77 protein-coding genes, 1 tRNA gene, 3 pseudogenes and 2 riboswitches (1 of these 83 only partly in view) are annotated in these 83,927 nt (G+C 66.0%); of the genes and pseudogenes, 31 read left to right on the top strand and 50 right to left on the bottom strand.

Going from position 1 to position 83,927, the window contains the following annotated elements; all coding sequences use genetic code 11:
• Both J7I89_RS04605 and J7I89_RS04600 read left to right on the top strand, forming a co-directional pair.
• Positions 1–658: ketose-bisphosphate aldolase (locus J7I89_RS04605; RefSeq protein ID WP_214967706.1), on the top strand; the 658-nt coding region annotated here is incomplete at its 5' end.
• Positions 659–672: 14 nt separating this feature from the next.
• Positions 673–1,911, top strand: coding sequence for an ADP-dependent glucokinase/phosphofructokinase (locus tag J7I89_RS04600; RefSeq protein WP_214967704.1), 1,239 nt, complete (start codon positions 673–675; stop codon positions 1,909–1,911).
• Positions 1,912–2,253: 342 nt separating this feature from the next.
• Here J7I89_RS04600 and J7I89_RS04595 read toward each other — a convergent pair whose 3' ends face one another.
• Positions 2,254–5,262 (bottom strand): Tn3 family transposase, encoded by a 3,009-nt coding sequence (locus J7I89_RS04595; protein WP_214967701.1) that lies wholly within the window; start codon positions 5,260–5,262, stop codon positions 2,254–2,256.
• 16 nt (positions 5,263–5,278) lie between these two features.
• On the bottom strand, positions 5,279–5,680 hold the full coding sequence (locus J7I89_RS25905) for a VOC family protein (protein WP_374101998.1): 402 nt from the start codon (positions 5,678–5,680) through the stop codon (positions 5,279–5,281).
• A gap of 801 nt (positions 5,681–6,481) precedes the next feature.
• Between J7I89_RS25905 and J7I89_RS04590 the strand changes: the two genes are divergently transcribed.
• The 5 genes from J7I89_RS04590 to J7I89_RS25900 all read left to right on the top strand — a co-directional run bounded on the left by J7I89_RS04590 (position 6,482) and on the right by J7I89_RS25900 (position 11,137).
• Entirely contained in the window at positions 6,482–7,678 is a 1,197-nt protein-coding gene (locus tag J7I89_RS04590) for an epoxide hydrolase family protein (protein WP_214967699.1), read from the top strand.
• A gap of 313 nt (positions 7,679–7,991) precedes the next feature.
• Complete coding sequence (locus J7I89_RS04585; protein ID WP_214967696.1) at positions 7,992–8,579, top strand: recombinase family protein; 588 nt, start codon at positions 7,992–7,994, stop codon at positions 8,577–8,579.
• Positions 8,576–9,100, top strand: coding sequence for a leucine zipper domain-containing protein (locus J7I89_RS25000; protein ID WP_251044916.1), 525 nt, complete (start codon positions 8,576–8,578; stop codon positions 9,098–9,100). The genes J7I89_RS04585 and J7I89_RS25000 overlap by 4 nt, the downstream gene beginning before the upstream one ends.
• The gene (locus J7I89_RS24995) at positions 9,034–10,026 is read left to right on the top strand and encodes a Mu transposase C-terminal domain-containing protein (RefSeq protein WP_308159804.1); all 993 of its coding nucleotides are present in this window, start codon (positions 9,034–9,036) and stop codon (positions 10,024–10,026) included. Before J7I89_RS25000 ends, J7I89_RS24995 begins: the two co-directional genes overlap by 67 nt.
• A 19-nt stretch (positions 10,027–10,045) precedes the next feature.
• Entirely contained in the window at positions 10,046–11,137 is a 1,092-nt protein-coding gene (locus J7I89_RS25900; protein ID WP_374101997.1) for an AAA family ATPase, read from the top strand.
• On the opposite strand, the pseudogene J7I89_RS25895 reads toward J7I89_RS25900, so the two are convergent.
• From J7I89_RS25895 to J7I89_RS04550, 5 genes and pseudogenes are all read right to left on the bottom strand, one after another.
• A pseudogene (locus tag J7I89_RS25895) lies at positions 11,061–11,375 on the bottom strand (Rossmann fold nucleotide-binding protein); the annotation flags it as partial. The gene J7I89_RS25900 and the pseudogene J7I89_RS25895 overlap by 77 nt on opposite strands.
• 368 nt (positions 11,376–11,743) lie before the next feature.
• Entirely contained in the window at positions 11,744–12,520 is a 777-nt protein-coding gene (locus J7I89_RS04565) for an SDR family NAD(P)-dependent oxidoreductase (protein ID WP_214967692.1), read from the bottom strand.
• 36 nt (positions 12,521–12,556) lie between these two features.
• Positions 12,557–13,924 carry an MFS transporter gene (locus J7I89_RS04560; protein ID WP_374101996.1) on the bottom strand — a complete coding sequence of 456 codons (1,368 nt, stop codon included), beginning with the start codon at positions 13,922–13,924 and terminating at the stop codon, positions 12,557–12,559.
• Positions 13,925–14,118: 194 nt separating this feature from the next.
• Complete coding sequence (locus J7I89_RS04555; protein ID WP_214967686.1) at positions 14,119–14,826, bottom strand: FadR/GntR family transcriptional regulator; 708 nt, start codon at positions 14,824–14,826, stop codon at positions 14,119–14,121.
• 91 nt (positions 14,827–14,917) lie between these two features.
• Positions 14,918–15,385 (bottom strand): SRPBCC family protein, encoded by a 468-nt coding sequence (locus J7I89_RS04550; protein ID WP_214967683.1) that lies wholly within the window; start codon positions 15,383–15,385, stop codon positions 14,918–14,920.
• A gap of 40 nt (positions 15,386–15,425) precedes the next feature.
• On the opposite strand from J7I89_RS04550, the gene J7I89_RS04545 reads away from it, so the two are divergent.
• On the top strand, positions 15,426–16,241 hold the full coding sequence (locus J7I89_RS04545) for a gamma-glutamyl-gamma-aminobutyrate hydrolase family protein (protein WP_214967681.1): 816 nt from the start codon (positions 15,426–15,428) through the stop codon (positions 16,239–16,241).
• 37 nt (positions 16,242–16,278) lie between these two features.
• Here J7I89_RS04545 and J7I89_RS04540 read toward each other — a convergent pair whose 3' ends face one another.
• The 4 genes from J7I89_RS04540 to J7I89_RS04525 all read right to left on the bottom strand — a co-directional run bounded on the left by J7I89_RS04540 (position 16,279) and on the right by J7I89_RS04525 (position 20,387).
• Positions 16,279–17,313 carry a Gfo/Idh/MocA family oxidoreductase gene (locus tag J7I89_RS04540; RefSeq protein ID WP_214967678.1) on the bottom strand — a complete coding sequence of 345 codons (1,035 nt, stop codon included), beginning with the start codon at positions 17,311–17,313 and terminating at the stop codon, positions 16,279–16,281.
• 30 nt (positions 17,314–17,343) lie between these two features.
• Positions 17,344–18,267, bottom strand: a complete 924-nt coding sequence (locus J7I89_RS04535) for an ATP-binding cassette domain-containing protein (protein WP_214967676.1) — start codon at positions 18,265–18,267, stop codon at positions 17,344–17,346.
• Between the two features lie 12 nt (positions 18,268–18,279).
• Positions 18,280–19,326 carry an ABC transporter permease gene (locus J7I89_RS04530; RefSeq protein WP_214967673.1) on the bottom strand — a complete coding sequence of 349 codons (1,047 nt, stop codon included), beginning with the start codon at positions 19,324–19,326 and terminating at the stop codon, positions 18,280–18,282.
• A 65-nt stretch (positions 19,327–19,391) separates the two neighbouring features.
• Positions 19,392–20,387: a substrate-binding domain-containing protein gene (locus tag J7I89_RS04525; RefSeq protein ID WP_214967671.1), complete on the bottom strand. Its 996-nt coding sequence runs from the start codon at positions 20,385–20,387 to the stop codon at positions 19,392–19,394.
• A gap of 323 nt (positions 20,388–20,710) precedes the next feature.
• On the opposite strand from J7I89_RS04525, the gene J7I89_RS04520 reads away from it, so the two are divergent.
• Positions 20,711–21,451, top strand: a complete 741-nt coding sequence (locus J7I89_RS04520; RefSeq protein ID WP_214967669.1) for a GntR family transcriptional regulator — start codon at positions 20,711–20,713, stop codon at positions 21,449–21,451.
• Between the two features lie 115 nt (positions 21,452–21,566).
• Complete coding sequence (gene iolB, locus J7I89_RS04515) at positions 21,567–22,469, top strand: 5-deoxy-glucuronate isomerase (protein WP_214967666.1); 903 nt, start codon at positions 21,567–21,569, stop codon at positions 22,467–22,469.
• 8 nt (positions 22,470–22,477) lie between these two features.
• On the opposite strand, the gene J7I89_RS04510 is transcribed toward iolB, so the two are convergent.
• Both J7I89_RS04510 and J7I89_RS04505 read right to left on the bottom strand, forming a co-directional pair.
• Positions 22,478–23,323 (bottom strand): aldo/keto reductase, encoded by an 846-nt coding sequence (locus J7I89_RS04510; RefSeq protein ID WP_214967663.1) that lies wholly within the window; start codon positions 23,321–23,323, stop codon positions 22,478–22,480.
• Between the two features lie 31 nt (positions 23,324–23,354).
• Positions 23,355–24,599, bottom strand: coding sequence for an MFS transporter (locus tag J7I89_RS04505; protein WP_251044915.1), 1,245 nt, complete (start codon positions 24,597–24,599; stop codon positions 23,355–23,357).
• A 159-nt stretch (positions 24,600–24,758) separates the two neighbouring features.
• Between J7I89_RS04505 and J7I89_RS04500 the strand changes: the two genes are divergently transcribed.
• A complete protein-coding gene (locus J7I89_RS04500; RefSeq protein WP_214967660.1) occupies positions 24,759–25,208 on the top strand; it encodes a MarR family winged helix-turn-helix transcriptional regulator in 450 nt (149 codons plus the stop codon).
• A gap of 183 nt (positions 25,209–25,391) precedes the next feature.
• Here the strand turns inward: J7I89_RS04500 and J7I89_RS04495 are convergent, their stop codons facing one another.
• From J7I89_RS04495 to J7I89_RS04425, 15 genes and pseudogenes are all read right to left on the bottom strand, one after another.
• On the bottom strand, positions 25,392–26,264 hold the full coding sequence (locus tag J7I89_RS04495) for a sugar phosphate isomerase/epimerase family protein (RefSeq protein WP_214967657.1): 873 nt from the start codon (positions 26,262–26,264) through the stop codon (positions 25,392–25,394).
• An 89-nt stretch (positions 26,265–26,353) separates the two neighbouring features.
• Entirely contained in the window at positions 26,354–27,367 is a 1,014-nt protein-coding gene (locus J7I89_RS04490; RefSeq protein ID WP_214967654.1) for a Gfo/Idh/MocA family protein, read from the bottom strand.
• A gap of 35 nt (positions 27,368–27,402) precedes the next feature.
• Positions 27,403–28,320 carry a sugar phosphate isomerase/epimerase gene (locus J7I89_RS04485; protein ID WP_214967652.1) on the bottom strand — a complete coding sequence of 306 codons (918 nt, stop codon included), beginning with the start codon at positions 28,318–28,320 and terminating at the stop codon, positions 27,403–27,405.
• A gap of 191 nt (positions 28,321–28,511) precedes the next feature.
• Positions 28,512–30,026, bottom strand: a pseudogene (locus J7I89_RS04480) (CoA-acylating methylmalonate-semialdehyde dehydrogenase); the annotation flags it as partial.
• 48 nt (positions 30,027–30,074) lie between these two features.
• Complete coding sequence (gene iolD, locus J7I89_RS04475; RefSeq protein WP_251044914.1) at positions 30,075–32,030, bottom strand: 3D-(3,5/4)-trihydroxycyclohexane-1,2-dione acylhydrolase (decyclizing); 1,956 nt, start codon at positions 32,028–32,030, stop codon at positions 30,075–30,077.
• A gap of 12 nt (positions 32,031–32,042) precedes the next feature.
• On the bottom strand, positions 32,043–32,978 hold the full coding sequence (locus tag J7I89_RS04470) for a deoxyribose-phosphate aldolase (protein WP_214967649.1): 936 nt from the start codon (positions 32,976–32,978) through the stop codon (positions 32,043–32,045).
• Positions 32,975–33,988: a 5-dehydro-2-deoxygluconokinase gene (gene iolC / locus J7I89_RS04465; protein WP_214967647.1), complete on the bottom strand. Its 1,014-nt coding sequence runs from the start codon at positions 33,986–33,988 to the stop codon at positions 32,975–32,977. Before iolC ends, J7I89_RS04470 begins: the two co-directional genes overlap by 4 nt.
• A 220-nt stretch (positions 33,989–34,208) precedes the next feature.
• The gene (locus J7I89_RS04460; protein WP_214967645.1) at positions 34,209–34,613 is read right to left on the bottom strand and encodes a tautomerase family protein; all 405 of its coding nucleotides are present in this window, start codon (positions 34,611–34,613) and stop codon (positions 34,209–34,211) included.
• 163 nt (positions 34,614–34,776) lie between these two features.
• Positions 34,777–35,250 (bottom strand): SRPBCC family protein, encoded by a 474-nt coding sequence (locus J7I89_RS04455; RefSeq protein ID WP_214967642.1) that lies wholly within the window; start codon positions 35,248–35,250, stop codon positions 34,777–34,779.
• The gene (locus tag J7I89_RS04450; protein ID WP_214967728.1) at positions 35,247–35,612 is read right to left on the bottom strand and encodes a helix-turn-helix transcriptional regulator; all 366 of its coding nucleotides are present in this window, start codon (positions 35,610–35,612) and stop codon (positions 35,247–35,249) included. Before J7I89_RS04450 ends, J7I89_RS04455 begins: the two co-directional genes overlap by 4 nt.
• A gap of 276 nt (positions 35,613–35,888) precedes the next feature.
• Positions 35,889–36,791 (bottom strand): succinate--CoA ligase subunit alpha, encoded by a 903-nt coding sequence (gene sucD, locus J7I89_RS04445; RefSeq protein WP_214967641.1) that lies wholly within the window; start codon positions 36,789–36,791, stop codon positions 35,889–35,891.
• Between the two features lie 30 nt (positions 36,792–36,821).
• Positions 36,822–37,991, bottom strand: a complete 1,170-nt coding sequence (gene sucC, locus J7I89_RS04440) for an ADP-forming succinate--CoA ligase subunit beta (RefSeq protein WP_214967639.1) — start codon at positions 37,989–37,991, stop codon at positions 36,822–36,824.
• Between the two features lie 224 nt (positions 37,992–38,215).
• The gene (locus J7I89_RS04435; RefSeq protein WP_214967637.1) at positions 38,216–38,926 is read right to left on the bottom strand and encodes a hypothetical protein; all 711 of its coding nucleotides are present in this window, start codon (positions 38,924–38,926) and stop codon (positions 38,216–38,218) included.
• Between the two features lie 2 nt (positions 38,927–38,928).
• A complete protein-coding gene (gene pcrA, locus J7I89_RS04430; RefSeq protein ID WP_214967634.1) occupies positions 38,929–41,517 on the bottom strand; it encodes a DNA helicase PcrA in 2,589 nt (862 codons plus the stop codon).
• 88 nt (positions 41,518–41,605) lie between these two features.
• Entirely contained in the window at positions 41,606–42,454 is an 849-nt protein-coding gene (locus J7I89_RS04425; protein WP_308159803.1) for an inositol monophosphatase family protein, read from the bottom strand.
• Between the two features lie 75 nt (positions 42,455–42,529).
• On the opposite strand from J7I89_RS04425, the gene J7I89_RS04420 reads away from it, so the two are divergent.
• On the top strand, positions 42,530–43,165 hold the full coding sequence (locus J7I89_RS04420) for a hypothetical protein (protein ID WP_214967629.1): 636 nt from the start codon (positions 42,530–42,532) through the stop codon (positions 43,163–43,165).
• On the opposite strand, the gene J7I89_RS04415 is transcribed toward J7I89_RS04420, so the two are convergent.
• On the bottom strand, positions 43,162–43,947 hold the full coding sequence (locus J7I89_RS04415; RefSeq protein ID WP_214967627.1) for a DUF998 domain-containing protein: 786 nt from the start codon (positions 43,945–43,947) through the stop codon (positions 43,162–43,164). The two genes, J7I89_RS04420 and J7I89_RS04415, sit on opposite strands and share 4 nt — an antisense overlap.
• Positions 43,948–44,033: 86 nt before the next feature.
• Between J7I89_RS04415 and J7I89_RS04410 the strand changes: the two genes are divergently transcribed.
• The 3 genes from J7I89_RS04410 to J7I89_RS04400 all read left to right on the top strand — a co-directional run bounded on the left by J7I89_RS04410 (position 44,034) and on the right by J7I89_RS04400 (position 45,024).
• Positions 44,034–44,106: transfer RNA gene (locus J7I89_RS04410), tRNA-Arg, on the top strand.
• A 1-nt stretch (position 44,107) separates the two neighbouring features.
• Positions 44,108–44,629, top strand: a complete 522-nt coding sequence (locus J7I89_RS04405; protein WP_214967625.1) for a DUF6314 family protein — start codon at positions 44,108–44,110, stop codon at positions 44,627–44,629.
• On the top strand, positions 44,626–45,024 hold the full coding sequence (locus tag J7I89_RS04400) for an NUDIX domain-containing protein (RefSeq protein ID WP_214967623.1): 399 nt from the start codon (positions 44,626–44,628) through the stop codon (positions 45,022–45,024). The genes J7I89_RS04405 and J7I89_RS04400 overlap by 4 nt, the downstream gene beginning before the upstream one ends.
• A gap of 115 nt (positions 45,025–45,139) precedes the next feature.
• Here the strand turns inward: J7I89_RS04400 and J7I89_RS04395 are convergent, their stop codons facing one another.
• Entirely contained in the window at positions 45,140–47,098 is a 1,959-nt protein-coding gene (locus tag J7I89_RS04395; RefSeq protein WP_214967621.1) for an ABC transporter ATP-binding protein, read from the bottom strand.
• Positions 47,095–48,759: an ABC-F family ATP-binding cassette domain-containing protein gene (locus J7I89_RS04390; protein ID WP_214967620.1), complete on the bottom strand. Its 1,665-nt coding sequence runs from the start codon at positions 48,757–48,759 to the stop codon at positions 47,095–47,097. Before J7I89_RS04390 ends, J7I89_RS04395 begins: the two co-directional genes overlap by 4 nt.
• A 196-nt stretch (positions 48,760–48,955) precedes the next feature.
• On the opposite strand from J7I89_RS04390, the gene J7I89_RS04385 reads away from it, so the two are divergent.
• The 7 genes from J7I89_RS04385 (at position 48,956) to J7I89_RS04355 (ending at position 54,600) form a co-directional block, all read left to right on the top strand.
• Complete coding sequence (locus tag J7I89_RS04385) at positions 48,956–49,747, top strand: hypothetical protein (protein WP_214967618.1); 792 nt, start codon at positions 48,956–48,958, stop codon at positions 49,745–49,747.
• The gene (locus J7I89_RS04380; protein ID WP_214967616.1) at positions 49,744–50,487 is read left to right on the top strand and encodes a hypothetical protein; all 744 of its coding nucleotides are present in this window, start codon (positions 49,744–49,746) and stop codon (positions 50,485–50,487) included. Before J7I89_RS04385 ends, J7I89_RS04380 begins: the two co-directional genes overlap by 4 nt.
• 36 nt (positions 50,488–50,523) lie before the next feature.
• Positions 50,524–51,273: a hypothetical protein gene (locus J7I89_RS04375; RefSeq protein WP_214967615.1), complete on the top strand. Its 750-nt coding sequence runs from the start codon at positions 50,524–50,526 to the stop codon at positions 51,271–51,273.
• The gene (locus tag J7I89_RS04370; protein ID WP_214967613.1) at positions 51,270–52,007 is read left to right on the top strand and encodes a hypothetical protein; all 738 of its coding nucleotides are present in this window, start codon (positions 51,270–51,272) and stop codon (positions 52,005–52,007) included. The genes J7I89_RS04375 and J7I89_RS04370 overlap by 4 nt, the downstream gene beginning before the upstream one ends.
• Positions 52,008–52,295: 288 nt before the next feature.
• The gene (locus tag J7I89_RS04365; protein WP_214967611.1) at positions 52,296–53,111 is read left to right on the top strand and encodes an amino acid ABC transporter substrate-binding protein; all 816 of its coding nucleotides are present in this window, start codon (positions 52,296–52,298) and stop codon (positions 53,109–53,111) included.
• Positions 53,112–53,777 carry an amino acid ABC transporter permease gene (locus tag J7I89_RS04360; protein ID WP_214967609.1) on the top strand — a complete coding sequence of 222 codons (666 nt, stop codon included), beginning with the start codon at positions 53,112–53,114 and terminating at the stop codon, positions 53,775–53,777.
• Entirely contained in the window at positions 53,764–54,600 is an 837-nt protein-coding gene (locus J7I89_RS04355; protein WP_251044912.1) for an amino acid ABC transporter ATP-binding protein, read from the top strand. The genes J7I89_RS04360 and J7I89_RS04355 overlap by 14 nt, the downstream gene beginning before the upstream one ends.
• A gap of 8 nt (positions 54,601–54,608) precedes the next feature.
• On the opposite strand, the gene J7I89_RS04350 is transcribed toward J7I89_RS04355, so the two are convergent.
• From J7I89_RS04350 to J7I89_RS04310, 10 genes are all read right to left on the bottom strand, one after another.
• Positions 54,609–57,635 (bottom strand): glycoside hydrolase family 38 C-terminal domain-containing protein, encoded by a 3,027-nt coding sequence (locus J7I89_RS04350; RefSeq protein ID WP_214967608.1) that lies wholly within the window; start codon positions 57,633–57,635, stop codon positions 54,609–54,611.
• A gap of 195 nt (positions 57,636–57,830) precedes the next feature.
• Positions 57,831–58,703, bottom strand: coding sequence for a formate dehydrogenase accessory sulfurtransferase FdhD (gene fdhD / locus J7I89_RS04345; RefSeq protein ID WP_214967606.1), 873 nt, complete (start codon positions 58,701–58,703; stop codon positions 57,831–57,833).
• A gap of 76 nt (positions 58,704–58,779) precedes the next feature.
• The gene (locus J7I89_RS04340; protein ID WP_214967604.1) at positions 58,780–60,177 is read right to left on the bottom strand and encodes a molybdopterin molybdotransferase MoeA; all 1,398 of its coding nucleotides are present in this window, start codon (positions 60,175–60,177) and stop codon (positions 58,780–58,782) included.
• Positions 60,174–60,524 carry a DUF6457 domain-containing protein gene (locus J7I89_RS24990; protein ID WP_251044911.1) on the bottom strand — a complete coding sequence of 117 codons (351 nt, stop codon included), beginning with the start codon at positions 60,522–60,524 and terminating at the stop codon, positions 60,174–60,176. Before J7I89_RS24990 ends, J7I89_RS04340 begins: the two co-directional genes overlap by 4 nt.
• A 46-nt stretch (positions 60,525–60,570) precedes the next feature.
• Positions 60,571–61,179 (bottom strand): NTP transferase domain-containing protein, encoded by a 609-nt coding sequence (locus J7I89_RS24985; protein ID WP_308159802.1) that lies wholly within the window; start codon positions 61,177–61,179, stop codon positions 60,571–60,573.
• Positions 61,180–61,203: 24 nt separating this feature from the next.
• Positions 61,204–61,704 (bottom strand): HNH endonuclease, encoded by a 501-nt coding sequence (locus J7I89_RS04330; protein WP_056627728.1) that lies wholly within the window; start codon positions 61,702–61,704, stop codon positions 61,204–61,206.
• Positions 61,705–61,927: 223 nt separating this feature from the next.
• Positions 61,928–62,671, bottom strand: coding sequence for an NlpC/P60 family protein (locus J7I89_RS04325; protein ID WP_214967602.1), 744 nt, complete (start codon positions 62,669–62,671; stop codon positions 61,928–61,930).
• Between the two features lie 99 nt (positions 62,672–62,770).
• On the bottom strand, positions 62,771–63,451 hold the full coding sequence (locus J7I89_RS04320; RefSeq protein WP_214967600.1) for a C40 family peptidase: 681 nt from the start codon (positions 63,449–63,451) through the stop codon (positions 62,771–62,773).
• 52 nt (positions 63,452–63,503) lie between these two features.
• Positions 63,504–63,697: riboswitch (cyclic di-AMP (ydaO/yuaA leader) on the bottom strand.
• Positions 63,698–63,811: 114 nt separating this feature from the next.
• Positions 63,812–64,630 carry a M23 family metallopeptidase gene (locus tag J7I89_RS04315; protein WP_214967725.1) on the bottom strand — a complete coding sequence of 273 codons (819 nt, stop codon included), beginning with the start codon at positions 64,628–64,630 and terminating at the stop codon, positions 63,812–63,814.
• 11 nt (positions 64,631–64,641) lie between these two features.
• A riboswitch (cyclic di-AMP (ydaO/yuaA leader) is annotated at positions 64,642–64,886 on the bottom strand.
• 135 nt (positions 64,887–65,021) lie between these two features.
• Entirely contained in the window at positions 65,022–65,717 is a 696-nt protein-coding gene (locus J7I89_RS04310; protein WP_214967598.1) for a metal-dependent transcriptional regulator, read from the bottom strand.
• A 342-nt stretch (positions 65,718–66,059) separates the two neighbouring features.
• Here J7I89_RS04310 and serC point away from each other — a divergent pair, with 342 nt between their 5' ends.
• Positions 66,060–67,190, top strand: a complete 1,131-nt coding sequence (serC, locus tag J7I89_RS04305) for a phosphoserine transaminase (RefSeq protein WP_214967597.1) — start codon at positions 66,060–66,062, stop codon at positions 67,188–67,190.
• 150 nt (positions 67,191–67,340) lie between these two features.
• Here the strand turns inward: serC and J7I89_RS04300 are convergent.
• From J7I89_RS04300 to J7I89_RS04290, 3 genes and pseudogenes are all read right to left on the bottom strand, one after another.
• Positions 67,341–67,732 (bottom strand): annotated as a pseudogene (locus J7I89_RS04300) (MFS transporter); the annotation flags it as partial.
• Positions 67,733–67,781: 49 nt separating this feature from the next.
• Positions 67,782–68,342, bottom strand: coding sequence for a DUF3027 domain-containing protein (locus J7I89_RS04295; protein ID WP_214967595.1), 561 nt, complete (start codon positions 68,340–68,342; stop codon positions 67,782–67,784).
• Between the two features lie 7 nt (positions 68,343–68,349).
• On the bottom strand, positions 68,350–68,733 hold the full coding sequence (locus tag J7I89_RS04290; protein WP_214967593.1) for a cold-shock protein: 384 nt from the start codon (positions 68,731–68,733) through the stop codon (positions 68,350–68,352).
• A 181-nt stretch (positions 68,734–68,914) separates the two neighbouring features.
• Here J7I89_RS04290 and J7I89_RS04285 point away from each other — a divergent pair, with 181 nt between their 5' ends.
• The 7 genes from J7I89_RS04285 (at position 68,915) to J7I89_RS04255 (ending at position 77,613) form a co-directional block, all read left to right on the top strand.
• Positions 68,915–69,148, top strand: coding sequence for a hypothetical protein (locus J7I89_RS04285; protein WP_214967591.1), 234 nt, complete (start codon positions 68,915–68,917; stop codon positions 69,146–69,148).
• Between the two features lie 10 nt (positions 69,149–69,158).
• The gene (locus J7I89_RS04280) at positions 69,159–71,657 is read left to right on the top strand and encodes a helicase-associated domain-containing protein (RefSeq protein ID WP_214967589.1); all 2,499 of its coding nucleotides are present in this window, start codon (positions 69,159–69,161) and stop codon (positions 71,655–71,657) included.
• A 13-nt stretch (positions 71,658–71,670) separates the two neighbouring features.
• Positions 71,671–73,317 carry a DNA repair helicase XPB gene (locus J7I89_RS04275; protein WP_214967588.1) on the top strand — a complete coding sequence of 549 codons (1,647 nt, stop codon included), beginning with the start codon at positions 71,671–71,673 and terminating at the stop codon, positions 73,315–73,317.
• 61 nt (positions 73,318–73,378) lie between these two features.
• Positions 73,379–74,092, top strand: coding sequence for a response regulator transcription factor (locus J7I89_RS04270; RefSeq protein WP_214967586.1), 714 nt, complete (start codon positions 73,379–73,381; stop codon positions 74,090–74,092).
• 53 nt (positions 74,093–74,145) lie between these two features.
• A complete protein-coding gene (locus J7I89_RS04265) occupies positions 74,146–75,714 on the top strand; it encodes a cell wall metabolism sensor histidine kinase WalK (RefSeq protein ID WP_251044908.1) in 1,569 nt (522 codons plus the stop codon).
• Positions 75,715–75,816: 102 nt separating this feature from the next.
• Positions 75,817–76,104: a WXG100 family type VII secretion target gene (locus J7I89_RS04260; protein WP_214967584.1), complete on the top strand. Its 288-nt coding sequence runs from the start codon at positions 75,817–75,819 to the stop codon at positions 76,102–76,104.
• 240 nt (positions 76,105–76,344) lie between these two features.
• Positions 76,345–77,613: an IS110 family transposase gene (locus J7I89_RS04255; RefSeq protein WP_214967582.1), complete on the top strand. Its 1,269-nt coding sequence runs from the start codon at positions 76,345–76,347 to the stop codon at positions 77,611–77,613.
• 119 nt (positions 77,614–77,732) lie between these two features.
• Here the strand turns inward: J7I89_RS04255 and J7I89_RS04250 are convergent, their stop codons facing one another.
• The 6 genes from J7I89_RS04250 to J7I89_RS04225 form a co-directional block, all read right to left on the bottom strand.
• Positions 77,733–78,797 (bottom strand): ribonuclease HI family protein, encoded by a 1,065-nt coding sequence (locus J7I89_RS04250; RefSeq protein ID WP_214967581.1) that lies wholly within the window; start codon positions 78,795–78,797, stop codon positions 77,733–77,735.
• Between the two features lie 175 nt (positions 78,798–78,972).
• A complete protein-coding gene (gene groL / locus J7I89_RS04245; protein WP_214967580.1) occupies positions 78,973–80,601 on the bottom strand; it encodes a chaperonin GroEL in 1,629 nt (542 codons plus the stop codon).
• A gap of 289 nt (positions 80,602–80,890) precedes the next feature.
• Positions 80,891–82,198 carry an ABC transporter substrate-binding protein gene (locus tag J7I89_RS04240; protein WP_374101995.1) on the bottom strand — a complete coding sequence of 436 codons (1,308 nt, stop codon included), beginning with the start codon at positions 82,196–82,198 and terminating at the stop codon, positions 80,891–80,893.
• Between the two features lie 29 nt (positions 82,199–82,227).
• Positions 82,228–82,431: a cold-shock protein gene (locus J7I89_RS04235; RefSeq protein WP_214967578.1), complete on the bottom strand. Its 204-nt coding sequence runs from the start codon at positions 82,429–82,431 to the stop codon at positions 82,228–82,230.
• A 155-nt stretch (positions 82,432–82,586) separates the two neighbouring features.
• Complete coding sequence (locus J7I89_RS04230) at positions 82,587–83,225, bottom strand: LytR C-terminal domain-containing protein (protein WP_214967576.1); 639 nt, start codon at positions 83,223–83,225, stop codon at positions 82,587–82,589.
• Between the two features lie 51 nt (positions 83,226–83,276).
• Positions 83,277–83,639 (bottom strand): DUF3263 domain-containing protein, encoded by a 363-nt coding sequence (locus J7I89_RS04225; protein WP_374101994.1) that lies wholly within the window; start codon positions 83,637–83,639, stop codon positions 83,277–83,279.
• A 181-nt stretch (positions 83,640–83,820) separates the two neighbouring features.
• Here J7I89_RS04225 and J7I89_RS04220 point away from each other — a divergent pair, with 181 nt between their 5' ends.
• Positions 83,821–83,927, top strand: the 5' portion of a protein-coding gene (locus J7I89_RS04220; protein ID WP_251044923.1) for a uracil-DNA glycosylase. 637 nt of this gene lie beyond the right edge of the window; only the first 107 of its 744 coding nucleotides appear in the window; it begins with the start codon at positions 83,821–83,823; its stop codon lies off the right edge, out of view.

Below are 83,927 nucleotides of genomic sequence, written 5' to 3'. Positions count from 1 at the left end.
ACACCGCTCAAGCGTGCCCGTTACCATCCATCTTGATCATGGCGCGAGCTATGAGCAGGTCCTCACCGCGATCCAGGCCGGATTCACCTCAGTGATGATCGACGGATCCATGCTTCCCTTTGACCAGAACGTCGCCATCACCAAGAAGGTCGTCGAAGCCGCGCACGTTGTGGGTGTGTCGGTTGAGGGAGAGCTCGGGACCATCGGCAAAACCGACGACGAGGCCGAGGACGGCACGGCAACCATCATCTACACCGACCCGGAGGACGCCGTCCGATTCGTCGAATCCACCGGCGTCGACAGCCTGGCCATCGCCATCGGCACCTGCCATGGAATCTACCCGGCAAGCATGAAGCCGGAACTGAAACTGGACCTGCTGCAGGAGATCAAGAAGAAGGTGACGCTGCCCCTGGTGCTGCACGGCGGATCCAACAACCCCGACGACGAGATCGGCGAATCGGTGAAGCTGGGTGTCAACAAGATCAACATCTCCAGCGACATCAAGGTCGCCTATCACAACAAGATGCGCGAAATCCTCTCTGACCCGGGAGTCCGCGAGCCCAACACCATCCAGCCGCCCTCCATCGCGGCCATGAAGGTAGTCGCCGCCCACAAGATCGACCTGTTCGCCGCAGCGAACACGGTCGAACTGTACTGAGGTAACGGAGTCTGATGTCGCGCGAGAATGTGGTGCTGGGTCTTGGCGGTACCGTCGATTACGAGGTCGAATGGAACTCGGCCGTCATCGAAGGCCTGATTCAGGACTTCGCGATCGACGCCGCGGAGCTTGACCGGTTCGTCCCGGTCGATTCCGAAAGGAACCTGATCGTCGCCATTCTCGCGCACCTGCGCGACGGTGTCGGAGGAGAGCATTTCATCACCTCCTCCGACACCGTCAAGACTTTCGCTTCCCGGTTCCAAAAAAGGATCACGCTGGGCGGCACCTGCGTCCGGGCGGCTCTGGCCATGGCGAGGCTCGGAATCCCGAGCACTCTTCACCTGGTCAGCATCGATGACACCGTGCGGCGGCTGCTGCCTGCATCCTGCACCTACATCAGCAGCGCTTCGGCAGACTCGACTGATCCCCACCTGATCGTGCAATTCAACGGGGGCGCCACCGTGCACGCCAGGGACATCGACCTGCGCGCGGACCACCCGAACCGGATCATCTTCACCAACGACCCGCCAAACACCGAGATGGTACTGAGCCCGGAACTGGGCAACTCGCTCAAAGCCGCGGATGTCTTCCTCATCTCGGGACTCAATGTCATAAAGGAGCGGACGGTCCTGGACGCGCGCTTGGCCACCCTGGCGCGCGAACTGCAGAATCTCCCGCCCGACGCGGTCGTGGTCTATGAGGACGGCGCATTCCACCATCCCGAGTTTGCGCCCATCGTCCGGGATTTCATGGCCAATACCGTGACCGTCTACAGCATGAACGAAGACGAATTACAGACACATCTGAACAGGCCGGTCGACCTCCTGAACGCCGACGACGTGCACGCGGCATTCCGCGAACTGCACCGATTAATGCCCGCCCGAACAACCGTCGTCCACACCAAGTACTGGTCGCTCGCCTACGGGTACAACGCCGGACAGTGGCGTTCCTGCCTAAAAGGCGGCATCACAATGGCCAGCACCCGCTTCTGTCACGGCGACACCTTCACTCCCGCCGACTACGAAGCGGTCGGACAGGGACCCGTAAACGCCCTCGGGGCCCAACTGGCTGCAGAACTACAGCACCGTTTGAGCGCCGACGTCGAATGCCTCCCGGCGCTCTCCCTGGTCACGCAAACCCCCACCACCATCGGACTCGGCGATTCATTCGTCGGCGGTTTCATTGCAGCCATCACCGAGCAAAAGCAACGACTCAACGACCCGTCCGAAAATGCGAAGTCGGCCGTCTCCTGACCACCTCGGAAGGCTGGTCACAGGCGGCGCGACGAACCATCCTGCTCCGGCAAATATCCGAGGGAACAACGGTGAACTGGACTCGCATCAAACTTCGATAAGCACTCCGGCGAGTCGCCGGGTGGGCTCAAGTCAGACTGCCAAAGCGGTCTCCAACCAAGCTGCCATAATCATCTGCGTGTGACATTCTGATCGGTGCCTGGCAGGACGGCCTCAATGGTACCCACCTCACGACTCGCCGGGCACCGATCAGATTGACATATCCAGCCATCAGTCAAGACTATCCGTACAGACAACTTTGTCGGCGACCGCAGAGGGTTCCTCCTACGGGACGGTTTACGTTCAGTTCTCCCGGTCCTCGTCCGAGTGCCGGAAGGGCCGAAGCGGCGCTCCGGCGGGGGCGTCCGTGAAGGTGTAGCGACCAAGCATGTTGATGTGCTCGGAGACAAGCGGGGAAAGGCGTTGTACGTCTTCATCGGCAACACTGGCACCACGGCAGCGGAGCTCGGCAAGCGTGGCATCCAGGTACCGGGTGTTCCACAGGATGACGGCGTTCATGACCAGGCCAAGGGCCCCGAGCTGGTCTTCCTGGCCTTCCCGGTAGGACTGCCGTATCTGGCCCCGCCGGCCGTGGAAAATGAGCCTGGCCAGAGCGTGTCGGGATTCCTGGAGTGCCAGCTGGGTATGGATTTGCCGGCGGTAGCCCTCGTCAACGTCGATGAAGTCCAGCAGATGCTCGGTTTTGGCTATTCTGCCGTACTCCGCCAACGCTTTTCCGAGCAGGGTTGGTGTCCCTCCGCCCTGGGTGACCCGCAGAATTTCCGAGGCGCGTACGGTCCCGGCAGTCAAGGATCCTGCCAGGCGGAGCATGTCCGGCCAGTTTGCCGTGATGAGGTCCATGTTGATCCGGTTGCGTCCGGCGACAGCGTTCAGCCGTCCGTAGTCCGCTGTGGTGTCGATGCGCCAGAACCGTTGGTCCGGCAGGCCGGCCAGGCGGGGTGAGAACCGGTATCCGAGCAAGGTGAAGAGCCCGAAAACCTGGTCCGAGTAGGAGGCCGTGTCGGTGGCGACCATCTCGGGGCGTTGGCCCCCGTCAAGATCGAGCAATCCATCCAAAATGTGTAGGGAATCGCGGACCGTTCCCGGGACGACGACTGCGCCGATGCCTGCCACCTGGTCGTTGAGATAGTTCAGCCAGGTCAGGCCACGGCCCTGGCCGAAGTAGCGCGGATTGGCCCCGGCATTGACGGTGGCGACCGGCACCACGAACCGCATTCCATCGACGGAGGCCAGCAGACCGGTACCCCAGCGTTGTGCGAGACCAAGATCGGACTGGGCCTCAATGAGCCGGGAGTTAGCCGCGCGCAGCGTATCGGCGCGCACATAGTTTTGATCGACGTGTGACAGGCGTCCACGGGTCAGTGCGGGGTGGCCGTCCTTGACCACCGGTGTCAGGCCGACGTTGCACGCCTCGGCAACCAGGATGGCAGCGACGGAAACGCCGAGCTGACCCATCCGTGCGGAGGCTTCTGAAACGTGGCTGAATTCTGACAGGAACCCCGTCCAGGAATGCACTTCCAACAGCACATCGGGCAGATCTACCCGCGGCAGCATCGCCGACACCAGCGCCCGCAACTGAGACTCAGGTACAGTCTTGGCCTCCAGGGGCGAGAGGTGAACTTTGCCGTCATTGTCAATGCGCACCGCAGGATTATCCGCCAATTGATCGGCCGCCGCACGATAGCGGGCGTCCAGGCTCTCCCGTACACCGTAAAGATGGGCCGCGGGATCTTCAGGCAGTTGGAGTGCCGTCAGTGCTTCGTTCTTGGTCGCCTGCCACGCTGGGTCGGTCAGCAGCCGTGCTCTGGGGTCTCCCCAACGGCGCCCGCCCACAACGAAAATGTCCCTGCGCCGCAGCGCCTTATGGACGGCGTCCATCACCGCCACCGTGAACGCCCTGCGTTCGATCTTCTCCGAAGCTTTGATAAGGCGTTGCCAGACGGGTGACAGAACGGACAGATCATCCTGGCCCAGATCGGCGTTACGGCCGGCCAAAACGTCCGGCAATGCGGCCAGTGCCGCCAATGTTTCGGCGCCTCCTGCGGTGGCCCCAAAGGGTGCCGCCGATGCCAACGCCGGCAGGAAGGAACGTACCGTGGTGAACCGGCGCATCATCTCGGCCGCGGTGTCTCCCTCGCTGCCGTCTGGATTCACCAGTTCAGTCACCACATCCACCGCAGCGCGCAACTCGGGCAACGAAATCTGTTCGGCAAGCACCAAGGCGGCCTGTGCCCCGGACAATTCCGTGTTGGCCAGGACCTCAACCAGGGTCTCCGCAGCCCTTGCCAGCTGCAGCGAGGCCTTCCACAAGCGGGGCAGTGATTTCAACCGGGTCGCTGTGGATTCCCTGGCCGCCCTGCGGACCACTCGTTCAACGACGATCATGTCCAGGGCATCACACAAGTCATCAGCAACCTCGGCCGTCAAGGCCCTCACCGCACAGAGCAGTGTCGCGCCGCGGCGCTGGCCGGACAACCCCTGAAGCGTCGATGCCTTACCTGCCAACCCGTACCGGGCCAGCCCATTCATCCGGCCCGCGGGTATCGTCTCCACATCAATATTCCCCGCGCCCAGGGCACGCAAGCAGACCAGCCGGTCCAGCTGCCGCAGCAACTCCGGCACCGAGACCCTCGAAGGTCCCGTCCGGAGCCTTTCCCACGCGGTCAGCCTAGAGCCGTCCTCGACGCACAGTAAGCCTTCCAGTTCCTGGATCAAGGCGGGGCCGGCCGCGTCAATCAGCGCAGAGTAGAGCCGGTCATTCGCCTCGGCGCGGACCTCTGCAACCAGCCGCGTCAACGTGGAGATGCCAGGAAGTAGGACTTTCCGCTCACGCAACCAGACCGCCGCACGTTCGAACAAGCGCACCGGCCCCTCCGGGGACGTCCAGGCCCGAGCCGACAGGAACAGCTTCAGCTGCTCGTTCTTCTCCGGATCTGTGAAGTCCTCGTATCCATAAACAGCAGAGATCTCCTCGGCATGCTCATAGCCGGTCTGTCCCCGCTGCGCATAAAGCTTGAGAACAGAAGCATCCGCAATACCCAGCTGCCCGGCCAAGGACTCCACTACGGGCCATGGAACGGCCAACGGATCAGTCAGAAACCGGCCCACGATCCGCACCGTAGCCAGTTGCACAGCGAATCCCAGACGGTTGTGCATCCCCCGTCGGCGGCCGACTATCGACAGATCGGTATCGTCCAACCAGCAGAAGCGTTCCAGGTCTTCCTGCGATACCTCATCAGGGAATCGGCCGAACCCGGCGGCCTGCTCATCACTTAGAAAATCGACCGCCATGCGACCAAGTCAACAGCTATGTGACCCCTAAACGTGAATTTCCGTACCGATCCTCCTCAGACCCCAATGTCGCGTAGCTGCGGCGGTCTGCAGCATGGCCATAGACCCTTTTCTGAGCGCCCGTGTCATAGAGGTGGTGGAATGCCTCGGTCACGTCAACGCCCCTGCTGATCAGGTCGGCGCGGGCGCGGTCGATGTCGGAGACCACGAGGTAATTGCCTTGCGCCGAGCCGGGCGCTGACGGGGTGAGTCCGCGGCCTATATGGATAGAGCATGGCGATCCCGATGGCGTCAGCTGCACAATTCGGAAAGTCGGGCCGGACTCGTAGTCGGCGTCGAGCCGCCATCCCAGGCTCTGGTAGAAGTGTAAGGAACGGTCTACGTCGCTCACTGGTATGACTAGGACCTCGAGCTTCATCGGCAGCTCTCCGGTAGTGTCATTTCCGTCTCCTTGCCGTTGCGTCTATTCTGCGATCTCGGTGGCCATCGCAAGCTTCGCGTTACCGGCTGAACGGACCGTCGAGACTTGTCAGCCGATACGCGGGGCATGACGCTCTGCTGGCGTTCCCTGCACTTGGACGGGAGCCGAGGCGGGCCACGAAGGGCCAACTTCAAAAGGGGGAATCGAATCGACCCCGAACAGGAATTTACCACCCCAATTACCTCTTGCACAGGCCGAATAGGTTCGGGGGTTGCCTGGTCAGCTCGGCCTGCGCGCCAGCGCGGATACGTCGGGATTGCAGAACGTCCTCGATGCAGAAACGAGGCGGCCTCTGGCTGCCCCGCCCATCTGCTGTGCTGCCGCACATCTCTTCAAGAGTGAAGCCGTCTATTGCCGTGCTCCTCTAGATTCGAGCGCCCATCCGGCGATACAATTCCCCTTGTGCGGCGCCCTACATCGAGACGTCTGAACGTAGATAATAACGAGGGACACCACCATCTCGGCGCACTAGCAGTTCAGCGAGATACAGCCCTCATACCCGCACTCCTCTAAGCAGGGGGCTCGCAGCCCTCGATTGCGGCGCGCCTTGAGAGCAGGGGCTACCTGCCAAAAGCAAGAGACAGCCTCCTGATTCCCGCGCCCCCGCCCTAGAACAGGGCGACTATGCTCCATGCCGCTCTCGAAATGCAGCACTCCTGTGGTGTTCTCTCTGACATACAGCACGGCTCCGCGTCGTCCAGTCCACGACGCCTGAAGCCGATAAAAGAGGAAATTCCCATGTCTGTAACAACTGAAAAGTCCACGATCCGGCCATTCACCTTCGAATTCTCCGACGCGGAACTCGAGGACTTGCGTGCGCGCGTCAAAGCGACACGCTGGCCCGAGAAGGAGACCGTCACGGATCAGTCGCAAGGCCCGCAGCTCGAGACGATGCAGAAAGTCGCGCGCTACTGGGCGTCAGATTATGACTGGCGCAAGACCGAGGCGACGCTGAAGGCTCTGCCACATTTCATTACCGAGATCGACGGTCTCGACATCCACTTCGTCCACGTTCGTTCCAAGCATGAAAACGCCCTGCCGGTCATCGTCACGCACGGGTGGCCTGGATCGATCATCGAGCAGCTAAAGCTCGTGGGACCGCTCACCGATCCGACAGCATACGGCGGCGACGCATCGGACGCCTTCCACCTGATCATCCCGTCAATGCCCGGTTACGGATTCTCGGGCATACCAACCACAACCGGCTGGGGACCCGACCGCATCGCAAGTGCCTGGATAGAGCTGATGACGCGCCTCGGATACACGAAGTACGTGGCCCAGGGCGGCGACTGGGGTGCGGTCGTCACAGACCTCATGGCCCTGCAGGCACCGCCGGAACTTGCCGGCATTCACACCAATATGCCGGGAGTAGTTCCCCCTGATATTCACCTGGCGCTTGCAACCGGCAATCCACTGCCGGAAGGTGTCTCACTATCGGACGAGGAACAGCGCACGGTCGAACAGCTGAAATACGTATTCACCCACGTCTACTACGCCTATATCATGGCGTCGCGGCCGCAGGCACTCATGGCACTCTCGGATTCGCCCGTCGGCCTGGCGGCGTTCCTGATGGACCACGACAGGGACAGCCTGGCGATGATCTCCCGGTCCTTTGCTGGAGAGCCCGAAGGTCTCACGCCGGACGACTTCCTCGACAACATCACGCTGTTCTGGCTGACGAAGACGGCTGTTTCTTCGGGGCGCCTCTACGCAGAAAACAGGTCTGGATTCTTTGATGCCAAGGGAGTCACCATCCCTGTTGCCGTCAGCGTCTTCCCTAATGAGATCTATCAGGCCCCGCGTAGTTGGACCGAGCAGGCGTATCCCAATCTCATTCACTACAACAAGTTGGACAAGGGTGGCCACTTTGCGGCTTGGGAGCAACCCGAGCTTTTCGTGGAAGAGTTGCGCAAGGGCTTCCGGTCGCTCCGCTAGATAAGCCTCCAAGCAAGGGTCCCTGCTAAACCCTGCTGGCAGACTGGGTGGCTCAGTCCGAGCCACCCAGCCCGCACGAGTGGCGCGGAGAGGTGCATTCGATTGCCGCGCTCCTCTACAAACAGAGGGGTGGGACTGCTGAAGGCATCTTGACGTCGCAGAAACCTACAGTTTTTCGAGACACGGACGTCGTGTCGTGGAGGATCGAAGGAATCGACGTCGTGCCGGGCCACCCCGTGTCTTGGAAAGATGTCTCACCGTGAATCGTCTCAGCCGGGTGCTGGCCGGGGGGTTTCTGAGGCACAATGGCCGGGTGAGACATCTCGGGTATACGCGTGTGAGTACGTCGGGCCAGGACGCGACGTTGCAGCTCGATGCACTTGTCGATGCCGGGGTGCAGAAACGCGATGTGTTCGCCGACGTGACTTCCGGGAGCAAGGCCGCTATTGAGCGGCCCGGGATGAAAAAGCTCCTCGCGTATGTCGAGCCGGGCGATACCGTCGTCGTGTGGCGGGTGGACAGGCTCGGCCGATCCTTGATCGATGTTTTGAACACGGTGAACCTGCTGCGGGACCGTGGTGTGCACTTGAGGTCCATTTCGGACGGGATTGACCCCACAACAACGTCGGGCCGGCTCATGCTGAACATGCTTGCGACTTTGGCTGAGTACGAGCGGGAGCTGATCGTCGAACGCGTGACCGCGGGCATCGCCGCGGCCAGACAGGGCGGAACCCGCTTCGGCCGGCCCTTGTCCGACCCGCTCGTCATCGCCGACAAGCTCGCGATCGCCTCGGACGCCCGCTCGAAGGGACGCACCGCTGAGGACGCGGCGCGACTCGTCGGCTGGAGCCGCGCGACGCTCTACCGCCACCGGCAGGCGGCCGAAAACCACCGGTCATGAAGCATCGGCTGTCGGCCGAAGAACGCGCGGCACTGCTCCGGCAGCACCTCGACGACGGTGTTCCCCTCACCAGGACCTCCGGTCAGGCCGGCATTCCTCTCCGCACGCTGCAAAGGTGGACGGCAGGATTCCGCGCCGGCGGCTCGGTCGAGGCCCTGGGCCGCCAGCCACGCTCGGACCGCGGGAACCATTCGCTCCCGCCCGAAATCGTCGGCGCGATCGAAGGCCTCGCGCTACGCCGCCCGGCGCCGACCATCGCGTTCATCCACCGACGGATCTGTGACGTCGCACTCGACCGCGGCATTCCCGCCCCCGGCTACACGACTGTTAGGGCGGTCGTTGCCGCCATCGATCCCGGACTGCGCACAATCGCCCTCGAAGGCGACGCCGCGTACCGGGACCGGTTCGAGCTGGTCTACCGGCGCACCACCAGCCGCGCGAACGAGCAGTGGCAGTGCGACCACACCGAGCTGGACATCGAGATCGTCGACGCCGCCGGCGCCCGCGCGCGCCGTGGCTGACCGTCGTACTCGATGACTACTCCCGCGCCGTCGCCGGCTACACCGTCTTCACCGGTGCGCCGACCGCGCTCCAGACCGCCCTTGCCCTTCACCAGGCCGTGCAGCGCAAGAAGCATCCGGCCTGGCCCGTCATGGGTCTGCCCGATCTCCTCTATAGCGATCACGGCGCCGATTTCACCAGCACCCACCTCGAACGGGTCTGCCTTGACAACCACATCCGCCTCATCCATTCCCACCCCGGCGTGCCGCAGGGCCGCGGGAAGATCGAACGGTTTTACCGCACCATCACTGACGGGCTCCTGCCGCATCTGCCCGGCTTCATCCCGCACGGTACCCGCGGGACCCCGGTGACGGCACCAACGATGACCCTCGAGCAGCTCGACGCCGCTCTCGAGCGGTTCATCGTTGACGAATACAACCAACGCACGCACTCCGAAACCGGCGAGGTCCCCGCCGCACGCTGGCAGGCCGGCGGCTGGATCCCCAGAATGTCCGCCCGGCCCGAGGACCTTGACCTCCTGCTCCTGACCGTCGCACACCAGCGCATCGTCCACCGCGACGGCATCTATTTCAACGGCCTGCGCTACCTGGACCTCACACTTTCCGCCTTCGTCGGCGAGACCGTCACCATCCGCTACGACCCCCGGGACATGGCCGAAATTCGCGTCTGGCACCAGGATGCTTTCCTCTGCCGTGCCATCGCCCCGGAACTCGCCGCAGGAACCATCACCTTCAAGCAGCTCAAGGCGGCCAGGTCAGCCCGCCGGAACGAACTGAAGAAACAGCTGCGAACAAAACTCAGCCTCGCGGATGCCCTCCCAACCGATGACCGCTATGCGCCGCTGGCACCCTCCGAACCGACAGGGGTCCGTCTGCAACATACGGATGTGCAGCAGCACCGGCTTCGCACCTACGCCGAAGACTGACTTAAGGAGAGGAACCCCCGTGCCCGCCAAGGACGAGAATGATGACGGCCGCCGCTTCCTCTTCAACGATCTCGGCGAGATTTCCGCCGCCCCTCCACCGGTCCCGTCCGACACGCCGCCATTTCTTATCACCAAGGAGCACCGGCGCTTCACGGAGTTCGCCACCGCGGTGCGCACCAACCGCCACATCGGCGTCTGCTACGGCCCGCCCGGCGTCGGCAAAACCCTCTCCGCACGCGCCTACGCCGGCGCGACCGAATGGGAACAATGGCAGCGGACCGGCGAAACCAGCACCGAGCCCATCCCTGCCCGCGTGCTTGAGGCCAGGACCGCATTCTGGACCCCCACCGTGACCATCAGCCCCCGACAGATCGACCGCGAACTACCCCGAACCTGCCAGAAGATCTCCTGGGCAGTCGAATACGCCCACGACGGCAACATCGACGTCTTCGAGCACCGCGACTCGCGGGCATCAGGCCTGACCGAACTCCTCATCATCGACGAGGCCGACCGGCTCAAACCTCCAGCGCTCGAGCAGGTCCGGGACTACTACGACCGGCACACCATGGGCGTCATCCTTATCGGCATGCCCGGCATCGAAAAACGCCTCGCCCGCTATCCCCAGCTCTACAGCCGCATCGGCTTCGCCCACCACTACCGGACACTCAGCACCGACGAACTCACCTTCGTCCTGACAAACCGCTGGCGGGAACTCGGCCTGACCATCGACCCCAACGACTTCACCGACGCCGAAGCCATCGCCGCCGTTGCCCGCATCACCAACGGCAACTTCCGGCTCATCCAACGCCTCTTCACCCAAATCACGAGAATCCAAGACATCAACCAGCTCAACAGCATCACCAAAGAAGTCGTCGAAGCAGCCCGCGAAAACCCTGCTCATCGGCACCTGATCGCGCCATATACCGCCGTCAGATATACGCCAAATACCGCAGAGAACTACACTCAGATAGGCGCCCCAGATTCGCGGCTTCCATGGCGCCCGGCCCGCCGCCTGTGGCCACCAAGCGCTCGCTGCGGGCGAGAAGCCGGCCAAGCATGGCGGCATCGGCGTAGTCCTTGGTTCCCCGCTGCGACGTGTGGCCCCCCATGACCCCGACGATGGCGCGTCCCCCGCTCCGGGCTGAGAGGGCGAGTTCCTCGAGGGCGTCGCCGATGGCGTGGTCGTGCAAGGCAGCCGCCAGGGTGGCATCAAGGCGGCGGCGCTGGCCCGGCCGGATGCTCCACTGGTATACGAGCGCGTCCGGCGTTGCCTCATACGGCGCATGGCGGATCCCAGCGTACAGCTCCTGCGGCGTGTAAAGCTCGCCGCGGTAGGGGTCGAACGGCATGCCAGCCAGCCGGGGAAAGATCAGGGCACCACGCCGGCGCAGTGAGTCCTCCACTCCGGGATCGAACGTGCAGCCCAGGAAAATGGCGCCTTCCGCGTCCAGGGCGGCCAGCGCCGCCGCCCTCCCGCGGAGGTCAAGCGACTGCGCATGCCAGCCGTGCATGGCCTTGGCGCCGGCGCGGACCAGCTGGTCGAATCCGGCCACAGTGTCCACGTCGAGTGTCCGCGGGCTGGGGGTCAGGCTGCCGGAGGGGTTCATGGTGCCAGCCTAGCGAGTACCGCCAGGCAGGGTGCGGCGGATGCCCGCAAAACGGAAGTGCCCCGCAGCTGGGCTGCGGGGCACTTCTGTGGCGTTCTGCCGGAATCAGGTCAGGAGACCTGGAGACCGCCGTTGATGTCGTACGTGGCGGCCGTGATGTAGCCCGAGTCCTCGCCCAACAGGAAGGAGATCAGTGCAGCCACTTCCTCGCGGGTGCCGACGCGGCCCATCATGATGCCTTCCGACATCTGCGCCTTGCGCTCGTCGGACAGCGTGCCGCCCATGATGTCGGTGTCGATGGGGCCGGGTGCAATGGAGTTGACGGTGACGCCGAACTCGCCCACCTCGCGGGCCAGTGCACGGGTGAACCCGATGATGCCGGCCTTGGATGCGCTGTAGGCAACCTTGGAGTAGGTGCCGCCGCCACGCTGGGCGGAGATGGAGGAGATGCTCACGATGCGCCCCAACTTGCGCTCAATCATGCCCTTGAGGACACGCTGGGAGACGACGAAGGTTCCGCGCATGTTGATCGCGAAGACCTTGTCCCACTCCTCCACGGTGGTCTCCATGAAGGTGGTCGGAGAGCTGATGCCCGCAAGGTTGGCCAGAGCCACGATCGGCGGCAGCGAGGCTTCGACCTCGGTGATCGCCCGGTCCACGGACGCTGCATCGGAGACGTCGACGCCGACGCCGATTGCCTTTACCGCGCGGTTGGAGCCGATCTCGGCGGCTGCGGCCTTCGCGTCCTCGGCGTTGATGTCCAGGATGGCGATGGACCAGCCTTCGCGGGCCATGCGGTCAGCCGCTGCGCGGCCGATGCCGCGGGCGGAGGCCGCACCGGTCAGCACGACGGTGCGTTCTGCGGGGAAAGGAGTGGTTGAGCTCATTGCGGGTATTCCTTCAGGTGGTTCTTGGGCGGTTCTTTAGCGGGTAAGGGTGACTTCAGCAGCAGCCTTGACTGCGGGATCCAGCGCTGCGTCGCCCTCGGGGCGCCTGCGTGCATAGAGGTAGGTGGCTACGGCCGTGACGCAGAGGCAGAAGGACAGGAACAGCAGGCCGCTCTGGTTGTTGCCCGTGGCATCGTTCAGCAGGCCCACTGCGTACGGGGCCACGAAGCCGCCGAGGTTACCGAGGGAGTTGACGAGGGCCAGGCCGGAGGCGGCTGCGGCGCCGGTCAGCGCCGCGGACGGCATCGACAGGAACGGGGCGATGGCGCCGTAGATGCCCATGGCCGCGGCGGTCAGGGCGATCAGGGCGAGGACGGGATTGACCGGCAGCAGGTAGCCCGCTGCCAGCAGGCCCATGCCGGCGAGAACCATGCTGACCGAACTGTGCCAGGCACGCTTTCCGGTCTTGTCGGCACGCTTGCTCCAGAAGAACACGAAGACTGCGGCGATGGCGTAGGGAATGAGGACGATGAACCCGACCTGGGCGGTGGAGAACTTGCCGAGGGCCGCAACGATGGTGGGCATCCAGAGACCCAGGCCGTAGATACCGCAGACGAGGCCGAAGTACAGGGCCGAGTAGGCGAGGGTGCGCTTGTCCTTGAGGCCGGCGAGGAAGTTGTGGCTGCCGCCCTTGGACTTGGCTGCCAGTTCGGCGTCCATGGTGGTGGCAAGCCATTCGCGTTCTTCGGCGTTGAGCCACTTGGCGTCCCGCGGACGGTCCGTCATGAGGATGGGGGTCAGCAGGCCGAGGAGAATGGCGGGGATGCCTTCGATGATGTAGAGCCACTGCCAGCCGTGCAGGCCCAGGATGCCGTCCATCTGAAGCAGGAGGCCGGAGACCGGGGCGCCGAGGGCGTTGGAGATGGGCTGGGCCAGGATGAAGATACCCAGCACGGTGACGCGCTGCGCGGCGGGGAACCACAGGGTCAGGTAGAAGAGGATGGCCGGGAAGAATCCGGCCTCAGCGGCGCCCAGCAGGAACCGGATGATGTAGTAGGTGGTTTCGCCGTTCACCAGGGCCATCGCCGTGGCGAAGATGCCCCAGGTGATGAGGATGCGGGCCAGCCACTTGCGTGCACCGAAGCGGTACATGCCGGCGTTGCTGGGAACCTCAAGGAGGGCGTAACCGAGGAAGAAAATGCCGGCGCCGAGTCCGTAGGCGGCCGCGGTCAGTCCGATGTCCTCGCTCATGGTGAGCTTTGCGAAGCCCACATTGTTGCGGTCGAGGTAGGCAACGAAGTAGAGCAGAACGATCAGGGGCATGACGCGACGGCGGACCTTGCGGAGCGTGCGGTCGCCAAGCTCGCCGAGTCCCGTGGACTTATTGGTTAATGAAGTCATCATCGACCTTCTATCTGTCGGTTCCGGACCGGCGGCTTCGCGCGGAGGGAATCCGATGCTTTTTATGAGGGGGGTTCTTCCCGCTTCAGCGATGCTGGACCAGAATCACTTCGATCTGATGTCAGACATCTGACGGAAGAACATGAGCAAAAGCATAGAAGGGTGATGCGCATTACGTCAAGGGCGGCCGCGCAGGCTCAGGACTTGGGCCCGTAGACGTAGCGCTCGTAGTCCTCGAACGTCTGGTCCATGTGCTCGTCCATGGCCCGGCGCGCCAACTCGGAGTCCCCGGTCAGGATGCTGTCCAGCACCCGCTGGTGGAAGGCAATGGCGTGCCGCTGGATTTCCTTGATGGCGGATGTTTCCCGTCGCGCCAGGTACAGGGACTGTCCCAACTGGGCCAAGAGGGCACGGACAAAAGGGTTGCCGGAGGCCTTCAGGACCGTGTCGTGGAAGGCGATGTCTGCCAGCACGAAACCGTCCAGGTCGCCGGACTCGTGGTGCCGTTTCATGTCCGCGATGCACTTCCGCATCTCCTCGGCGTGCTCGGGAGAGTGGCGTTTGGCGGCGAGGGCGGCGGCTCCGGTCTCCACCATGCGCCGCACTTCAATCAGCCCCCGCGAAACCTGGTCCGCGGCATTGCCGTGCGAGGCCGCCTTGATGATCGCGTCAAGGCCGGTCCAGTTGTCCGTGGGGTTGACGAACGTTCCGCGCCCGGCTTTGACGTACAGGATGTTCTGTGCCCGCAGCACTTTGAGTGCTTCGCGAACGGTCAGCCTGCTGACTTCGTAGGCCTTGGCGATGTCGGCTTCCGGGGGCAAGGAATCGTGGGGTTTCAGCCGGCCGTCAAGAATGTCGTCCAGCAGGCCGTCAACCAGGTCGTCAACAAGTGTCCTGCGACCCATGGAACGTCCTACTTTCGCCTTGCATATTTCCCCTCGATGCGCCTAACACTACAGAAACGCGGGCACAGTCAGGAAAACGCCCGGCAGCGGGTCAGCCGGCGGCGCGGGAGCCCGTAACATAGGCGTCCAGCCTCGCGAGGGTTCTTTCGATGTTCGCCGGGTGGCGCCGGAGGTAGCCGGCCAGCCGGAGAAGAACCTTGCCGCGGACCTGCCGGGCGTCCCACTGTTCCGTCACCAGCGTCCCGGAGACCCCCGCCCCGTCCGTGGCCGGTTCCAGCAGGTATCGCCAAACATGGCCGTAAAAATGCCGCCAGCCGATCCTCCGGCCTTCCTCAAATTCGGTCACGGTGTTGAAGATCTTGTAATCCACCTTGACATTCATCTCCATGCCGAACCTGACCCCCGGCCCCAGCCGTGCGGGTCCGCTGGGCTGGGCGCCCTTCACGGTGTCCGAGCCGTCGATCTCGCTGTGCAGCGCCGGAGTGGCCAGGATCTCGAAGATCTCTTCCGGCGCGGCGGCAATGAAACGGTCCCTGGACACGAGGTAGCGGTTGTTCATTCCGCCAGCCTAGCCGTTCCAAAGTGTTGCAGAATTGAGCATGCAGACTTCATCGCCAGCCGGTGTCCGGCGTCCGCGCATCGGCATTCCTGTCCGGCTCAGCAGCTCAACCGATCCCGACCCGCGGGTGGCCGAGGCCAACGGCCTCTTCGATCACATCGTTGACCTGGTGCGCGACGGCGGCGGGGAACCGGTGCTGCTGACTCCCGAACTGCTGACTCCCGAACTGTTTCGGGGCGGACCGCACGACGGCGGACGCGGCGCCGTCGCGCCCGAGGTGCTTGACGGCGTCGTACTTCCTGGCGGCGGCGACCTCGACCCCCGGCTCTACGGCGAGGAGCCGGGCGGCGCCTGTTACGACGTCAACCAGGAACAGGACCGGCTGGACATCGCGGTGGCACAACAGGCGATCGGCGCAGGACTCCCCCTGCTGGGGATCTGCCGCGGACACCAACTGCTCAACGTGCTGTACGGCGGCACGCTCATCCAGGACATGGCACCGGGAACCGTGCCGCACCGCGACAGCCCCGCAGACGGCGGCGGGTTGTGGGCCTGGCATGACGTCGCCATAACGCCGGGATCCAAGGTGGCGCGGCTGTACGGCGCAGTGGCGGATCCGGCATCCGGAAACGCCGGGGCCAGCAGCGTGAAGATCGCCTCCGGACACCACCAGGCCGTGGCGCACGTGGCGCCCCGCCTGGTGGTGACGGCAGTCGCGGACGACGGCACGGTGGAGGCCCTGGAGGATCCTGACCGGTGGGTGGCCTCGGTCCAGTGGCACCCGGAGGCAGTCGAACTGCCGGAGGCCCAGCGGCTGGCGCCGTTCCGGGCCTTCGTGGAGGTCTGCCGAGAGTGACGCCGGCCCGGCGGCGCCGCCCCCGGGAGCACCCAGACTAGAGACTGACGGCGGCGGTCAGGCGCACCGGCAGCCCGGTTTCGAGCGACTCCTGCGCGGCGTCAGCCACGCGGGAAGCCGCCACGGCATCCTCCGGCGTGCACGGGTTTTGCCGCCGGCCAAGCACGAGCTCCACGAAGGCCGCCATCTCGGAGCGGTAGGCCTGGTCAAAACGCTCCGCGAACGTCTTGTGGGACTCTCCTGACGGGAAGTCGATGCCGGCCTCAGCGGAGGCCACCGCCGACTTCTCGTCAAGGCCCACCATGAGGGAACCGGCTGAGCCCTGGATTTCCAGCCGGACATCGTGCCCGGCCCCGTTGTAGCGCGAGGCACCCACGGAGCCCAGCGTGCCGTCGTCGAACGTTACGAACGCCAGCGCGGTATCCACGTCCCCCACCGCCCCGATGGCGGGGTCGCCGTTGTTGGAGCCCTTGGCGTAGACCTCAACGATTTCGCGGCCGGTGAGCCAGCGCAGGATGTCGAAATCATGCACCGAGCAGTCGCGGAACAGCCCGCCGGACGTCGCCAGGAATTCCACCGGCGGCGGCGTCATGTCACAGGTGACGGCGCGCAGCGAGTGGATCCAGCCGAGCTCTCCCGCCTCATAGGCGCGCTTTGCCTCGAGGTAGCCGGCATCGAACCGCCGCTGATGGCCGATCTGGACGGTGCCCCTGTTGGCCCTGATGTAGTCCAGGACCGGAAGCGAATCCGCCACGTTCATGGCCACCGGCTTCTCACAGAACACCGGAACGCCGGCATCCACGCCTGCCCTGATCAGCTCCGGATGCGTCCCGGTGCCGGTGGCGATGACCAGGCCGTCGATCCCGGATCCGATCAGCTCCCCCACGGACGGCAGGAACCCCGCGCCCAGACCTTCGGCCACGGTGCGGGCGTGATCCGCGGCGACATCCGTCAGCCTGAGACGCACGTTGATTCCCTGCGGGTGGAGCACGCCGTTCAGCGAGGTGATGTTGCGGGCATGCATCACACCGATGCGGCCCACGCCGACCAGTCCGAGCGTTATGTCCTTCATGCGTTTCCTTTGAGTGAGGTGATTCCGGGCTCAGCTGCGCAGCTGGGTTGGCGCTCCGGCGCTGGCCGTCTCGGCGACTTCGGCCTGGACTTCCTTGACGATGTCGCCGTGTCCGCCGAGTTGTTCGAGTTCGTGGGCGAGCTCGGCAAGTTCGGCACCGCCGGCCATCTGGGCAGTGAGTTCGTCGAGGGTGATGTCCTTCTTGTCGTAGTAGCCGATCGACTTGCCGCGCTTGAGCAGCAGGAACCGGTCACCGACGGGGAAGGCGTGGTGGGGGTTGTGCGTGATGAAGATGACGCCCAGTCCGCGGTCGCGGGCCTGCAGGATGTAGCGCAGCACGACGCCGGACTGCTTGACGCCGAGGGCTGCGGTGGGTTCGTCCAGGATCAGGACCTTGGCCCCGAAGTACACGGCGCGGGCGATCGCCACACACTGGCGTTCGCCGCCGGAGAGCTGGCCGATGGGCTGCTCGACGTCGCGAAGGTCGATGCCCATGTCGGCAAGTTCCTTCTTCGTGATGTCCTTCATCTTCTGGACGTCCATGCTCTTGAACGGACCGAAGCCGCTGGTCAGTTCCGAGCCGAGGAAAAAGTTGCGCCAGATGGGCATCAGGGGGACGACGGCAAGGTCCTGGTACACCGTGGCGATGCCGACGTCCAGGGCGTCTCGGGGAGAGCCGAATTTTCGTTCTTCGCCCATGACGTGCAGGACGCCTTCGTCGTGCTGGTGCAGCCCGGCGATGATCTTGATCAGAGTGGACTTGCCGGCGCCGTTGTCGCCCAGGACGCAGGTGACGCGGCCGTTGTCGACTGCCAAGGTGACGTCGGTGAGCGCCACGATGTTGCCGTAGTGTTTGCCGACGTTCGCCAGCGAGAGCAGGTGCACCGGGGTGTGGGTCAGCGGGTCCTTCTCGTCCTTGAGGAGCTGCTGCTGGTCGATCTGTTTGGCGTTCATGGTGTTCAGCCCTTACTTACTTGAGTCTGCGCGGCGCTTGACGATCAGGTTCACGATGGTGGCCAGGAGCAGCATCAGGCCCAGGAAGAACTTGAACCAGTCCGGGTTCCACTGGGCGTAGACGATGCCCTTGTTGGCCATGCCGAAGATGAACGCGCCGATCGCGCCACCCACGGCCGAGCCGTAGCCGCCGGTGAGGAGGCATCCGCCGATGACCGCGGCGATGATGTAGAGGAATTCGTTGCCCACACCCTCGCCGGACTGGACGGCGTCGAAGGCGAAGAGGTTGTGCATGCCCAGGATCCAGCCGCAGAACCCGACCGCCATGAACAGCCCGATCTTGGTCGCCTTGACGGGGACACCCACGGCGCGGGCCGCGTTCGCGTCACCGCCGACGGCGAAGATCCAGTTGCCCACCTTGGTGCGCAGGAGCACCCAGGAGGCCACCGCGACGAGTGCGATCCAGATGAACACGGTGTTATTGACGCCCACCCCGGCGATGTTCACCGAGGAGGCAAAGATGGCCCGCGCCGCCTGGTAGCCGTCCATGGTGGAGATGGACGGGGAGGACACGCCGCCGCCGATCATGCGGGTCAGGCCCAGGTTCAGCCCTGTCAGCATAAGGAAGGTGGCCAGCGTGACGATGAAGCTGGGCAGTTTGGTCTTCATCAGGATCCAGCCGTTGATGAAGCCGATGGTCAGGGAGACGGCCAGTGCCAGGAGCACGCCGACCCAGACGTTCGTGCTGAAGTACCAGCTGAACATCGACGCCGTCAGCGCGGAGCTGATGACGGCCACACCGGTGGAAAGGTCAAACTCGCCGCCGATCATCAGCAAGGACACACCCACCGCCATGATCCCGATGGTGGAGCTGCCGTACAGGATGGTGGCGAGGGACGCCGGTTGGATGAAGGTCTGGGACACCGAGGCGAAGAAGACGAAGAGGACGATTGCGCCCACGAGGGCGCCGACTTCCGGACGGGCCAGGAGTTTCTGAAAGGGGTTGCGCTTGGCGACGCGCTCATCGGGCGCCTTCAGCTTTACGGCTACTTGAGTCATGGTGGTTTCTCCTACCTAGGGCCGGGTCCGCGGCCTGGAGCCGCGGACCCGGCGGGAGGGGCGTCCTAGCGGACGCCCTCCTTGGCAAACTTGAGTACGTCCGGAGCTGCGGACTTGTCAACGATGGACGGGCCGGTCAGCACGGGCTGCCCGCCGCCGACCTTGAAGCCTCCGCGCTTGGTCTGCCACAGCGAGTCAATGGAGCCGTAACCCTGCAGCCACGGCTGCTGGTCGACCGTGAATACGACCTCTCCGTCTGCAATCTTCTGGGCGAGTTCCGGATTCATGTCAAAGGAGGCCACCTTGGCCTTGCTGCCGGCGCCGGTCACGGCCTTCAGGATGGTCAGCGTGTACGGCGCGCCCAGACCGATGATGGCATCGGCATCAGCGGTGGCCTGCAGCTTGGCCGTAACCGTCGAGGAAACCTGGGCCATGTCAGTGCCGGGAACGTAAAGGATCTCGGTTCCGGCCACCTTTTCCTTCACTCCTGCACAACGGGCTTCCAAACCCACATGTCCCTGTTCCTGGATAACGCAGATGGGGTGCTTGAGCCCCAGTTCGCTGAGCTTGGAACCAACCGCCGCGCCGGCAAGCTTTTCGTTGGACCCGAAGTGGGTGAAGGCGCCCAGCTGTGCGGAGACCGATTCACCGGCGTTCAGGCTGACTACCGGGATGCCCGCATCCGTGGCCTTCTTGAGGACGTCCTTCAGCGCATCCGGCTTGGCCAGTGTCACGGCAATGCCATCAACCTTCTGGTCGATGGCCTGCTGGATCAGCTGCGCCTGGCGCCCACCTTCGGGATCGGACGTGTAGAGCAGCTCAACGTTGTCCTTGGCAGCGGCCTCTTCGGCGCCCTTCCGGACGATATCCCAGAAAGTGTCACCCGGGGCAGCATGGGTGATCAAGGCCACCTTCATCCGGGGAGTGCTGACAACCTGGCCGCCGCCTGCGGCGTTGCCTGCGTCGGCGGGCCTGCCGCCGGTGCTGGAACATGCGCTCAGTGCCAGCATGGGCACAACAGCGGCCACCAGGGCCGTCTTCCGCCACGAAAACTTGGTCACTTGAATCTCCTTTGATTTAGGGGCTGCGACCTCCGCCACGATGCGGGGCCAGCAAGCCTGCTACACCGATCATGGTGATTCAGGCCACAGAAGTCAATAGTTTGTCCTGACATTAGGATGTTTTTACCAAACTGGGTCCCGAGGGATCTGGGCGGGAGCCCGTCGTGTCCTCCCCGCTGCGGCACGAAATGCCCGCGGGCATCCCTTGACCGCCCGCAGGTCACTGCTATTATCAGAAAGGCAGTATGTCCTATCAAGCGAACATGCACCGGACATACGAATTCCTGGACGCAGGACGGCCGGCAGCACTAAGGGAGCACCCAATGGCGAACCAACTTCACCTCAGCATCGACAGGTCGTCGCCGGTGCCGCTGTACCACCAGGTGGTCCAGGGCATCGAGGCTGCAATCCACACCGGGCTCCTGGAGCCAGGCAGCCGGCTGGAGAACGAAATCGACCTCGCCGCCCAGCTGAACCTCTCCCGGCCAACCATGCGCAAGGCCATGGACGAGCTGGTCCGTTCCGGGCTGCTGGTCCGTAAACGCGGCGTGGGCACGCAGGTGGTTTCGAGCCAGGTCCGCCGCCCCCTGGAGCTGTCCAGCCTCTACGACGACCTCACCAACAACGGCAGCAAGCCCACCACCGAGGTCCTGACGTTCGCGCATGTCGAAGCCGACGACGCCACGCGGCAGGCGCTGCACCTCCCGGCAGGCGCGAAGGTCTACCACTTCACCCGTCTGCGTAAGGTCGGCGGCAAGCCGCTGGCCCTCATGGAGAACTGGGTCCGCGATGACATCACGCACATCGACGAGGAGCTGCTTGGCTCCCAGGGCCTCTACGGCATTCTTCGCGGCGGCGGGGTCAACTTCCGGCTGGCCACGCAGCGGATCGGGGCGATGGTGGCCAACGAATACCAGGCCCCGCTCCTCGAAACCGAGCCAGGCTCCGCACTTGTCACCATGGAGCGCACCGCCGTGGACGACACTGGCAGGAACGTCGAGACCGGCCACCATGTCTACCGCGCCGATTCGTACAGCTTTGAAATGACCCTTGTGCAGCGTTAAGCACATGCAGCGTTAGACGGAGCCAGCGGTAAGCAGCGCCAGCGGTAAACACGTCCGGCGCCGGGCACTTCGATGCCCGGCGCGCAACCGACACGATCTGAAAGAGAACACATCCATGGCCGATTGGGTATATCCGCTGGGCAGCGCAGCCGAAGGCTGCTGGGACGTTTCGCTGGGGACGGCGGACTCCACACTCCGCGTGGACGGTTGGGCACACACGGGACTGAAGGTGGCAACGCTGGCCCCGGGTGCCGCCGTCGAACTCCCCGCCGCGGGCGAGGAACGGATCGTGATTCCGCTCAGCGGAGCCTTTACGGTGAGCGTGGGCGGTGAGAAGTACCAGCTGGCCGGCCGCGCCGGCGTCTTCAGCGGCCCCACCGATGTGCTGTATTCCGGAACGGAGAAGGCAGTCACGGTCAGTTCGTCCGACGGCGGCCGGGTCGCCGTCGCCACGGCGCCCGCCAAGGTCCAGTACCCCACGCGCCTGATCACTGCGGCGGAGACCCCCGTGGAACTGCGCGGCGCCGGAAACTGCTCGCGCCAGGTCCACAATTTTGGTACCCCGGCGGCGCTGGAGGCGGACCGCTTCATTGTGTGCGAGGTGATCACCCCGGCCGGCAACTGGTCCTCCTACCCTCCCCACAAGCACGACGAGGAGAAGGAGGGCGAGACGCGCCTCGAGGAGATCTACTATTTCGAGACCCGCGTGGCCGACCTACCCGGCATTGCCGGCCCCGGGGACGACGCGGATGCCATCGGCTACCAGCGGGTGTACGCCTCGGACGAGCGCCCCATCGATGTCGCCGCCGAGGTCCGCACGGGCGACGTGGTCCTGGTCCCTTACGGCTGGCACGGTCCGGCGATGGCCGCGCCCGGCTACGACATGTACTACCTCAACGTCATGGCCGGGCCCGGCCGCGTCCGCGACTGGCTCATCAGCGACGATCCCCACCACGGATGGGTCCGCCAGAGCTGGGAAGGCCAGGACGTGGATCCCCGGCTGCCGTTCCGCGACTAGCGTCCGGCTTACCCGTTGAACTCGGCCGGGTGCGGGCCGGTCCGGCCGTCGCGCTCGAGGGCATCGATGGCCGCCAGCTCAGTGTCCGCCAGCTCAAAGCCGAACACGTCCAGGTTCTCGCGGATCCGCGCCGGAGTGACCGACTTGGGGATGATGATGCGGCCCTGCTGCAGGTGCCAGCGGAGGATTACCTGGGCGGGCGTGACACCGTGGTCCGCGGCGATGGCGGTGACGGAGGGCTCCCCCAGCACGGCACCCTGCGCCAGCGGGCTCCACGCCTCGGTGGCGACGCCGTGGGCCGCGTTGGACCCGGCGACGTCCCCCTGCTGGAGCGCCGGATGCAGCTCCACCTGGTTGACCGCCGGGACGGTTCCGCCCAGGCCGACCACTTTCTCCAGGTGCTCCGGCAGGAAGTTGGAAACGCCGATCGCCCTGACACGGCCGTCCCGGAGCAGCTTTTCCAGGGCACGCCAGGACTCGAGGTAGCCGTCCGTGGCCGGTGCCGGCCAGTGGATGAGGTAGAGGTCCAGGTACTCGAGGCCCAGCTTTTCCAGGCTCGACTCGTAGGCGGCGAGGGTGGCGTCGTAGCCGAAGTCGGCCACCCACACCTTGGATGTGACGAACAGTTCCTCGCGGGCTATCCCGGATTCCGCCAGGGCACGGCCGGTTCCGGCTTCGTTCCCGTAGATAGCGGCCGTATCGATGCTCCGGTAACCGGCGGCCAAAGCCGCGCTGACCGCGGCGGTGGTGTCGTCGTCGGACACCTGGAAGACGCCGAAGCCGAGCTGCGGCATGCGGACGCCGTTGTTGAGCGTGACGGTGGGGATCGGGGTGGTGGCATGGCCGGTGTTCATGGGAGTTCCTCCTGTGTGGTGGTCGGCTGGTTCAGCGGACGGCCGGCAGTGCGGCAGCGTTGGTGGCGGACCCGACGGAATCTGCGAGAGCTTTGGCATCCGACCCCACGGAATCTGCGTGAGCGTTGGCGGCGGGGGCCTTCGCCGCGGCGATGGCCATGACGGCCAGGCCCAGCAGCGTGATGCCGGCACCGGCCCAGATGGGCGACGTGTAGCCCAGGCCGGCGCTGATGGTCACGCCGCCCAGCCAGGCGCCCAGGGCGTTGCCCACGTTGAACGCGCCGATGTTGGCGCCGGACGCGAGGGTGGGGGCGCCGTAGGCGTATTTCATGACCCGCATCTGCAGGCCCGGGACGGTGGCGAAGCCGAAGCCGCCCATCAGCACCATCGAGGCAATGGTCAGGGGCTGGTTTCCGGCCGTCAGGGCGAAGGCCACGAGAACCAGCACGAGGACCGACAGAACGACGAGAAGCGTGCGGTCAACGTTCCGGTCGGCGGCCTTGCCTCCGAGCGTGTTGCCGATGAAGAGGCCCACGCCGAACACGATCAGCAGCCACGGAACGGTGGAGGCGGAGAATCCGGAGATCTCGGTGAGGGTGAAGGCGATGTAGGTGAAGGCGCCGAACATGCCGCCGTAGCCAAGGATGGTGACCAGGATCGACAGCCAGACCTGGCCTGAGCGGAATGCACGCAGTTCGCTCCGCAGGCTGCCGGACGCGGTGTCGCCGTGGCCGGCCTTCGGTACGAGGGCCAGGATGCCGGCGAGGGCCAGTACGCCGATGCCGGTGATGGCCCAGAACGTTGAGCGCCAGCCGGCTGCCTGGCCCAGCATGGTGCCGAAGGGAACGCCCAGCACATTGGCGGCGGTCAGGCCGGTGAACATGATGGCGATGGCTCCGGCCTTCTTGGTGGGCGCCACCATGCCTGCTGCCACCACCGCGCCGATGCCGAAGAAGGCGCCGTGCGCCAGGGCGGCCACGATGCGGCCGATCATCATGGTCCAGTAGTCGGGGGCTGCGGCGGAGATGAGGTTGCCGGCGATGAACAGGACGAGCAGGACGGCCAGCACGGGTTTCCGCTCAAAGCGGGTCACCGCGGCGGTCAGCCCCAGCGCTCCGACCACGACGGCGAGCGCGTAGCCGGAGATCAGCCAGCCGGCCGAAGCTTCGCTGACCCGGAAGTCTGCGGCTACTTCGGGCAGCAGGCCCATGATGACGAACTCGGTGAGTCCGATGCCGAACCCGCCGAGGGCGAGGGCAATCAGGCCAACAGGCATGGAGTCGCTCCTTAGGAAGCTGTACGGAATGGGGTAGGGCGCGTACGCTAGTAGTTGCAGACGCGTTATTCATTGTTGCACAAGCAGATACACCGCGCAAACAACTAATTATTTAAGCTGCCCCGCTTTAAGTGCCGGGCATGCTGAAGGAGGAGAACGATGGGCATCAAGGACGACGCCGTGGAAGTGCGCGCGCAGGGATGGCGAACCCTGGCGGCGCTGCACGGCCTGATCGAAGCGGAACTCGAACGCTCGCTGCAGGCCCAGGCGCAGCTGTCCGTCGTGGAGTACACGGTGCTGGATGCGCTCAGCCGGCAGGACGGCTGGCACATGCGCATGCAGCAGCTGGCCCGGGCAACGGCGCTGAGCGCGAGTGCCACGACGCGGCTGGTGAACCGGCTGGAGGACCGCGGGCTGCTGACGCGCATCCTGTGCGCCGACGACCGCCGCGGCATCTACACCGAACTCACGGGCAACGGGATCAAGCTGCTAGAGGAGGCACGCCCCACCCACGACGCCACCCTGGAACGCGCCCTCGCCGAGGCCCAGGACGTCCCCGAGCTGGCGCCGCTGGTGGACGCCCTCCCCCGGCTGCAGGCCGGCGTCTAGCCGCTGCGAGGTAGCCGCCCGCACGTACGAAAGCCCCGCCCCATGACGACCCAACTGACTCGCATTAGAGGTCGTTATGAGGGCTCAAAACGACCTCTAATGCGAGCTAGTTGGGTGATTCGGGGCGGGGCTCTGTAGCCGCCGGACTTATTTCGCGGCGAGCTGCTTGAAGTAGGGCGGTGGCTACCGTGCCTTGGCGATGTAGTTGTTCATCGTGTCGAGCTGGTAGCGGGAAACGTCCGCGGCGTTCTCGTCTTCGGCGAATACGCTGGACACCATGACCGTGTTGTCACGGTCCAGGAAGCCGATTTCCTGCAGGCCGCCGAAGAACTCTTCCCAGTTGACGTCGCCGTCGCCGATCTTCAGGTGCTGGTGCACGCGCACCGGGTTGCCGGGCGGGTTGGTGATGTAGCGCAGGCCGTGCGAGGCGTGGTGGTCCATGGTGTCCGCGACGTGGACCAGGCGGAGCTTGTCCCCCGCGGCGCGCATGATGTCCAGGGGCGCGTTCTTCATGTGGAAGCTGTGCGAGGCCACGTAGACCAGGCCCACGTTCTTGGAGTTCAGGCCGCGGATGACGCGGATGGCGGCCAGGCCCTCCTCCACGAAGTCGTCCGGGTGCGGATCGATCAGGAGGTCGATGCCTTCGCGCTCGATGATGGGCAGCAGCTCTTCCATGGAGCGGTAGAAGGCACGCTCGGATTCCTCGGCCTTCTCCGGGCGGCCGCTGAATTCAGTGTTCATGGTGCTGACGCCCAGGTCCACGGCGATCTGGATGGCGCGCTTCCAGTAGCGCACGGCTGCTTCGCGGGCGTCCTCATCCGGACCGGACCAGCGGAGCACGGGGAGGATCGAGGCGATCTCGATCCCGGCGTCCTTGCAGGCCTTGTTGAGCTGGCCCACCAGTTCGTCGTCGGCCTTCGGGTGGTTGTAGAACGGGATGAAGTCGGCGTGCGGGGTCATCTGCATGTACTTGTAGCCGAGGTCCGCCACCACCCGGGGGAATTCGAGCAGGCTGTGCGAGTGGTGGAACGGGGTAGGGTCAAGTGCGATTTTCACGTGGAACACTCCATTGTGGATCAGTCAGTTGTGCGTAGGACCGGAACGACGGGAAGGGGCCGGCCAGGGCCAGCCCCTTCAACTTCTTCCTAGCTGTAGAGGGCGGGCTTCGCGTTCAGCTTCACGGCGACCTTTTGGCCGTTCTTCTGAGCTTCGACGCCGGCTTCGCAGCATGCTGCGGTGGCGTAGCCGTCCCAGGCGGTGGGGCCGCCGATTTCACCGCGGGCCGCAGCGTCCACCCAGGACTGGATTTCGACGTCGTACGCCGCGCCGAAACGCTCTTCGAAGCCGGGGGTGACGTTGCCGCCCCAGCGGCCGGCGCTGCGGGTGTAGGGACCCTTGTCGCCGCCGATGTTGACGATGCCGTCTTCGAAGGAGGCCTGGGTGGCCACTTCGTAGCCGAACTTGGCGTTGACGTAGATTTCGACGTCGGCGAGGACTCCGGATTCGGTCTCGATCAGGACGTGCTGGGGATCGTGCTGGCCGGCCGGGGCATTCCTCGTGGCCTTGCCCAGGCGGACCTGGACGCTGGTGATTTCCTCGCCGGTGAAGAAGCGGATGGCGTCGAACTCGTGCACCACCGAATCGTTGATCAGCATCTCGTTGGTGAAGCCGGCAGGGGTGGTCGGGTTGCGGTGCTGGTGGTGCAGCATCAGCAGTTCGCCGAGGTCGCCCTCGCGGATGATGGAGCCGAGCGCGGCGTATTCGGCGTCGAAGCGGCGCATGAAGCCCACTTGGATGCGCTTGCGGCCCAGTTTCTCCTCGGCCTGGACGATCTTCCAGGACGATTCGGCATCCGGAGTGAGCGGCTTTTCGCAGAGGATGGGGATGTCCTTCGCGATTGCCCTGAGCAGGATGTCCTCGTGCAGGAAGCCGGGCGTGGCGATCAGGACGGCGTTGACGTCACCGTTGTTGAGGGCCTCCTCGGCATCGGCCAGGGCCACCGCGCCGGGGATGCCTTCGATGGCGGCCTGCGCACGGGCGAGGTCGACGTCGACGACGGCGGCGACTTCAGCGCCGTGGATGCGCGTGTTGAGCCGCTGGATGTGGTCCGCGCCCATGCGGCCGGCGCCGATGACGGCGACGCGAAGGGTTTCAGTCATTGTTTTTTCCTTACGTTTCAGGTGCCTGGCGGCCGTTAGTTGACGGCCGTGCGGGAGCCGCAGGACAGCAGGTAGTTGCGGGTGCGCTTGGCGATCGGCATGGGAACGTCGAAGGCCACCGGGTACATGTCCTGTTCCACGATGCCGAAGATGGGGCGGTTGAGGGCCTCCACGGCCTCGATGACGGCGCGCAGGTCCGGCAGCCCGTTCGGCGGCTCGGTCATGACGCCGGCGAGGTTTGCCGCGGCCCAGGTCATGTTCTCCTCATTGACCTTCTTGAGGATGTCCGGGTTGATCTGCTTCAAGTGCAGGTAGCCGATGCGGTCCGGGTAGTTCTTGATTAGCTCGAGGCTGGAGGCTCCGCAGTATTCGGCGTGGCCCGTGTCCAGGCACAGGTTCAGGTACTTCGGGTCCGTGGCACCCAGAAGGGTCTCGATGTCCTCCTGCGCCCCGACGTGGGAATCTGCGTGCGAGTGGAACTGCTGCTTCAGCCCAAAGTCCTCGAGCAGTGTCTTGCCCAGGCGGTTGTGCCCGGCGAAGAGGTCACTCCAGGCCTTCTCCGTGAGCTGGCCGCTTTCCACCGCTTCGCCGGTGACGTCATCGCGCCACATTGCCGGGATGACCACGATGTGCTCGCCGCCCATGGCGGCCGTGAGCTCGGCTACCTTGCGTGCCGGTTCCCAGGCCGTCTCCCACTGGTCCAGCCCGCGGTGGAAGGCGGTGAAAACCGTTCCTGCGGTGACCTTCAGGTCGCGCTGCTTGAGCTCCTCCACCAGCCGCGCGGGGTCGTTCGGCAGGTAGCCGTACGGGCCCAGCTCGATCCACTTGTAGCCGGACTCGGCCACTTCGTCGAGGAACCGCTCCCACGGGGTCTGCTTGGGGTCGTCCGGGAACCAGACTCCCCAGGAGTCCGGTGCCGTGCCGATGATCAGCTTGTTTTCTACTTCAGTCATGACAGCTTTGTCTTTCTCTTGTCGACTTGCACTGGCCTATGTTGGAGTCCGTGGGAACGGGCTCAGTCTCGCCGCCCGCGGCCTTCTGTGTCGTCGTCGGCGCGTCCGGGAACGGCGTCCTCTCCCCCGGCGAGTTCGTCCGGGAGCCCCTCTGCGATGCCGTCGTGGCGCACGGCGTGGCTGTCGTCGGCGTGGGAGGGGAAGTTGTAGGAGGCGCCGGAGGCGTGGGTGGGCTCGGGCCAGCGGGAGGTGACCACCTTGCCGCGGGTGTAGAAGGACACGCCTTCGGGGCCGTAGATGTGCTTGTCGCCGAACAGCGAGGCCTTCCAGCCGCCGAAGGAGTGGTAGGCCACCGGGACGGGCAGCGGCACGTTGATGCCGATCATGCCGACGGTCACGGAGCGCTGGAACTTGCGGGCGGAGGCGCCGGAGGAGGTGAAGATGGCGGTGCCGTTGCCGTACGGGTTGGAGTTGATCAGGGCGATACCGGCGTCCAGGTCCTCGACGCGGACCACCACGAGGACCGGTCCGAAGATTTCCTCGGTGTAGGCGGTCATTTCGGTCTTGACGTGGTCCAGGACGGTGGGCCCGACCCAGAAACCGCCTTCGTGGCCGGGGACCACCAGGTCGCGGCCGTCCACGACCATGACGGCGCCGGCCTGCTCGGCCTCGGTGACGATCCTGATGATGCGTTCCTTGGAGGCGGGGGTGATGACCGGTCCCATTTCGGCGTCGGGTGCTGTGCCGTTGTCGACCTTGACGGCGAGGGCACGCTCTTCGACCTCCTTGACCAGCAGCTCCGCGGCGTCGCCGACGGCGACGGCCACGGAGATGGCCATGCAGCGTTCGCCGGCCGAGCCGAAGGCCGCGGCGGCCAAGTGGTCCGCCGCGTTGTCGAGGTCGGCGTCGGGCATGATAATGGCGTGGTTCTTCGCGCCGCCCAGGGCCTGGACGCGCTTGCCGTGCTTGGTGGCGGTCTCGTGGACGTACTGCGCGATCGGGGTGGAACCGACGAAGGAGATGCCGTCCACGTCCGGGTGGGTGAGGAGGCCGTCAACGGTTTCCTTGTCGCCGTGCAGGACCTGGAAGACGCCGTCGGGCAGGCCGGCCTGCTTCCACAGCTTGGCCAGCAGCATCGAGGCGGAGGGGTCGCGCTCGGAGGGCTTGAGGATGAAGGCGTTGCCGGTGGCGATGGCCATCGGTGCCATCCACAGCGGCACCATGACCGGGAAGTTGAACGGGGTGATGCCGGCGACGACGCCGAGCGGCTCGCGGAAGGAGAAGACGTCGATGCCGGTGGAGACCTGGTCCGAGTAGTCGCCCTTCAGGAGCTGCGGGATGCCGCAGGCGAACTCGATGACCTCCAGGCCGCGTCCGATCTCGCCCTTCGCGTCGGAGAGGACCTTGCCGTGCTCGGCGGTGATGAGCTCGGCGAGCTCGTCAACGTGGGAGGCGACGAGTTCGCGGAACTTGAACAGCACCGCGGTGCGCTTGGCCAGGGAGATGTCGCCCCAGGAGTCGGCGGCCTTGCGGGCCGCCGCGACGGTGTTGTCCAGGTCGGCCCGGTTGGCCAGCCGCAGCTCGCCGCTGACCGCGCCCGTGGCGGGGTTGTAGACCGGCTGGGTCCGGGTGCCTTCGCCGGCAGTCTCGGCGCCGTTGATGAAGTGGTTGATCGTGGTGGTGCTCTGGTCAGTAATGGCAGTCATGGGACTCTTCCTTGAGTGGTCGAAGGGTGCTGTTGTTCGCTAGGGCGTTCAGCCCAGCAGCTTGCGCTGGCGGGATTTGTGGTCAACGTAGGTTTGGAAGGCCTGCCGGGTGGACTCCAGTTCGGAGACCTGAGAGACAGGCACGTCCCACCAGGATTCGGAGCTCGGGGCGTCCAGCAGCGGATCCGATTCGACGTGGATCAGGATGGGGCCGCCGCGTTCCGGTGCCGCCTTGGCGTCGCGGATGGCCTGCTCCAGCTCGGCGATGACCTTCTCCTCCGGTTCGATCCGGATCACCTTCACGCCGAGGCTTTCGGCGTTCAGGGCCAGGTCCACCGGAAGGGTTTCGCCTTCGTCGAAGCTGTGCTGCTCCTCGTTCAGGGCCCGGTACTGGGTGCCGAAACGCTGTGAACCCAGCTGTTCGGACAGCGAGCCGATGGAGGCGTAGCCGTGGTTCTGGATCAGGACCACGATGAGCTTTATGCGTTCGGCGACGGCGGTGACCAGTTCGGTGTGCATCATCAGGTAGGAGCCGTCCCCCACCATCACGACGACGTCGCGCTGCTCGCCGCCGGCTGCGGCCTCGGCCAGCGCTGCGCGCTTGACGCCCAGGCCGCCGGGGATTTCGTAGCCCATGCAGGAGTAGGCATATTCGACGTGGTAGCCGAAGGGGTCACGGACGCGCCACATCTTGTGCAGGTCGCCCGGGAGCGAACCTGCGGCACAGATGACGACGTCCTGGGCGTCCATGGCCCGGCTCGTGGCGCCGATGATCTCGTTCTGCGCGGGAAGCGGGGTGAACCGGGTGTCGAACGCCTCGTCCACCGTGGCGTCCCAGCGCTTCTTCTCCGCGGCGACCTGCTGTTCCAGGTCGGCGCCCACGCGGTAGCCGCCCAGGGCCTGGTTCAGCTTGATCAGGGCTTTGCGTGCATCGGCCACGATCGGCAGCGACGTGCCATGCTTGTAGGCGTCGATGGCGGCGACGTTGATGTTGATGAACTTGACGTCCGGGTTCTGGAACGCGGTCCGCGAAGCGGTGGTGAAGTCCTCGTAGCGGGTGCCGATCCCGATGATCAGGTCCGCCTCCGCGGCGATGGCGTTGGCCGCCGTCGTGCCGGTGGAGCCGATGGCGCCCAGGGAGAACTTGTGGTCCCAGGGCAGGACGCCGACGCCGGCCTGGGTGTTGCCCACCGGGATGCCCGTGAGCTCGACGAACTTCGCGAGTTCGTCGTTGGCGTAGGCGTACAGGACGCCGCCGCCGGCGATGATCAGCGGGCGTTTCGCTGCGCGGATGGCCTCGGCGGCGCGGCGGATGTCGTCGTCGTCGGCCTCCGGGCGGCGGATCCGCCATTCACGTTCGGCCAGGAATTCCTCGGGCACGTCGAAGGCCTCGGCCTGGACGTCCTGCGGCAGCGAGATGGTCACCGCACCGGTCTCGGCCGGATCCGTGAGGACCCGCAGCCCGTGGTGGAACGCGGAGAACAGCTGCTCGGGCCGGGAGACGCGGTCGAAGAACTTGGACAGCGGACGGAAGGCGTCGTTGACCGTGATGTCGTGGGCGTAGGGCTGTTCGAGCTGCTGCAGGACCGGGTCCGCGGCGCGGGTGGCAAAGGTGTCGCTGGGCAGCAGCAGCACCGGCAGGCGGTTGGTGGTGGCCAGCGCAGCACCGGTGAGCAGGTTCGAGGAGCCGGGCCCGATCGAGGTGCTGATGGCGAAGGTCTGGCGGCGCCGGGTGTGGCGGGCGTAGCCCACAGCCTGGTGAGCCTGCGCCTGTTCGTTGCGGCCCTGGTAGTAGGGCATGATCGTCGGGTCGGCGGCCTGGTACTGCTTCAGTGCCTGGCCGACGCCGGCCACGTTGCCGTGGCCGAAGATCCCGAACATGCCCGGGATCAGGCGCTCCCGGTAGTCCTCGCTGGCGATGCGGTCAACGGTGTACTGCTTGGAGAGGTACTCCACCACGGCCTGGGCCACGGTCATTCGACGGGTTCCTGCTGCAGTGCTCATTCCCATGGGAGGTTACTCCGATACTTCTGTGGTGTGCTTGAGGATGGAGGCAGCCGCGGCCACGGCGCCGGCAACGTCGCCGTCCTGCGGGTACAACAGGGTCCGGCCGACGGTAAGTCCCTGCACGCCAGGAAGCGCGAGCGCGGCTTCCCAGGTGGCGAAGACTTCGTCCTGCGTTCCCTCGGGGTCCCCGCCCAGCAGCACTGTGGGCATGGTGGTGGCGGCCATTACCCGTTCCATCTCTGCCACGACCGGCAGCTTCATCCAGGTGTAGGCGCTCGTGGAGCCCAGGCCCTCGGCGATGGCGATGGACTTGATCACCGCGTCTGTGGACAGGTCGTTGCGGACCCTGCCGTTCTCGCGGACCGAGAGGAACGGCTCCACCATGGCGATCAGCTTGCGCTCGGCGAGCGAATCGATGGCCTTGGCCGTTGCCTCCAGCGTGGCCACGGTGTCCGGGTCCTCGAGGCAGATCCGGGTCAGCATCTTGCCGCCGTCGGCTCTCAGCGCTTCGAGGGCCGCGGCTGTGTGGCCGGTGAAGCGGTCATCGAATTCGTTGACCAGCCCGGTGAGTCCGCCGCGGTTCATCGAGCCGAACAGCAGCTTGCCGTCCAGCGCGCCGAGCAGCAGCAGGTCATCCATGATGTCCGGCGAGGCCAGCACGCCGTCCACGTCCGGGTTAGCCAGGGCAATCCGCAGCCGGTCCAGGAGCTGGCGGCGGTCCGCCATGGCCACCGGATCGCTGCCGACCGCGAGGGCGCCGCGGGCCGGGTGGTCGGCGGCAACAATGAAGTTCTGTTTGCCGGATTTGGGGCCGGGGTGGCGGCGCCGCGCCTTGGCGGCGCGCGCGACGGCGTCCGGATCTTCCAGGCGGATGGTGCTCAGATGCGCGTAGCGGCGGGGGTCGTCGTCCACCGCAAGGGTGGCGGTACCGGGGTTGAGGCTCACAGGGCCGCTCCTTCGGGGGCGAGTTGGCTGGCATCCTGGCCAGGGACCAGGCGTCCGCGTTCGGCCAGCAGCGAGGTGACCTCGTCCGGCGTCGGCATGGCATCGGCGCAGGACAGGCGGGAGGCGACGATCGCGCCGGCGGCGTTGGCGTAGTCGAGCACCTGGGCCAGCGGCCAGCCGGACAGCAGTCCGTGGCAGAAGGCGCCGCCGAAGGAGTCACCTGCTCCGAGTCCGTTGACGGTCTCCACCGGCACGGGGGCGGAGACCACGCGCTCGGTGCGGGTCTTGGCCATGACGCCTTCCGGGCCAAGCTTGACGACGGCGATTTCCACGCCGGCGGCCAGCAGCCGGTCCGCCTGCTCGTCCGGGGTTCCCTCGCCGACGGCGACGGCGCATTCCTGATCGTTGCCGATGGCCACAGTGACGTGCGGCAGGACCTTGGCGACCTCGGCGCGGGCTTCCTCCTCGGAGGCCCAGAACATGGGGCGGTAATCGAGGTCAAGGATGGTGTACTGGCCTTCGCGCAGCTCGGTGCGGGGCCGCGCCTCGTGGGCCTTGATGTGTGCTTCACGGCTGGGCTCCTGGCACAATCCCGTGACAGTGGACCAGAAGATCCGTGCGTCCCGGATCGCATCCAGGTCCAGCTCTTCGGCTTTGATCTGCAGGTCCGGCGCAGTCGGGAAGCGGCCGTAGAAGTACAGCGGAAAATCGTGGGGCGGCTTGATCGCACAAAAGGTTACTGCTGTGGGGTATTCCGCCACCGGCGTGACAAACGAGTCGTCCACGTTGAACTTGCGCAGTTCGCGGTGCAGGTAATTCCCAAAGGCGTCAGCACCTGTGCGGGTGATGACGGCCGTGCGGCGGCCATGACGGGCAGCGGCCACCGCGACGTTGGACGGGGAGCCACCGAGGTACTTGCCGAAGGACGTCACGTCCTCCAGGTCCACCCCAATGTCGTTCGGGTAAATATCAACGCTGATGCGCCCGATCGTGAGCAGTTCGTGGGTCACGGTGATCGTGGACCTTTCTGTTTGAACTCTGTACCTCTAACAGCCGAACGGCCAAGGCTACGGTGCCTCGCGGCCCCCGTGAGCGGGACCACATCCACTACTTTGCCCTAGAATTCATGTCCTGTCAAAGGTTTGTACTGACATATTTACAACTTGCATTTGGACTGAAAACCGCCTGAAAAAGCCCTCCGTGAGCGGTGGCTGGCGGCCCGCCGGCGGGCTACTTTTTGGGCACCGCAAGCTCGCCCGTGACGTACTGCGCACGGCCGAACCCGAATGACCAGTCGCCGGCCGTATTTTCGACGTAGCCAATGAAGACGTTCTCGCCGGCAACGCCGAGTTGTCCGAGCCGGTCCGCCACGGCCGCGAAGAGGGACTGCTTGGCTTCCTGGCTGCGGCCGCCCTGGGTGAAGATCTGGATCATGACCACGTCCGCCGTGCGCTTGAAGCCCAGGCCAGCATCCTGTGCAACGATCTGCCCGGCGGGATGCTCGGTCAGGATATGGAAATAGTCGCGCTCGGGAATGCCGTATTCGGCCAGGATGGCGTCGTGGATGCCCCGACTTAGATTGCCCAGCTCTTCCGGACTGCGGCCTGCATTGACGTCGATTCGAACCAGTGGCACGCTTTGCTCCTTTGATAGTTTGTCCTGACATACTATCAAACTACTGCGGATGGCGCATAGGGCTGTGGGGGCGTTTTAATGGCGCACGACGGCGGGCGGCCACCTTCCGGAGAAGGTGACCGCCCGCCGTCGTACTTTTGGAATTAGGGCCGGTGCGCCGGAATCACTTGGCGAGCAGCTCGTCCAACCGCTCGTAGCCGTCGCTCATGCCGCCCTCCATGCCGGACTGGGCCATGCCGTCGCGGGCTTCCATGCTGGGGTAGACGGAATGGCCCCTCACCCTGGAGCGGCCGCCGTCCAGGTCCTCGAAGTTCATGAATTCGATGCTGACAATGTCCGGGTAGCCGCTGAATTCGAAGGTCTGGATGGCGAAGTCGTTCTCGCGGACGGTGTGGAAGATGCCGCTGAACGCATAGGTCACTCCGTCCGGACCGGTGTGGTTGTAGAGGTAGGTGCCGCCGGAGCGGAAGTCATAGTGGTCGATATCGATATTCGTGTTCCGCGGGCCCAGCCACTGGGAGATCAGCTCCGGCTCCTTGTGGGCGCGGAAAACGTCCGCGACCGGGAAATCGAACTCCCGCTCCCAATCGATGAACGGGACGCCGTCAGGAACGGTGAGTTTAAGCGCGTTGCTCATTTTCTGTCCTTTTGACTGCTGCCGCCGTGGGCGGCGTTGGAGTGGAGCACGGCATCGAGGCTGCGGAACTGCGCCTCGCGGACCAGCCGGTACTGGTCGATCCACGCGGTGAGCGCTTCGAGCCGTGCGGGATTCAGGTGGACGGGCCGGCGCTGGGCATCGCGGCTGCGCGTGACCAGCTGCGCCTGCTCGAGGACCTGGATGTGCTTCGAGACCGCCTGCTTGGAGATCGCGAAGGGTTCAGCCAGTTCATTGACGGTGGCGGGCCCCCGGCTGAGCCGGGAGATGAGGCGGCGCCGGACCGGATCGGAAAGCGCCAGGAAGGCCGCATTCAGAAGGTCGTCGTCGTTGCCCGTGTCCACTGTCACTGCCCTTGCTTGGTGTTACCTGTTGCCAATCAATCCAATGGTGCTAATCAACCTAATGGTTTATCAACCTATCGGTTGTTAACCAGCGTAGACCCGTGCCAGATTCCGCGCAAGGGGTGGCCCAACTAGCTCGCAGTTGTGGTCGTTTTGAGGGTCCAAAACGACACCTATTGCGAGCCAGTTGGGTTAAACGAAGAACGCGGGGTCACGCTTCGCCAAACCCACCAGGTGGATAAGGCGAAGCGCGACCCCGCGTTGCTTTGAGGGAGCTTAGAGGGCTGCGTAAACTTCGCGCAGCAGCGTGGCGGTCTCGGACGGCGTCTTGCCGACCTTCACGCCTGCAGCCTCAAGGGCTTCCTTCTTGGCCTGTGCGGTACCGGCGGAACCGGAGACTATGGCGCCGGCGTGGCCCATGGTCTTGCCTTCCGGCGCGGTGAAGCCTGCCACGTAGCCGACGACCGGCTTGGTGACGTGGGCCTTGATGAAGTCGGCCGCACGCTCTTCGGCGTCGCCGCCGATTTCGCCGATCATCACGATCGCCTTGGTTTCCGGGTCAGCTTCGAAGGCTGCCAGGGCGTCGATGTGCGTGGTGCCGATGACGGGGTCGCCGCCGATGCCGATGGCGGTGGAGAAGCCCAGGTCGCGCAGTTCGTACATCATCTGGTAGGTCAGGGTGCCGGACTTGGAGACCAGTCCGATGGGGCCCTTGCCCGTGATGTTGGCCGGGGTAATGCCAACGAGGGCCTCGCCGGGCGTGATGATGCCGGGGCAGTTCGGCCCGATGATGCGGGTGACCTGGTTGCCGTCGGCATCGACCGTGGACTGGGCCAGTGCCCAGAACTCGGCGGAGTCCTGGACCGGGACGCCTTCGGTGATGACGACGACCAGGCCGATGCCTGCCTCGATGGCCTCAACCACGGCGTTCTTGGTGAATGCCGGGGGTACGAAGACGATGGAGACGTCGGCGCCGGTCTCAGCGATGGCTTCCTTGACGGTGCCGAAGACGTTGATTTCCTTGTCGCCGTGCAGGACGGTGGTGCCAGCCTTGCGGGCGTTGACGCCACCCACGATGTTGGTGCCGGCCTTGAGCATGAGGGCGGTGTGCTTGGTGCCTTCGCCGCCGGTGATGCCCTGGACGATGACCTTGGAGTCCTTGTTCAGATAAATAGACATGTTTTCTTTCCTAGATCTCGACAGGCTCGATCAGCGGGCTGCGTTGGCGAGCTCGGCGGCCTTGTCGGCGCCCTCGTCCATGGTGGCGGCCAGGGTGACCAGAGGGTGGTTGGCCTCGGCCAGGATGCGGCGGCCTTCTTCGACGTTGTTGCCGTCGAGGCGGACAACCAGCGGCTTGTTGGCGGAGTGGCCCAGTTCGGCCAGTGCGCCCACGATGCCCTTGGCCACGGCGTCACAGGCGGTGATGCCGCCGAAGACGTTCACGAACACGGCCTTGACCTGCTCGTCGCCCAGGATGACGTCCAAGCCGGCTGCCATGACCTCGGCGGACGCTCCGCCGCCGATGTCCAGGAAGTTGGCGGGCTTGACGTTGCCGTGCTTTTCGCCTGCGTAGGCAACGACGTCAAGCGTGGACATGACCAGGCCGGCGCCGTTGCCGATGATGCCAACTTCGCCGTCGAGCTTGACGTAGTTGAGGTCCTGCGCCTTGGCCTTGGCCTCGAGCGGATCGGCAGCGTCCTTGTCTTCCAGGAGCGCGTGCTTGGCGTGGCGGAAGTCCGCGTTCTCGTCCAGGGTCACCTTGCCGTCGAGGGCAACGATGTCGCCTGCGCCGGTCTTCACGAGGGGGTTGACCTCAACGAGGGTTGCATCTTCCTTCTTGAAGACGTCCCAGAGCTTGAGGATGACGGCGGCGACTTTGCCGCGCAGTTCCTCAGCGAAACCGGCTTCGGCGACGATTTCGTCGGCCTTGGCCTGGTCGATACCCACTGCGGGGTCGATGGCAACCTTGGCCAGCGCCTCGGGGCGTTCGACGGCGAGCTGCTCGATTTCCATGCCGCCCTCAACCGAGCACATGGCCAGGTAGTTGCGGTTGGCCCGGTCCAGCAGGACGGAGAAGTAGTATTCCTCGGCAATATCCGCACCCTGGGCGATCATCACCTTGTTTACGGTGTGGCCCTTGATGTCCATGCCCAGGATGTTGGTGGAATGCTCCAGAGCCTCATCGGCGGTCTTGGCGACCTTAACGCCGCCGGCCTTGCCTCGGCCACCGACCTTAACCTGTGCCTTGACGACAGTTACGCCGCCGATCTTCTCGGCAGCTGCCTTTGCTTCTTCAGGGGTGTGCGCCACGATGCCAGCAAGCACGGGTACACCGTGCGCCTCGAACATATCGCGCGCCTGATATTCAAACAGGTCCACGGTTTAGTGTCCTTCTACGTCGAAGTAGTTTCTGTACAGCCGGACCCCACGTAATCGTGGTTACCGGGCTGCGGAATAAACGCCCCCTGCGGCAGGTTGGGAAACGAGCCGCACGGCGCAATGCTCCTCTCGGAACTCTAGTCCTTTCTGCGGACAGGCCCGTTCCAGAGTACCTGTTATGTGAGTAAGGACACTATTCTATGGAACGTAGAAAAACCGCATGATTACGGGGATTTTGGAGCCTTGGAGGGCGCCGTGGAGGCCTTTTTGCCGCCGCCGGAGATGAGTTCGTAATGATCGCGGCTGACGAAGAACGCAGTGCCTCCGGAGACGTTCCCACAGGCCACCCCGGCGTCGTACGCAGAGCACCGCAGGCCGTTGCGTTCCAGGTTTCCGCCCTCGGGAAGGACGGGCAGCTGCGAGATCGGACCGGTGCGTGACCCCAGGGGCCCGTATTCGGATTCCATTTGTGTGACGCCGGACCGGCACTCGCCATACCCGGCCCGGTCAGGCGTAAGCAGGGCGGTTCCGCCCAGATAGCCCAGGCCGGTCCCCGAGCAGTCGTCCTTGATGTCCGCGGTTTGGGGCGCGGGGTAGACCGCGAGCTCGCAGTGCGCTGCCGGGACCGTGGCCAGTTTCCGGTTGGCGGCGTCGCCGAAGTTGTTCCGCTCATAGGGCAGATTCACGTGCGGCCCGCGCACTGAGGTCAGCGTGCAGACCACGTTCCGGTCCGCCGTGACGAAGGCCAGGGCGTCCTCCCCCGCGGAGAATGCGCTGGCATCGGACAGCGGGGCCTGCTTCAGCTGCTCGAGGGCGGGCAGCGGTGGCGGGGCGGTGTATCCAGGATCCGGCACGGTGACGGTGCAGCCGGTGACAGCCAGCAGGCCGGCGGCCGCAACCGCAGCCGCCCAACGAACGGCCAATCGAACCGCCATGGTCAGGCGTCGAGTTTGGTGAGCGGCGCGTAGCGCAGCAACAGCCGCTTCTCGCCGACGTCGAACTTCACCTTCGCCACGGTCTTGTCCCCTGCCCCTTCGACTGCCAGCACCGTGCCGTTGCCGAAACTGGTGTGGTTGACCTTGTCCCCCACGCTGACTGCGACGATTTCCTTCTGCGGCTGGACGCGGTTCTTTGCGACGGCGGCGGGAACGTCCGCGTTGAAGCCCGCCGATGAATCGGCTGCGGCACCGCGCGACGTCCCGGCTCCCCAGAATGATCCGCCGTACCGGTTCGAGCCGATCGGCCCCCCGCTCCCCCAGCCGCCGGTCTGCCGGCTGGTGCCCTCGCGCTTCCATTCGACAAGTTCGGACGGGATTTCTTCGAGGAACTGGCTGGCCGGGTTGTACTGGCTCTGGCCCCACATGCTCCGGACTTCCGAGCGGGTGACGTACAGCCGCTTCCGGGCACGGGTCAGGCCCACATAAGCCAGCCGGCGCTCCTCCGCGAGCTCCTTGGGATCGGTGGCCGACCGCTGGTGCGGGAAGAGGCCGTGCTCCATGCCGGTCAGGAACACCACGGGGAATTCAAGGCCCTTGGCCGTGTGGAGGGTCATGAGCGTGACCACGCCCAGCCGTTTGGCTTCCGCCACGGCGGCATCGATGTCCGCGCCCGGGGCATCCGGGATCTGGTCGGCGTCAGCCACGAGGGAGACCTGCTCCAGGAAGGCGCCGAGGGAGCCCTCCGGATTCTCCTGTTCGTATTCACGCACGACGGCGATTAGTTCGGCGAGGTTTTCCACCCGGGACTCGTCCTGGGGATCGGTGCTTGACCGCAGCCCTGCCAGGTACCCGGTCTGTTCCAGGACGGCTTCGAGGGCGGCAGCCGCGCCGGAGCCGCTGGCCACCTCGGCGAGGTCGTCCAGGAGCTTCACGAAGCCGAGCACGGCGTTGACCGAACGGGTGGCCATGCCGGGCGCCTGGTCGGCACGGCGGGCAGCCGCCATGAACGAACTCCGTTCACGTTCGGCCAGGGCGGCAACGGCGCCCTCGGCGCGGTCGCCGATCCCGCGCTTGGGTTCGTTGAGGACCCGGCGGAGATTGACGTCGTCGTCAGGGTTGACCAGGACACGGAGGTACGCGAGGGCGTCCTTGATTTCCTTGCGCTCGTAGAAGCGCGTGCCGCCCACCACCTTGTAGGGCAGGCCGACGCGCACCAGGACGTCCTCGATGGACCGCGACTGGGCGTTGGTGCGGTAGAAAATGGCGACGTCGCCGGGGCGGAGGTTGTCCTCGTCCTGCAGCCGGTCGATCTCCTTGGCGATGAACTGGGCTTCGTCGTGTTCGTTTTCGCCCACGTAGCCGATGATCTTGTGGCCCTCGCCCTCCGCCGTCCACAGCCGCTTCTCGGGCCGGTTCGGGTTGCGCGAGATGACGGAGTTGGCCGCGCTCAGGATGTTCTGGGTGGACCGGTAGTTCTGTTCGAGCTTGATGGTGCGGGCATCGGGGTAGTCCTCCTCGAACTCCACGATGTTGCGGATGTCGGCCCCGCGGAAGGCATAGATGGATTGATCGGAATCGCCCACGACCGTGAGCTCGGCTGCTTCCGGCCCCTCGCCGACGATTTCCCGGACCAGCGCGTACTGCGCATGGTTGGTGTCCTGGTATTCGTCCACCAGAACGTGCCGGAAGCGGCGCCGGTAGGAATCCGCCAGCGCCGGGAACGCCCGGAACATGTAGACGGTCTCGGCGATGAGGTCGTCGAAGTCCATGGCGTTGGCCTGGCGGAGCCGCTGGGTGTAGCCCTTGAAGACATCGGCCACGGCCTGCTCGAAGGGATCGTTGTGGTTGGCCGAGGACGAATATGCGTCCGCGTCAATCAGCTCGTTCTTGAGCGCTGAGATCTTGTGCTGGATGGCCTTGGGCGCGAACTTCTTGGGATCCAGGTCCAGGTTCTTGGCCACGAGCGTGATGAGCCTGAGGGAATCGGCGGAGTCGTAGATGGAGAAGTTGGATTTCAGCCCCACGTTGGCGGCTTCGCGGCGCAGGATCCGCACGCAGGACGAGTGGAACGTGGAAATCCACATGGTCTTGGCCCGGGCGCCCACGAGCGCCTCGATGCGCTCCCGCATTTCGGCGGCAGCCTTGTTGGTGAACGTGATGGCCAGGATCTCGCCATGGTGGGCGCGCCTGGTGGCAATCAGGTAGGCGATCCGGTTACTGAGTACGCGAGTCTTGCCTGAACCCGCGCCCGCCACGATCAGGAGCGCACTGCCGGCGTGTTTGACGGCCTCTTCCTGCTGAGGATTCAGGCCCTCCAGCAGCGCGCCGGCATCCGGCAACTGCGGCCGGGCAGCCCAGTCACCAGGCCGGCCCCCACCTGTATGGCCGCCGTCTGCGGGACCGCCACCTGCATGGCCGCCACCTGCGGGACCGGCGGCCGGACCGGTTGCGTGTCCCCCCCGCCCGGGACCGCCACCGCCAAATTCGACGGGCGCCTGCCCGGATTCGGGGCGCGACTTGGTAAGGGCGGCGGCGCGGGAGCCTGCCTTGAACGGACCGTCAGCGTACGGGTCAAACAACATATCCATGGTGACTACAAGTCTAGGCGGTGGGGCTGACACTGCATTCCGCCCTGTGGATAAGCCCCGACGCCACCCTTGGAGACCGCGCAGCGGGCTAGTCCACAGAACCTGACTCAAGGGCCGCACGCAGCTGGTGTACCGCCGTCGCGCCTCCTGCCATGAACCACTCGAGCCCGTTCACGTAGACGCTTCCGGTGGCGCCGCCGGCGGCGAGGACAATCGCCTTCCCCGGCAGCCAGTCCCATTCCGGGCAGCTGTGCTGGAACCAGCAGCCAAGTTCGCCGTCCGCCACGCGCCCGAGATCGCAGGAGCCGGACCCGAACATGCGCAGCGTGGCGGCAGAGCTGGCGGCGGCGTGCCAGGGCATGGCGCACATCGGATCCGCCAGCCATCGCGGGTGGATGTAGGTGGCGGCACCGATCTGGGAAAGCTCGTCGGCGCCGCGGTTAGCCCCGTCCGACGCGAACGTGGTGACGGGATCGCCGTTGAGCGTGGCGGCGCGGCCCGTGCCGCCGAGCCACAGCTTGTCTTCCTCGGGCTGGAAGATGGCTCCCAGCAGCACGTCGGATTCATCCTTGAGGGCAATCGCGGAGCACCAGTAGGTGGAACCGTGAAGGAAGTTGTAGGTTCCGTCCACCGGGTCGATGACCCAGGTCCGGCCGCTGCTTCCGTGGACGGCAGCACCTTCCTCGCCGAGGACGCCGTCGTCCGGCCTGCAGCGGCGCAGCTGCTCCAGCACGTAGGCCTCGGCGGCGTGGTCAGCGGCTGTGACGACGTCGGAGACGGACGTTTTGCGCTGGGCGTCGAGCCCGCCCTGCCGCATCATCAGTGCCAGCATTCCCGCCTCGCGGACCAAGGCGGAAGCCAGGTCAAAGTCGTCGAGCTCGGGGCTCAGGTTGGCGGCGCTGTGTTTACCCAGTTTGTGTCTTCCTAGTTCGGTCACGGTCCCCAGCCTATCGGCGCGACTGCCCTCAGGGCGATGAGATCCCTTTGTTTCCTGCCGGGCGATAATGGACGCATGGCCAAGACACCTGCACAGCGGATCAAGAAGCACGGCGCAAAGGCCGCTGTTCCCCAGCACCATCTGCCTCCGGTGATCAACCCCACCACGGCCCGCACGCCGGAAAAGGCCCAGAACAATGGCAGCCTCATTGTCATAGCCGGCGTCGTGGCCAGCCTGTTCCTGTTCTGGTACCTCCACCTGCTCACGCTGAACCAGCTCACCCAGCTTTCCGGCGGCATGCCCATGCCCGATTCCCTCATCGGCGGCTTCGATGCCGGCTACGTGGAGCAGCTCCGCAGGGCCATGGACGGCGACGCGCGCGGCCAGCTCAACTACATCCACAAGACCGCCGGCACGCTGTTCCCGCTGATCTTCGGTTTCACGTGGCTGCTCCTGATCGGCACGAACGTGGCGAAGAAGGGCCTCCGCTGGGCGCTGTGGTGCGTGCCGCTGCTGTTCGTGGTGGTCCGGCTATGGGGCAATGTGGCCGTTGACTCCATGGTGGCTGCCGTCAACCTCGACGACGGGCAGGTGGCCCTGGCCTCCGGCCTCACGGTTGCCGGCTGGGTGCTGCTGGTGCTGAGCCTGCTGATCGGCGGCGTGTCCGTGTTCGCAGGGCGCCGCGCTCGGAAGCAGCCGTCGCCGGCCTAGGCAGGGCTGCCTTCAGCACGCGCCGCCCGGAGGGCTTTGAGCACCACGCGCTCCTGCCGGACGCGCTGGGCGATCACGAGTCCGGCGGCAGCCAGGCCGATGGTGATGGGGTAGCCCACAAGGCGTTCCACGGTGCCGGGTTCCGGGACGTCCAGCCGAGTGACGCCCGCCGTGAGAAGCGCCGCGGTGGACACCCCTCCTGCGGCCAGGATGAACCATCCCAGCGGCGTCTGGCGCAGCCACAGGATGCCCAGCAGCAGAAGCGCGAAGGCGCCTGCGATGAAGTACGTGACCGCTCCGGCGTAATGCCAGCCCGAGCCCAAATCCTCCGGGACCAGCCCCACGATGACCGTTCCGGCACCGGCCGCCCCGGTCAGGATCCGCGTGGCAACCGCCGCCAGCCACGGCATCTCACCGGTGTGGCTGACCGCAACCCGCACGCCCGGCCTGGCCGCGATCCGCAACAGCGCGGAACTCAGGAGGAGCGCGCCCAGCAGCATCCCCAGGCCCTGCGCCACGAACGACGTGTTCATGAGCACGTGTAGCGGCGAGCAGACGTTGCGACCGTCAAAAACGCCGCAGTTGACGGCGCCCAGGTCGCTGATGAGCCCGGTCCGTCGGCTGTACCGCTCGGGGCCGGCCCAGGCCCCGATCACTGCCGCCTCGGCCACGAAATACTGGACCACGCTGAGCACGGCCCACGCACCGATGTACTGCCGGGTCGAGGCAGTGTCAGGCAGGAAAGTGCCCCGGGCGGACGGTGCTTGAGCTGCGGCGGCCATGCCAAGAGCGTAGTACGCGCCGGCACCTTGTATGCTTGTAATCGTGTTCGAACGGGCCGGCTAAATACCGGCGGCGCCGGACGCCCGCCCTCGTAGCTCAGTGGATAGAGCACGGCTCTCCTAAAGCCGGTGTCGTTGGTTCGATTCCAATCGAGGGCACTTGAATGCGCAGCACAGCTCCGGTCTCCGCGGCTATTTGCTGGGCCCCGGGTCTGAGGGCCGCTGGTCCGTGCAGCGGACCATGGTGGACCGCGCGGCCGGCACCCGCGGAACCTTTTCCGGCGTCGTAACCTTTTCGGAAACGGACGACGACGGCGCGCTGCGCTTCCACGAAGAAGGCACCGTGCGCTGGCCTGCTGCAGGCGAAACCTTCACCGGCCCGGCCACCCGCGACTACGTGCTCAGGCCCACGGACTCCCCCGACGCCTTGGACATGGTGTTTCCCGACGGCCGGCCGTTCCACCGGATGAGCTTCTCCGCGGACGCCAGCCAGGACCGGCACTGGTGTGATCCCGATACCTATCGGGTGACCTATTCGCTCACCGGCCCCGACCAATTCAGCTACGCCTGGGACGTCACCGGCCCCCGAAAGGACCTGCTGCTGGAGTCGGTGCTGCGGCGCCTTCCCGCGGCTGTTTCCCAAGAGAAGCCCGCACCGGACCGGGTAGGCTCGAACCCGTGAATCCGCGCATCGTTGTCTCCGCCGTCTGCGTCTATGACCGGGCCGGCCGGCTCCTGACCGTCCGCAAACGCGGCACGGACAAGTTCATGCATCCCGGCGGCAAGCCGGAACCGGGCGAAACCGCGGTGGAGGCGGCCGCCCGGGAACTCGCGGAGGAAGTGGGGATCGTGGTGGATCCGCGCGAGCTGACGCTCATGGGAGTGTGGCTGGCCGACGCCGCCAACGAGGCCGCCACGGAGATCGAAGCGACGGTCTTCACGGCACCGGGGACGTGGGTGGCCCATCCCTCGGCCGAGATCGCCGAAGTCCGCTGGCTGGACCTGGCCGCGGACCTGCCTGCCGACCTCGCCCCGCTGCTCACGGACCACATCCTTCCGGCCCTGGCCCGCCGCTGACATGAGCTGGCCGCGGACGGCACACGCCGCGGACATCGAGGGGTGAGATCCCGGCACTTTGGTCGAGGCTAAGTGCCGAGAGCTCGCCCCTCGGTGCGGCTGCGGCTTTAGGGCGTCAGAGCTCCGGAACGGCTTCCTCGGCCACGGCGGTTGCCTCGGCAAACTGTGTCCGGTACAGCTCGGCGTATCGCCCGTCGGCGGCAAGAAGCTCGGTGTGCGTGCCGCGCTCCACGATCGAGCCGTCCTCCACCACCAGGATGACGTCCGCGGCGCGGATCGTGGACAGCCGGTGGGCGATCACGACGGCGGTGCGCCCCTCGAGCGCGGCGCCCAGCGCCGCCTGGACGGCGGCTTCGTTCGTGGAATCCAGCGCCGCAGTGGCTTCGTCGAGGATGACCACGCGCGGCTGGGCGATGAGCAGGCGGGCGATGGTGAGCCTCTGGCGTTCGCCGCCGGAAAGCCGGTAGCCGCGCTCCCCCACCACGGTGTCCAGGCCGTCCGGCAGCGAGCGGATCATGTATTCGAGCCGGGCCTGGCGCAGCACGTCCCACATGTCCTCCTCGGTGGCGTCGGGACGGGCCAGCCGCAGGTTGGAGGCGATCGATTCGTGGAACAGGTGCCCGTCCTGGGTGACCATTCCCAGCGTCGCACGCATGGAATCAAACGTCAGGTCGCGGACGTCCAGGCCCCGGCCGGACCCAATGCCAGTGCTGCCCACGCCAGTGCTGCCCATGCCACCGGGGACCGGTCCGCCGAGGCGCACGGCGCCGGAGTCGACGTCGTACAGCCTTGAGAGCAGCTGGGCGATGGTGGATTTGCCCGCACCGGACGAGCCTACGAGGGCCACGGTCTGGCCCGGTTCCACCCGGAAGCTGATGCCGTGCAGCACTTCTTCGCCGCCGCGGGTGTCCAGCGTGGCCACCTCCTCCAGCGAGGCGAGCGAGACCTTGTCCGCGGACGGGTAGGCGAACCTGACGTCGTCAAACTCCACGGCGACAGGGCCCGGCGGGACCTCCCCGGCGTCCGGCTTTTCCCGGATGAGGGGTTCGAGGTCGAGGATCTCAAACACACGTTCGAAGCTGACCAGGGCGCTCATGATCTCCACCCGGGCGTTGGAGAGCGCGGTGAGCGGCGCGTAAAGGCGGGTGAGCAGCAGCGCCAGCACCACCACGTCGCCGGGGGCGAGCTGGCCCGCGATGGCCAGCCAGCCGCCGAGGCCGTAGACGAGCGCCAGGGCCAGCGCCGAAACCAGCGTCAGGGCCGTCACGAACGTGAATTGCAGCATCGCCGTGCGGACGCCGATGTCCCGGACGCGGCCGGCCCGGACGGCGAACTCGCGGGACTCTTCGTCGGGGCGGCCGAAGAGCTTCACCAGGGTGGCGCCCGGTGCGGAAAAGCGCTCGGTCATCTGGGTGCCCATGGCCGCGTTGTGCTCGGCGGCCTCGCGGCGCAGGTCGGCCAGCCGGGAGCCCATCCTCCGGGCCGGAATGAGGAAAATCGGCAGCAGGATCATGGCCAGCACGGTGACCAGCCACGACGTGTTGAGCATGACCACGAGCGTCAGCACCAGGGCCACCACGTTGCTGACCACCCCGGACAGGGTGCCGGCAAACGCCGACTGCGCGCCGATGACGTCGTTGTTGAGCCGGCTGACGAGCGCGCCGGTGCGGGTCCGGGTGAAAAATGCAATCGGCATTCTCTGCACATGGTCGAAGACCCGCGTGCGGAGGTCCACGATGACGCCCTCGCCGATGGTGGAGGACAGCCACCGGCTCACCATGCCGAGAGCGGCCTCGGCCACGGCCACACCGGCGATGAGCGCCGCGAGGCGGATCACTTCGCCGGCGCCCGACCGGGCAACAATGGCGTTCACTACCTGGCCGGCCAGCACCGGTGTTGCCACGGCGAGGAAGGCCATGGCGATGGACACGGCAACGAACGCGATCAGTTTGCCGCGGTGCGGCTTGGCAAAGCCGAGGACCCGCTTCAGTGTCTCCTTGGAGAACGGCTTGGAGCCGCTCTTGGCCCGGGTGATGTTGTACAGCGAGCGCCAGGCCACGCCATCCATGCTCATTGCTTCTGCTCCATCTTGCCTGTCATGAATTCGGTGACCGCGCCGTTGTCCACATTCCAGCGCACGTCGAGCCGGACGTTTTCCAGCAGCCGGCGGTCGTGCGTCACCAGCAGCAGGGCGCCCTCATAGCTTTCCAGCGCCTCTTCCAGCTGTTCGATCGCCGGCAGGTCCAGGTGGTTGGTGGGTTCGTCCAGCACCAGGAGGTTCACGCCGCGGGCCTGCAGGAGGGCCAGGGCCGCACGGGTGCGCTCGCCCGGCGACAGCGAGTCCACGGTGCGGGCGGTGTGGTCCGCCTTGAGCCCGAACTTGGCCAGCAGGGTGCGGACCTCCGCTGGCGTCTGATCAGCCAGCACGGCCTCCACCGCATCCGCGAGTTTCAGGTGGCCGGCCAGCAGCCCCCGGGCCTGGTCGATCTCGCCGACGGCCACGGACGCTCCCTGGGACGCATCACCGGAGTCCGGTTCCTGCACTCCCAGCAGCAGCCGGAGCAGCGTCGACTTCCCGGCACCGTTGGGCCCGGTGATGCCGATCCGCTCGCCGGCATTGAGCTGCAGGTTGACCGGCCCCAGGGTGAAGCTCCCCTGCCGGACCACGGCGTCGCGGAGCGTGGCCACCACGGAGCTGGACCGCGGGGCCTGGCCGATGCTGAACTGCAACTGCCACTCCTTGCGGGGCTCCTCCACAACGTCCAGGCGGGCAATGCGCGATTCCATCTGCCGCACCTTCTGCGCCTGCTTTTCCGACGATTCGGAGCTGGCAGCGCGGCGGATCTTGTCATTGTCCGGGTTTTTCTTCATCGCATTCCGGACGCCCTGGGAGCTCCACTCACGCTGGGTCCTCGCCCGGGACACAAGGTCGGCCTTGGTGCTGGCGAATTCGTCATAGCGTTCGCGGGCGTGCCGGCGGGCGACGGCGCGTTCCTCCAGGAAGGCCTCGTAGCCGCCGTCGTACACGGCCACGGAATTCTGGGCGAGGTCCAGCTCCACGATGGTGGTCACGCAGCGGGCCAGGAACTCGCGGTCGTGCGAGACCAGCACGGCGCCGCCGCGGAGACCCTGCACGAAGGCTTCCAGCCGGGCAAGCCCGTCCAGGTCAAGGTCGTTGGTGGGTTCATCCAGCAGCACGATGTCGAAGCGGCTCAGCAGCAGGGCCGCAAGCGCAACACGCGCCGCCTGGCCGCCGGAGAGCCCGGTCATTTCAGCATCGGGGCCGACGTCCATGCCCAGGTCGGCCAGGACGGGCGGTATGCGCTCGTCCAGGTCCGCGGCGCCTGAGGCCATCCAGCGGTCAAACGCAAGGGAATAGGCGTCGTCGGAGCCGGGCGCGCCCGCGCCCAAAGCCTCGGCCGTGGCTTCCATCTCCTGGGTTGCCTGGGCGGAGCCGGTGCGCCGGGCGATGTACCCGGCGATGGTCTCGCCGGCTATCCGCTCGTGCTCCTGCGGAAGCCAGCCCACGAACGCATCGGCAGGGGCCAGGCTGACACTGCCCTGCTGCGGCTGGTCCACGCCGGCCAACAGCCGGAGCAGCGTGGATTTGCCGGCACCGTTGGCGCCGACCACTCCAACAACGTCCCCGGGGGCCACCGTGAGGGAGAGCTTGGAGAAGAGCGTGCGGTGATCATGACCGCCCGAAAGTTCTTTGGCGACAAGGGTTGCAGTCATTAGTCCATCCTCTCACCGCTGCCCGTATTGGCCGGAAAAATTCCGGCGGGCATGAAAGAACCCGCTGATCCGGACTTGGGGGGTGTACGGACCAACGGGTTCGACCATCTAGCATAGTTGATGCCGCGGGCCGCGTAAAATCGAAGTTGTCCACCGCGAACACCGTGCCATCCCTTCGTTCAGCAGAGAGCGTTCCATGCCACTCCCCGCCAAGGCGTTCCAGCGCTGGCTGCACGGCATAGCACCGGACACCAGCACGGCCGATGTGTGCCGGCTGGCGGGGATCAAGCGCACCACCCTGGCGCAGCAGCTTGTCCGGGGCAAGGTGGCCGAGGCAACCGTCGTGAGCATCAGCCGGGCCTTCAACGCAAACCCCGTCAGTTCCTTGGCCTACTTTGAGACCTATCGCGACCTCGCCGGCCCCCAGGTCCCGCCCACGTCCCACGAACTGGTGAGCCAGATCGCCACCATGGACCTCCTGCGCGCAGTCATCGCCCGCTCCGCGCCGGCCGCGGAGTCAGGAGCGGAATCCCGTGGCGTTGCCGGCGTTGCCGGCACTCCGGCCCCGGAGCACCCGGCACCGGGAGGACAGCCGGCGCTGAGTCCGGCGCCGCACGCAACGTCCGTAAAGAACTGGGTGGACGCGATCGACGACGGCGAACTCCGCCACCGCGTCTCCGCCGCCACGGGCATCGCCCCGCAGAACTACTCGGCACAACTGACCGCAAACCGGATGGCGCCCGAGGTGGCCATCGCCACCTCACGCGCTGCCGGCGTCGGACTCACCGGCGGCCTCGTGGCCACCGGCCTCGTCACAGAAGCCGAGGCCGGCTGGGAGCCCGGGGCCCGCCAAGCGGCCCTCGATATGCTGTCAGACGCCGACCTGACAGTTTTGGCGGGAGACCGGCTCCAGTCGCTCGGGAAAACCCTGCGGCGCCAGGAACAAGACCATCAACAAGCCGAAAAGATCTGGGAGAACCTGGGATGATTGAGATCCTGCAGTGGACCACCCTGATCGCGTGCGGGGCTGCGGCGCTGTCCCGGATCCCGAATCTGGTGCGCAAGAAGAACAGATCGCTGTTTTACGTTCTTGCGCTGATGACCCTGGCCATCCTCCTGAGTATCCAGGGCCCTTATCTGGTAATTGATGGCCTGCTGGGTAGCACGAACTTGGCCAACCTGCTCCTGCGCTTCATCATCTTCGGGGCGATCTATTTCCTGGGCATCCGGATCGCGAACGGCTTCGGAGACGAGCGCGGCCTCCGGCTCATTCAGGGCCATGCCGGCTTGGCAATCCTGGCGGTGATCTCGGTCGCCCTGCTCGTTCTCTTCGCCTTCATGGATACCGAGGGATCGTCCGCGGGGATGATGGCTGTCTACGCCAGGGATGAACGGAACAAGGTCCTCACGGAGTATTACGGGGCTGCCGGCCGCGCCTACCCGGCCTATGTTTGCCTTGCGCTCCTGCCTGCCATGCTGCGCGCGGTGCGCAGCACCCTGCCGGCCCCGCTCCGGATCTCCGCACTCCTGCTGGCCATCGGCGGGATAGCCGTCATCCTCAGCCTGTACTTCCAGGCAATTCCACCTGCGCTGGGCTACCTGACGTACGTCATCAACTACACCGCCATCCTGTGCTTCGTCTTCGGCCTGGCGCTGATCTGGCTGGCCAAGGTCCGGGCGGGGAGGAATACCATGGACCGCACAGGGCGATCCGCGGCACGCAGCTAAGATCAACCCAAACATCCGTTCCGCAGAGAGCGTTCCATGCCCCTCCCCGCGAAAGCCTTCCAGCGCTGGCTGCACGGCATTGCGCCGGACACCAGCACGGCCGATGTGTGCCGGCTGTCGGGCGTCAAGCGCACCACGCTGGCGCAGCAGCTTGTCCGGGGCAAGGTGGCCGAGGCAACCGTCGTGAGCATCAGCCGGGCGTTCGGCGCCAACCCGGTCCGCTCCTTGGCTTACTTCGAGATCTACCACGGCCTTGCGGACCAATCGATCCTGCCCACGCCGCAGGAGCTGGTGAGCCAGATTTCCACTGTGGACCTGCTGCGCGCGGTGATCGCCCGCTCCGGGACCGGGACGGCTCCGCACACCTCCGAAGCACCGCAGGCCGGACTGTTGGCACTCGGCCCGGCGGCGCACGCCACGTCGGTGAAGAACTGGGTGGACGCGATCGACGACGGCGAACTCCGCCACCGCGTCTCCGCCGCCGCGGGCATCGCCCCGCAGAACTACTCCGCACAGCTGACCGCAAACCGGATGGCGCCCGAGGTGGCCATCGCCACCTCACGCGCTGCCGGCGTCGGACTCACCGGAGGCCTGGTGGCCACCGGCCTCGTCACAGAAGCCGAAGCCGGCTGGGAGCCCGGGGCCCGCCAGGCCGCCCTCGATATGATGCCGGACGGCGAGCTGGCCGTTCTGGCCGGAGACCGCCTCCAGGCGATGGGAAAGACACTGCGGCGCCAGGAACAGGACCAGGAACAAACCGACATGATCCTGGAGAACCTCGGATGAGAGAGATCCTGCAGTGGACCACCCTGATCGTCTGCGCGGCCGCCACGGCCGCCCGGATTCCCAGCGCCCTGCGCGGCACGAACCGGTCACTGTTCTTCATCTTCCTCCTTGCCACCGCGGCCGGTGTCCTCAGCCTGGACGTGTTCTACCTCCCGATAGACCGGGCTCTTGGCGGCATCAACCTGGCCAGCTTCCTGTTGCGGCTCATCGTTTTTGCCGCGATTTACCTGGTGGCTTACCGCGTCAGCAGGGCATTTGGCGCCAGGGACGCTTACGCCCTGATTTCCGGACGCATCGGGCTCAGCGTTCTCGGGCTGTTTTCCGCTGCCTTGGTAACGCTCTTTCTGCTGATGGACTTTTCGGCTTCATCCGCGGGTTTGGCGGACACCGGCGGCAGGAGTCAGCGAAATGCTGCTCTGCTGCCTTATTACTGGGCTACAGCGCGGGGCTACCCGACGTACATTTCGCTTGCCCTTCTGCCTTCGCTGGTCCGCACGCTCGGGAGCAGGCTACCTGCGCTCGTCCGCGCGGGGGCGGGTCTCATGGCTGCGGGCGCCGTGGCGACGACGGCGGGATTCCTGCTTGAGTTTGCAGCTCCCGCCTTCGCCCTCGAGCGCCTGGTGGTCAACAACGCGGCCGTGTTGTTCTTCGTGTCGGGACTGATAATGGTGTGGCTAGCCCGGGTCCGGGCAAAGGGGACGGGCGGACTCGGAACGTCATCTACTGACAGGTAGCAACGCGGGATTCACAAAATCATTAGATCGTGAGAGAATCATGAATGTGTGAAAGCAGCTGCTGCCTGGCCCACAAGCCGTGGCGCCTGCCGGATCACACATTGGGGGGATGAGTGGTGGCGGCCGTTGGGGACCGCCCCCACTCAGCCTGTTTAACGGCCGTTTCGCACACCCGTAAGATGGCGAAATAAAAGATGTTTCCAAATGCGTTGCAACGAGTAGTCTCGCGGAGTATCCGGCTCCTGCCGCCGCGTCAAAGCATCTGCACCTGAAGAAGAAGGTCCCGCCATGAACCGCGTCCACTCCCGCCGCACCGCAATCGCAGCCACCCTCGCCGGCCTGGCGCTGGCCCTGTCGGCCTGCGGCGGTTCACAGACGCCGGCCGCCAGCAGCTCGGATACCTCGCTGAGCGATGTGAAATCCAAGGGCGAGCTCGTGATCGCCACCGAGGGCACGTACAAGCCGTTCAGCTTCCACGCGGAGGGAGCGGGTGAACTCACCGGCTTCGACGTTGAAATCGCCAAGGCCGTCGCGGACAAGATCGGCGTGAAAGCCACGTTCCAGGAGACCCAGTTCGACGGCATCTTCGCCGGCCTCGACGCCAAGCGCTTCGATACGATCGCAAACCAGATCTCCATCAACGCCGAGCGCAAGGCCAAGTACGATTTCTCCGCACCCTACACCGTCTCACCCGGCGTGGTCGTGACCAAGGCTGACAACAGCTCCATCACCAGCTTCGAAAGCCTCAAGGGCAAGACCACCGCCCAGTCGCTCACCAGCAACTTCTACAAGCTGGCGGTGGATGCCGGCGCGAACGTCCAGTCCGTGGAGGGCTGGGCGCAGGCCGTGGCGCTGCTCCGTCAAGGCCGGGTGGACGCCGTCGTCAACGACGAACTCACCTACCTCGACTACGCCAAGACCAATCCGGATGCCGGCCTGAAGATTGCCGCCGAAACGGCAGAAAAGTCCGAAAGCGCGTTCGCCTTCCGGAAGGGATCCACGGAGCTCACCGCCGCGGTGGACAAGGCGCTGACTGACCTCCGCGCCGACGGCACGCTGGCCAAGATCTCGGAGAAGTACTTCGGCGCGGACGTCACCAAGTAGATGCCGTTCAACTGGGATCTCGTCTGGAGCTCCTTCGTCCCGATCGTCACGGGAGCCGTCACCGGCACCATTCCCCTGACGCTGGCCTCGTTCGTGCTTGGCCTGGCACTGGCCCTGCTCGTGGCACTCATGCGGCTGAGCCGGACCGCCGTGGTCTCAGGGGCGGCGAGGTTCTACGTGTCGGTGATCCGCGGCACGCCGCTTCTGGTGCAGCTCTTTGTGATCTTCTACGGCCTCCCGAGCCTGGGGGTGAAGCTGGACCCGTGGCCGAGTGCCATCATCGCGTTCTCCCTGAACGTCGGCGGCTATGCCGCCGAAGTGATCCGGGCGGCCATCCTGTCCGTGCCCAAGGGCCAGTGGGAAGCCGGGCACACCATCGGGATGTCCAAGGGATTGGCTTTGCGGCGCATCATCCTGCCGCAGGCCGCCAGAGTCTCCGTGCCGCCGCTGTCCAATACCTTCATTTCCCTGGTCAAGGACACCTCGCTTGCCTCGCTGATCCTGGTGACGGAGCTCTTCCGTAACGCCCAGCAGATTGCGGCCTTTAGCCAGGAGTTCATGGTGCTGTACCTCGAGGCCGCGCTGGTTTACTGGGTCATCTGCCTGGCGCTGTCCACCGGGCAATCCGCCCTCGAAAAGAGATTGGACCGCTATGTCGCCCACTAGCCAGCCCGCGGACAAGAGTACGGACAAGCGGGCCGGTGCCGCGGCCCCGCAGGCCCGGCCTGTGCTGTCCGTCCGCAATCTGGCCAAGGCCTTCGGCAGCAACGTGGTCCTCCGGGACATCGACCTTGACGTGCGCCGCGGGAATGTCGTGGCCCTGATCGGGCCGTCCGGTTCCGGCAAGACCACCGTGCTCCGATCGCTGAACGGACTGGAAACGCCCGACGCCGGGACCGTCACCTTCGCGGATACGGCCACCGGCACGGACCTGGCCTTGGATTTCTCCGCTAAGGTGTCCAAGAAGGACGTCTCAGACCTCCGGGACCGCAGCGCCATGGTCTTCCAGCACTACAATCTCTTTCCCCACATGACCGTGCTGCAGAACGTCATCGAGGGCCCCGTGCAGGTGCAGAAGCGCAAGCGCGCCGAAGCCATAGCCGACGCCGAGAAGCTGCTGGCCCGGGTGGGACTGTCGGACAAGCGAGACGCCTACCCGTTCGAGCTGTCCGGCGGCCAGCAGCAGCGCGTGGGCATCGTGCGCGCCCTCGCCCTGAAGCCCCAGCTCCTGCTCTTCGACGAACCTACCTCGGCCCTGGACCCGGAACTGGTAGGCGAGGTCCTGGGCGTCATCCAGGAACTCGCCGAGGAGGGCTGGACCATGGTGATCGTCACCCACGAGCTCGCCTTCGCCCGCCAGGTGGCGGACGAAGTCATCTTCATGGACGGCGGAGTGGTAGTGGAGCGCGGACCCGCCGCCGAAGTGCTGCGGGCGCCGCGCCAGGACCGCACGCGGCAGTTCGTCCGGCGTCTGCTGCACGAATTCTGACGGCGCGCTTAGCGCGCGAACCGCAGGGTGACCAGCTGGAACGGACGCAGAGTGAGTTCCGCCGAGTCCCGCCCGGCCAGAACTCCCGGCGCGTCGACCGGCCGCTCGAGCAGGTCCACGGCCCGCACTCCGGTCGCGGCGAAGTTGGCGGTGAGCCTGGCGGCGGAGCGTTTGCCGAGCGATTCGTACAGGCGCACCACGACGTCGCCGGACCCGTCCTCGGCCAGCTTGACGGCTTCGATCACCACGGCGTTGTTGTCCACCGAGAAGAGCGGTTCCACCGGGTGTCCGCCCTTGACGATCCGCGGCGCAAGGTTGGCGCGGTAGCCCTCCTCCACGGCCTCCGCGATGCCGGCGCCCGGGCGGATCCAGACGTCCAGCACGTGCCGGCCGCGGTCGGCTTCGGGGTCCGGGAACTTCGCCGCGCGCAGCAGGGAGAGCCGGACGGTAGTGGTGGTGCCGCCGTCGTCCCTGATGTTCCGGGCGACGTCGTGCCCGTACGTGGAGGAATTGGCGATGGCCACACCGTATCCGGGCTCGGCCACGTGGATCCAGCGGTGCGCGCAGATCTCGAACTTTGCAGCCTCCCACGACGTGTTGACGTGAGTGGGCCGGAAGACGTGACCGAATTGCGTCTCCGCCGCTGAGCGGTCCGCCCTGAGGTCCAGCGGGAAGCCCAGCTTGAGCAGCTTTTCGCGCTCCTGCCAGTCCACCTCGGTGGAGATCCCCAGGGAGGCGCTGCCGGCCGCGAGCGTGATGCGCTGTGTGATCCGGGAGGCGCCGAAGAGCCGTTCCACCACGACGACGGCGTCCGTGCCGGGCTGCTCGAGCCGCACCGAGGCTGCCTCGGTCAGGGAGGTAACGTTCCGCCGGTAGAACTCGTCGATGTCCCAGGCATCCCATTCGTTGGGCGTGTCGCGGTGCAGTTCCAGGTGGTTCCCGAACTGTCCCGGGGCGATGGCCTCGCGGCCCCCGGCGTGGTCCCGCAGCGAGGTCAGCAGCCCGTTGTCATCCAGCACGGCGCGGATGATGCCGTTGTCCAGCACGAAGCCGCCGTCCTGCGCCGTAACCCGGACGGCTTCAACGGGCCGGATGGCCGGCGCGGCCGCGAGCGCGGGAACGCCGTTGCGTGCATGCGGGCCGGCGTTGAGCAGGAACTCTTCGTTGCCCTCGCCGAGGACGGCGGCGGCTGCCTGGCCGATGACCGCTTCGAGGCCCTTGGACACGGCGGCGTAATTCCGTTCCGCATCCTGGTGCACCCACGCGATGGCGCTGCCGGGCAGGATGTCGTGGAACTGCTGCAGGAGCACCAGCCGCCACAGCCGCTTCAGTTCGGCCGCGGGATAGGCGAACTGCCCGCCCGAGCGGACCGCCGCTGTGGCACACCACAGTTCGGCTTCCCGGAGCAGGTGCTCGCTGCGCCGGTTGCCCTGCTTGGTGCGGGCCTGGCTGGTGTACGTGCCGCGGTGCAGTTCCAGGTACATCTCCCCCACCCAGACGGGCAGCGCCGTGTACTCGGCCTGGGCCTGTTCAAAGAAGCTGCTGGCGGTCCCGAGCCGGACCTTGGGCGAGCCCTCCAGATCGGCCGCCCGGTGGGCGGCGGCCAGCATTTCGCGCGTGGGTCCGCCGCCGCCGTCGCCGTAGCCGAAGGGAACGAGGGAGATGGTGCCGTGCCCGTGGTCGCGGTAGTTGCGCTCGGCGTGGGCGAGTTCCCTGCCGGTCAGCTCGGAGTTGTAGGTGTCAACGGGCGGGAAATGGGTGAACAGCCGGGTGCCGTCGATCCCCTCCCAGTTGAAGGTGTGGTGCGGCATCCGGTTGATCTGGTTCCACGAGATCTTCTGGGTGAGGAACCACTGGCTGCCGGCGGCCTTGACGATCTGCGGCAGGGCGGCGGAGTAGCCGAATGAGTCCGGAAGCCAGGCTTCCCGGCATTCGACGCCGAACTCGTCAAGGAAGAAGCTCTTGCCTTCGAGGAACTGCCGGGCCATGGCCTCCCCGCCGGGCATGTTGGTGTCGGATTCCACCCACATGCCGCCCACGGGGACGAACTGTCCGGAGCTGACCTTCTCGCGGATGCGCCCGAACAGCTCCGGGTAGAACTCCTTGATCCAGGCCAGCTGCTGCGCGGAGGAACAGGAGAACACAAAGTCGGGATCCTCGTCCATGAGGGCAACCACGTTCGAAAAAGTCCGGGCGCACTTCCGCATGGTCTCCCGGACGGGCCACAGCCAGGCGGAATCGATGTGCGCGTGGCCCGTGGCGAGCAGTTGGTGGGCGGACGCATAGGCGGGCCTGGCCAGCACCTCGGCCAGGGCCGCCCGGCCGGCCGCGGCGGTTCCCGCGACATCGTCCGGATCCATGACGTCCATCATCCGTTCCAGGGCGCGGAGGATCTCGTGGCGCCTGGGCAGTTCCGTTGGCAGTTCGTGCATCAGGCCGCTCAGGGTCCAGACGTCCTGCTGGAGCTCCCACACGGACCGGTTCAGCTCGGCAATGGCGATGCTGCCCAGGCGGTACTGGGGCTGGGTCCCGGCCGTGGCCTTGTCTCCGTAGGGGGTGGCCGCAAAGCTCCAGCCCTGGGCTACGTCGGGGTTGGCTGCCGCCTCAACGTAGAAGTCCACCGCCATGCCGCTGCCCAGGAGCTTCAGCGGAATGTGCTGGTTGCGCGGCGATATCGCCTTGACGATGCTGCCGTCCGGCCGCCAGGCAATACCCTCGCACTGGAACCCTGGGATCTCCGTGGTGAACCCCAGGTCCACCACGATCTCCACCTCGGTGTCCGGGGCAGTACCCCAGGAATCCGGCACCTCGCCCTGGAGCCGAAGCCACTTAGTGCCCCACGGCCGGCCCCAGGGGGCACCGTGTTCCTGCGGCAGGAACTCCTGCCGCAACGCTTCCATCACGGGAACCGGTTCATCCGGGACGTCCCAGCTGGTGAGGGACAGCGGTGTGCTTCGCGTGTAGATCGCTGGGGTGATCCGCTCACGGATAAAGCGGTCGAGACGGACTTCCGTGATCCGGCGGTCGTCGTGCAATGTGTTCCTCTTTAATGCTTGAAGCTGGGGCGCGCAGTGCTGGCTTACGTTGCGGGCATGGGCATCGCGGTCAGCTGGTATCCCGGCAGGCTAACTGCCTTGAAAAGCGGATCAACGTGTCCATTCGATGGATAAAATCTACTGCGTCTAGGTGCAATAGCCAAGGGTCCGGACCCGCTACCGGGGGCAGAGCCGTTACCCGGGCAAGGGCGCGGGCATGGCGATGCGACCGGAGCCTGCGTAAACGTTCAGGCTGGTCCCCCGGCTGAAGCCCGCCAGCGTGATCCCGGTGGACTCGGCGAGCTCGACGGCGAGGCTGGACGGGGCACTTACGGCGGCAAGCACGGGAATTCCCGCCAGCGCCGCCTTTTGCACGAGTTCAAAGGACGCCCGTCCGGACACCTGGAGCACGGTTCCGCTGAGCGGCAGGCGCCGCTCTCGAAGGGCCCAGCCGACCACCTTGTCCACGGCGTTGTGCCGCCCAACGTCCTCGCGCAGGCACAAAAGCCGGGCACCGCCGTCGTCGTCAATGCTGAACAGACCGGCGGCATGCACCCCGCCGGTGGTATTAAAGACGGTCTGCGCCTCCCTGAGGAGGTCCGGCAGGGAGGCGAGCGTTCCGAGAGGCACTGTCAGTGTGTCCTCAGCCGGGTTGAAATGCGAGGACTTCCTGACCGCGTCGATCGAGTCCGTGCCGCAGATGCCGCAGGAACTGGACGTGTACACATGCCGTCCCGTGTCCGGCAATGCGACATCCGGCCTGAGCTGCGCTTCCACCACGTTGAACGTCTGGACGCCATTTTCGTCCTCCCCCGCACAGAACCTCAGCGAGATCAGCTGATCCGGGTTCCAGATGACCCCCTCGGACACCAGGAACCCCGCCACCAGATCGAAGTCGTCCCCGGGGGTGCGCATGGTCACGGAGTAGGAAAGATCACCCAGCCGGATCTCCAGGGGCTCCTCCACGGCCAGCACGTCTTCCCGGTGCCGGACGGGAAATTCCAGTGCCGCCGGCGAGCCGTCCAGGACGTAGCGGTGCACCTTGCGTCGTTGCGTCACGCGCCCCATGGGACCACTCCTGCTGATTGGCTGTTCATGCCTCCATCATTGCAAGCGAGGCGGCTGTACACCAACGTTCCCCGGCTCAGTCCAGCAGCGCGCTCCAGTCCACGGGGCCGTCCTGCGCTGCCGGTTTGCCGGCCGACCTGCTTCCCGCTTTCCGGGCCGGCGCCTTCGGCTTGGATTCTGTTTTCTTGGGTTCGGGGATGTCCGGCCCCCACGGCAGGGCGAAGGCAGGGACCATTTCGCCCAGCTGCACACCGTGCGGCGGGACCACCATGACGCCGTCGGCAGACGCCAGGCCCCGCATCATGCCCGGGCCCGTGTGCTGGGCGGGCGAGGCCATGCCGTAGAGGAGCCGGAACGGCATGAGGCGTGCCCTGCCGGGGTCGGGGTCGATCATGGTTCCGCAGGGGACGTCCCGCACGGGCGGCATGGCCCCGTGGCCCAGTGCGGCCAGTAGCGGCGCGCCCACGGTGGACAGCGCCATCATGGCCGCCAGCGGGTTCCCCGGCAGCCCCAGCACAAAACGACCGTCCGGCAGCTCGGCAAGGACGGCCGGGTGTCCCGGCCGCATGGCCACCCCGTCGATCACCAGCCGTCCGCCGAGTTCCGCAACAGCACGCCTGAAATGGTCGGTTCCGGACCGTCCGGTGCCCCCGGTGGTGATCACGACGTCGGGTGGAAGGGCGGATGCCGCGGCGTCACCGGGGATGGCGTCACCGGCGTCCTCGAGCGCTGCAAGCCATTCGCCGTAGCTGTCCCCGATCCGGAGCTGTTCGGTGCAGAGCCCGCCCAGCATTTCCACCACCGACGCCAGCTGCGGGCCGAAGGTGTCCCGCACCTGTCCCGGGACCGGCAGGCCGTGGTCCACCACCTCAGCGCCAGTCAGAACAAGCTTCACCACCGGCTTGCCGAGGACCTCAACGTCGTCGTAGCCGGCGAGGGCAGCCAGGGCCAGCTGGGCGGGATTCAGCGTTGCGCCGGCCTTCACCAGCACTTCACCGGCGGTGGCCTCTTCGCCGGCATTGCGGATATGCTGGCCATTCCGGGGTTCGCCGGGCCGTGCCGTGCCGCCCAGGGCCAGCACGGGCAGGCCCTCTTCGTCCGTGGACATGACGCCGCTTTCGCTGCGGAGCACGGCTTTGGCGCCCGGCGGTATAAGTCCACCCGTCACAATGACGCTCGCCTGGTGCGGCGCCAGCCGCTGCCCGGGGTCGGCCAGGATCCAGGGCCCTGCGCCGTTGACGGCCCATCCGTCCATCGCGGAGGACGCATAGTGGGGCATGTCCTGCAGTGCGGTGATGTCGGCAGCCAATGTCCGTCCCAACGCATCATGCAGCGGAACGGGGCCGGGAGGGATGGGCGACGCACAGTCAAAGGCTGCCTGCCGGGCCTCTTCCCAAGTGTGTGCCAGGTGCCTGGCGGGCGCGTCAGCCTCCGGAGCGGCGTCGGCGGAAGGGGGATCGGAAGGGGCGGTCATTCCCCCGGTGTCCCGCTGGGAGCCGGAACGCCGGCTGTCCCGTCCGCGGCGGACGGAACAGCGGTGCCCTGCGGCTCGTCGGCCGCGTACGACTGGGACAGGGAGCGGGCCACGTCCATGGCGGCCTTCATCGACGAGGAATCAGAGGCCTGGCCCGAACCGGAAGCAAGGCCGGCGGCAAACCCGGCAATGAAAGTGGTCAGCGGAGCGGCCGGCCGTACCACCGAGTGCGCAGCAACCCCGGCGAGGGACAGTACCTCGTTGATGTCCACCTCCACATCCTCGAGCTCAAAAGCCCGCAGCAGAAGCCGGCACCACTCTTCAAGGGTTTCGTCCTGGCTTTTCATGCCTGCCTCCAAAACTCGACTGCTGCCGCGGCCCTGCGGATGCGAATCATTGCTCCCGCGCGGCCACTCCTAGTGCGGCGGCATCGTCCCAGGTATCCACGTCATCGGTGGAGCCGGCAGGGACGGTGACAGCCTGCACGTCAAGCCTAGCAAGGAGAGCGAAAACTGACCCATGCATCAGCGTACCGCCGGCCTCGGCGTCGTCGACGGCGCGTTGTAGCGCAGCTGTGCGGTAAAACCCGGCCAGCGGCTGCAGCCGTCCGTCCGGGGATGAGGCCATGACGCTGCCGGAGCCTGCGGCAGCGGCCGCCTCCCGGAGCGCACGGACAGCGTCGGCCGCCCGCGGCATGTCACAAGCCAGGACCAGGACCATCACAGCATCGCCCTCGCCTGCGGCCCGGGCCCGCCGGAGGCCGGCCAGTCCTGCGGCGATGGCCGCCGCCGGTCCGGCGAACGGCGGTTCCTCACGGCAGCTCAGCACGCCGGCCGGGAGGCCGGCCGGTTCCGGGCCCACGACCACGATGCGCCGCGCGCCCCCGGCGGCCGCTACCGACCGCTCGAGGAGCGTGGCGCCGTCGTATATCAAGCCGGACTTGGGCGTGCCGCCCAAGCGGGAGGAACGGCCGCCGGCCAGCACTATTGCGTCAAAGTCCACGTACCCAGCGTAATGCGGCGCAGGTCAGGCGGCAGTCTCCGGAAGCAGGAAGGGATCCCACGCCGGCGTGGGCTTCTCCAGTTCCTTGATCTGCCAGATTGTGCCCACGGGGGGCGCTGGCACGAACCGGAGCTTCCAGCCCATCTCGCCGGGGGTGTGGTCACCCTTGACGTTGTTACAGCGGAGGCAGGCCGCGACGAGGTTCTCCCAGGAGTCGGCACCGCCCCTGGACTTCGGCTGGACATGGTCTATGGTGTGTGCTGCCTTGCCGCAGTAGGCGCACCGGTGACCGTCCCGGCGGAGGACGCCGCGGCGGCTCACGGCGGTGATCATGTTGTACCGCGGCCGGATGTAGCGGTTGAGGAGAATCACGGACGGACGGCCCATGATGTCCTGCGGCCCGACGACAGGATCGTCGCCTTCGGCCACCACGCTTGCTTTTCCGGTGAGCACAAGGACCAGCGCCCGGCGGAAGGTGACTACCGCCAGCGGTTCATATCCAGCATTCAGAACGAGAGTGCGCATGCACATACCTCTTCACGGCCGCACCCGGCAGAGGCGCGAGGGCCGGCTGCCCTCTGCTTGTCCGGGCTATGGATCGACACCACAAGAGTAAACACTCACGGGGCAGATGAGCGAATCGGGGGTGCGGACGGCCGTCCCGTGTCGGACCGGAATTCGCAGAGGGAACGCAAAAGGACCCCTGCCGCAGTGGCAGGGGTCCCTTCTAAGCGTTGGGCTTTTAGCCTTAGCCGCCGACGCGGATGAAGACCGGGCCGGAGCCGACGTTGACGCTGAACAGTGCTGTGGTTCCGCCGTTCCAGCCACCGTGCACAGCCTGGCCGTTGCCGACGTAAACCGCGATGTGGGCCATGCCCATGCCGCCGTTTTCGTAGTAGGCGAGGTCGCCCGGCTGGGCCTCAGCGGCGCTGACCGTCCGGCCGAGGGACAGGTAGCCTGCCGGCCAGCCGTGGTAGTTGATGCCCACGGCGGCGAGGGCGTTGGTTGCCAGCGCGGTGCAGTCCTGCGCAACACCCAGCTGCGCGTAGGCAGCGGCGGCGATCGAGGCGCCCTTGCCGCTGGCGGCAGAGGTCTTCGGCGCGGAGGCCGTGACGGCGGCGTTGGCTTCTACTGCCGGAGCAGCTTCCTGAACCTGGACGACGGGCTTGGGAGCCTCGACGACGGGAGCCGGCGTGGTGGAAACAGCAGGCTTCTCGTAGGAGATGGCGATGCTGGAGGCGGCGGAAATGGTTGCCGGCGCAGCGGACTGAACTTCCAGGGCGGAGGCAGGCACCGATTCGCGCTGAACGTTGGTCTCAGCGGCGTTGGCGGCGATGCCGCTGGTCAGAACAAGTCCGGAAGCGGCAGCGATAACTGCAGCCTGGCGGCCTACTCCACCGGCGTTGTCGCCGACAGCCTTGGCAATGACGGCCAGCGAGTTGGTCTTGGTGACCTCGGCGCGGTGGCGTGCAATGGTCGCACGTGTAGTCATGGTTTCTCTCTTTCGTGTTCCACGGTCCGCGGTAGCAGGCCGTGGTTTAGCGACGCGCCGGCATCTTGGGGGTATGCCGGATCGTCTCGAATGGGGTTCTTAGCGAAGGGTGTAAAACGAAGAAGTGCCCGTGGCGGACACTGCGTGCAGGATTGTGCCCTGCGAGGGGTTCAGCGCGCTGATCATCATGCCGTTGCCGACGTAGATGCCCACGTGGGCGCCGCCGTTCTGCATGACCAGGTCGCCGGGGGCGGGCGTTGAGGTGGGCGTCATGGCGTTCCACGCATTGACGCGGGGAATGCTGATGCCGGCCTGCGCGTAGACCCACTGGGTGAAGCCGGAGCAGTCCCAACCGCTGGGAGTGGTGCCGCCCCAGACGTACGGGCTGCCGATTCCGGTGTAGGCGATGCCTGCCAGCCCCGAAGCCGCAGCGGACTTCGCGGCGTCGGTCAACTTGTCAGCCTTCGCGGTGATGGACCCTTCAGCCGCGCTCTCGTCGCTGGACTGCGCGGCGAGGGTTTCGGTGACGGGGGCGGCCTCGGTGGTGACGGCGGGACGCTCGAAGGAGACAGTTGCGGTGGGCGCGGCGGTCACAGCAAGCTGTGCAGCCTGTGAACCGGACTCCGCGGAGGCGGAGACACCGATATTGGCGTCGGCGGCGTTAGCCGGCATGCCAATGCTCAGGATGAGCCCTGAAGCAGCTGCGATAACAGCTGCCTGGCGACCTACTGTGCCGGCGTTGACGCTTACTGCCTTGGACACGGAGTCCAACGGGTTCATACGAACCGTTTGCGCACGGTGGCGCGCAAGATTGTGGCGTGAAGACACGAAGGTAGCCTCTCCCAATGCCTACGAGGTGAGCTGTCGGATTCGGATGGGAGTCACCCGGCCGCTCGGCTTCCTGGGAAGCTTTGCGACTTAACCCCAAGGTCTTCTTGCGAAGACCAAAATTGGTTCCCCCGCCCCTGCCAGACGATGTAATGCGAACGGACCTTGAGCGGTGGCAGAGTTAGGCAATCCACTCAAGAGCGTCAACTTCGGAAAAGTTGACGCGCTTTAGACGGTACAGCAGTTGGGAGTGAATGTCACATTCAGGTCACGGCGTGTCACAAGAATGAGAGAGCACTCCATCGGCTTGGCTTAGAGCCAGCCGGTGGGGTCAACGACGTCGCCGTTGACCATCACCTCGAAGTGGAGGTGGCAGCCGGTGGAGGCGCCGGTGGTCCCGCTGAGGGCCACCACATCGCCCCTGTTGACCTTCTGGCCGACCTGGACGCTGGATGACGACAGGTGGTTGTAGGTGGTCTCCAGGCCGTTGCCGTGGTCGATGACAACGCGGTTGCCGCCGCCGTAGGGGTGCCAGCCGGCGAAGGTCACCGTGCCGCTGGCGGCTGCAAACACAGACGTGCCGCACTCGGCCGCAAAGTCCTGGCCGCGGTGGAACTCACCCACGCCGCCCGTAATGGGGCTCACACGGTAGCCAAAGGGCGAGGACTTGATCAGGGTTTCGAGAGGCGAGCCGAGGCTGCCGGTTGACGCCTCCCGGGAAATGCTGCCCGCGGACTGAGCACTCAGGAGCTGCTTGAGTTTGCCGTCGGGATCACCCTGGGTGGATACGGAAGTGCGGCTGAAATCCACCTGGGCGGCAGCTTCAGCGGAGACTTCCGGCTGGGCGGGCGAGGCAAGGGAAGCGGACGTTGAGCCCTGCTCCCCAGTGGCCATGACGGGGCTGGTGGCAGGAACGGTAACGGTCAGCAGAAGACCAGTGGCCGCGAGGGCGACTCCGGCTTTCTGGCCGACTCCGCTGGCTGCGGCAAAGTCCGTGACTTGGCGGAACGGGCCGCGGCGCCGCCGGGCTTCGCGCTGCGCATCCCTGGGGCGGTCCGCGGAGAAGGCTTCGGGGAGGCGCGGCTCCGTAGCGGGACCTGTCGCGCGGCGGCGGCCCCGGGCATGCTGCATGGTCAAGAACTGTTTCCTCTCTGGATAGCCTGCGAAGTTAGCTGTCGGATTCGGGTCAGAGAGATCTTCGACCCGGTCCGCCGTGACAAGCTTTTCGGCACAGGAGTATCCCGGGAGATTCCTTCTGCGGAAAGTGGCTTGCTGCTGCGGACTTCACCCCAAGGCTGTTTTTCAACAGCCGCTTGTGGTTCCCCCGCCTCTGCCATTAGGTGACTCGTGCTACTGATCCGCTGGCAGAGTTCGGCTCCAGATCAGGTAACGCTTTAGTATCGGCGCTGCTTTTTAACTATAGGTGATTAAGCTGCGCAGTAATAATTCCGTTATCTTGCCTGTGCAAAAGTCGTAGGGCATCCTGCCACCTGATGTCAGACAACCTGCGTACTCTGCGGCTTTAGCTTACGCGAACGAAGACGTGGGCGGCCACTTCGGGTGGCAGCTCCAGCGCGCCTTCGAACCCGGGGACGCGCACGGAGATGTACTCCCCCACGCGCTCGAGCGACACCGAGGCCCCGGGACGGATTCCGCCTTCGTCCAGCTGGACCAGCAGTTCAGGCTCAACCTGGATCGGTTCCGCCAGCCTGCTGACGGTCACGCGGGAGTCCGGCCCGTAGCCGGCCATTGCGTCGAGGAGGTTCAGAACCCCGTCCGAGAAGGCATGCGACGGCTGTCCGCCGAGCGCCGCCAGCCCGGGAATCGGATTGCCGTAGGGCGACTCCGTCGGATGGTTGAGCAGTTCGAATATCCTGCGCTCCACCCGTTCGCTCATGACGTGCTCCCAGCGGCAGGCTTCGTCGTGGACGTACGCCCAGTCCAGGCCGATGACATCGGCGAGGAGCCGCTCGGCAAGGCGGTGCTTGCGCATGACTTCGGTGGCGCGCTTCCGGCCGGCTTCGGTCAGTTCGAGGTGACGGTCGCCGGAAACAACCACCAGCCCGTCGCGTTCCATTCTGCCGATGGTCTGGGACACCGTGGGCCCGGAGTGGCGAAGCCGTTCGGCGATTCGTGCCCGGAGCGCCACGATGTTCTCTTCTTCAAGCTCCAAAATGGTCCGAAGATACATCTCCGTGGTGTCGATCAGATCCGTCATTCAGCTCAGCTCCTCGAGCACAGTACTTTGTGTCCGTCCCACCGTACCGCGGGCCCACCGTACCGGGCTCCGGCAACCTGCCCGCGGTCGCGATTCGACGGCGGAACAACACCGGCATTCGCGCCCGCACGTCCACTCAAAGCTTAGCCTATTTTGAATTACTCCGGATAATTCCCGGATGTGCCCGGACCCGTCTCAATGACTGGACTGTGACGGGTGCGTTTCCCGGGATTTCCGGGTCTCAGGCAGAATAAAGGGGGCCTTCCCGGGCAGCCGCGCCTGCCCGCCGGTCATCCATTGACCCCGCCGAACCGCATGTCCATGCCGACAATTGGAGCCACTGTGAGCGACACCAGCATCAGTATCCCAGCAAACCTCCTGCCCAAGGACGGACGGTTCGGCGCCGGACCCTCCAAGGTCAGGCCCGAGCAAATCGAGGCACTGTCCGCAGCCGCCACAACACTCCTGGGAACGTCGCACCGCCAGGCGCCGGTCAAGAACCTGGTCGGTTCCGTCCGTGAGGGCCTCAGCACTTTCTTCCGGGCTCCCGAAGGCTACGAAGTGGTCCTCGGTGTGGGCGGATCGACCGCGTTCTGGGATGTGGCCAGCTTTGGCCTGGTGGAGCAGAAGGCGCAGCACCTGTCCTTCGGCGAGTTCGGCTCCAAGTTCGCCGCAGCCACCAATAAGGCCCCGTTCCTGGCGGAATCCTCCATCATCAAGTCCGAGCCGGGAACATGCCCGGCTCCGCGGGCCGAGGCCGGGGTGGACGTCTACGCCTGGCCGCAGAACGAGACCTCCACCGGCGTTGCCGCTCCCGTGCAGCGCGTGAACGGCGCCGACGCCGGCTCCCTGGTGCTCGTGGACGCCACGTCCGCTGCCGGCGGGCTGGACGTCGACGTTGCCGAGACGGACGTCTACTACTTCGCGCCGCAGAAGAACTTCGCCTCCGACGGCGGCCTGTGGCTTGGCCTGTTCTCCCCCGCCGCACTGGAGCGTGCCGCCCGGATCAAGGCCAGCGGCCGCTGGATTCCGGACTTCCTGGACCTGCAGACCGCCATCGACAACTCCAAGCTGAACCAGACGTACAACACGCCGGCCCTGGCAACGCTGGTCACGCTGGATGCCCAGGTGCAGTGGCTCAATTCCAACGGCGGCCTCGACTTCGCAGCCGGCCGCACCGCCGATTCTGCGGGCCGCATCTACAAGTGGGCCGAAGCCTCCGAGTTCGCCACGCCGTTCGTGGCCAACGCCGCGGAACGCTCCAACGTCATCGCCACCATCGATTTCGATGACTCCATCGATGCTGCGGCCATCGCCAAGGTGCTCCGCGCAAACGGCATCGTGGACACGGAACCGTACCGGAAGCTGGGACGCAACCAGCTGCGCATTGCCACCTTCGTGGCGATCGAGCCTTCGGATGTCTCCGCCCTGCTCGAATGCATCGACTACGTGGTGGGCGAGCTGAAGAAGTAGCCCCATTCCCTCAGATAAGCGGTGGCGCCTTTGGGCGTCAGCGTTCGACGGCGTCGTCCGGGCTTGCGTCCCGGCCGGCGCCGTTTGCCGTTCCGGCCTGGGGGTCCGCTCCGGCCATCGAGACGAGCCGCAACCGGGGCAGGCCCGCGGCTGACGGTTCACCCGGACCCGCACATAGCGCAGGCCTTCCCTGATGCGGCCTTTGGCCGCCGCCGCCCTGGGCAGCGGCCTGAGTGACGCCGTCGGGATTTTCCACAGGCTGGCCAGCAGCGCCAGGAACGTGACGGTGTTGATCAGGAACACCCACCCCGGCCCCACCGCGACCGTGAGGACGCCAGCCACGGCCGGTCCGATCATCCGGGCAAGGGTCCCAGCTGGAGCGCCGTGGTGACGCCCATGGCGCCGGCGTCGTGCGCGGTCAGGTGGTCAAAGACGAGCCAGTCCTGCGCGGTCCGCTGCACCCACGTCCCGATGTTGGAGATGAGCGCGCCGATGAACCAGATGCGGTAGTTGAGGATATGCAGGGATCTGAAGCTGGACATCATGGCCGGCCTTCGGAGAACTCAATCCCGGATGATCCCAACGGTGCGATCAGCCCCGCCAGTGAGTCTCCGGGAGGCTGTCAGGGTCGGCGGCCGCCTCATCCTGGACCGCTTCGTCAGCGGCCTCGCCGGCCGCCGCGGAAGTCCCGCCGCCAGCCGCGGCAGCGCTTTCCTCGGCAGCGTTCTCCTCGGGAGCGCCGTCCTCAGGCGCGTCCTCCTCGCGGGCGTCCTCGGGGCGGACCCGCTCGGCCCACGGCACCCACTCCGGCGCGAGGATTGAGTCCTCGGAGGGGAGCAGGCCGAGTTCGTTCACGGTGATCACCTTGGACCGCGAGTTGCGGGTCAGGACGGCGTACCACTGCCAGCCGCCATAACCGGGCAGCCGCGATTCAAAGAGGTGCGTCACCACGCGGTCGCCCTCGGTGCGGGCAGCCAGGTGCTCGCCGATTTCGGACGCCTTCGCAATGCCTTCGACGGCGGCCCTGGCGACGTCCACGGCCGCAGCCAGCACGGCGTCCGGTTTGCCCGTGCGCCACACAGGGACGCCGGCGCGCCGTTTGGGCGCTTTGGACTCCGCCTTGGCTTCGGCCTGTTCAGGTTCCGGGTTCATCAGGGGCCTAAGCGTCCAGCTCGTCGGCAACCTTACGCAGGGCGGTGGCGATGGCCTTGCCCTTGTTGCCCTCCGGGTATTTGCCCGCCGACAGGGTTCCCGACAGGTTGTCCAGGACCGTCACGAGGTCCTGGACCAGCGGAGCGAGGTCCTTGGCGCTGGGACGCTTTGCCTTGGCGATGGACGGCGTCTTATCGAGGACGCGCAGGCCCAGGGCCTGGGCGCCCTTACGGCCGTCTGCGACGCCGAACTCGACGCGGGTGCCGGCCTTCAGTTCCGTGATGCCCTCGGGGAGGGCAGACTTGGGGAGGAACACTTCCTGCCCGTCCTCGCCTGCGAGGAATCCGAAACCCTTGTCCTTGTCATACCACTTGACCTTGCCGGTAGGCACGTAATCAACCTTCTTCGTTCTGACGTTCTGAGACATGTCCGGCCATCACCGCATCCACACTGATGTGCGGGTTCAGGGCATGACGGCCTGGTCCATGTTGGTCTGTTACTCAAGGTTATCCTGATTGGCCCCGTTATCCTGCTTTGCGGCGCGGCCGCGGCCGGACTGTTAGCGTTACGGCATGATACCCACGCGTTTCCGGCGTCCGCTGATGATCGCCGCAGCGGTCCTCGCCGTGCTTTCCCTCGTGGCCGTCGGAACGGTGATGGCCACGGCCTTCGGCGGCCAGGCCGCGCCGCAGTGGATCACCTCCACGGCTCTCTACGGGCTTCCGGCTGCTTTCCTTCTGATGCTCATCCTGATAATCGACGGCGTCGCAGCCCGCCGCCGGGCGGGAAACCCCGGCGGGCGGTAACGTTGGACTGATGTCCCTCATTCGTGCGCTGAGCAAGGAACTGGAGGCACGCAGCGATGAGTCGCTGCGGGCCCTGTTCGCTGCGCGGCCGGACCTGATGTCGCCCGGTGTTCCCGACTTTGCCGCACTGGCTGCCCGCGCCAGCGCACGGGTGAGCGTGCAGCGTGCCCTGGAACGGCTGAACCGGCCCCAGATGCAGGTCCTCGAGACCCTCCACCTGTGCACGAATACGGACACCGGCCACAGCGCATCGGCCACCGTCCTTAAGAAAGTGATCGCCGGTTCAACCGTGGCAGCCGTTGAAAGGATTCTGCTGTCGCTGCAGGAGCTGGCGCTGGTGCACCGGGCCGAGCCGCCGCACAGCGCAGGGCCGGCGGCGCACAGGCAGCGGTACTACCTCCCCGTGGGCAGCCTCAAGGACGTCGTCGGAATATATCCGGCCGGGCTGGGCCGCAGCTATACCGAACTGGTGCGGCTGCAGCCGGCCTTCGCCCAGCGCGTGGTCCAACTCGTCGGCGAACTGCACCGAAGCGGCGCCGACATCCAGGCAGCCACCACCCCCATGGAGGCAGCCCTGGCGCTGCAGCACTGGACATCCTCCCCCGAGGCCCTGCGGGCAATTCTCGCCACAGCTCCGGAGCGCACGACGGCGCTGCTCGCCAGATTCAGCAACTGGGCCATGGGTGCCGTCCCCCAGGCGCAACGGAAAGCGTCCGTGACCGCCGAGGGGTCCGACGTCGGCCCTGTGGACTGGCTATTGGCACGCGGCCTTCTGGTGCCCTTGGACGCCGCGCACGTGGAGCTGCCGCACAGTGTCGGCATGTCGCTCCGGGGCGGCGCCGTCATCGACAACTTCTCCCAGACTCCCCCGGCGCCGACTCTCGGCACCACCACCGCCGGACTTCGCCGCAACGCCGCCCTCGGCGCCATCGCCGAGACCCTTCGGCTCACGGGCGAACTTCTCTACGCCGTTCGCCAGCAACCGCTGGCCACCCTGCGGAGCGGCGGGGTGGGCATCCGCGAAATGCGGCGGCTTGCCGATTCCCTGCGGGTGGACCCGCAGGTGGCCGCGGTGCTGCTGGAGTTCTGCGCACTTTCCGGTCTGGTCCGGCTGGATGTGGACAGCTCCTGCTGGGTGCAGCCGCCCCAGCTGGAGTGGCTGGGCCTGCCGCGGCAGGAACAGTGGCTGTGGCTGGTCAACGCCTGGCTGGCCAGCGAGCGCGCCCCGTCACTGGTAGGACAGCCCATCAACGGCCAGCCCTCGGGGCCTCCCAGCCACCGGGCCGCCGCCGGCACCACGGTCAATGCGTTGTCCGCAGAGGCCCAGCGATCCGATGCGCCCATCATCCGCAAGAGGATCCTGGAAATCCTGCAGGAGCTGACCCTTGAGGCGGAAGCGCCCGACGGGACGGCCCCGGTCCTCAACGCCGAAGCCGTGCTGCAGCGCGCCGAGTGGTCGCAGCCGCGCATGGCACGCCGGTTCAGCTCACTGATCCGGGGGGTCCTCGCAGAGGCGGAAATGCTCGGGCTGATCGGTTCCGGCGCGCTCAGCCAACTGGGCGCAGCGATTGCCGCCGAGGCACCCCAGGACGCCATGGACATCCTGGGCGAACACCTGCCTGCGGCACTCAACCACGTGCTCCTGCAGGCGGACCTCACCGCGGTTGCGCCGGGCTACCTGGCTCCGGAGCTGAGCGAACGGCTGCTGCGGATGGCGGACGCGGAAGGGCAGGGCCCGGCCACCATCTACCGGTTCTCGGCGGCGTCCATCCGGCGGGCGCTGGACTCGGGGCAGGACGCCGCCGCCATCCTCGGTTTCCTCCGCCAGCACTCAGCCACCGCGGTTCCGCAGCCGCTGCAGTATCTCGTGGAGGACACCGCCGCCCGGCACGGCAAGCTGCGCGTCGGCGCGGCGACGAGCTTCATCCAGAGCGACGACGAGGCGGCCCTCGGTGAACTGGCCGGTGAGGCAGCCGCGTCGTCGCTGGGCCTGGTCCGGATCGCCCCCACCGTCCTGATTTCCACCGCATCCCCGCGGCAGACTGCCTTGGTGCTGCGCGGGCTGGGACTTTCGCCCGCCGTCGAGGAACCCGGTTCCGCCGTCGTCCGCCTTAACCGCACCGCGCCGCTTCCAGGGAACGCCCGCCCGGTGTACACCGCACCCCGCACGGCCCCGCCGGACGCTGACGTGGACGCCCAGCTCGCCGTGCTCCGCAGCCACGCCGCAGCGGCCGGAACGGGCCCCAACGGGGCGCATCCGTCCTTTGCCGGCGGCGCCGAAGAAGCCACGCAGCTGGGGCTTGAGACGCTTCGGAGGGCCATCCGGCTCAAACAGCGGGTCACCATGAACGTGGTGGACAGCCTCGGGAATGCGAAGCTGGAAACCGTTGTTCCGGTCTCCGTAACCGGCGGACGTGTCAGGGTCTTCGACCCCGCCAAGGACACCGAAAGGGTGCTCTCCATCCACCGGATCATCGACATCGAAGCAGCAGAGGAATCGCATCCGTGAAGGTTTTGGCAGCGTGAATGACGGCCCGCTGATTGTCCAGAGCGACAAGACCATCCTCTTGGAAGTCGACCACGAACAGGCCACCGAAGCCCGGCATGCCATCGCTGCCTTCGCCGAGCTGGAGCGCGCGCCGGAACACATGCACAGCTACCGGCTGACGCCGCTGGGGCTCTGGAATGCCAGGGCGGCCGGCCTGGATGCCGAGAAAGTGCTCGACACCCTGCTCAAGTACTCCCGTTTCCCGGTCCCGCATTCGTTGCTGATCGACATCGAGGAAACCATGTCCCGCTACGGGCGGCTCAGGCTGGAGAAGGATCCGCAGCACGGGCTGGTCATGCGCACCAATGACTACCCCGTGCTTGAAGAGGTCATCAGGGCCAAGAAAATCCAGCCGCTGCTGGGTCCGCGCATCGACGGCGAGACCGTGGTGGTCCACTCCTCCCAGCGCGGTCAGCTCAAGCAGCTGCTCCTGAAGATCGGCTGGCCGGCAGAGGATCTGGCCGGATATGTCGACGGCACGCCCCACCCCATCATGCTCAACGAGTCAGGCTGGCAGCTGCGGCCCTACCAGCGGCTGGCCACCGAGAACTTCTGGGCGGGCGGCAGCGGCGTGGTGGTGCTGCCCTGCGGCGCCGGTAAGACCCTGGTGGGCGCCGCGGCAATGGCCACGAGCTCCACCACCACGCTGATCCTCGTGACCAACACCGTCGCGGCGAGGCAGTGGAAGGATGAACTGCTCAAGCGGACTTCGCTGACCGAGGCCGAAATTGGGGAATACTCCGGTGCCGTCAAGGAAGTCCGGCCGGTGACGATAGCCACGTACCAGGTCCTCACGACGAAGCGCGGCGGCCTGTACCCGCACCTTGAGCTCGTGGACGGCAACGACTGGGGCCTGATCATCTACGACGAGGTCCACCTGCTCCCGGCACCGATCTTCCGGATGACCGCAGACCTCCAGGCCCGACGCCGGCTGGGCCTCACGGCCACGCTGGTGCGCGAGGACGGCAGGGAGGGCGAGGTGTTCAGCCTGATCGGGCGCAAGCGGTACGACGCACCGTGGAAGGACATCGAGGCCCAGGGCTACATCGCGCCCGCGGACTGCGTGGAGGTGCGGGTGGACCTTCCGCGGGACGAGCGCGTTGCCTACGCCATGGCCGACGACGCCGACAAGTACCGGCTCTGCGCCACGTCCGAGACCAAGACCCTGGTCGCGGAGCATCTGGTGGAACGGCACCGCGGCGAGCAGGTGCTGGTGATCGGGCAGTACATCGACCAGCTCGATGAGCTGGGCGAGCGTCTGGACGCCCCGGTCATCAAGGGTGAAACCTCGGTGAAGGAACGCCAAAAGCTCTTTGACGCCTTCCGGGCCGGTGAAGTCCAGACCCTCGTCGTGTCCAAGGTGGCCAACTTCTCCATTGATCTCCCGGAAGCATCCGTGGCGATCCAGGTTTCGGGCTCCTTCGGGTCGCGGCAGGAGGAAGCCCAGCGGCTGGGCCGGCTGCTGCGCCCCAAGCAGGACGGCCGCGCGGCACGCTTCTACTCGCTGGTTGCCCGGGACACCCTGGACCAGGATTTCGCTGCCAAGCGGCAGCGGTTCCTGGCAGAGCAGGGCTACGCGTACCGGATCATGGACGCCAAGGACGTGGACAAAGCAGGCTAGCCCAAGCAACACACAACTTTCATCCAGAAAACTCCCAGATTCTGGGAGCATCATGGGAGATATGAAAAAGAACGGTGCCGAAGCCAAGCTCCTCGTGGTCGATGACGAGCCCAACATCCGCGAGCTTCTGTCCACATCGCTGCGCTTCGCCGGGTTCGAGGTCGTGTCGGCCGGCAACGGGCGCGAGGCCCTTGCGGCCGCGGAAGCCCACACTCCGGACCTCGCCGTGCTGGACGTCATGCTTCCGGACATGGACGGCTTCACCGTCACGCGGCGGCTTCGCGCCTCAGGCAAGCACTTCCCGGTCCTGTTCCTCACCGCCAAGGACGACACCGAAGACAAGGTCACCGGACTGACCGTGGGCGGCGACGACTACGTCACCAAACCGTTCAGCCTCGACGAAGTGGTGGCACGCATCCGCGCGGTGCTGCGCCGCACCCAGCCGATGCTGGACGACGACGAGGCAGTCATCCGCGTCGACGACCTCGAGCTCGACGACGACGCCCACGAGGTGCGCCGCGGCGGAACGGTCATTGAGCTGTCGCCCACCGAGTTCAAGCTCCTGAGGTACCTGATGCTCAACCCGAACCGTGTCCTCTCCAAGGCGCAGATCCTGGACCACGTCTGGGAGTACGACTTCAACGGTGATGCCTCGATCGTGGAGTCCTACATCTCCTACCTGCGGCGCAAAGTGGACATCGATCCCGACGCCCCGGCCCTGATCCAGACCAAACGCGGCGTCGGCTACGTGCTGCGGACAGCAGAAAAGCGCTGACCTTGCTGGAACGTTGGAAGTCCGCCACACTCCGGTCGCAACTGGTGGCGATCATGATGGCACTCATGCTCGTGGCCCTGGCCGTGACGGGGGCGGGCACGCTGACCCTGCTGCGGAGCTACCTCGAAGGCCAGGTGGACGACAAACTTAAAGCCGCCGTCGAATCCGCCGAGCAGGAGCGGTCATTTAGCCAAATAGCCACGCCCAACACAAGCGTCCCCACCGACTACTCGGTGGTGGTCTACTACCCGGGAGCCGCAGGGCGGGTTCTAAGCGACACCAGGGACCCGCGCCCGGACATCGATTCCATCACCGTGGATGAGGCCCGCCAGCGTGGTTTCCAGCCCTACCAGGTCCGCGGGACAGACAACGAAAACTGGCGGGTGGTTGCTGTCAGCATCGTAGACAGCAACCAGCAGCGGGCTGTGGTGGTCATCGGCCTGCCGCTCTCGACGGTGGATCAAGTTCTGGGCCACGCCACGTTGGTGGTGGTGGGTGTTGGACTCCTGACGCTGATCCTCGCCTTCTTTATCGCCTCCTGGACAGTGACCAGATCCTTCCGCCCGCTGGCCCGGGTAGAGAAGACGGCGGCCGCCATTGCGGCCGGTGACCTGTCGCGGCGCGTGGCAGTGGAGAATCCGGACACGGAGGTGGGCCGCCTCGGACGGTCGCTGAACGCCATGCTCGCCCACATCGAGGCTGCCTTCGCGGCACGCATGGCCTCCGAGGACCGCATGCGTCGGTTCGCCGCGGACGCTTCGCACGAACTGCGCACTCCGCTCGTGACCATCAGGGGCTATTCAGAGCTCTACCGGCACGGCGCACTGGAGTCCCCTGAGGAGATTGCCAACGCAATGGGCCGCATCGAGAGCGAAGCCAAGCGCATGGGCTCCATGGTGGAGGACCTGCTCCTGCTGGCACGGCTCGATGAGCAGCGGCCGCTCCAGCAAAAGCCGGTCGACCTTCAACTGCTCGCCCACGACGCCGTGGTGGATACCCAGGCCAGCGACCCAACCCGCGTGATCGCCCTGACGGGCCTCAACGGAGGCCGCGCGCAGCCCGCGCCCGTGCTCGGCGACGAAGCGAAGCTCCGCCAGGTGGTGGGCAACCTCGTGGGCAACGCCTTGCGGTACACGCCGGAGGGCACGCCGATCGAACTCGCCGTGGGCATGCGGTCGGGCAAGGACGATTCCCTGCAGGCGGTCCTCGAAGTCCGGGACCACGGCCCCGGAATTCCGGACAGCGAAGCGCCTAAAGTCTTCGAGCGCTTCTACCGGGCCGACACGTCGCGCACCAGGGATACGGGCGGCAGCGGGCTGGGCCTGGCCATCGTGGCGGCCATCGTGGGCTCGCACGGCGGATCCGTCCGCGTGGACACCACAGCGGGCGGCGGCGCAACGCTGATCGTCAGCCTGCCCGCCAGGAATGACGCCCGGGAAGAGCACCGCGCCGGCTCCGGAAGCCAGCGCCTGGACAGGAAACCCGACGACGGCGCCGGGGACGGCGCCAGCGGCAGCCCTGATGACGGCAGGACTGATGACGGCGGGACTGACGGTGGCCGGACTGATGGTGGCCGGGGCGGCAACGGCAGCCAGGCGGGGTTATCCACATACAGGAGCTGACCTGTCGCGCCGGCCCCGGCTGGCTTCATAGGCTCGACACAGCGGACCACGTCGCAGTCCCGCACGTTGCAGTCACGCACAATGTCGAGAGAGGCCACAGCCATGAGCATCATTTCCGTCGATACCGAACTCCTCCAGGTGAAGTCAGCCAACGTGAAGGCAACCGTTGACCGCATCAGCGCCGACGTCCAGGCCATGAAGCATGGCCTGGACGAACTCCAGGGCACCTGGCGCGGCTCGGCCGCCACCAACTTCCAGGCGCTCGTCACCGAATGGACGCTGACGCAGGGCAAGGTGGAGGCGTCGCTGGCCTCCATCAACCTCGCGCTGTCCTCCGCTGCAGCCGCGTACGCCCAGGCTGAACAGGGCAACGCCCAGCGCTTCAGCTAGCCTTTGTGTCCCTTGCGGGGCGCCCGTTCCGGGCTGAAAATGTCCGTGTGGTCGCCTGCCGACGCCGTGGTTCTATGGTTCATTCAGGCCGTCAGCTAGCCGGGCGCGGGGGATCACGCTGTGGGCCCTTCACTGTTTCGTTTGCCGAGAACGAGGACTAGATTCCGATTTTTCCCGGTGACCCCCACGGGCGGCCGCTTATCTGTCAGCGGGTGCGTCGGGTGAGGAGATGAGTAGGCCATGCTGGCCGAATCCCAGGATGAGGAACAGATCATTGCCAGGGTCGCGGCCCTGGATATCGGCAAAGCCGAACTGGTGTGTTGTGTCCGGGTCCCCGCGGAGAGGAACCCGAAGAAGCGGTTGCAGGAGGTGTCCACGCATTCGACGATGAGCCGTTCGTTGGCGGAGCTGGCCAACCGTCTCGTCGACCTGCGCGTCGAGCGGGTGGTGATGGAAGCGACCTCGGACTATTGGAAGCCGGTGTTTTACGTCCTCGAGGCCCATGGGCTGGAGCCGTGGCTGGTCAATGCGCGTGACGTCAGGCATCTGCCCGGGAGGCCGAAGACAGACGTGCTCGATTCCGTATGGTTGTGCAAGGTCGCCGAACGTCAGATGCTCCGTCCCAGCTTCGTCCCGCCGGCCCCCATCCGCCGGCTCCGGGACCTGACCCGCTACCGGATTGATCTGGTCGGGACACGGACAGCAGAGAAGAACCGGGTCGAAAAACTCCTCGAGGACGCCTGCATCAAGCTCTCCGTCGTCGCCTCCGACATCTTCGGGGTCTCCGGACGGGAGATGATGGCGGCACTGGTAGCCGGCGAACAGAATCCGATGGTACTCGCCCAGCTGGCACGGTCAAGCATGCGCAGGAAGATCACCCAACTCGAGGAAGCCTTCACGGGCCGTTTTGATGACCATCACCGATTCCTGCTGGCACGGATGCTGGCCAGGATCGACGGGATCGACGCCGATATCGCCGCAGTTGATGAACAGATCGAGGCGCAACTGGCCCCTTTCGCGTCGGCGGCGGAACGCCTGGATGAGATCCCGGGCATCGGCCCCGTCGCCGCCGCCATCATCATCGCCGAAATCGGGGTCGACATGTCACGGTTCCCGACCGCGGGGCATCTGTGTTCCTGGGCGAAGTTCTCCCCGGGCATCAGCTCCTCCGCCGGGAAGACCAAGGGAAACGGCTCGACCGGGCACGGCAACCGTTATCTTGCCCGGGTCCTGGGCGAGGCCGCCGTCAACGCCGGAAGAACCGATACCTTCCTGGGCGAACGCTACCGACGGATCGCCCGGCGGCGGGGCAAGAAACGCGCCATCGTCGCCATCGGACGTTCCATTCTCGTCATCGTCTGGCACCTGCTGCAGGATCCGGACGCACGATTCCATGACCTCGGCGCCGATCACTTCAGCCGCCACACCAACCCCGACACCAGCAAACTCAACCACGTCCGCCAACTCGAAGCCCTCGGCTACACCGTCACCCTGACCACTGCCGCCTGAGTACCGATCTTCACGACCCACCGGCGGCTCTACTTTGCCCCGGGATACCCCCACCCATGCCAACCACAGGCACCGCACCTCATTTTCGGACTAGCACCCCGGGAGGCCGCAGGCCCGTGTCAGGCCTCCGGCGTGCTTTGATGGAAGCGGAGGCGCCATTGTCCGCCGTCCAAGACCCACAGGGAGCTCCGGAGGGCTGTGCCGGAGCGTGAGTAGCTGCGGTAGGTCAGCAGAATTGTGTTCGAGCCGATGCGGTCGGCACCCAGCACGTCGAGGTCGGTCGGGCCTCCCGGGCTTTCCTCCAGGGACATCATCATCGCGTCGCGGGTCCAGATCCTTCCGGCGCTACCGATTTCCACGAAGTCCGGATGCAGCAGCACGGCGGTGCGCCCGATGTCGCTGCGCACGTCCGGGCGGAGGAGCTCGCGCTCGAGCGCTTCCACGGTTTCTTCCGCGCTGGGGCCGCGGCCCCGGGTCGCCGAAAAAACGTCCGGGTCCAGTTCGCTGAACAGGTCCGGCTCGCTGAGGGCGACCGGTCCGTTGCTTGCCCGCACGCTGCTGCCAGACCCGTTGCTGCCCACTCCGGCGCCGTTCAGTCCGGAGCTGTCCAGGCCGCCGAAGAGGTCCAGCTCGTCCGCTCCGTCGGGTTCGGCGAGGGATAAGGAATCACCCACAGCCGCGGCTTCCCGGGCTTCCGGTTCCTGGACGCCGGCGGCAGCCCCGCGGAAGCCGGGCCCCGACCGGGCCGCCACGCCCTGCTGGTAGGCCTGGGCCACGGCCCGGGCGCGTTCGTCGGCCGCTTCGTTCAGGTCATGGCCCGCATGGCCCCTGACCCACTCAAAGGTGTATTTCCGGCCCGCCAGTTCCCGGTCAATTTCCTTGAGGATGTCAACGTTGAGGACTGGCTTGCCGTCGGCCTTCCGCCACCCTTTGCGCTTCCAGCCGGGCATCCATTTGGTCACTGAATTGATCACGTACTGGCTGTCGCAGAGAATCCGGAGGTCCTCCTGCGGAATGTGGGCGGTGGCGCGGAAGAGATCCAGCACAGCCATCAGCTCACCCTGGTTGTTCGTGCCGTGCGGCCACCCTCCGGCGCGCCAGCAATCGTCGTTCACGTACCAGGCCCATCCGGCCGGACCGGGATTTCCTAAGGCCGAACCGTCGGCCGCTGCTGTAATCGTCACGAATCCATCCTGCCAGACACCGCCGTCACTACCGTCCCTGCGCCTGCAGAAGACCTTCGCCCTCAAAGACCCGTGCCCTTAAAGACCAGCGCGGTTAAAGACCGGCGGCGGACCCACCCGAAGGTGGGACCGCCGCCGATCTTTAAGCGTGGTTCGCTAGCCGGAAGGCCGGGGGTTAGAAACCGCCCATGCCGCCCATCTCGTCGCCGCCGCCCATGGCCGGAGCGTTCTTCTCCGGCTTGTCGGCCACTACGGCCTCGGTGGTGAGGAACAGGCCCGCGATGGAAGCGGCGTTCTGCAGGGCAGAGCGCGTTACCTTGACGGGGTCGTTGATGCCTGCAGCCATCAGATCAACGTACTGTCCGGTTGCAGCGTTCAGGCCGTGGCCGGCAGGCAGTCCGCGGACCTTGTCCACAACGACGCCCGGCTCGAGGCCGGCGTTGTAAGCGATCTGCTTCAGCGGAGCGTCGATGGCAACCCGGACGATGTTCGCGCCCGTTGCCTCGTCGCCTTCGAGCTGCAGGTTGGCGAACGCCTTGGCGCCGGCCTGGATCAGGGCAACGCCACCACCTGCGACGATGCCTTCCTCAACGGCAGCCTTCGCGTTGCGGACAGCGTCCTCAATGCGGTGCTTGCGTTCCTTGAGCTCAACTTCGGTTGCGGCACCGGCCTTGATGACTGCAACGCCGCCGGCCAGCTTGGCCAGGCGCTCCTGCAGCTTCTCGCGGTCGTAATCCGAATCGGAGTTCTCGATTTCGGCGCGGATCTGGGAAACGCGGCCGGCAATCTGGTCAGCGTCACCTGCACCCTCGACGATGGTGGTCTCGTCCTTGGTCACAACGACCTTGCGGGCGTGGCCCAGGAGTTCGAGTCCGGCGGTCTCAAGCTTGAGGCCGACTTCCTCGGAGATGACCTGGCCACCGGTGAGGATGGCGATGTCGGCGAGCTGTGCCTTGCGGCGGTCACCGAAGCCCGGAGCCTTGACGGCGACGGACTTGAAGGTGCCGCGGATCTTGTTGACGATCAGGGTGGCCAGGGCCTCGCCCTCGATGTCTTCGGCAATGATCAGCAGCGGCTTGCTGGACTGCATGACCTTTTCGAGGACTGCAACCAGTTCCTTGACGTTGGAGATCTTGGAGTTGACGATCAGGATGTACGGGTCCTCAAGGACCGTTTCCTGGCGCTCGGTGTCCGTGACGAAGTACGCGGAGATGTAACCCTTGTCGAAGCGCATGCCTTCGGTGAGCTCGAGCTCCAGGCCAAAGGTGTTGGACTCCTCGACGGTGATGACACCTTCCTTGCCGACCTTGTCCAGGGCCTCGGCAATGAGGGCACCGATTTCGTTGTCGCCGGCGGAGATCGAGGCCGTGGCGGCGATCTCTTCCTTGGTTTCGATTTCCTTGGCGGAGTCCAGCAGTTCGCGGGTTACCGCTTCAACTGCCTTCTCGATGCCGCGCTTCAGGGACAGCGGGTCAGCGCCGGCTGCGACGTTGCGCAGGCCTTCCTTGACCAGGGCCTGTGCCAGCACGGTAGCCGTGGTGGTGCCGTCGCCAGCGACGTCATCCGTCTTCTTGGCAACTTCCTTGACCAGCTCGGCGCCGATCTTCTCGTAAGGATCGTCCAGCTCGATCTCCTTGGCGATGGAAACACCGTCGTTGGTGATCGTGGGGGCGCCCCACTTCTTTTCGAGGACGACGTTGCGTCCACGCGGGCCGAGGGTGACCTTAACGGCGTCGGCGAGGATGTTCAGGCCCCGCTCAAGGCCGCGGCGTGCCTCTTCATCAAATGCAATGATCTTGGCCATAACGGCAGTGGTCCTTTCGGGACAGTCGTTAAGAATGAACCTCGCTGCGGTGCCCGCGACGGACAATCCTTCCTGCAGGCCTCTGTATGCCGGCAGTCCGGATCTCACCCCAACCAGGTGTTTCTTCCGCTCCTCGTATGCGACTAACACCGCTGACGGCCTGAACCGGGCGGTGCTTTAGCAGTCGATACGTAGGAGTGCTAATCAATAATTAGCACTCCACCGGGGAGAGTGCAAGCAGATGCCGCCGAAAACCGGGTAACGGCGGCGGCCGCTTCGCTCCCAGCGATCAGCCGGCGGACCGGCCGGCTGCCTCGCTGCCGGTCAGTTTGGCGTTGTTGTCCGCGCCGTAGGTGAACACCATGTAGTTCGCTGCGGTGACATCGCCGTTCGCATCGAACCGGACCGGGCCTGATTCGCCGTCGTAGTCCACAGCGGTTCCCGCCTTGATGGCAGGGAGGCAGTCCTTGTACGTCTTGCAGACGGAAGGCTTCCCGTCGGGCTGGGCGGCCGTTTGGCCCGAGCCGCCCGAGCCGCCCGATACCGAGATCAACGTGGCAGCGATCGAAGCGCCGGCGTCGTCATCCGCGACGGCGGCCGCCACAGCTGCAAGGTTGACGGCATCGTAGGTTTCCGGAGCAAATGTCATGTCCTTGAGGCCCGCGTCCACAGCCACGAGTTCACCCTGCAGGTGCGCGGAAGGGAAGACCCCGGGGACGACCGCACGTGCGCCGTCCAGCGCCTTGGAACCGAGGCCGGAACCGTACTGTTGGAAGGCGCCGTCGCCCAGAATGAGCTTGTTTCCCGGTATCCCGGCGTTGGTGAGCTCGGCTATGGCACCCTGCGCACCATCGCGGGCAATGACGACGACGGCGTCCGGGGCAGCGTCCCGGGCGGCGGCCGCGGATTTCTGCGCCTCCCCCGGCTTGAAGGCGGAAAGTGTCACCGGCGCCAGCCCGGCACCCTTTGCGGATGCGGACACGGCCGCGGACACCTCCGTGCCGTAGCCGCTGTCCTCGTAAACCACGGCGAGGCTCTTGGCCCCGCCGTCCCTGGCCAGTTTCACCAGGACGGCTGCCTGGGCGACGTCAGCTGCGGCCGTACGGAAGTAATATCCGCCGCTGTTGTACTTGCTGAGTTCGGCCGCGGTATTCGCAGGCGAAATGAGAGTGACCTTGGCCTTGGACAGCACGTCAATGGCGGCCGGAGCCCGGCTCGAATCGGTGGGACCGATCACGACGTCGGCCTTGGCGTTGACGAGCTCCCTCGCCTGCGCGGCGGTGTCGGCGTCGGTGTTTTGGGGCAGCAGCTCCACAGGCCGGCCCTTGTGCCCGCCGGCCGCATTGATTTCCTGGACGGCCAGTTTGGCCGCGGCCAACTGGGCGGCGTTCAAGAACGCCTGGGGGCCGGTGTTGTCAAGGATCAGGCCGATCCGCAGGGTGCCGTCACCGCTGGCCTCGACCGAGGCCGTCCTCGCGTTACCCGCGTTACCGGAGCAGCCGCCGAGCGCCAGCACGGCGGCAGCACCCCAGGCTGTGGCACCCCACACGGCGGAGGGGGCGGACTTCAAGGTCCCGGTCCGACGTCGGGCAGTCACCAGGGAAATGCGGGCGGCGCGGCGCGTCACTAGGCGGGCCGGACGTTTTCAGCCTGCGGGCCCTTTTCGCCTTCGCCGACCTCCAGCTCCACGCGCTGGCCCTCTTCGAGGGCGCGGTAGCCGTCGCCCTGGATGGCGGACCAGTGCACAAAAACGTCGTCGCCCGAGCCGTCAACCGTAATAAAGCCGTAGCCCTTTTCCGCGTTGAACCACTTCACGGTTCCCAATGCCATGATCTCCACACTTTCAGGTTGCTTCCGTAAGGCCCACTTCAGTGTGTGCCGTGAATTACGCGTTGAAGTCTGGAATCACTCTATCGACGGGCCCGTCCGGGCGCAGGCAGGCGGCTAAAACGGGCGCAATAGTTATTGAGGCGTAACCCAAACGGTCACTGGAATTCAGGGCCCAGCACCACGGCAACGGGGGCCTGCAGGCCCCCGGTTTCCACGAGCTTGGTGATGTTCAGGAGTGCTCCGAGGGCCTCGGCGTTGGCCTTATGGGCGCCGGAGTAGAAAATCACCGACTCCTGCTGGGGCGCTCCCTGCCAGTTGGACACCTCGCCCAATACCCAGCCGTCCTTCTCGACCGTGGCGCCCACGCGTCCGGCCAGGCCCGATGTGAGCGTGGCGTTGTAGACGGACACCGGCTGCGACTTGTCCACGGCGGAGGAATTCAGCACTGCAGACTCCCCTGCCGAGGCAGACTCAGAGGCCGAAGGCGTACTGGAGGCGGAGGCGGAGGGTGACGTCGCCCCGGCGGACGGCGTGGCCGAGGGGCTGGACTGTGAACCGGGCGCCGAACTGGGCGGCGCTTCCGAGGTCATGGCAGACAGCGGGCTGGCGGAGGCCTGGAACCCGAGCTGCGGCAGGAGCAGAAACGCGAACACGCCGACGGCAAGCGACCCGATTCCCACGGCCAGGATCGGCCAGAGCCTGGCGCGGGCCGGCGCCGAAACGGCACGGTGTACGCCCTGACGGGCAGAGGCCTCAGGGACCCTGTCGAATTCGTCCCGAGCATAGTTGGTCATGGTGAAGTGACGTCCTTGGTGGATTATTTGCCGGCGGTCCGGCACTGGCGTTTACGCGTCAGATCCCAGGCGGCGTGCAGTGCGGGCCCGCTGGCGTGACGTTCGTAGTCTACGCAATCTCTTCACGAGCATGGGGTCGTGGGCCAGCGCAGCCTCGGTATCGATGAGTGCGTTGAGGATCTGGTAGTAGTGTGTCGCCGAGAGGTCGAACAGCTCGCGGATGGCCTGTTCCTTGGCTCCCGCGTACTTCCACCACTGCCGCTCCAGAGCCAGCATCTGCTGCTCCCGCCCACTCAACGGCGAGTCCCGCAACTGGAAGTCTTCCAGCAGCGCGCCACGCTGCGATGCGGTGTCCGGCGCTGCGTCAGCCGCCGCGAACTGGCCTGCGAGATGGTCCTGCAACGGCTCTGCCACTGCACCCTCCTTCGCTGAATCCGGTAAAAAGCCCAACCCCCATGTTACGGACGAATAACAGCATTGTCATTTACGCCGTGTGACGTCGTGGCCCCGCCGAGGGCAGAATGAGTGGGTGACTGAACCTGAACCCTTGTTTGAGCTGGAGCAGGCCGGTCCGGAGACTGTCGGCTTTGCCGAAATGGCGGCGATGCCCCTGGACGAGCTGGTGGCTCCTGACTGGGCCGCGGCCCTGGCCGGTGTGGAGGCGGAGCTGAGATCGGTGCTGTCCTTCCTGGCCGGCGAGGT

The sequence above is a fragment of the Arthrobacter sp. ISL-5 genome, assembly GCF_018613835.1.
Lineage (GTDB): Bacteria > Actinomycetota > Actinomycetes > Actinomycetales > Micrococcaceae > Arthrobacter.
Note: the sequence above shows the minus strand (reverse complement) of the source record. Positions and strands in the feature narration are given on the sequence as shown.

Bases quoted from the DNA above. Each gene is read 5' to 3' on its own strand.
- J7I89_RS04600 (WP_214967704.1), top strand. From the start codon at position 673: ATGTCGCGCGAGAATGTGGTGCTGGGTCTTGGCGGTACCGTCGATTAC.
- J7I89_RS04595 (WP_214967701.1), bottom strand. From the start codon at position 5,262: ATGGCGGTCGATTTTCTAAGTGATGAGCAGGCCGCCGGGTTCGGCCGA.
- J7I89_RS25905 (WP_374101998.1), bottom strand. From the start codon at position 5,680: ATGAAGCTCGAGGTCCTAGTCATACCAGTGAGCGACGTAGACCGTTCC.
- J7I89_RS04590 (WP_214967699.1), top strand. From the start codon at position 6,482: ATGTCTGTAACAACTGAAAAGTCCACGATCCGGCCATTCACCTTCGAA.
- J7I89_RS25000 (WP_251044916.1), top strand. From the start codon at position 8,576: ATGAAGCATCGGCTGTCGGCCGAAGAACGCGCGGCACTGCTCCGGCAG.
- J7I89_RS04565 (WP_214967692.1), bottom strand. From the start codon at position 12,520: ATGAGCTCAACCACTCCTTTCCCCGCAGAACGCACCGTCGTGCTGACC.
- J7I89_RS04560 (WP_374101996.1), bottom strand. From the start codon at position 13,924: ATGATGACTTCATTAACCAATAAGTCCACGGGACTCGGCGAGCTTGGC.
- J7I89_RS04555 (WP_214967686.1), bottom strand. From the start codon at position 14,826: ATGGGTCGCAGGACACTTGTTGACGACCTGGTTGACGGCCTGCTGGAC.
- J7I89_RS04550 (WP_214967683.1), bottom strand. From the start codon at position 15,385: ATGAACAACCGCTACCTCGTGTCCAGGGACCGTTTCATTGCCGCCGCG.
- J7I89_RS04545 (WP_214967681.1), top strand. From the start codon at position 15,426: ATGCAGACTTCATCGCCAGCCGGTGTCCGGCGTCCGCGCATCGGCATT.
- J7I89_RS04540 (WP_214967678.1), bottom strand. From the start codon at position 17,313: ATGAAGGACATAACGCTCGGACTGGTCGGCGTGGGCCGCATCGGTGTG.
- J7I89_RS04535 (WP_214967676.1), bottom strand. From the start codon at position 18,267: ATGAACGCCAAACAGATCGACCAGCAGCAGCTCCTCAAGGACGAGAAG.
- J7I89_RS04530 (WP_214967673.1), bottom strand. From the start codon at position 19,326: ATGACTCAAGTAGCCGTAAAGCTGAAGGCGCCCGATGAGCGCGTCGCC.
- J7I89_RS04520 (WP_214967669.1), top strand. From the start codon at position 20,711: ATGGCGAACCAACTTCACCTCAGCATCGACAGGTCGTCGCCGGTGCCG.
- iolB (WP_214967666.1), top strand. From the start codon at position 21,567: ATGGCCGATTGGGTATATCCGCTGGGCAGCGCAGCCGAAGGCTGCTGG.
- J7I89_RS04510 (WP_214967663.1), bottom strand. From the start codon at position 23,323: ATGAACACCGGCCATGCCACCACCCCGATCCCCACCGTCACGCTCAAC.
- J7I89_RS04505 (WP_251044915.1), bottom strand. From the start codon at position 24,599: ATGCCTGTTGGCCTGATTGCCCTCGCCCTCGGCGGGTTCGGCATCGGA.
- J7I89_RS04500 (WP_214967660.1), top strand. From the start codon at position 24,759: ATGGGCATCAAGGACGACGCCGTGGAAGTGCGCGCGCAGGGATGGCGA.
- J7I89_RS04490 (WP_214967654.1), bottom strand. From the start codon at position 27,367: ATGACTGAAACCCTTCGCGTCGCCGTCATCGGCGCCGGCCGCATGGGC.
- J7I89_RS04485 (WP_214967652.1), bottom strand. From the start codon at position 28,320: ATGACTGAAGTAGAAAACAAGCTGATCATCGGCACGGCACCGGACTCC.
- iolD (WP_251044914.1), bottom strand. From the start codon at position 32,030: ATGAGCACTGCAGCAGGAACCCGTCGAATGACCGTGGCCCAGGCCGTG.
- J7I89_RS04455 (WP_214967642.1), bottom strand. From the start codon at position 35,250: ATGAGCAACGCGCTTAAACTCACCGTTCCTGACGGCGTCCCGTTCATC.
- sucD (WP_214967641.1), bottom strand. From the start codon at position 36,791: ATGTCTATTTATCTGAACAAGGACTCCAAGGTCATCGTCCAGGGCATC.
- J7I89_RS04435 (WP_214967637.1), bottom strand. From the start codon at position 38,926: ATGGCGGTTCGATTGGCCGTTCGTTGGGCGGCTGCGGTTGCGGCCGCC.
- pcrA (WP_214967634.1), bottom strand. From the start codon at position 41,517: ATGGATATGTTGTTTGACCCGTACGCTGACGGTCCGTTCAAGGCAGGC.
- J7I89_RS04420 (WP_214967629.1), top strand. From the start codon at position 42,530: ATGGCCAAGACACCTGCACAGCGGATCAAGAAGCACGGCGCAAAGGCC.
- J7I89_RS04415 (WP_214967627.1), bottom strand. From the start codon at position 43,947: ATGGCCGCCGCAGCTCAAGCACCGTCCGCCCGGGGCACTTTCCTGCCT.
- J7I89_RS04395 (WP_214967621.1), bottom strand. From the start codon at position 47,098: ATGAGCATGGATGGCGTGGCCTGGCGCTCGCTGTACAACATCACCCGG.
- J7I89_RS04390 (WP_214967620.1), bottom strand. From the start codon at position 48,759: ATGACTGCAACCCTTGTCGCCAAAGAACTTTCGGGCGGTCATGATCAC.
- J7I89_RS04385 (WP_214967618.1), top strand. From the start codon at position 48,956: ATGCCACTCCCCGCCAAGGCGTTCCAGCGCTGGCTGCACGGCATAGCA.
- J7I89_RS04380 (WP_214967616.1), top strand. From the start codon at position 49,744: ATGATTGAGATCCTGCAGTGGACCACCCTGATCGCGTGCGGGGCTGCG.
- J7I89_RS04375 (WP_214967615.1), top strand. From the start codon at position 50,524: ATGCCCCTCCCCGCGAAAGCCTTCCAGCGCTGGCTGCACGGCATTGCG.
- J7I89_RS04370 (WP_214967613.1), top strand. From the start codon at position 51,270: ATGAGAGAGATCCTGCAGTGGACCACCCTGATCGTCTGCGCGGCCGCC.
- J7I89_RS04365 (WP_214967611.1), top strand. From the start codon at position 52,296: ATGAACCGCGTCCACTCCCGCCGCACCGCAATCGCAGCCACCCTCGCC.
- J7I89_RS04360 (WP_214967609.1), top strand. From the start codon at position 53,112: ATGCCGTTCAACTGGGATCTCGTCTGGAGCTCCTTCGTCCCGATCGTC.
- J7I89_RS04355 (WP_251044912.1), top strand. From the start codon at position 53,764: ATGTCGCCCACTAGCCAGCCCGCGGACAAGAGTACGGACAAGCGGGCC.
- fdhD (WP_214967606.1), bottom strand. From the start codon at position 58,703: ATGGGGCGCGTGACGCAACGACGCAAGGTGCACCGCTACGTCCTGGAC.
- J7I89_RS04340 (WP_214967604.1), bottom strand. From the start codon at position 60,177: ATGACCGCCCCTTCCGATCCCCCTTCCGCCGACGCCGCTCCGGAGGCT.
- J7I89_RS24990 (WP_251044911.1), bottom strand. From the start codon at position 60,524: ATGAAAAGCCAGGACGAAACCCTTGAAGAGTGGTGCCGGCTTCTGCTG.
- J7I89_RS04330 (WP_056627728.1), bottom strand. From the start codon at position 61,704: ATGCGCACTCTCGTTCTGAATGCTGGATATGAACCGCTGGCGGTAGTC.
- J7I89_RS04325 (WP_214967602.1), bottom strand. From the start codon at position 62,671: ATGACTACACGTGCGACCATTGCACGCCACCGCGCCGAGGTCACCAAG.
- J7I89_RS04320 (WP_214967600.1), bottom strand. From the start codon at position 63,451: ATGAACCCGTTGGACTCCGTGTCCAAGGCAGTAAGCGTCAACGCCGGC.
- J7I89_RS04315 (WP_214967725.1), bottom strand. From the start codon at position 64,630: ATGCAGCATGCCCGGGGCCGCCGCCGCGCGACAGGTCCCGCTACGGAG.
- J7I89_RS04310 (WP_214967598.1), bottom strand. From the start codon at position 65,717: ATGACGGATCTGATCGACACCACGGAGATGTATCTTCGGACCATTTTG.
- J7I89_RS04295 (WP_214967595.1), bottom strand. From the start codon at position 68,342: ATGAACCCGGAACCTGAACAGGCCGAAGCCAAGGCGGAGTCCAAAGCG.
- J7I89_RS04285 (WP_214967591.1), top strand. From the start codon at position 68,915: ATGATACCCACGCGTTTCCGGCGTCCGCTGATGATCGCCGCAGCGGTC.
- J7I89_RS04280 (WP_214967589.1), top strand. From the start codon at position 69,159: ATGTCCCTCATTCGTGCGCTGAGCAAGGAACTGGAGGCACGCAGCGAT.
- J7I89_RS04270 (WP_214967586.1), top strand. From the start codon at position 73,379: ATGAAAAAGAACGGTGCCGAAGCCAAGCTCCTCGTGGTCGATGACGAG.
- J7I89_RS04265 (WP_251044908.1), top strand. From the start codon at position 74,146: ATGATGGCACTCATGCTCGTGGCCCTGGCCGTGACGGGGGCGGGCACG.
- J7I89_RS04260 (WP_214967584.1), top strand. From the start codon at position 75,817: ATGAGCATCATTTCCGTCGATACCGAACTCCTCCAGGTGAAGTCAGCC.
- J7I89_RS04255 (WP_214967582.1), top strand. From the start codon at position 76,345: ATGCTGGCCGAATCCCAGGATGAGGAACAGATCATTGCCAGGGTCGCG.
- groL (WP_214967580.1), bottom strand. From the start codon at position 80,601: ATGGCCAAGATCATTGCATTTGATGAAGAGGCACGCCGCGGCCTTGAG.
- J7I89_RS04235 (WP_214967578.1), bottom strand. From the start codon at position 82,431: ATGGCATTGGGAACCGTGAAGTGGTTCAACGCGGAAAAGGGCTACGGC.
- J7I89_RS04230 (WP_214967576.1), bottom strand. From the start codon at position 83,225: ATGACCAACTATGCTCGGGACGAATTCGACAGGGTCCCTGAGGCCTCT.